Below are 113,505 nucleotides of genomic sequence, written 5' to 3' on the forward strand. Positions count from 1 at the left end.
GCTGGAAGCTGGGCGACAGCAACTTCCCCATCAACCCCGTGATGACGGTGAAGAACAACACGGCCACGACCTTGCCGGGCGGTACCGTGGTGGAGTTCGACTATCCCGTCTCGGCGCCATCGGACATGAGCGACCAGTCCGGCTTCGGCTTGACGGTCATCAATGCCGGCTACACGGGGCCGAACAATATCGGCGGCTTCACGAAGAACTACAACCGGGCCCGCTTTGCGATTCCCTCCTGGCAATCGCTGGCGCCGGGCGGCTCCGTCGCGCTGACCCTGAACTACCGCTTGCCGATCTCGGGACCGGCCAACTACACGGTCACCGTGGGCGGCACCAGATACGCGCTGACGCAGGAGTATCCGGAACTGCCGGTGGCATTGCCGTAAGTTGAATCCGGCAGTGTAAACAGAGAAGGGCGGAACCGAGGTTCCGCCCTTTTTTCGGGGTCAGACCCAACGAGTCTGACCCCAGCCTTTGCTTCCGGGTTGTTTCAGCTTAAAACCAGGTTTCCACCTGGAAACCATAGGAAGTACCGCTGGTATTGTTGTTGTAGATCGGGCCGCCGTTGTTCGACGCATTGACCGAGGCGGTCGCCGCATCGTTCCACTTGCCGTACGTCACGAAAGCGCGCAGTTCAGGACGCGACCACAGGCCAGGACCGGCCGAGATCGTCGGGGCGATGGTCAGCTTGGTCAGGCGCTTGGCCGGCAGGCCGCCCGCTTGCGTCACGCGGTCCGTGCCCAGTTCGCCCACCAGCTTGAAGTTGTTGGTGAACGCGTACACGGGACGCACGCCGACCGAGGTCCAGGTCGAGGAACCGGTGGCGTTCGACTCGTCTTTTTGCCACAGGGCGACGAATTCCATGCCGAAGTTGGCCATCGGCTGGATCGCCATGTCATTGAAGATGCGCGTGCGTTTCACGTCCGAACCGAAATTGGTGTCGCCCGAAGCGCCGAACTGCGCGCCCTTGCCCGTGCCGGGACCGACGCCATACTGCACGCCGAAGGTATTGCCGCCGCCGAAGACTTTCGCCTGGCGGTGGAATGCCGACAACTGCCAGCCGTTATGCTTTTGGCCGAAAGCGTCGTTGTCCTTGCCTTCGCCGATGATGTAGGTCGCGGCCAGGTCCAGGGTACCGTTTTCATTGACGGGAATCTCGCCGTAGATGAAGTTCTGGCGCACGGCGGACTTGGTGCTGACGACGCCGCTCTTCGACACGGTGTTGATGTCGTTGTCCTTGAAGAAGGCGTACGAGAATTTACCCGGGCCCGCAGGAATGCGGTCCAGACCGGCACCCGTGCCGTTCATGTTGATGTATTGCAAGTCCAGCATGTGGATGTCAGGACGGTAGTAGAAACGCTTGCCGATCCAGGCCGTGCCGCCGTTCAGGAAGTCGAGTCCCTGCGCTTCGACATAGGCTTTGACGATGCCCAGCTTGTTGTCGCCGAAATCGGAGTTGGGCGCGTAAGCGTTGACCCAGACCGTGGCCAGGTAGTTCACGCCGCCGGAATTGGCGATCGACTTGGTGTAGCCGAATTCCGTGTAGGCATCGCACTCATTGCCCAGACGATATTTCATGGTATTGCCGCCCAGGCCGAAGCAGCCTTGCGAACCGCCGTCGCCCGAGGTATTGCTGCCGGCGCCAGCGCGCAGGTAGCCGTGGAAGCCTTCGGAGTCGGATGGGTACATGGGGTCGGCCATGGCGGAAGCGCTGGCGATGGCCAGGAGCAGGGCAGGTAAAGTTTTCAATGCAGTGCGATTCATGCGGTCTCCAGAAGAATGTTGGTGGCAGCGGTGACGCCCCGGAAGGTGGCCACCGCACACGGTCTAATGCCGAAAACCAAGTCTAGCAGCGCTTTTTTAACCACCCTGATACAAAACGCGCAAGTACTGATACTTTCTTTCAGAGTGTTGTTTTTGCCACATATCGATACTCTTGCGCATGGTGGGCTTGCAAAAGAGTATCGAATTGCGGTTTTGGAGTATCAGAAAGTATCAAAGGCCGGTGCTACATTGTGGTCGCGGTGCCAAGTAATCGGGCATCGCCAACGACAAAAAACACTGGAGACACACAATGAAACGTTCCGCCATTGCCGCGCTGTGCGCCGGCGCTTTCTGCTTCGCTACGTCCGCTTTCGCCGCCACCGACCTGGTCATCGCCACCGTCAACAACGGCCACATGATCGAAATGCAAAAGCTCGGCAAGTTCTTCGAACAAGCCAATCCCGACATCAAGCTCAAGTGGGTGACCCTGGAAGAGGGCGTCTTGCGCCAGCGCATGACCACCGATATCGCCACCAAGGGCGGCCAGTTCGACGTGATGACCATCGGCCTGTATGAAACGCCCATCTGGGGCAAGAAAAACTGGCTGATCCCCATCAAGCCGGACGCCAAGTACGATATCGACGACTTGCTGCCCGCCATCCGCGAAGGCCTGTCCGGCGACGGCAAGCTGTACGCGTCGCCGTTCTATGGCGAAAGCTCGATGATCATGTACCGCAGCGACCTCGTCAAAAAAGCGGGCATGATGATCGACGACCGTCCAAGCTGGAACCAGCTGCGCGACGTGGCCGCCAAGATCCACGATCCGGCCAATGGCGTGTACGGCATCTGCCTGCGCGGCAAGCCGGGCTGGGGCGACAACATGGCCCTGATCACCACCATGGCCAATTCCTACGGCGGCCAGCTGTTCGACATGCAATGGAAGCCGCAATTTACCAGCAAGCCGTGGAAGGACGCGGTCAACATGTACGTCGACCTGATGAAGAAATACGGTCCGCCGGGCGCGGCCGCCAACAGCTTCAATGAAAACCTGGCGCTGTTCAACCAGGGCAAGTGCGGCATCTGGATCGACGCGACGATTGCCGCGTCCTTCATCACGGACCCCAAGCAAAGCAAGGTGGCCGACAAGGTGGCGTTTGCCCAGTCGCCCGTGGGCGTGACGGAGCGGGGCGCCAACTGGCTGTGGATCTGGTCGCTGGCGATACCATCGAGTTCCAGGCACCCGAACGAGGCGCAGCGCTTCATCAACTGGGCCACGTCGCCCGATTACGTGAAACTGGTAGCCAAGGAAACGAGCTGGGCCAACGTGCCGACGGGTACGCGCAAGTCGACGTATGCGAGCCCCGAGTTCCAGAAAGTGGCGAAATTTGCGGCCGCCGAAGGCAAGGCCCTGGCCACCACGCGCGCCGTGCAAAGCACCTTGCCGCCATCGCCGTACGTGGGCGTGCAGTTCGCATCGATTCCCGAATTCCAGGTGATCGGCGTGGCGGCCGGCCAGCAGATGGCGGCAGCATTGCTGGGCAAGGTGACGGTGGACCAGGCGCTGGAGTTGTCGCAGCAGACGGCGGAAAGAGAAATGCGCAAAGGTGGGTACTACAAGTAGGCCTGTTGCATTGTTTGCGTACCCCAACGGCGTAATCTGGGGTCGGACCATGAGGGTCCGACCCCGGCACTTTAGCTTTGCGGGTTATCGGTTCACCTGCCCCAAGAGAACACTATGAAACGCATTATCCCCCGGACTTTGCTGACGCCGGCCGTGGTCGCCGTCTCCGTCATTTCCGTGATCCCGCTGCTGATCACCCTGTATTACGCATTCGTGCGCTATTCCATGCTCGATCCGAGCGGCCATCCTTTCCATGGCCTGGCCAATTTCCACTTCTTCTTTACCGATGCCTCTTTCCTGCCGGCCCTGCAGAACACGTTTACCCTGCTGTTTTCCGTGATGCTGGTCACGGTGGTGCTGGGTACGGCGCTGGGCTTGCTGATCAATGAAGCGTTCCCGGGGCGCGCCGTCGTGCGCGTGCTCCTGATTTCGCCGTTTCTCGTCATGCCGGCCGTGAATGCCCTGATGTGGAAGAACATGCTGCTCAACCCGATCTACGGCCTGTTCGCGCAGATCAGCATCTTCTTTGGCGCCACGCCCGTCGACTGGCTGTCGGCCCACCCTTTGTTTTCCATCATCATGATGGTCTCGTGGCAATGGCTGCCGTTTGCCTGCCTGATCTTCATGACGGCCCTGCAATCGATGGACCGCGAGCAGCTGGAAGCGGCGCGCATGGATGGCGCGACCTATCTGCAGCAGTTGCGCTACCTCTATATTCCCCACCTGGGCCGTGCCGTCTCGGTGGTGCTGATGATCGAGATGATCTTTTTGCTGTCGATCTTCGCGGAAATCTTTACGACGACGGGCGGCGGTCCCGGCTTTGACACGACCACCATCACCTTCATGATCTACCAGCAGGCACTGCTGTCGTACGACGTGGGAGCGGCCTCGGCCGGCGCCCTGTTCGCCGTGCTCATCGCCAACATCGCCGCCTTCTTCCTGATGCGCGTCATCGGCAAGAATCTGTCGAAATAAGGAGACCATCATGCATGGCAAATTCAATCTGTATGGCCGCACGGCCGCCGCCTGGCTGTGCGCGCTGCTGCTGTTCTTCCCCATCTTCTGGCTGGGCCTGATGGCCTTCAAGACGGAAGGGCAAGCCATTTCCACGCCGCCGCTGCTGTTCTTCACGCCGACCCTGGACAGCTTCCGCGAAGTGCTGGCGCGCGACAATTACTTCGGCTACGCGTGGAACTCGCTGTTTACCAGCGTGCTGTCGACGGCCATTGGCCTCTTGATCGCCATTCCGGCCGCGTATTCGATGGCGTTTTTCCCGACGGGCGGCACCATCGGCCTGTTGAAGTTCATGCTCAGCTCGCGCTACATGCCCGGCGTGGGCGCCCTGATGCCGATCTATATCTGCTACCAGTACTTCGGCCTGCTCGACACCCGCATCGGCCTGACCATCATGTTCATGCTGATGAATCTGCCCATCATGATCTGGCTGCTGTACACGAGCATGAAGGAGCTGCCGCGCGAAATCCTCGAGGCCTCGCGCATGGATGGCGCCACCGTGTGGGACGAATTCCGCCACGTCGTGCTGCCCCTGTCCGTGGGCGGCATCGCCTCCACGGCGCTGGTCTGCATGGTGTGGTCGTGGAATGAATCGTTCTGGTCGCTGAACCTGGGCGCGTCCAACGCGGGCACCCTGGCCTGGCTCATCGCCTCGTATTCCAGTCCGGAAGGCTTGTTCTGGGCCAAATTATCGGCCGCGTCGCTGATGGCGATTGCGCCCATCATGGCGCTGGGCTGGTTCTGCCAGAAGCAACTCGTGCAGGGCATGACTTTCGGCGCAGTCAAATAAACTACAGAATAGAGACACACATCATGGCTTACCTTCAACTGAGCAATATCGAAAAATTCTTTGGCGAGCACCGCGCCATCAAGGGCATCGACCTGGAAATCCGGCAGGGCGAGTTCGTCGTCTTCGTCGGACCGTCCGGCTGCGGCAAGTCCACCTTGCTGCGCCTGATCGCGGGCCTCGAGCCGATCGACGGCGGCAAGCTGTCGCTCGACGGGCGCGACATCACGGCCCTGCCATCGTCCAAGCGCGACCTGGCGATGGTGTTCCAGTCGTATGCGCTGTACCCGCACATGACGGTGTTCCAGAACATGTCGTTCGCGCTGAAACTGGCCGGCGTCGATCCCGCCATCATCCGCGAGAAGGTCGACAAGGCGGCCGCCATCCTCGACCTGGGGAAATACCTGGAGCGCACGCCGAAGGAGCTGTCGGGCGGCCAGCGCCAGCGGGTGGCCATCGGCCGCGCCATCGTGCGCGACCCGAAGGTGTTCCTGTTCGACGAACCGCTGTCGAACCTGGACGCGGCACTGCGCGTGCAGACGCGCATCGAGATCGCCAAGCTGCACCGCGAACTGGGCGCCACCACGATCTACGTCACGCATGACCAGGTGGAAGCGATGACCCTGGCCGACAGGGTCGTCGTGCTGCGCGACGGGCAGATCGAGCAGCATGGCTCGCCCCTGGAACTGTATGACCGTCCCGCCAACCGCTTTGTCGCGCAATTCATCGGCACGCCCAGCATGAACGTGGTGCCGGCCGACGCGGCGCCGCAGCTGCTGGCGCAGGCGGGCAGCGCGGCGCAGGCGGACGGCTTTGTCGGCATCCGCCCCGAACATGTGCACCTGGGCGCGGCGCAGCCGGGCAGCGTGCCCGTCACCGTCGACCTGGTGGAATCCTTGGGCGTGGAAACCCTGACCTATGTGCGCTTGCCGAACAATGTGCAGGTGGTCTCGCGCGGCGCCGAGCGCAGCAGCCTGCAGCCGGGCCAGCAGACGCATTTGACGTTCGAGCCGGGCTTCGTCCATTATTTTGACCGCGCCGGCAAGACCTATGCCGCCGCCAAGGGAGTTTGAAATGAGCGCCATTGAACTGAAACAGGCCAACCTGGCCAAGCTGCCGGCCACCGTGACCGTGCCCGCGTACGTGCGCGAGACACTCGTGCCCAGCATCGTGCATATCGGCGTGGGCGGCTTTTTCCGCGCCCACCAGGCCGTCTACCTCGACGATTTGCTGGCCTTGCCCGGTAACGCGGAATGGGGATACTGCGGCGTGGGCTTGCTGGCGATTGATGCGGCCATGCGCGACGCCATGCGGGCGCAGGATGGCTTGTACACGGTGGTCGAGCGCAGCGCGGCGGGCGACTCTGCGCGCATCATCGGCTGCGTGGGCGACTACCTGTATGCGCCCGACGACCCGCAAGCCGTGCTGGAAAAGCTGGCCGATCCTGGCACGCGCATCGTCGCGCTGACCATCACCGAGGGCGGCTATTATGTGAACCAGGGCACGGGCGAATTTGACGCGCAACACCCCGACATCGTGCATGAACTGGCGCACCCGCAGGCGCCGCGCTGCTCGTTCGGCTACCTGGCCGCCGCGCTGGCCCTGCGCCGCGAGCGGGGCCTGGCGCCGTTTACCATCATGTCCTGCGATAACCTGCAAAACAATGGCGATGTGACGCGCAAGATGCTGCTGGCCTTTGTGGCCCTGCGCGACCTTGAGCTGGCGCGCTGGCTGGCCACCGATGGCAGCTTCCCCAACAGCATGGTCGACCGCATCACGCCGGCCACCACCGACGAACACCGGGCGCTCGTGCGCGACAGCTTCGGCATCATCGACGCCTGGCCCGTCGTGTGCGAGCCGTTCCGCCAATGGGTCATCGAAGACGCATTCCCGCAGGGCCGGCCGGCCTGGGAAAAGGTGGGCGCGCAGATGACGCACGACGTGCTGCCGTATGAAAAGATGAAGCTGCGCCTGCTGAACGCCAGCCACCAGGCCCTGTGCTACATCGGCATGCAGCTCGGTTACACGTTCGCGCACGAAGCGATGAACGATCCTGGCATCCGCGCGCTCGTGCGGCGCATGATGGATGACGAGGTGACGCCGCTGCTGGACGAAGTGGAAGGCATAGCCCTGGACAGCTATAAAGATACCCTGATCGAGCGCTTCTCCAATCCGGCCGTGCGCGACCAGCTGGCGCGCATCGGCACGGAGGGTTCCGCGCGCATTCCGAAATTCGTGCTGCCGTCCGTGCGCGAAGCGCTGGCCCAAGGTGGCGCCATCAAGCTGCTGGCCTTTACCGTGGCGTGCTGGTTCCGCTACCTGGAAGGCCACGACGAAGCTGGGCGCGAACTGCCTTTGAGCGACCCGTACGCGGCGCGCCTGCGCGCGCTGGCGCTGCAGGGCGGGGCGGATGCCACGACGCTGCTGTCCCTGCGCGAGCTGTTTGGCGACCTCTCCGACGCACCTGCATTCACGCAGGCGGTGGGCGAGGCGCTGGCCAGCCTGTATGGGCTGGGCGCGCGGGCGGCGCTGGAACAGATCGTCGCTTGAGGGGGAGGGCGGACCATGCCACGCAAAGCCGATGCTTGCCTGCCGCAGATGGAACTGGAACAGCAGCGCGACGCCATGCCCGGCTTCGAGCCGAAAGGCAGTTTCGGCTTCATCCGCTACCTCGAGCACGGCTTTCCGAATGCGCTGGTGCGCTGGCAGGCCGCTGCTGGCGCAGACCAGCGACTACCAGCTGCTGTCGACGGTGCCCATGCAGTCGAGCGACGACGACGCGGCGCTGGCGCGCATCAGTTCGGCCATCAACTTCATCGTGCATAATTACAGCAGCCAGTTCTCGCTGAAGCAGCTGGCCGAGCAGGTGGACATGCCCGAGCGGACGTTTTCGCGCTTCTTTCGCCAGGCCACGGACAACAGCTTCACGGACTTCGTCAACCGCCTGCGCATCAACAAGGCTTGCCAGCTGCTGATGGAGACGCAGCGTTACGTCAGCAACATCTGCTACGAGGCGGGATTCAATAACGTGGCCAATTTCAACCGGCGCTTCCTGGAATTGACGGGCATGACGCCGAAGGAATTTCGCCAGCAGGCGCTGGGCCGCTTTGGCGAGTGACGCTTTTTGAGGTACATTGGATGGCACAGGCGGGGACAGCCTGGGAGAGACGAGCATGGAATACCGATGGCAGAAGGACGGCGAGCGCAAGGCGCCCGAACTGGAACGCGAAAGCTACGACGGCATCATCAATTACCTGGAACATGGCTATCCCAGCTCGCGCGTGCGCTGGCACTGCCATGAAGAGTACGAGCTGCACCTGATCGTCGCCACCAGCGGGCGCTTGTTCGTGGGCGACTATATCGGCGAGTTCTCGCCGGGCCACCTGGTGCTGACGGGGCCGCGCCTGCCGCACAACTGGATATCCAACGTCATGCCGGAAGGGGGCGTGGCCCTGCGCGACATGATCGTGCAATTCGCCCACGCGCCGCTGGCCGGCGCCGCGCGCGTGATCCCCGAATTGCGCGAGCTGCTGCCGCTGCTCGAACGCTCCAGCTATGGCGTGGAGTTTTTCGACATGGGCTACGAGGCCGAGCAGCACCTGGCGCGCATCCGCGCCACGCACGGCGCCGAGCGCTTCGCCGAATTCGTGCAATTAATGAGCAAGCTGGCGCGCACGGCCAATTACCGGCTGCTGTCGAGCGCCTCACTGCGTTCCTACGACGATGACGCCACCCTGGCCAAGGTCAATGCCGTCCTCAACTACATCACGGATAATTACCGCGAGCCGATTTCGGCGGAAATGCTGGCCGAGCAGGTGGGCATGTCGCTGAGTAAATTCTCGCGCTTCTTCCGCAAGGCGACGGGCAACAGCTTCACGGATTTCATGAACCGCCTGCGCATCAACAAGGCTTGCCAGCTGCTGATGGATACGGATCAATATGTATCGAATGTCTGCTACGACGTGGGTTTCCAGAACGTGGCCAATTTCAACCGGCGCTTTTTGCAGGTGAAGGGCGTCACGCCGAAGGAATTCCGGCGCCAGGCCGATGGACGCTTTGGCGGCATCGGCGGGCCTGTTGCGGATACGCCACCGCCGTGATGCCTGTCATGGGCTTGTCACTTTGAACAGTTATCCTCCACGGCTTCAATCCCACCCTAGCCGAGGAATGCATGAAGACTGCCGTAACGTCCACCCCGAAACTGACCCTGCTGGCCATCGCCGCCGGCCTGGCCCTGGCCGCCTGTGGCGGCAGCGACAGCCACAATGAGCCGGCCAAGCCCGTGGCGCAGACGGGCGTGTTCCTCGACGGCGCGGTGGAAGGACTCGATTACGTGGCCGGCAGCGCGGCCAAGGCCAGCACCAATGCCAAGGGCGAATTCATTTGCAACCCGGGCGACACGGTCGCCTTCAGCGTGGGCGGCCTGGCCCTGGGCTCGGCCCCGTGCGGCCCCGTCGTCACGCCGCTGGCGCTGGCCGCCAGCACCAACGTGGCGGACGACAAGGTCGTCAACCGCCTGCTGGCGCTGCAATTGCTGGACGAGGACAGCGATCCGTCGAACGGCATCAAGCTGACGGCGGAAGTGAAGGCCGCGCTGGCCGGCAAGACGCTCGATTTCGCCACCGCACCGGCCGTCTTCAACGCGGCCCTGTCCGCGCATCTGGCGGCCGTGGGCGCGAAATTCGCCGGCCGCACGGTCGATGCGGAGCGCCGCGCCCTCGTGCGCGAGCATTTTGAAGACACCCTGGCCTCGAAAGCGGGCGCGCCCGTCAACGAGGCACTGACGCAAGCCAATCCGGTCGGCGAAGTGAAAGTGACCGTGACGCGCTACCAGATCCAGGCGGACAGCAAGTTCTACGTGCCGTACGAAGGCGCCAACGCCAAGATCAAGGGCGAATTCCCGAACGGCTTTTTGCCATCGTACGGTTCGGGCCTGGCCTACAAGGGCAAGAATGCCAACGGCGACCTGGAATTCTATGGCTTGACGGACCGCGGCCCGAACGGCGACGGCCCATTGCTCCCCGATCCATCGGGCAAGGGTACGATCGGCAGCAAGATCTTCCCGTCGCCGAGCTTCACGCCTTCGTTCGGCGTGCTCACGGTGGGCAAGAACGGCGCCGTGTTGACATCGAGCACGCCGATCAAGGTATCGGCTACCGTCAACAGTTCGGGCTTGCCCGTGCCCGTGGGCGCCGTCGGCAATTCGGCCGAGATTCCCGTCATGGATGCGATGAAGTTCGACGCAAGCGGCAAGGCCGTCTTCAACGCGGGCGGTCTCGATTCGGAAGCCATCGTCGTCGATGCCAAGCGCAATGCGCTGTGGGTGTCCGACGAATACGGTCCGTTCATCGTCAAGATCGATGCGGCCACGGGCATCATCCAGGCCAAGTACGAGCCGGGCAAGGGCTTGCCGGCGCTCTTCGCCAAGCGCCGCGCGAACCGCGGCATGGAAGGCATGACCCTGGACACGAGCAACGACAAGCTGTACGCTTTCCTGCAAAGCCCCCTGTCCGACGGCACGGCGCCGTATTCGGTGACGAAGAAGAATGAACAGGTCGAGCGCTTCGCCCGCTTCACGCGCTGGATCGAATTCGATCCGACGACGGGCACCAGCGGCAAGATGTTTGCGTACCCGCTCAATGCGGCCGACTACCAGGATGGCCGCACGGGCAACGCCAAGCTGGGCGACATGGTGGCGCTGGGCGGCGGCAAGTTCCTCGTCATCGAGCAGGGCGCCGCGCCGTCGGGCAAGGTGTTCAACAAACTGATGCTGGTCGAACTGAAGGGCGCCACCGATATTTCGGCCGCCGCCTTCAACGCGACGACGTCGGACCTGGAAAAAAGCAGCATGGGCGGCGCGGCCGTCAATGGCGCCGACTGGGCCGCCGTCACGCCGCTGAAGAAAACCCTGCTGCTGGACTTGAACGCCATCGGATGGGCGGCGGAAAAAGCGGAAGGCCTGACCCTGATCGACGACTCGACCATCGCGCTGGCCAACGACAATGACTTCGGCCTGAAAACCAAGGTCTTTGACGCGAATGGCGTGGAAGTCGATGGCGCCGACGTGACCAAGTGCACGGTCGACGCCAACGGCACCATCGTCACGAGCAGCACCGCCGGCTGCAACGCCGCCAACACCATCCGCGTGGCGCGCGGCGACGACCGCGAACGTCCAAGCCGCTTGTGGATCGTGAAGTTTGCCAAGGCGCTCAATACGTATTGATGTGCTGCTGTGTCGGATTACGCGGCGCTGCGCGCCGCTAATCCGACCTACATGAAAAAGCCGCGCGGTGCAGAAATGCGCCGCGCGGCTTTTTATCGTGAAAGTGGACGGTAGGTCGGATTAGGCCGAAGGCCGTAATCCGACATGTATCCGTTTACTTCTTCGTGTAGGTATTCAACCAACCCAAAACGGTGTGATGCCACAGCAGCGAATTGGCCGGCTTCAGCACCCAGTGGTTCTCGTCCGGGAAGACCAGCAGCTTGCTCGGGATGCCCTGGCGCTGCAGCGCCGTGAAGGTGCCCAGGCCTTGTGCTGTGGGGATGCGGAAATCGAGGTCGCCCTGGACCACCAGCATCGGCGTCTTCCAGTTTTTCACGTAGTTCACGGGGTTGAACTGCTCGTGCTTGGCCGGCGCGTCGTAGTAGGTGCCGCCATTTTCCCATTCCGTGAACCACAGTTCTTCCGTCGCGTAAGCCATGCCGCGGTTGTCGAACACGCCGTCGTGGTTGACCAGGCATTTGAAGCCGTCCGGCCAGTTACCGGCGATCCAGTTCATCATGTAGCCGCCGTACGACGCGCCCAGCGCGCAGCTGCGCTCGCGGTCCAGCCACGGGAATTTCTTGGTGGCCGCTTCCAGGCCCTTCTGCAAGTCGACCAGTGGCTTGCCGCCCCAGTCGCCGCTGATGGAGTCCGTGAACTTCTGGCCATAGCCGGTCGAGCCGTGGAAGTCGATGAAGACGGTGGCGTAGCCGGCGCCCGCATACACTTGCGGATTCCAGCGGTAGCTCCAGCTGTTGCCGAAGCTGCCTTGCGGGCCGCCGTGGACCAAAAAGGCGATTGGATATTTTTCGCCGGCCTTGGCATTCCACGGCTTCATGACGTGGCCGTAGACGGTTTCGCCATTCGCGCCGGCGAACGAGAACTGTTCATATTCGCCGAAGCGCACGTCGGCCAGGGCTGCCGCATTCTGTTTCGTCAGCTGCACCATCGGTGCATTTTCCGACTTCGCGTCGAGTTTGCGCGTGTACAGCTGCGCGCCCGAAGCCAGGTTGGCTTGCGCCAGCACGATGGTGTTGCCGCGCACGTCGAAGTCGCCCACGGCGCCCTTGCCCGTCAGCGCAGCGACCTTGCCGCTGGCCGCGTCGATGTGGAACAGACGATGCTGGCCCACGTCATCGGCGGTGACGAGGAAGGCCTTGCCATCCGGCGTCCAGCGGAAGTCGGCCACGGAACGGTCCCAGTCGTCGGCCACGGTGCGTTTCTTGCCCGTGGCGACATCCATCAGCACCAGGTGAAAACGGTCCGCTTCGAAGCCCGGCTTGGTCATGGCGACATAGGCCAGGGTACGGCCATCGGGCGAGTAGGTGGCTTTCGCGTCCCAGGCCGGATTGTCGGCCGTGAGGTTGCGCGGCGCCTGGCCGCCGGTGGCGGGAATCGTGTAGACGTCGAAGTTGGTTGACCACGATTCCGTGCGGCCGGCCACGCGCACGGAGAAGGCCACGGTCTTGCCGTCCGGGCTGAAGTGGTATTCGCCGTTGTCGCCGAACGGTTTCGATGGCGCGTCGCCGTCGAGGGTGCCGCTCAGGCTGACGGGCGCGGCGCTGACCTTGCCGGTGGCATCGATCGGCGCCGAGTACAGCGCGTTGCGGCGGCCGTCGGCCCAGGTATCCCAGTGGCGCACGAACATCTGGTCGTAGACCATGCCGCTCGCCTTGTTTTTCGTTTTTTCATCGAGGCGCTTTTTCGTGCAGGCGAGGTCCGCGCAATCGAGGAAGACGCCCATGCTGAAGGCCAGGCGGTCGCCCTGCGGCGACAGACGGTAGGTGTCGACGTCCAGCGCCAGGTCGGTGACCTTGGCCGCTTCGCCGCCGTTCAGGGGCAGCTGCCACACTTGCGAGGAACCGGAGCGGCCGGACAGGAAGTAGATGGCGTCGCCGTTCGGCGACCATTGCGGGTCGCTGGCGCTGGCGTCTCCGCGCGTGAGCTGGCGCGGTGCCGCGTTCGGCGCGCGCAGGTCGATCATCCACAGCTGCGTGTTGCCGCGGTTTTTGTCCAGGTTGGTGGTGCGCACCGTGTAGACGACGCGCGTGGCGTCCGGCGACAGCACGGGGCTGCCCACGCGTTCCATGGCCACCATGTCTTCCACGGTGAAACCGCGTGGCGCGGCCAAGGCCGGCACGGCGGCAGTGGTGGCCATGGCGGCACTGAATGCTCCCAAGAGCAGCAGACGTAAACTCATTCAAACTCCCGTTTTATATTGCGACGTTATCGATATGGTATTGACGTGGCCGGCTGTACCGCCGGCAGCCCGACATCATAGCAATAAAGACGCGCCTGCTGCGGGAGTTGACCGCCGGTTAGCCGGCGTTTTGCGCCAGTTGGTCGAGCGCCACGTGGCCGAGGAAACCGCCCCGGCTGGCGGCCGGCACGCCGTCTTCGATGGCGTGGGCAAAGCGGATGCCGGGGTCTAGTTCCAGCGCCGCCAGCACGCGCGCCGTGTTCGGATAATCGGCCAGGCTGGCCAGCTGCAGCGGTTCGGCCCAGCGCGCCGTGGCGGCCAGGTAGGCGTCGGCGATGGTCGGTGCCGTGTCCGATACGAGCCAGGCGCGGCCAGCAAGCAGGCGCTCCAAGTGGGCCAGGCTTTTGTTCACTTTCTCGACGGCCATCTCGCGCCAGACGCCCGCGCGCGCATCTTCCGGCACCGCGCGCGCGGCCTGGAAGGCGGGCATGAAGGCCGCGTGAAACGTCGTGTGCAAAAAGGACAGCACGCTGTTGAGGCGATCATATTCCGGCGTGCCTTGCGCAAAACCCAGGCTGCTGCCTGGTGCGCGGGCGGCCAGGTGCAGCAGGATCGCCATGCTTTCCAGCAGCGGCGCACCGGTGTGCGTGAGCAGGGCCGGCGTCTGGCTCAGGGGATTGATGGCGAGAAAGGCCGGATGCCGCTTGCTGGCCGGGTCGCGCGCTTCCACGCGGGCCAAACGATACGGCAAGCCGCTCCATTCGAGGGCGGCGATGGCGGCAAACGAGCAGCCGAACGGCACGCTGTAGATCAGGGTGGTTTCCAAGTCGAAACTCCATTGAGGTGAGGGAAGGGCAGTCTAATCGTGATGGTTACTATTTGGAAGAAGGCAGAATAATGTGGTATAGGTACATTTTTTATACCAGGTTGGAAGCGAACAATGAAAGACAATGTCTCCGGCTGCGCCGTGGAAGAGGCGATGCGCTTGCTGGGCGGGCGCTGGCGAGTGGTGTTGCTCAGCTATCTGATGGCGGGGCCGAAGCGCTTCAGTGAAATTCGCCGCGCCGTGCCGAATATCTCGCAGCGCATGCTGACCCTGGACTTGCGCGCGCTGGAAGAAGCGGGCTTGCTGACGCGTACGATCTACGCGGAAGTGCCCGTCAAGGTGGAATACCGGCTGACGGACGAAGGCCTGCGCTTGCGCGAACTGGTCAAGATGCTGCGCGCCATCGGCTTGCGCCTGCGCGGACAGGCGGACGCGGGCGGCGCCTTCCTCGCGCCCGATGCCGGCTAGATGTCTCTACAGAAACAACTGTTTTTATGCGAAGTGCTAGACTGCCCGCCTTTGATCACTACTCCCGATACCCATGCGCCTGACCTCTTTCGCCCTGACCGCCGCCGCCCTGTTCGCCGCCCTGCCGGCCCAGGCGGCCACCATGCCGACACTCGAACAAATCCAGGCCGCCGTGCAGGCGGGCGTGGCCAAGACACAAGCGAAGACGCAGTCGAGCATGCCGTTCGTCATCAAGGTCACCAGCCTGGCCGGTTGCCAGGAGTCGCAGGAAGTGCCGGGCGAAGTGGTGTGCCTGGTGGGCATGAGCGCCGGCATGCGCGATGCCTTTAATGTACTGCCCCTGCGTAACGAGGGCGATACCTGGGTCGGCGTCGAACGCAAGAACGCCAAGTTCGCTGGACCGTCGCCGGCCGAGGCGCAAGCGATGATACGCGCGTGGGCCAAGGAAGAAGTGGCGCGCAATCCGGAAGCGGCCAAGGACGTGCAGATGCAGGAAGCGCAGAGCACCATGCAGGTCAAGGCCGTCAACGAGTGCGACGTCAAGCGCAAGACGGGTTACCTCGTATGCGATACGGAATTGAGCGTGCCGAGCCGCCCGGAAGCCATCAAGACGGAACTGACCTTCATGCTCGAGAACGGCGGCTGGCGCTACGTGCCCCGCTAAGCCGGCGGCCGCCAGGCCGCTCGCGCATCCACCGATACTCCTTCACAGCACCCCTCCCGCGCATCAAGCCTGTGCGGCGGCCCACATGGCCGCCGGCAGGCAGGCACACCCTCATCCGCAGTAGGCAGACCAGCCAAGCCAGTCAATATGGTTGAATTGATATATTTGTCAATTCGCATTCAATTTTCGTTAAATTGATAGAATTGGTGAGTTTCTTTGCATTTGTTGCGATTTTGCCATATAAACTGATTTATTTATTTTAATCGTTATTTTTGAGCGTATTATATTGATAATGCGCAAGTAAATGCCGCGATCTGACTGTCTGGAGAACCGTCGTGCTGAAAAAAATAACGAGTAGCGAACTGGTACTGGGAATGTATGTCGAGCGTTTGGGCCGTTCCTGGCTCGATAACCCGTTCTGGACGCGCTCCTTCCTGCTCAAGTCGCCGGCCGACCTGGAACGTATCCGTACGGCACGTCTTTGCGAGGTGTGGATCGACACGTCGCGCGGGCTGGCGCAGGCGCAAGCGGCTCCGGCATGCGCATCATCCGCTGCCGTGGCGCCGCCAGCCGCCGATGTCACGCCCGCGCCCGTTGCCGTCGCTGAGGCTCGCCCGTCTCTCTCGCGCGACGAGGAAGTGGCGCACGCCCGGCGTGTGCTGGAACGTTCGCGCGAGGCCGTGCGGACCATGTTTGACGAGGTGCGCATGGGCAAGGCCTTGTCCGTGGGGCAGGCTTACGAACTGGTCGACGATATCGCGGCCACGGTGCTGCGCGGCGGCAGTGTGCTGCTGGGTCTGGCGCGCCTGAAAACCGCCGACAACTACACGTATATGCATTCGGTGGCCGTGTGTGCGCTGATGACGGCGCTGGCCGCGGAAGCGGGCCTGGCGCCCGGGCAGGTGCGCTCGGCCGGCCTGGCCGGCTTGCTGCACGATATAGGCAAGATGGCCGTGCCGTCCGCCATCCTCAACAAGCCGGGCAGCTTGAGCGAAGAGGAATTTTCCTCCGTGCGCGCCCATCCGGCGGCCGGCCACCGGATGTTACAAGAGGTGGGCGAGATCGATCCGGTGGTGCTCGACGTGTGCCGGCACCACCATGAAAAACTCGATGGCAGCGGCTATCCCGAGGGTTTGTGCGGCGCGGAAATCAGCGTGTATGCGCGCATGGGCGCGATTTGCGATGTGTACGACGCGATCACGTCGAACCGACCGTACAAGCAGGGCTGGTGCCCGGCCGAGTCGCTGCGCCGCATGGCCGCCTGGCGTGGCGGGCATCTGGACGCACAATTGTTCGCCGCCTTCGTCAAATGCCTGGGCATCTATCCGCAGGGCACCCTCGTGCGGCTGCGGTCGGAACGCCTGGCCGTGGTGGTGGGGCAGACGCCGGGCAAGCCGCTGACCTTGCCCACCGTGCGCGTCTTTTTTTCCATCCGCGCCGGAACCTGCATCGCCCCGACCGACATCGACCTGGCCGCCCCGGCTTGCCTGGAACGCATTATTTCCACGGAAAGCGCTGCCCAGTGGCGCCTGCAGGACGTCGACCGTTACTGGGCCGGTGAAGCCGCGATGGCTTGACGGTGTACAGGTCGTAATAAGTTGCAGTTTATTAATAATAAAATATTAAAATAATGGTGCCAGTGCCGTGCCCGCTTTTCTGACTGGCAGCCGTTCCTTGTCCGCATACCCGTCACCGTACGGGCTACTTCTGAGGATGTCACCATGCGACTCAATCTTCCCGTCAGCGATACCGAAATCAACCTGAGCGATACCGAGACGATCGTCTCGACTACCGACTTGCAAGGCAATATCACCTATGCCAACCCGTATTTCATCGCCGTCAGCGGTTACAGCGCGGAAGAATTGATCGGTGCGCCGCAAAACATCCTCCGTCATCCGGACATGCCGATCGAAGCGTTCGCCGATTTCTGGGCCACCATCCGCTCGGGGCGTTCGTGGAGCGGCATGGTGAAAAACCGCTGCAAGAATGGCGATTATTACTGGGTGCTGGCGAACGTCACGCCCGTGGTGGAAGACGGCGTGGCCGTCGGCTACATGTCCGTGCGCACCAAGCCCACGCGCCAGCAGGTGGCGCAGGCGTCCGCCCTGTACGCGCGCATCAAGGCGGGGCAGGCGGACGGCATCGTCATCAGCCAGGGCGCGGCCGTGCGCACGGGCTTGCTGGCCAGGCTGGCGAGCTTGCGCGACCTGCCGCTGGGCAAGCGCATCGGCTGGAACCTGGGCTTGTTGAGCCTGGTATTGCTGCTGCAACTGGCGTGGAATGCTGGCGTGCTGCCGGTTGCGGCCCAGGGCTGGCTGACGGGCTTGTCCGTGCTGGCCTTGTGCGCGACCCTGTATTTCTGGCACAGCTTGCACCGCGCCGTGCTGCAACCGTTGCAACGGGCGCGCCAGGCCTGCGACGTGATGGCGGGCGGCGACCTGACGGGCGAACTCGACACGACGCGGCGCGACGAGATGGGCCAGCTGCTGCGCTCCCTGCGCCAGTTGCGCGTGAACTTGCACTCCATCGTCGGCGATGTGCGCGGCAATTTCCTGCGTATCAGCATGGCCAGCCAGGAAATTGCCGCCGGCAATATGGACTTGTCGGGCCGCACGGAAGCGCAGGCGTCGGCCCTGCAGCAGACGGCGTCGAGCATGGAGCAACTGGCGGCCACGGTGCAGCAAAACAGCGGCAACGCCGTGCAGGCCAGCGACATGGCGGGCAAGGTCCACGGCCTGGCCGGGCGCGGCGGCGAACTCGTCGGCCAGATGGTGACGATGATGGCGGACATTAACGCCTCGTCGAAGAAGATCGGCGACATTACGGGCATTATCGAAGGCATCGCCTTCCAGACGAATATCCTCGCCCTGAACGCGGCCGTGGAAGCGGCGCGGGCGGGCGACCAGGGACGCGGTTTTGCCGTGGTGGCGGGAGAAGTGCGCAGCCTGGCGCACCGCAGCGCGGCGGCCGCCACGGAAATCAAGCAATTGATCACGGCGTCGTTGACGCAGGTGGAGGCGGGCGCGAAGCTGGCGCAGCAGGCGGGCGCCAGCAGCGCCGAGATGCTGGGCGCCGTGCAGGGCGTGCACGGCATCATGGAAGAGATCGCCTCGGCTTCGCGCGAGCAAAGCCACGGCATCGGCCAGGTGAACATGGCCGTCACGCAAATGGATGAAGTGACGCAGCAGAACGCGGCGCTCGTGGAGGAATCGGCGGCCGCGTCCGCTTCGCTGCAAGACCAGACTCTGCAGTTGGAGCAGGCGATGGCGCTGTTCAAGCTGGAACGGCGGCGCGGCGGCCCGGCCACGCCCCTGCGCGCGCCACCCGAGCGCCGCCGCGCTACAGCAGGCGCTCTGACAGCGCCTTGAAGGCAACCTCGGGCACGAGAAAGGCGAACGGCGTAGAGACGGGCGGCAGTTGCGCCAGCAAGCCGCAGTCGGCGCGCAAGGCCGTCAGCGCTTGCACTTGACCCACATCAACGGGCAAGTCGATTTCGCCAAAGACCAGCTTGCCGTTTCGCGGCACGTGGGCGATGGCCGCATCCTGGCAGGCGAGGAAGGCGACGGCGTCTTTCCAGTTGCCGAACAGTTGCTGCCAGTCGGCATCGAGGCCACGCTCCGCCGCGATGTCCGCCTGCACGTCCAGCGGCGGGGCGCTGCCGGCGCCGCTGGCAATGCTGCAACCGGCTTGCGTGGCCGTCACCTCATGCGTCATGCCGGCGGCCAGGTGGGTCGGCAGGATGTCGCTGAACAGCCGCGTGCCCAGCGCATGGGGCAGGCTGTCCATGATGTTTTTCAAGAAATACACGCAGGGTACGGCCGGTGCGCCCGGCGGCGCGTGGTCCAGGTACAAGCGCCAGTTGCTTTGCAGGGGCGACGGCAGCAGCTTGCGTAAGGGGCCGAGCAGGGCCGGGCCGAAATGCCCGTGGCGGTAGGTCAGCACGGTAAATGGCGTCTTGCCGCCGCGCTGCCACAGGGTCACGCCCGCAGGCAGCAGCCGCTGCGCGGCCTCGGCATCGACCAGCCAGCTCACGTAGACGACGTCGCGCACGTCGCTGTGCAGTGTCAGGAAGGGCAGGCGCGACATGACGGCCTGGCGCACCTTGGCAAAACGCGTGCAATTGGCGAACGCGGCAAACAATCGCCCCTGCCAGCCCGCGCGCGGGTGGCGGTAAGTGTTGTCTTGCAATTGGGAACTTTCAGATGCGGTGATGCAGGCGGACGGCGCCGCCTGCCGGATGCGTTACCTGTTTATTGCATGTGCCAGCCGTGGCTGACGACGATGGATTGGCCGCTCAGTGCCGTCGACGGGAATGCCGCCAGGAAGATGGCCGTTTGCGCCACGTCCTGCGTGGTGGTGAATTCGCCGTCAATCGTGTCTTTCAGCATCACTTTCTTGATCACGTCTTCTTCGCTGATCTTCAGTTGGGCCGCCTGTTCGGGAATTTGCTTGTCGACCAGCGGCGTGCGCACGAAGCCGGGGCAGATGACGTTGGCGCGGATGCCATCTTTCGCACCTTCCTTGGCCACGACCTTGGCCAGGCCCAGCAAACCGTGCTTGGCGGCCACGTAGGCGCTCTTGAACGGCGAGCCTTCGTGCGAGTGCACGGAACCCATGTAGATGATGGCACCGCCGCGGCCGGCCTTGATCATTTCGCGCATGCAGGCGCGCGTGGTGAGGAAAGCGCCGTCCATGTGAATGGCCAGCATCTTTTTCCATTGCTCGAACGGGTAGTCGACGACGGGGCTGATGATCTGGATGCCCGCGTTGCTGATCAGGACGTCGATGCCGCCGAAGTGGGCCACGGCATCGGCCACGCCTTTGTCGACTTGCTCTTCGCTCGAAACATCCATGGCGACGGCAAACGCCTGGCCGCCCGATTGCTTGATTTCCTCGGCCGTCTTGCTGGCCGCTTCCAGGGCCAGGTCGGCGATGACGACCTTGGCGCCCTGTTTCGCGTATTCAATAGCCATTTCCTTGCCGATACCACTGGCGGCGCCGGTAATCAGTGCGACTTTGTCTTTGAGTTGCATATTAATCCTTTGCATTGCGGGTTGGAGTGATCGTGGAAAACCTGACTATGCCAGTATAGCGAGAAAACGGCTCGCGCATGCCCCGCGCACCTCTATGTGGTTTGCTGCCGCTCAAGGATTTCCTGTAGCCGCCAGGCGCCGGGATTGGTGCCCGCCCAAGTGCGAAACGCGTGGTTGAACGCGCTTTGCTCCTGGTAGCCGAGCAGGAAGGCGATGTCGACCAGCGACAAATCCGGCTCGCGCAGATAATCGCGCGCCAGGCCGTACCGGGCCTGGTCCAGCAGGGCCTGGAAGCTCGTGCCCGCGTCGGCCAGCTTGCGCTGCAAGGTGCGCGGCGTCACGGCGAGGGTGGCGGCAACGGCGGCCAGCCGCGCCGAACCCTGGCGCAAGCCCGCCACGATGGCCGCGTGCACTTGCGCGTCGATGGCGTCGCCCGTCGGCATTGCCGCCTCGCGCTGCGCCAGCAATTGTTCCGCATGCTGGCACAGCACGGGGTACAGGCTGACGTCGGCGTTCGGCACGGGCCAGTCCAGCAATTGCGCGTCGAAGGTGGCCGTGTTGGCGGAGGCGTTGAAGGCGGGCAGGCTGCCCAGCACGCGCACGTATTCGTCGCGGTGGGCCGCGTGGCGCAGCAGCTCGCCGCCGCCATCGTGGGTAAATGCCAGCCGGGCCGGCGGCAGCGGCATGCCGGCCAGCCAGTCGCCGCTGACTTTGACGCCGGCAAAGACGCTGTCGACCAGGTGCCGGCTGGCGCCCGGGTAGTTGCTGGTCCAGCGGTAATGCGCGACGGCGCCATCGCGCTGCAGGGCCGACTGACCCAGGTCGTGCGCCAGCCGTTCATAGCGGGCCGTCTGTTCCAGCACCTGGCCCACGTTGCTGCAACTGAGCAGTATCAAGCCGTACGCGCTGTACGTGCCCATGCGCACCCGCTGGCCCACGTGCAGGCCGAAATGCGCGTCGCCCGCCAGCAGCGCGCCTGCATCGAGCAGGCGCACGTAGTCGCGCGCGGCCAGGCCGGGCGTGGACGCTTCCAGGCTGTGCGGCGCCACGCCGGCCGCTTGCGCCAGGGTGACGCCATCGATGCCGTGCGCGCCGGCCGCTTCCAGCAGCGGCAGCAGATAGGCGCCGGCGACCCGGCCTTCAGTGCTTGTCATGATGGAACAATGCGATTGTCATGAAAAACCAATACCCTTCGTCTGTGGCGGCATATGCTATTGATCTAGCAAGAAAATCAGGCAGGAACAGTATAGCAAGCCGCCGTGGCGCGCAACTGGCCGGACACAGGGGATATCGATGCAACGCTGGAATGGCTGGGGAGATGATGGCATCACGTATGCGCTGAGCGGGGATGCGCTGGCATTCCTGCGCGAGCGCCTGGGGCCGGGCAGCGGCATCGTCGATGCCACCTTCGACGACGCCTGCGCGCAGGTGCCCGCTTCGCGCCTGGCGCCGCATCCGCTGATCGATACCCAGCCCGCCACGCGCGTGCGCCATGCGCTCGGCCAAAGCCTGCCCGACTGGTTCAAATTGCGCCATGGCCGCATCGGCGCGGTGCCCGATGGCGTGGCCTTTCCCGACAGCGCGCTGCAGGTGCGCCAGCTGCTTGCATATGCGCGCCAGGCCTGCGTGGCCGTCATCCCGCACGGCGGCGGCACCAGCGTGGCCGGGCATTTGACGGTGGCGGCGGGGCCGCGTCCCGTGCTGTCGGTCAGCCTCGTACGCCTGTGCGCGCTGGGTCACCTGGACCGCGAAGCGCAACTGGCCACGTTCGGCGCGGGCGTGTATGGCCCCGACCTGGAAGCGCAGCTGCGCGCACACGGCTACACTCTGGGCCACTATCCCCAGTCGTTCGAGTATTCGACTCTGGGCGGCTGGATCGCCACGCGCTCGTCGGGCCAGCAATCGTTGCGCTATGGCCGCATCGAGCAGCTGTTCGCGGGCGGCGAAGTGGAAACGCCGGCCGGCACCTTGCGCATCCCCACGTTTCCCGCGTCGGCGGCCGGCATCGACCTGCGTGAAATGGTGCTCGGCTCCGAAGGGCGGCTGGGCATCCTGACGCAGGCGACGGTGCGCGTCTCGCCGCTGCCGCCCTATGAAGCATTCCACGCCGTGTTTTTCGCGGACTGGGGCAAGGCGCAATCGGCCGTGCGGGCGCTGGCCCAGTCGCGCCTGCCCCTGTGCATGCTGCGCCTGTCGAACGCGGTCGAAACGCAAACCATGCTGACCCTGGCAGGGCACAAAAAACTGGTGGGACTGCTGGAGCGCTATTTGTCGCTGCGTGGCTGCGGCGACGGCAAGTGCATGCTGATGCTGGGCGTCAGCGGAGAAGAAAAACCGGCCCGCGCGGCCCTGCGCGGCGCCCTGGCGCTGGCGCGGCGGCACGGCGGCGTGCACGTGGGACGTCACATGGGCGATAAATGGAAGCAGGGGCGCTTTCGCAACGTCTACCTGCGCAATGGCGCGTGGGAACACGGCTACGTGATCGACACGGTGGAAACGGCCGTCGACTGGCCCCGCGTGGCGCCCATGATGGCGGCGCTGGAACAGGCGGGGGCCGGCGCGCTGGCGCAGTACGGCGAGCAGGTGCACGCCTACACGCATCTGTCGCACGTGTATGCGCAGGGCGCCAGCGTCTACACCACCTATGTGTACCGGCTGGCGCCCACGTACGAGGACAACATGGCGCGCTGGCGTACCTTGAAACGCGCGGCCGGCGCCGCCATCGTCGCCAACGGCGGCACCATCAGCCACCAGCATGGCGTGGGCACGGACCACGCGCCGTGGCTGGTGGCCGAAAAGGGAGAACTGGGCATCGCCGCCATGCGCGCGCTGCTGCGCCAGTTCGACCCGCAGGGCATGATGAACCCGGGCAAACTGCTGCCTGACGCGGGAATCGGATTGTGAACAGGGCGGATTTGCCCGGCATCCTGGCGCGCGAGTGGGACGTGCTGGTCGTCGGCGGCGGCATCACGGGCGCCGGCATCCTGCTCGAAGCGGCGCGGCGCGGCTTGACGGCCCTGCTGGTGGAGCAGCGCGATTTCGCCTGGGGCACGTCGAGCCGCTCCTCGAAGCTCGTGCACGGCGGCTTGCGCTACCTGAAGCAGGGCCAGTTCGGCATGACGCGCGAATCGGTGCATGAGCGGGTAGCCTTGCTGACGGATGCAGCCGGGCTGGTCGAGCCGCAAGGCTTTGCCTTTGGCGATTACCTTGGCAGGAAGCCGGGGCGGCGCCAGTTCATGCTGGGCCTGGCCATCTACGACGTGATGGCGGGGCGGCGCGCGCGCCGCTATGTCGATGCGGCGGATTTTGCCATGCTGGCGCCGCACGTCCGGCGCGACGGCCTGCAGGGCGGCATGCTCTACCAGGACGCCAAGACGGACGATGCGCGCCTGGTGCTGCGCGTGCTGCAGGAAGCACGGCGTCATGGCGGCGTGGCCGTCAATTACCTGGGCGTGGCGTCCTTGCTGCGCGACGGTGGCAAGGTCGCCGGCGCCACCTTGACCGATGCGCTCGATGGCAGGGCATTGACCGTGCGCGCGCGCCTCGTGATCAGCGCCACGGGCGCCTGGGCCGACGGTTTGCGCGGTCAGGTGGGAGAAACGCCGAAACTGCGGCCCCTGCGCGGCAGCCATCTGCTGCTGCCCGCCTGGCGGCTGCCGCTGGCGCAAGCCGTCAGCCTGATGCACCCGCATGATGGCCGTCCCGTGTTTGCGTATCCGTGGGAGGGAGTGACCCTCGTGGGCACCACCGATGTCGACCACGGCGCCAGCCTGGACGTGGAGCCGGCCATCACGCGCGCCGAACTCGCGTATCTGCTGGCCGCCTTGCAGTGGCAGTTCCCGCAGCTGGCGCTGGGTGAAGGCGACGTGCTGGCCACGTTTGCCGGCGTGCGTCCCGTGATCGGCAGCGGCCAGCTTGACCCGTCGAAGGAAGCGCGCGAACATGCGCTATGGCTGGAAAACGGCTTGCTGACGGTGACGGGCGGCAAGCTGACGACGTTTCGCGTGATCGCCCTCGACGCATTGCGCCGCGCCGCGCCGCTGCTGCCGGGCTGGCAAGCGGATTTGCGCCCCTTGCCGATTTTCGACACGACGCCGCCCTTGTCGGGCAAGGCCCTGGTGCTCGATGCCGAACAGCGCGAAAGGCTGCTGGGCCGCCATGGCGCGGGGGCGCAAGCGCTGTGCGATGCGGCGCACGATGGCGAACTGGCGCCGATTCCCGGCACGCAGACCCTGTGGGCGCAGCTGCGCTGGGGCGCGCGCATGGAGGAAGTGCAGCACCTGGACGACTTGCTGCTGCGGCGCACGCGCCTCGGTTTGCAGCTGGCCGGCGGCGCGCTTGCTATCATGCCGCGCTTGCGCGCCATCTGCCAGCGTGAACTGGGCTGGGACGACGCGCGCTGGGAAGAAGAGCAGCAGCGCTACCTGGCCCTGTGGCGCCGCCATTACAGCGTGCCGCAAGGCGAATGAAGCACGATAAATATAAAAAGGAGAGCAACATCGAGACCATCCTGTTTGGCCAGCCCTTGGACCTGGGCGACGCGCGCATCACCTACGACAGCCTGTCGCCGCTGGACTTGCGCCAGAGCGTGGACGTCCTCGTCGATGACCTGGGCGAAGACCTGCTGCAAATCACGTGCGCGAATGGCGACATCGTCGACGTGGGCTGGTATCCGGCCTGGAACGAACAGGGACGCTTGCGCGTGGTGGCCGTGCGGGGGCAGGACTGGGAAGCGCCCGTCTTCAGCGCCCGGCCGGAAAAAGATCCGCAGGCGCTGCTAGCCGCGCTGCGCGCCGCGCTGGCCAGCCTGGCATAAGCCATGGCCTCCTTGGCGGGCGACGGCCCGTATATCCTTGCCATCGACAATGGCACGCAAAGCGTGCGCGCGCTGCTGTTCGACCGGGATGGCAATCTGGCGGCGAAGGCGCAAGTGTTCCTGGAAGCGTATTACTCCGACCACCCGGGCTGGGCCGAGCACGACGCCGACGGCTACTGGCAAGCCGTGTGCGCAGCGTGCCAGCAGCTGTGGCGCGGCACCGTCATTGAAAAATCGTCGGTCGCCGGCGTGGCCGTCACGACGCAGCGCGGCACGGTCGTCAACGTGGATGAAGAGGGACAAGCCCTGCGGCCCGCCATCACCTGGCTGGACCAGCGCAGCACGCGCGACATTCCCCAGTTGGCGCCATGGTGGCGCGCCGCCTTCCGCGCCACGCGCCTCGACGGCACGATTAGGTACTTCCGCCGCGAGGCCGAGATCAACTGGATCAGCGCGCACCAGCCCGACATCTGGCGCCGCACGCACAAATTCCTGCTGCTGTCGGGCTTTCTGAACCACCGCCTCTGCGGGCGCTACGTCGATTCGACGGGCTCGCAAGTGGCGTACATCCCGTTCGATTACAAGCGCCACGCGTGGGCCGGGCGCTTCGACTGGAAGTGGCAGGCGCTGGCGATCAAGCCGTCCATGCTGCCCGAGCTGGTAACGCCGGGCACGCGCATGGGCGCCATCACGGCGTCGGCCGCCGCGGCGACGGGCATCCCGGAGGGTACGCCCTTGCTGGCGGCGGCCGCCGACAAGGCCTGCGAAGTGCTGGGCGCCGGCTGCGTCGAACCGCACGTGGCGTGCCTGAGCTACGGCACCACGGCCACCATCAACACCACCAACCGCAAGTACGTGGAAGTGACGCGCTTCATTCCGCCGTATCCGGCCGCCATGCCGGGGGCCTACAGCACGGAAGTGCAGATCTTTCGCGGCTACTGGATGGTCAACTGGTTCAAGGAGCAGTTCGGCGACCGCGAACGGGCGGCGGCGGCCGAAGATGGCACGGGCCTGTCCGCCGAAGCGCTGTTCGACCGGCTGGTCGACGCCGTGCCGCCCGGTTCCATGGGCCTGATGCTGCAGCCGTACTGGAGCCCCGGCATCAAGGTGCCTGGCCCGGAAGCGAAGGGCGCCATGATCGGTTTTGGCGACGTGCATACGCGCGCCCACATCTACCGCGCCATCCTCGAAGGCCTCGCGTATGCGCTGCGCGAAGGCAAGGAGCGCATCGAACGGCGCAGCGGCATTGCCATCACGGAGCTGCGCATCGCGGGCGGCGGTTCGCAAAGCGACGCCGCCATGCAGCTGACGGCCGACATCTTCGGCTTGCCGGCCGCGCGCGCCCACGTGTATGAAAGTTCGGGCCTGGGCGCGGCCATCGCCGCCAGCGTGGGTCTGGGCTGGCATGCGGATTTCCCCGCCGCCGTGCAGGCGATGACGCGCAAGGGCAAGGTATTCCATCCGCATCCCGAGCACCGCAAGATCTACGAGCAGCTGTACCGGCGCGTGTACCAGAAGATGTATGCGCGGCTGCAGCCCCTGTACCGCGAGATCGCCGACATCACCGGCTATCCGGAATAACTGCTTATTAAATCGTATTGCGAATCATTCGCATCCGATATATGATGTGTTCCGCATTTCACTAAGGCAACTTATCCCGGTGACTGCAGTGCGCCGCCGGCCATGCGCCGGCGGCGTGTCCGCGCGGGCAGAGTTTCGCCGCAACGCTTCCTTCAACGCCGCCGCTTGATCGTGCACCGCTGTCCTCTGCCCCTGCATTTTTTCATTCCACAAGCATCGAGCAGCAAGCAAACCCAGGCAAGGATAGCGATGAAGAGCAGCAGCAAACATGGATTGACCCCGCTGGCCGCCGCGCTGGCGCTGGCATTGGGTGGCGCGCACGGCCACGCGTGGGCGGCGGCGATAGCCGACAAAACCGACAAGCCCGACGCCATGCAGATGCCAGCCATCAGCGTGTTTGGCGACGCCATCAGCGCCGGCACGGCCGGCCGTTCCTACATCAACAGCGCCGACATCGAACGCCAGCAGGCCGACAATGTCGCGTCCCTGCTCGACACCTTGCCCGGCGTGGACCTGGCCGGTACGGCCCGCCCCAGCGGACAAAGCTTGAATATCTGGGGCTTCAATAAAGTGCAGGACGTGAAAGTCATCCTCGACGGCGTGCCCAAGGGCTTCGAGAAATACCGCCAGGGTTCCATCTTCATCGAGCCGGAACTGATCAAGCAGATCGAAGTGAACAAGGGCGCGCATACGAGCTTGTATGGCAATGGCGGCTTCGGCGGCGTCATCACGGTCGAGACCAAGGATGCGCAGGACTTGCTGGAAGGGGGCGAGAAAGTGGGCGCCATGCTCAAGTATTCGCGCCACTCGAACAATGCAGAAAACGACGCCACCGTGGCCGTCTATGGCCGCACGGAAGATGGCCGCTTCGATGCGATGGCCTTTACCACGCAGCGCAAGTCCGACGATTTGCGCAAGCCCGATGGCAAGCCATTCCGCTTTTCCGCCATCGACGCGCCATCGAGCCTGGCCAAGCTGAATATCCGCTTGACGCCGGAGCAGCTCTTGACCCTGACGGCCATGAAGAGCGGCAGCTCGGGCTGGGGTCCGTTCGCCGCCATGGGCGAGGACGTGCCCACGCCGACCGAGGCGGAAATCAAAAAATACGGACTGGAAGAAGCGTGGCAGCGCAAGGCCGTCTACCGCGACCAGGACGACGACACGTATTCCGTGAAGTGGCAGTACGCGCCGCAGAACAATCCGTGGATCAAGCTGACGGCCAGCGCCGGCTATTCGCACACGGACCAGCATGACAAGCGCCTGCCATCGGCGTCGCTCGGTTCCTACCTGGGCTCCCTGGGCAACGAGAGCTGGGCCTCGTACGTGGACCGCATCGCCGAAGTGCGCAACGAAAGCGTGTTTGCGACGGGCGCCGTGTCGCACGTGCTGCTGACGGGCCTGCAATGGCACAAGAACGTGCGCGACACCTTGATGTACTACCCATCGTCGACGGCGCTGAAGGACCCCAGCTACAACTATGGCTACTTCCAGCCCTACTACATGCCGGCCGGGCGCCAGGAAACCACGGGCCTGTATCTGCAGGATGCGATGACGTATGGCGACGTGACGGTGACGGCGGCCCTGCGCCACGACAGAGTCGTTTCCGAGGGCGTGCCGAACAAGGCGCCACGCTACAACAGCCCGCTGGCGGCAGCCGGCCACGACTTCAGCGAAAAGGCGCACGAAGACTGGTCGCCGCGCCTGGGCCTGTTCTGGAAGGCGTCGAGCACACTGGCCTTGTTCGGCGACTTGAGCCGCAGCTGGCGCGCGCCCACGATCGACGAGATGTATTCGAACGAATACTATGTGTCGTCCAGGCTCGGTTCATCGACGCCGGCCACCAGCCGCGACCTGGCCGTCGAGCGCGTGACGGCCGTGCGCACGGGCGTCATGCTGCACCGGCAGAACGTGTTCATGGAGCGCGACGACGTGCAGCTGCGCCTGACGGCGTACCGGAACCGCGTCAGCGACAATATCGGCCCGCGCCTGGGCATCCTGATCGAAGGCTATGTGCCGGGATCGGGCAAGGTGCCGCCGGCCCTGTCGTCCTACCGCAACCTGGCCGGTTTTCGCACGCAGGGCGTGGAAGTCGAGTCCTATTACAACTCGCCGCGCCTGTTCGCCAGCGCCTCGCTGTCGAAGCAGCGCGGCACGCGCAGCGGTTCCCAGCGCGACCCGTGGGGCCAGGACGAAGCCGTGTCGACCATCGCGCCCGATAAACTGATGGCGGGCCTGGGCTGGCGCATGCCCGAGCTGGGCGCCAGCATCGGCTGGCAGGGCCGCTTCGTGGCGAAGCAGGAGCGCGTGCTGCCGGTGGGGAATGTCTACCGCCTGCCGCCATCGAAAGGCTATGCCTTGCATACTGTGTTCGCGTCGTGGAATGGCCGGCAAGGCATGTGGCGTGGCGTGGAAGTGCGGCTGACGGTCGACAACGTCTTCAACCGCAATTACATGCCCTACCTGAGCGAAGCCGTTACCGGCGTGGGGAGGAATGCGAAGTTGAGCGTGTCCAGAAAATTCTGATGACTTCTGAAAATGGCGGGCCGGAGACGCGGGCCTGAGAAAATGCCGATGGCGGCGTTGCAGCTTCCTTGCCGTACTGGCGTACTGTCTGCGTCGCTGCGCCTTGCCCTCGACATTTTTCAGGCCCGCTTGGCCCGGGGTGCCTTTTTTTGTGACTTGGGCCTACTCCGGGTCCGATGCATTTTCCGTTGAACTCCCAACTTCAAACGTCAACGTAACACCAACGCCTTGACCGTTTCCCAGGCCGTGCTGCCCGAGTGGGTGGCGCGGACCTGGTTGCGGCCCGCTTCCTTGGCCACGTACAGGGCGCGGTCGGCGGCGACGAAGAGGGCTTCGCGGTCGTCCAGCTGGTGCGGGCGGATGGTGGCCACGCCGATGCTGACGGTGATCCATGGCGAGGTGCTTGAGCGCGGGTGCGGCAGTTGCAGCGCTTCGATGCCGGCGCGGATGGCTTCGGCCAGGTGCAGGGCGCTGTCGGCATCCGTGTCGGCGAACAGCAGCACGAATTCCTCGCCGCCGTAGCGGGCCGCCAGGTCGCCGGAGCGGCTGGCGTGGGCGGCGATCGCTTGCGCCACCCGCTGCAGGCAGCTGTCGCCGGCCGGGTGGCCCAGGCTGTCGTTGTACAGCTTGAAGTGGTCGACGTCGAGCACCACCAGCGACAGGGCGCCGCCGCCGCGCACGGCGCGCTGCCACTCTTTTTCCAGGAAGCTGTCGAAATGCCGACGGTTGGCGATCTGCGTCAGCGGGTCGAGATAGGCGGCGCGCTGCAGCGCGTCTTCCGACTGCTTGTGGTGCGTGATGTCGTGCAGCAGACCGATATACAGGGGCTGGCGCAGATACATGGGCGTCAGGGTCAGGTCCATGCTCAGCGCCTTGCCGTTGCGGTGGCGGATCGCCACTTCGCGCGTGCCGTGGTTGTGCGCCTTTTCCGGATTGGCCGCATGCATGGCGAAATAATCGAGGTATTCCTGCGTCACGAGGGGGCTGAGCAGCTCGCCGATGAAGCGCCCGGCCAGTTCGTTTTCGCGGTAGCCCAGGTACTGGTCGCAGGCGGGGTTGGTGTACTGGATGCGGCCATCGGCCTCGATGATCAGCAAGCCCTCGGCCATGTTGTTGACGATGGTGCGCAGGCGCTCGGCCTGTTCCTGCTGGGTTTCATTGTTGCTGCGGATTTTCAGCTGGGCGCGCACGCGCGCGCACACTTCCGCCATGCGCAAGGGCTTGCTGATGTAATCGACGGCGCCGCAGTCGAAGCCGGCCACCACGTCTTCCGTTTCCGTCTTGGCGCTCATGAAGATGACGGGGATACGCTGCGTCAGCGGGTGCTGCTTGAGGCGGCGGCACGTTTCGATGCCGTCCATGTCCGGCATCAGCACGTCGAGCAGGATCAGGTCGGGCTGGGCGCGCTGGGCGATCGCCAGGGCCCGTTCGCCGGACGTGGCGACATAGGTTTGATAACCCTGTTCGCTCATCAGCTTGCGCAGCAGCTCAAGGTTGGCCGGCGCATCATCGACAATCAAAATGGCGGCTTCGTGCCGCTGGGAATACCCTACACTGCCTGAACTCATTGCTCCCGGCCTTCTCGATGTACTCTGCGCTGCCTGCGTTTGCTGCACTTTCGGTGATGCTGACCGGATTCAAATCTGATACAGCCGTCAAATCATACCGCCTCGCCATTTTTTTGGGTGAAAAATCGATGTTGCGCGAGCAATGAAAGTATTATTTTTGTGATATCTTTAAAAATAAATACACGCAATTGCTGTCATGAAAGCGGTTTTTGGGCGGAAAAGACGCGTGCCCTTCGCGCAGGGGCAGCAGAGACACGCCCCGCGGCAGGCGGGGCGTGGAGAGGCGAGTTACATTTTTGCGGCGATCAGTTTGCCGAGGATGGCGATACCCTCGCGGATGCGTTCCGGCGGCACCGTCACGAACGACAGGCGCAGGGTGTGCGTGTCCGGCGTGTTGGCGTAGAACGGCGCGCCCGGCACGAAGGCGACCTTGTTGGCGATGGCTTCATCGAGCAGTTTCATCGCGTCGATATGTTTCGGCAGGGTGACCCAGATGAACATGCCGCCTTCCGGCTTCGTCCACGTGACGCCGGCCGGGAAGTGCTCTTCCAGCGCCGACAGCATGGCCTGGCACTGGTTGCCGTACAGGCTGCGGATGCTGGGGATGTGCCGGTCCAGGAAGCCATCCTTGATCACATCATGCACGACCATCTGCGTCAGCTGCGACGTATGCAGGTCGGCCGCCTGCTTGGCCAGTTCCAGGCGGCGCACGAGCGGCATCGGCGCCACCACGTAGCCGAGACGGATGCCGGGCGTGAGCACTTTCGAGAACGAGCCCATGTAGATGACGCCGTCCGGATTCATGTTGATCATCTTCGGATACGGCTCGCCGCTGTAGCTGAGGGCGCCGTACGGATCATCCTCGATCAGCGGCAGGCCGTGGCGGGCGCAGGTTTCCACCAGTTCCACGCGGCGCGCCACGGACAGGCTGCGGCCCGTCGGGTTCTGGAAGTTCGGCAGGGCGTACAGCAGGCGGGCGCCATCGGCGACGGGGTTGATCGACGACGGCACCAGGCCTTCGTCATCGGTATCGACGGAAACGAATTCGGGACGGTAGACGGAAAACGCCTGCAGGGCGCCCAAGTAACTGGGGGTTTCCACCAGGACCTTGCTGCCTTCGTCGATCAGGACCTTGCCCAGCAAGTCCAGCGCCTGCTGCGAGCCGGACGTCATCAGCACCTGTTCCGGCACGATGGTGCTGCCATTGCCGGAGAGCGAGTCGGCGATCCACTGGCGCAGCGGCAGGTAGCCGTCGGTCGGACCGTATTGCAGGGCCACCTTGCCATTGTTCGACAGGACCTTGTCGAAGGCGGTCTTCATTTCTTCCACGGGGAAGGTGGCGGGCGAGGGCAGGCCGCCGGCAAACGAGATGATCTCGGGACGCTGCGTGATCTTCAGGATTTCGCGGATGAACGAGCTTTGCAGCTGTTCCGCGCGTTCGGCAAAGCGCCATTGGATCGGATTCGGATTTTCAATTTTCATACGAGTCTCACGGAAGATGCCGAGCTGCGCCGGCTGGATTTGTTGGCCCGCTTGTGGCGGTGCGTGTGCAAGCGGCGCCGGATAGGTGCCGCCATGATGCTGCCGTATTGTACGGCTTGCACGCCGCCGTGCCCATGCGCACGCGCAACGGCGTTGCAAATGGGCGTCAGGGAGCCTTATTTCAGCTTGCGTCCTATCCCCACCACGGCGATCACGGCGCCGGCAAACAGCAGACTTTCGCCCGTCAGGGGCTCGTGCAGCAGCGCGGCCGCGCCCACCAGGGTGAGGAAGGGCTGCAGCAGCTGCGTCTGTCCCACGCGCGCCACGCCGCCCAGCGCCATGCCCCGGTACCAGAAAAAGAAGGCGATAAACATGGAAAACACGGAGATATACGCAAAGCCCAGCCACGCCGCGCCGCTGGCCTGCGCCATCAGCGCGCGCTGCGGCCACGCGCTCCACAGCACCACGGGCAGCACGAATGGCACGGCCAGCAGCAGCGCCCAGGAAATCACGTGCTGGCCCGGCATGGCTTGCGCCAGGCGTCCGCCTTCCGCATAGCCGAGTGCGGCCAGCAGCACGGCGGCAAAGATCAGCCAGTCGGCCACGTGGAAGCTGCCGCCGCCCTGGCGCAGCGCGAACGCCACCACCAGGGCCGTGCCGAGCAGGGCCATCAGCCAGAAGCCAAGGGAGGGGCGTTCCTTGCCGCGCAGTACGGCAAACACGGCGGTGGCCAGCGGCAAAATGCCCACGAGCACGGCGCCATGCGAGGCGGGCAGGCTGCGCATGGCGATCGACGTCAGCCACGGGAAACCCACCACGCAGCCCAGCGACACCAGGGCCAGCGGCAGCCACTGTTCGCGGCGCGGCAGCGGCGCGCGCTGCCGCCACAGCCACAGGCTGGCCAGGCAGGCGGCCACCAAGGCGCGGCCCAGGGCGACAAAGGTGGGATCGAGTTCGGCCACGGCCAGCCGCGTGAAAGGCAGGGTCAGGCTGAAAAGGGCGACGGCGATCAAGCCCAGCAGCAGGCCTTTGCGGTCGGCGCCGAGGCGCGGGAGGGGGCTGGGGGAGGTGGCGGCGTGCGATGGCATGGCTGTCCTGGTGCGGGTGGTGTGGAATAAAGGCGGGCAGATGTGGATGAATGCGCCCGGTACTGCTATCCTAGAGCGCAATAGCAATACAGTACAAATACACTTCTCCGCATAATTTCACATACTGTAATGGTCATATGAGCAATACACCCGCATCACCGTCCCTGCCTTTGCTGTCGCGCGCCTCGGGCGAAACCCTGATCGACCAGATCGCGCGTTCGCTGGCGGCGCGCATCGACGACAAGTTGCTGCGTGGCGGCGCGCGCATGCCGTCGATCCGCCAGTGCGCGGCCGGCCTGGACGTGTCATGCGCCACGGTGGTGGCCAGCTACGACAAGCTGGTGGCGCGCGGCTACCTGGAATCGCGGCGCGGCGCCGGCTTTTTCGTGCGCGAGCGCTCGCCCCTGAACACGCCGGCGCCGCCCGCCGGCGCGCAGGAAGCAGCGGCGCAGCCGATGGACGTCGTGTGGCTGATCCGTAACATGTTCCGCCAGACGCCGGCCATTCCCGCGCCCGGCACCGGCATGCTGCCCGCCGAATGGCTCGATGGCGACCTCGTGGCGCGCGCCTTGCGCGACGTCAGCCGCCAGCCCGGCAGTTTGCTGCTCGGTTACGGCGCGCCGCAGGGTTTTCTGCCGCTGCGCCAGCAATTGCAGCTGAAGCTGGCGGGGTTGGAAATCGCCTGCCCGCCCGAGCAGATCGTCACCACGGTGGGCGTGATGCAGGCGCTGGACCTGGTGGCGCGCGAGTTTGCCCGTCCCGGCGACACCATTTTCGTCGACGACCCCGCGTACTGGCTGATGTTCGGCGCCTTTGCCGCCATGGGCGTGAACGTCATCGGTATCCCGCGCCTCGGTGACGGCCCCGATATCGCCGTGCTGGCCGAGCTGGCGGCCCTGCACCGACCCAAGCTGTACGTGATCAACTCGGTGCTGCATAATCCCAGTTCGACGTCGCTGTCGGCGGCCAAGGCGTTCCAGGTGCTGCGCCTGGCCGAGCAGCACGATTTCCTCGTCGTCGAAGACGATATCTATTGCGACATGCATCCCGGCGGCGAGGTGCAGCCGGCCACGCGCCTGGCCGCGCTGGACCAGCTGCGCCGCGTGATTTACCTGGGCGGCTTTTCCAAGAGCCTGGCGGCGAACCTGCGCGTGGGCTTCATCGCCACATCAAATGAGCGGGCGCAGCGCCTGGCCGACCGCAAGATGCTGGCCACCCTGACCACCAGCGACATCGGCGAGCGCGTCGTGTACAAAATCCTCTCGCAGGGGCTGTACCGCAAGCATGCGGAGCGCCTGCGCGCGCGGCTCGACAAGGTGCGCGAGGGCACGTACCGCAAGGTCGAACGGGCGGGCTTGCGCTTCGATCCCGCGCCGGCCGGCATGTTCGTGTGGGCCGATGCGGGCTGCGACACGAATGTCCTGGCCGAGAAGGCGCTGGCCGAGGGGCTGGTGCTGGCGCCGGGCAGCCTGTTTTCCCCGCGCCAGCTGCCGTCGACCCGCATGCGCCTGAACCTGGCCACGGTGCAGGACGAGCGGGTGTGGGCGTTTTTCGCCCGCGCCCTGGGCTAGGCGCGACTTTCGGCGGCCGCTCTTGAAATCGCTGGCACCATCCCCAACTCCGTAGAATCCGTCCCATCCACAAGACTATGAGGTAAAAATGGCTGTCTCCGAAAAGCAAACCCTGGGTTTTCAGACCGAAGTGAAGCAAATGCTGCACCTGATGATCCATTCCCTGTACTCGAACAAGGAAATCTTCCTGCGCGAATTGATCTCGAACGCGTCCGACGCGGCCGACAAATTGCGCTTTGAAGCGATCGATAACGACGCCCTGTACGGCAACGATCACGAATTGAAGATCAAGGTCAGCTTCGACAAGGATGCGCGCACCATCACCATTTCCGACAACGGCATCGGCATGACCCGTGACGAGGCGATCTCGCACCTGGGCACCATCGCCAAGTCGGGCACCAAGGAATTCTTCGGCAAGCTGTCGGGCGACCAGCAGCAGGACGCGGCCCTGATCGGCCAGTTCGGCGTGGGCTTCTATTCGGGCTTCATCGTCGCCGACAAGATCACCGTCGAAACGCGCCGCGCCGGCGCGGACGCCTCCGAAGGCGTGCGCTGGGAATCGGCCGGCGAAGGCGACTACAGCATCGAGACCATCGACAAACCGTCGCGCGGCACGGACATCATCCTGCACCTGCGCGAAGGCGAAGACGAATTGCTGTCGAGCTGGAAGATCAAGTCCATCATCCGCAAGTACTCGGACCATATCTCGCTGCCGATCGTGATGCAGAAGGAAGAGTGGGACGACGAGAAAAAAGAAACCGTCCTGAAAGACGAATTCGAAACCGTCAACCAGGCCAGCGCACTGTGGGCCCGCAACAAGGCCGACATCACGCCGGAACAGTACGACGAATTCTACAAGCACGTGTCGCACGACTTCCAGTCGCCGCTCACGCACACGCACAACCGCGTCGAAGGCCGCAGCGAATACACGCAGCTGCTGTACATCCCGGCCAAGGCGCCATTCGACATGTGGGACCGCAACAAGCGCGGCGGCATCAAGCTGTACGTCAAGCGCGTCTTCATCATGGACGACGCCGAGCAGCTGATGCCGACGTACCTGCGCTTCGTGCGCGGGGTGATCGACTCGGCCGACCTGCCGCTGAACGTGTCGCGTGAAATCCTGCAGGAATCGCGCGACGTCAAGGTGATCCGCGAAGGCTCGACCAAGCGCGTGCTGGGCATGCTGGAAGAACTGGCGAACGCGGACGAGCAGGACAAGAAGGACAAGTACGCCGTCTTCTGGAAGGAATTCGGCCAGGTGCTGAAAGAAGGCATCGGCGAAGATGCGGCCAACAAGGAACGCCTGGCCAAGCTGCTGCGCTTTGCCTCGACGGCCAACGACAGCGACGAACAAATCACCTCGTTCGCCGACTACGTGGCGCGCATGAAGGAAGGCCAGGACAAGATCTATTACGTCACGGCCGACAACTACGCCGCCGCCAAGAACAGCCCGCACCTGGAAATCTTCCGCAAGAAGGGCGTCGAAGTGCTGCTGCTGACGGACCGTGTCGACGAATGGATGCTGTCCTTCCTGCAGGACTTCGAAGGCAAGGAACTGGTCTCCGTCGCCAAGGGTGGCCTGGACCTGGGCGCGCTGGAAGACGAAGCGGAAAAGAAAGAACACGAAGAAACGGAAACCTCGTACGCCGACCTGGTGGGCAAGATGAAGACGGTGCTGTCCGACAAGGCCAAGGACGTGCGCGTCACGTTCCGTCTGACCGATTCGCCAGCCTGCCTGGTGGCCGACGAAAACGAATTGTCGGGCAACCTGCTGCGCATGTTGAAGGCTGCTGGCCAGAGCGCGCCGGAATCGAAGCCGATTTTGGAAATCAATCCGAACCACCCGCTGGTGACGCGCCTGAAATACGAAGACGCGGAAGGCGGCAAGTTCGGCGACTGGGCCAACATCCTGTTCGACCAGGCCATGCTGGCCGAAGGCGGCTCGCTGGCCGATCCTGCCAGTTTCGTGAAACGCCTCAACGAATTGCTGCTCAATTCGGCGAAGTAATTCCTTTGCCGTGGTACGTAGGTCGGATTAGCGTAAGCGTAATCCGACACGGCGGCTGATGCATCCAGGCCGGCCCTTTCCTCGTGAAAGGGCCGGCTTTTTTCATGGCAGATGTTCAGCCCCGCATGCGCGTGCCCCAAGCCCTGGCAGCGGCGACTTCAGGCATAATTGCCCCTTGTTGAATTTAATCCGTCAATGGCCGGCATGGCCGTTGGTGCAGGAGCCAGTCATGTCAGTGAGTACCCGCGACGCCCTATTGAAAAGCGCAGAGATCCACCTGCGTTCGAAAGGCTACGCCGCTTTCAGTTATGCCGATTTGTCGGAAGAAATTGGCATACGCAAGGCCAGCATCCACCATCATTTTCCCACCAAGGAAAACCTTGGCGTGGCCTTGATCACGCAATACATCGAGGTGTTTACGGAAAAGCTGCAAACGATCGATGCGGCGCATGCCGATCCGGTCGCACGCCTGCGCGAGTTCGGCGGGCTGTTCCAGGCCAGCGCCAACGATCATTTGCTGCCGCTGTGCGGCGCGCTCGCGGCCGAAATGGCGGCGCTGCCCGAATCGCTGCAGGCCCTGGGCCGGCAGTTGATGGCGCAGCAGCTGGACTGGATGGAAAACAATCTCGTGCAGGCGGCGCAGCTGCACGGCTGGACCTTGCGGAAAGCGCCGAAGGATTATGCCTTCATGCTGCTCAGCGCCTTGGAGGGCGCCAGCTTTATCGGCTGGGCCCTGGGGCCTTCGACCGATCCGCTGGCCGCGTTTCATTACCTGCTCGACAATCTGGCGTAGCGCTGGCCAGCCCGCTCAGGCCAACAGGGCTGGCTTGGCGATCATCAGCGCGCAGATGGTCAAAAACACGGCCAGCTTGATGCACAGCCAGATTCCCAGTCTGGCGCCCGCCTGCGCGTATCCCTGTTCCACCTTCTCTTCCACCTTGTCCGCCCAGAAATGGTCGATGGCTTGCGCGCCGATAAAAAGCGCGAGGGACAGCCGCATCCAGCCCATCTGCAGCCAGGCCCATTGTTGCTGGTACAGCAGGATCAGCCCGCCGAGAAGCAGCAGCCAGCCTGCGACGCCGATCTGCTGATGGAGTTTGTGTAATGTATCGCGGCCGGCGGGCTCGCGCATCAGGCCGAGCAGGCGCGGCGTCAGCATCATCGGGCCGATGAAGGCGATGGCTGCGACGATGTGCAATATCAGCAGGAATGTATAGGTGTTCATGGCGTTCTCGTATCGGCAAGGACAGTTGTTTGAGGAACGTTTAGAATAAGTTTTACTACCTACTTACGCTACTCGCATTCATGGCAAAAACTGCAGCGCATGCGGAGCCCCGCAAGCGGCCGTCCCAGGCCAGATCGGCCGCCACCGTCGCGGCGATGGTGGAGGCGGCTGCTCGCATTATTGAGGTGCGGGGCTGGGCCGCGTTGACGACGAATCATGTTGCCGAGCTCTCTGGCGTCAGCATCGGCTCCCTGTACCAGTACTTCCCGTCCAAAGAGGCGCTGCTGGCCGAACTGGTGCGCCGCGAACGCGCGATGCTGCTGCACGACGTGGGGCTAGCCATGGCGCTGGACGGAGAGCTGCCGTTCGCGATACAGCAAGGTGTGATGGCCGGCCTGGCGCACCAGTTCAGGCGCCCGGCGCTTGCGCTTGCGCTGGAATCGGCGCCGTCGTCGCCATCCTTGCAGCGTGAGGACGAGGCCTTGCGGCAGGCGCTTGCCGGCCAGCTCGCGGGGTTGCTGGCGCGTCATGGCGTCGCCGATCCTGATATGGCCGCCGCCGACGTGATTGCGCTGTGCCGCGGCATCATCGACGCCGCGGCGCTGCGGGGAGAAACGGATATGGCGTCGCTTGCCCGGCGCCTGGGACGCGCGGTCCACGGCTACCTGGACACGGCGGCACCTGCCAGGGAAGCCGCCGCCAGCGCTTAAGGGAGGATGCAGCCGTCCAGGCCACACATCTCCCCGTCCGATGCGGCCAGGTTCTCTTGGGATTGCGCATGGAGGTTCTCCAGCGCCTGCCTGAAAACTTCTGGCGGCTGCGCGCCGGAAATGTGCGCCCCATTTCCGAAAACGAACAGCGGCACGCCGGAAGCGATGCGCGAGGCGCTGCGCTCATCGTCCTGCACTTGCTGGCGCAATTGCGGTGTCGACCAGGCGCGCTGCACCGCCTCGGCAGGCACGCCCGCCTGTGCCGCGAGCAGGGCGAGAGAATCGCGGTCGAACAGCGACTGGCCGTGCGAAATGCTCTGTGCATACAGCACTTCGGCCAGGCGCTGCTGCAATGCCGCGTCGCCGGCGGCCTTGACCAGCATGTGCGCGTCCATGGTGTCGCCAAACAGCATGCTGTCGAAGCGGTAGTCCAGGCCTTCCGCGGCCCCATGCGACTGCACCGAGTACAGCATGCCCTCGGCGGCCAGCGGATCGCGAAACTTTTTCAGCAAGGCCGCCTTGATCGGTTCCGCCGGATGGCCTGGCGCGATGCGGTAGGCGCGCAGCCTGACCTGCACGGCGTCTTTGTGCGCGAAAGCGGCCAGGGCTTTGTCGAAGCGGCGTTTGGCGATCCAGCACCAGGGGCAGACGAAATCGGACCAGATGTCGACGACCAGCGTTGGTGTGTTGTTTTTCATGGTTGCTCCTTGAATGGCCGGCCCGGCGTGCACGCATGCCAGGCCGGCTGATGCGGCGGTATCAAGCCTTGTCGAACGCGTCCAGCACGTGGGTGCTGTACACAAGGGCGGCGCCCGCATTGAGGTTGATCGCCACGCCGAGCGCCTCGGCAATTTCCTCGGTGGTGACGCCAAGTTTCTTGGCGGCGGCAGCGTGGAAGGCGATGCAGCCGTCGCAGCGCGTCGTGACGGCCACTGCCAGCGCAATCAGTTCCCGCGTTTTCGCATCGAGATGGTTGGTCTTGTCGCCGGCGCCGCCCAGTGCGGCGATGCCTTTCATGGTGTCGGGCGTCAATGCGTTCAATTGCAACGCACGCGTGTTGATGTCTTGCCGAGCTTGTTTCCAGTCTTCCATGTTTTCCTCGCTATGTAGGCGCTTGCGCGCGGGTTGGGTTGATTCCAGGGAGGGGAATCAGGCCTCGATAATTTCCAGGGTGGGCAGCATGCGGATGGCCTTCGAGAAATTGGCCAGGTTGACCGACGTTTTGGTGACGGCCTGGTGCAGCGCCTCGACGCGCTCGCGCGAGGCATCCGTGCGCAGCCGCACCACGTAGCTGACTTCGTCGTAGCCGGGATTGACGTTCTCGTCCAGGCCAAGGAAGCCGCGCAGGTCCAGCTTGCCATCCGTTTCGATTTCCAGGCTGTGCACGGTGATGCCCATGGTCGCCGCATTGGCCGCGTAACCGACTGACAGGCAGGCGTTGAGGGCAGCCATCAGCAGCTCTTGCGGATTGGGCGCCGTGTTTTGGCCCAGCAATTCATGCGGTTCGTCCGAGGCGATCTCGAAATGGCGCGCATGCTTTTCACCACCGAGCACATAGTGGCTGACGGTGGCCACGCTACGCGTCTGGTGTTGCCACCGGGTCTTGACGTTGAAACGCGCCTCGCCCTTGCCGGGATGCTCTGCCACGCCTTGCGCGAATTGCTGCAATGCTTGCACGTTGATGCCATTGAGCATGTTGGCACCGGCCGCCGCGCCATACGCGGGATAGTCGGTATAGCCATGGGACGGAGCGCCGCTGGCGCCGTAATAGGTCGAGCGGTCGCTGTCGGCCAGCGGCCAGTTGTTTTGCATGCGCTCCACCAGATCCGGGTTGGAGATGAACGGCATGCCGAAGGCGATCAGATCGAGGTCGCCCTTTTCCAGCTCGCTGCGCGCCAGTTCCTGCGTGAAGCCGCCCGCGCCGATCAGGGTGCCGTGATAAGCCTGGCGGAATTGCGCGCCAAAGCCGGGCGGCACTTGCGCCGCCGTGATGGTGGGCTGGTAGTTCAGGTGCACATAGGCCAGTTGCCTCGTATCGAGCGCCTGCGCCACGCTGCTCCACACCTGCGCTTCGTCCGCATAGGCGCGCATGTCGTACAGGCGGCCGAACGGCGAGATGCGCACGCCGACCTTGCCGCCGCCGATGGCGGCCGACAGGGCGTCTATGGTCTCGAGCAAAAAGCGCTGGCGGTTGGCGATGCTGCCGCCGTACTGGTCCGTGCGAGTATTGACGGCGCTGCTGAGGAACTGGTCGAACAGGAAGCCGTTGGCGGCCATGATCTCGATCCCGTCAAAGCCGGCTTCGATAGCGACTTTTGCCGCATGCACGAAGTCGGCGGTGACGCGCGCGATCTCGTCGACGGTCAGCGCGCGCGGCACGCTGGGCAGCACCGGTCCCGCCTTGCCCGGTTCGATCCAGGCATAGACGGTGGTGTTTTCCGCCGCCACGTCGCTGGGACCGACGGGCGCCGCGTTGCCAGGCTGGATAGACACATGCGACATGCGGCCCACGTGCCACAGCTGGGCGAAGATCTTGCCGCCCTTGGCATGCACGGCATCGGTGACCTGGCGCCAGCCCTGGCCCTGGGTGCTGCTGTAGATGCCCGGCGTGTACAAATAGCCGCGGCCTTCATCGGAGACGGGCAAGCCTTCGGTGACGATCAGGCCGGCCGAGGCGCGCTGGGCGTAATACAGCGCGGTGAGCGCGTCGGGATTGTTTTCGAGCGTGCGCGTGCGCGTCATCGGCGCCATGACGACGCGGTTGGCCAAGGAAATGCCGGACAGGTCATAGGGAGTGAACAGTTGATGCATGTAATGCCTCGCAAAGGATCGGATGCGCCGTGGCGCGGAAGGATTGCCGGGTGAAATACCGGGTGCGAAATGAGTCTACCATCTAGTAGGTAGACAAGTCAACCGGCCGCAGCGCCGGCAAAATCGCTATGATGCGGCTTTGCACGGGACGATACGGAGGATGGCAATGAAGAAGCGCCTGATGGCTGGCCTGGGCGCGCATGCGCTGGGCTGCCTGCTGTTTATTGGGTTGAGCTGGCTGGGATTTTTCCTGTATACGCAGCTGTTCGGCAGCCTGGGCTCGCGCGGCGTGGCCGGCGGGCTGGCCCTGCTGCTCGTGTTTTACGTGTACGCGGGCACGAATCTGCTGCTGGCGCTGCTGCCGCCCGGCAGGTGGAAGCCCGTGCTGTGCGCCGTGCTGGGCGCGGCCGTGCTCGCGTATCTGCTGCCCCAGCATCCGCTGCGGGCGATCTACTTCTGCGTGCTGTCGGGCGGCTTGAGCTGGCTGGCCGTGCTGGCCAGCGCGCGTTTAAGCGGATACCTGCGCGGCTGACAGGCCCGAAATAAAAGCGGCGACGGCGACGGCGGCCGCTTCCGGCGCCGCCTGCAGCAGCATGTGCGGCGCGGCGATGTCGATCACTTGCGCGCCCGCTGCCCGCCGCCGTATCTGCACGGCGTTCGCTGGCGGCACCAGGCGGTCGTGAAGGGCGCGCAGATACAGCACGGGCAGGCTGCCGCGCGCGAAGCTGCGCGAGGCGTCCTTTTCGCGAATTTCCAGCACGGCGCGCAGGCGCTGGCGCAGCGTTGCCGGCGGCACTTGCGCCAGCGCAGCGGCCAGTTCCGCCTGCAGTTGCGGCGTGGCGTAGGGCGCCAGCAGCGCCTGGCGCAGCGCGAAGCCGGGCAGGGCGCCAAAGGGCACGAGGCCCAGCAGGTGGCGCAGCGGCGCCAGCATGGGGCGCGGATTGCGCACGAATGAACAGCACAGGACCAGGGCGCGCATGCCGGGCGGCGGATCGGCGCGCAAAGCGGCCCCCAGCGGTCCCGAAAACGATTCGGCCAGCACGACGAAAGGACGGTCCCGCGGCAAGCGCTCGCGCACGTATGCTTCCAGCGCCGCATAGTCGAGTGGCGCGGCCGGATAGGCGATGGCCAGGGTGTCGATGGCGCCGTGCGCGCGCAAGGCGGCGTCGAAACGGTGGAACAGGCTGGCCGTGCCATCCATGCCGGGCAGGAGGACAAGCAGGGGCGAGGCGTGGGTTGATGTCGTCATTGCGGCCATCATAACAGCCGCGCCGGCGCACCCGCCGTCCGCCAGCCGCGCCGCATGGGCGCTGGCGCCATGCTAGAATCGCCGGCGCGCCATGCGTGGCCGCAAGAGCGGCCAAATCCCCGACAGACAGAATCATGCATATCATTTTTTCGAATTACCGCACCCTGGGCGGCGCCTTGCTGGCGGCGGCCTGCATCCTTTCCCAGCCCGCCCGCGCCACGGCGGCGCCCTCGGCGCCAGCCGGGAAAAGCCTGTCCTCCCTGCTGGCAGGCGGTCCCTTGCCGCGCCTGAGCGACGATGCGCAAGTGCGCGCCGTCCTGTTCGATTTCTTCGGTTACGCGCGCGGCAGCTACACGGAAGACGATGAACTGCTGCTGGCACAGGCGCTCGAAGCGATCAGCGAAAAGCGCGACGCCACGCGTACCGTGCTGGCCGATGGCCGCCAGCTGCTGGCGTCGATGAACGACCGTAAGCAGGGCCGCGAACGCGGTGCCATGCTGCTCGACAAGCGCGGCACCATCATCGCCTTTGGCCTCGTCAATGGTCATTGCCGCCTGGAGGGCCAGCCGCTGGCGAAAGTCTGCAATCCCGATCCGAACGCCGTGCTGACGGTATTTCACCGCAAGGGCATGCTGGTCGGCGACGCGGCGCCCTTGCTGGCCTGGGCCCGGCAATTGCCGCCCATGCTGGCGCTGATCGCGGCCGACAAGGAAGCGGGCGCCGGCGGGCAGAAGATCGCCAGCGTCGAATATGTGCTGGCCCAGCCGGCCCTGCCGGGCTGGAACCGCGCCCAGCTGCCGCCCGCGTATCCGCCGGCGCTGCTGCCGCTGCTGCTCGATAAATCCACGGTGCTGACGTCGGCCGGCGCGGGCGTGTTTGCCTATCCTCTCACCTTGAAGGGCAAGAAACAGAACAATGTGCTCGACCATGCGGAAGGCCGCCCGCCGCGCGACCTGGAAGTGGCGCTGCGCAGCTATGCCAGCTTCGACACGGTAGTCGAGCGCTACCGCCAGCTGGCCAAGGGCGCCCGGCTGCAGCGCAACGAGCGCACGGCCTACCTTGATGGCGACATGGGTCAGGGCAGCTACCGCGTCTATATCCGCAACACGGGCGCCGATGGCGTCATGATCGACGTGGCGCTGTGGCAACGCAAGCTGGCCGCCAGCCGCTGAACTTAGTTAGGGCGCGCCTGCTCGTAGCCCAGTTGCGCCAGCTGCGCGGCGATGGCGTCGTCGCGGGTTTTGGTGCCCGTGCGCAGGCGCGCATGCGTGAGGGACGCGGGCAAGCCATGCGCCAGCAAGGCGTCGATGTCGAGCATCGTTTCGTATGCCGACAGCTGGCGCAGGGCGGGCAAGGCGGCGAGGCCGGGCAGGCTGTCGAGCGTCTTGCAGGTGTGCAGGCTAAGGCGTTCGAGCACGGGATTGGGCCCCAGCGCGATCTGCCGCAGCTTGATCTGGTCTTCCACCCATAGCGCCTGCAGCAGCGGGAAACGGCCGATGTCGCCCAGGGTTTCCAGGCCGCGCACGCGTATCACTTCCAGTTTCCGCAACAGCGGCGCCTCGATGCGCGCGAGCGATTCGCGCCCGCCCAGCTGCAACAGCAGCCGGTCCAGGCGGGCCATCGCCGAAATGAAATCGAGCGGCACCTTGTTCTTGATGCGGTACAGCGACAGCTCGTGCAGCGCAGGCAGGCCGGCCAGGGTGTCGATATGCTGGTCGTGGCCCTCGATGACCAGGCTGGCCAGCTGCGCGTAGTGGCGCAGCGGCGCCAGGTCGATATTGTTCTTCGCCGACTCGCCCAGGTACAGGTAGTCGAGGCCGCGCAAATTGTCGAGCTGCAGGATGTCGGCCTGCGCCAGTTGGTACACGCCCAGGCTCAGGCGCTTCAGGTGGCGCAGCTCGCCCAGGGTTTCCAGATGGATGGCTTGCCAGTGGCAGTCGATGGACAGGCTGGCCACATGCGGCAGCGCGCGCAGGATGCGGGCATCGAACACCCTCGGGTCGTAACCGTAGATGCGGATGGTCAGCGCCGTGCCGCAGGTGGCGGCCAGGGCGTCGAGGTCGGCCAGCAGCGGCTCCGGCTCGCCCAGGGTATCGAACTGCACCAGCACCTGCTGGCCGCCCGTGATGGCGGCGCGGATCGCCCGGGCGTCGATGCGCCCGGGGTTCTGGATGCATAGCGGCTGTGTTGCCTGCGTCATGGTCACAGTCCTATCGGGTAGTCCACCTTCCTGGGGGGAGGGCAGCCTTCCGGCCCCGGAAACGTCTGCTTGCCCGTGTCGTCGTAGCGCTTGCCGCACTCCACGAGCACGCGCTTGCGGAAGGTGTAGATGCTGGCCACCTTGCCATTCGGGTGGTAGCAGATATTGTCGCCATCGCGGTCGGTCGAAGCGTAGCTGATCATGGTCTCGCCGTTGACCGTGCGGGTGCTGTGGCCGCTGCGCGGCTCCGTGCATTTGAGCTGGCCGCTTTCGTAATAGACGTTGAGGACGGAGGTGTCGGCGGCGCGGTCGACCAGCAGTTCATCCTTGCGCTTGCCGTTCGGGTAGTTCGAATAGCCTTCCTGGCGCTGGCCGTACTGGAAGGCGTAGTAATACTGCGGCTTGCCGTCCGGGTAGTACATGTGGTGGTACTCGCATACGTCGTCGCGCGTGCTGCCGTATTCCTTGAAGGTGCAGCGGTGGATGTCGTTGAGCAGCTGGCCGTCTTCATAGTATTCGCGCAGGTGCGTGAGCAGGCGGCCCTGGTCGATGACGGCCAGGCGCTCCGGCTTGCCGTTCGGGTAGTAGCGCGCGTCCAGGCCCTGCTTCTTGCCCATCTCCCACAAGGTATCTAGGCGCAGGATCTTGCCGCTGTCGTCGAATGCCTGTTCACGCCCATCGAGCTGGCCGTTGCGGTAGGTGGCCGTGTAGACCACGTATTCCCTGCCGGCCGGGCCCAGATAGCGCGTGCGGCTGCCTTCGAGCACGCCGGCCTGGTAATGGTCGCGCTGGCGCAGCGCGCCCTGCGCATCCGTGTCGATCGCTTCGCCCTGTTTTTTGCCTTGCACGAAAGTGACGCTTTGCGTGGCCTTGTCCTTGAGCTTGAGCTTCCACGGCCCGTCGCGCAAGCCTTCGATGAAGCTGCCGTCGCCGTCTTCCGTGATCCACGCGCCATGGCGCGAGCCGTTCACGTAGTTGCCGCGCGTTTGCAGCTTGCCGCCCATGCTGCGTTCGTGCGGGCCGTTCAGCTGGCCGCCCGTGTAGGTGTCGAAGCCCGTCACTTCCTCTGCATCGGCATAGTTGACGACTGTCCAGCGGCCTTCGCGCTTGCCGGCCCGGTACATGCCGCTCTCGCTCTGTCGGGGGTAATTGAAGTACCACATGCCTTCCTGCAGGCCGTCGACGAAATGGCCCTTTTCGCTGCCTTCGTGCATGCCTTCGCGCACCCACAGGCCCTGGCGCTTGCCTTTCGCGTACTGGCCCCGCTCGACCACCGAGCCGTCGTCCCAGGCCAGGCTGTAGATGACGGAAGGGCCTTCCTGGCTGCCCGTGAACTGCTTCGGCGCCGTTTCCCACGTTAGCTGCCACAGGCGGTAATTGTGCAGGATGCCGGCGCCCGCATCGCTGTACAGGGTATAGCTGGCGGTGAGAAAACGGTCGCCTTTCTTCTCGAAGGTTTTCTTGTAGATGATGGCGTCCTTGTCGCCAGCCGCCACGGGCTTGCCCTCATCGCTGTAGTAGCCGACGATGGTGCCCTGCGTATGGTCGATGGCGTCGAAGTCCGCATTGCCGCTCTTGCCGCGCGCGACGCTGTAGTCCATCGGCGCCAGCTTGGCCAGCGCCGCCTTGACCTGGCCCGCGTTGGGCGCGGCGCTTTGCGCCACGATGCGGTTCAGGGCTGGCTGCAAGCCGTCGAGGCGCCGGTACTTGCCGGAACTGCGGTGGTAGCGGTAGGCGCGCAAGCCATTCCTGCCGTCCTGGCGGAACAGCACCAGCATGGTTTGCACGCTGTCGTCCGACTCCTTGTCCAGCGAGGCATAGAAGACGGAACGGATGACGGCGTTGCCGAACTGGTCGAGCAAAATGGGTTTCGAGGTGCCATCCTTGCACTCGCAGTAATAGCCGTTGACGCCCTCTTTTTCCTTGAGAAAGGCGATGTCGAAGCCGCTGTCCTGCGAGGCGCTGATGGCGGGATGGGCGAGGGTCTTGCCTTCATAGAAGGGCGCGCCGTGGGCGAAGGCGGAGCAGAGCAGCAAGGGCAGAAGCAGACGTTTCATCGTGTGGCTGGCGCCGGGGCGCCGCAATGGAAAGGCCACGATTCTGCCTGCGTTCTTACTTGTGGGCAAATGGGCGCGCGTCTATCGTGTGCGCGTGCGCGCCCCGGGTCAGGGCTGGTGCGCGGCGCAGAAGTCCAGCAGCAGCTGTTCGCCTTCCGGCCAGGGACCGTAGCCGGCGTCGCCGTTGATATGGCCGGCGTCGCCGATCATGGTGAAATCGCTGCCCCAGGCGGCGGCAAACGCGCGCGCCCGCGCGAAGCTGACGTAGGGATCGTCGCCGCTGGCTACCACCAGGCTGGGAAACGGCAAGGCTTGCAGCGGCACCGGCGCAAAGCCCGTCGTGCCTGCGGGATAGGAGGGCGCTTCCACATCGCTGGGGGCGACGAGGACGGCGCCGGCGATCCTGTGCGGCGAGCCGCTGGCCGCCCAATGGGCCACCAGCGTGCAGGCCAGGCTGTGCGCGGCCAGCACGGGCGGGCGCTCGCAGGCGGCGATGGCGCGATCGAGTTCCGCCACCCATTCATCCTTGTCCGGCGTCTGCCATTCCCGGTGCGGCACGCGCGACCATTGCGGGTGGCGCGCTTCCCAATGGGTTTGCCAATGCTGCGGCCCGGAATTCCACAGGCCGGCCAGGGTCAGGACGAGAGGCGACATCAAATCTCCTTTTGAAATTAGAGCTCCGTGCGTAAGGCAAAGAGCTCCGGGAACAATACCACGTCGAGCATCTTGCGCAAATAGCTGACGCCCGCCGTGCCGCCCGTGCCCGTCTTGAAGCCGATGATGCGCTCGACCGTCGTCACGTGGCGGAAGCGCCAGAAGCGGAAGGCCGTTTCCAGGTCGACCAGCTTTTCGGCCAGCTCATACAGGGCCCAGTGTTTCGACGGGTCGCGGTAGACTTCCAGCCATGCCGCTTTTACCGAAGCGTCGGCGGCGGTCGGCAGGGTCCAGTCGGCGTCCATGCGCTCGGGGGCGATAGGCAGGCCGCTGCGCGCCAGCAGCTTGATCGACTCGTCGTAGACGGACGGCGTGCGCAGGGCGGCGTCGAGCACCTTGTAGGTGTCGGGGGCCGTCGTGTGCACGTTGAGCAGGGCCGCGTTCTTGTTCCCCAGGATGAATTCGATCTCGCGGTACTGGAAGGACTGGAAACCGGACGAGGCGCCCAGGTAGGGACGGATGGCCGTGTATTCGGGCGGCGTCATGGTGGCCAGCACGTCCCAGGCATGGACCAGCTGGTCCATGATGCGCGCCACGCGAGCCAGCATCTTGAAAGCGGGCGCCAGGTCGCCGCTTTGCAGGTTGGCGCGCACGGCGTGCATTTCGTGCAGCATCAGCTTCATCCACAATTCGCTCGTCTGGTGCTGCACGATGAACAGCATCTCGTTGTGGTTCGGCGACAGCGGATGCTGGGCCGTGAGGATGCGGTCCAGCGCCAGGTAATTGCCGTAGCTCATCGATTCGCTGAAATCCATCTGCGCGCCATGCCACTGCGCATCCTGGCCGCCCGCATGCATGGGGCAGCCGCTCGTGTTTTCCTTGTTCATATTTTTTTCGTCGCTCATGGCATGGTTCAGGTGACGGCATCACGCTTGGCGGCGATGTCGTAGGCTAGTGTGTCGAGGGTGTCGCGCAGGATTTCCACGGCATCCCACACGTCGGCAAAGCTCGTGTACAGGGGCGTGAAGCCGAAGCGCATGATGGCCGGTTCGCGGTAGTCGCCGATCACGCCGCGCGCGATCAGCGCCTGCATCACGGCATAGCCGTGCGGGTGCGTGAAGCTGACCTGGCTGCCGCGGCGTGCATGCTCGCGCGGCGTGACAAGGCCCAGCGGATGGCTGGCGCAGCGCTGTTCCACCAGCGCGATGAACAAGTCCGTCAGGGCCAGCGACTTGCGGCGGATGGCTTCCATGCTCGTTTGCGCAAAGATATCGAGGCCGCATTCGACGAGGGCCAGCGAAAGTATCGGCTGCGTGCCGCACAGGGCGCGGGCGATGCCGTCGGCCGGCGTGTAGCCCGGGTCCATGGCGAACGGCGTGGCGTGGCCCCACCAGCCGGACAAGGGCTGGCGGAAGCGCGCCTGGTGTTTTTCCGGCACCCAGATGAAGGCGGGCGAACCGGGGCCGCCATTCAGGTACTTATAGGTGCAGCCGACGGCCAGGTCGGCGCCGGCGCCGTTCAGGTCCAGCGGCACGGCGCCGGCCGAATGGGCCAGGTCCCACAGGGCCAGGGCGCCCTGCGCATGGCAATGGCTGCTGATGGCGGCCATGTCGTGCTGGTAGCCGGTGCGGTAGTTGACGTGCGTGAGCATGGCGACGGCGCAATCGGCGGTGATGGCTTGATTCAGTTCTTCGGGACTGTCGACCAGGCGCAGCTGGTAGCCGCGGTCGAGCCAGGCGGCCAGGCCTTGCGCCATGTACAGGTCGGTGGGGAAATTGCTGCGTTCACTGACGATGATGCGCCGCGCGGCATGCGCGGCATGCGCGGGATCGCTGGCCTGCATCTGCAGGGCGGCGGCCAGGGCCTTGAACAGGTTGACCGAGGTGGTGTCGGTGATCACCACTTCGCCCGCGCCGGCCCCCAGCAGCGGGGCCAGGCGGTCGCCCAGGCGCTTGGGCAGGTCAAACCAGCCGGCCGTATTCCAGCTGCGGATCAGGTCCGTGCCCCATTCGGCCGTGATCACGTGCTGGGCGCGGGCCAGGGCCGCTGTCGGCCGCGCACCCAGGGAATTGCCGTCGAGGTAAATCACGCCTTGCGGCAGATCGAATTGCTGGCGCAGGGGCGCCAGGGGATCGTCGAGGTCGCGCGCGCTGCAGTCTTGTCGAGAAATCATGGTGGCTTTCATGTTGATACTTGGCTCAATGGCACGATATTACTTGAAGCTTAAAGTATTGTGCGGGAGCAGGCAGTGTAGCAAATTCACGCCGGAAAGAGGAATTTCCGCGCTGGATGCGTCCCGGAAAATGCGTACCTGTGGGGCGTCAACGAAAAAAATCACGATTTTTAAAAATATTTTCAAATAACCCTAAAGTTTCGCCAGATGCCGCCGTCAACGATTACATGAACGGTGTCAAACCGGCCGAAAAAGAATGCGGGTCTTTGAAATATTTTTCAAAAAAGCCCTAAAGTTCCTGCCAAGGCAGCCGTTATCTAGGTAGACAGGCTTGATTCCGATCAAGTTGTTGTAAAAAAGTGATATTTTTTACAGGCCAAAAGTCGGCTAAATCCGGCACAGAGCCAACCTCCCACATCCGCGCCGTTGCTGGCGCGCGACCATGATCGAGCAGTGTTTGTCAGACAAACACCTACGATCCCATCCGCCATTCCCCGACCAAAAATACAGCGCTACGCCTCTGTTGCATTTAATGTTGCTCCTGCAGAATGTATCTCACTGGCAACAAACAATGCCAGCAGAATTCAACGGATTGAGGAGATGGAAATGACTGCTAACGACATGATGGCTGAGATTCGCGACGCTAACCTGAGCTACCTGATGCTGGCCCAGCAAATGATTCGTGCAGACAAGGTAACGGCCATCTTCCGTTTGGGCATCGCCGCCGACATCGCCGAACTGATCGAAGGCATGAGCAATGCGCAGATCCTCAAGCTCGCTGGCGGCAACATGATGCTGGCCCGCTTCCGCTTCGACGACAGCGCCATCCTGGGTATGTTGACGAACTACAATAAGGACCGCTCGCTGGCCCAGTCGCACGCCGCCATCTTGATGGCAGGCCAGGGCGTCGAAGAAATCGCCTAAGCTTTTAAATTAGTACTCGTCAGTCGCGGAGCAAGCAGCATGGCCAAGAAAAGTGTCGTATCGGAAGCGCAGGAAATCCAGCTGGCCATCGAATTGATACAGCTGGGCGCGCGTTTGCAACTGCTGGAGACGGAAGTCTCGCTGTCGCGCGAACGCCTGCTGAATCTGTACAAGGAATTGAAGGGCGTCTCGCCGCCCAAGGGCATGCTGCCGTTTTCCACCGACTGGTTCCTCACCTGGCAACCGAATATCCATTCCTCGCTGTTCATCAACATCCACAAATTCCTCGTCGACCACGCCGGCGCCACGGGCATCGAAGCCGTGATGAAGGCGTACAAGCTGTACCTGGAGCAGATGCCGCCCGAAGCGGGCGAAGAGCCGCTGCTGTCGTTGACGCGGGCCTGGACCCTCGTGCGCTTTTTCAGCAGCAAGATGCTGGACATGGCGCCTTGCGGCAAGTGCGGCGGCAAGTTCGTCGTCAATTGCCTCGACCTGAACGCCGATTATGTGTGTGGCCTGTGCCACATGCCTTCGCGTGCCGGCAAGACCAAGAAGGCGCGCGATGAAGCGGCCGCCGTCGCGCCGGGCGTGGTTGCCTGAGCCGTAAATAGACAAGAGAGCAAGCCGGAGCCGGTCGCCTGACCGCACTCCGGCTTTTTCATGCCTGCATCGCTTACACTGGCGTTTTCCTCCTTTGATTACCCCATGCTGCAACAAATCCTGCGCGCGCCCGCGCTCAAGGCCATCCTGATCCAGGTGCTGGCCTTTCCCTTGATGTTGCTATTGGTATATGGCCTGGCGCGTGCCGGCGTGGCCATGTCGCTGCCGGTCGTGGCGCTGGCGCAGGGCGTGTTGGCGGCGCTCATTACCTGGCGGGCGGGCCTGGCGCGCTGGTGGTGCGCCATCGGCCTGCTGTTTGCGCCCGCCTTGCTGGCAGCCAGCCTGCTCGATTTGCCGCCGGCCATGTTCCTCGCGGCCTTTGTTTTCCTGCTGAGCCTGTATTGGTCCACCTTCCGCACGCAAGTGCCGTTTTATCCGTCGGGACCGAAGGTGTGGCAGGCGGTGGCCGAGCTGATCGCGGATCGTCCCGGCGTGCGCCTGATCGATATCGGCAGCGGCCTTGGCGGGCTGGTGCTGGACCTGGCGCGGCGCCGGCCCGACGGGCGGTTTTCCGGCATCGAACTGGCGCCGCTGCCGTGGCTGGCAAGCCGCCTGCGGGCGAAGCTGGCGGGCAGCCGCGCGCGCTTCCTGCGCGGCGACTACGACGCGCTCGACTTCGGCCGCTACGATGTGGTGTTTGCCTACCTGTCGCCGGCGGCGATGGCGGCCTTGTGGAGCAAGGCGGAAAACGAGATGTTGCCCGGGAGCATGCTTCTTAGTTACGAATTCCAGATTACGGCACGCAAGCCCGATAAGACCATTGCCGCCACAGAGGGTGGTCCTTTGCTTTACATATGGTGCTTTTAAGCAATTGTCTGCGTTATTTGCTTGCCCGGAGGGCAATCTCACGTTATTGTAGTTCCACAGGGCATTTTCCCGGAATTGCATTGAAAAGCAGCACATTTCAATTAACTTCCGGTTACTTTTTTTGCCGCTGTCCTTGCCGGCGGCGCAGCCGTCAAAAGACGGGAACAGGTTTGAACATGCCGGGCATACAGTCCCGGCCATTATTGGGAGTCAGGGCACTTGTTAGTCATAATCGGATACATCATCGTCTGCGCCTCGGTCTTTGGCGGCTTCGCGCTGGCCGGCGGCCATCTGGCGGCGCTGTTCCAGCCGCTGGAGTTGCTGATGATCGGCGGCGCCGCCCTGGGCGCCTTCCTTGTTGGTAACAATAACAAGGCCATCAAGGCAACGATCGCCGCCTTGCCCAGCCTGTTCAAGGGCTCGCGCTATACCAAAGAGCTGTACATGGAATTGATGTCCCTGCTGTTCGAAGTGCTCAGCAAGGTACGCAAGGAAGGCTTGATGTCGATCGAAGGCGATATCGACAAGCCGGAAGAAAGCCCGCTGTTTTCGAAATACCCGGCCGTGCTGGCCGACCATCACATCGTCGAATTCATGACCGATTACCTGCGCCTGATGGTGTCGGGCAATATGGATGCGTTCCAGATCGAAAACCTGATGGACAATGAAATCGAGACGCACCATCACGAAGGCGCCGTGCCGGCCCACGTGATCGCCAAGGTGGGCGATGGCTTGCCCGCGTTCGGTATCGTCGCCGCCGTGATGGGCGTGGTGCACACGATGGAGTCGGTGGGCATTCCGCCGGCCGAGCTGGGCATGCTGATCGCGCACGCGCTGGTCGGCACCTTCCTCGGCATCTTGCTGGCCTATGGTTTCGTCGGCCCGCTGGCCAGCCTGCTCGAGCAGAAGCTGGAAGAGTCGAGCAAGATGTTCCAGTGCGTGAAAGTGACCCTGCTGGCCAGCCTGAACGGCTACGCGCCGGCGCTGGCCGTGGAGTTCGGCCGCAAGGTGCTGTTCTCGACCGAGCGTCCGACGTTCAACGAGCTGGAAGACCACATCAAGAAATCGAAAACGAAGTAAGCAGTGAATATACGCCTGGACACCATGAGTCATTTGCAGCACACGGAAGGGGGACGCCATGGCCGATGAAGGCATGCGCCCGATTATCGTCAAGCGTATCAAGAAGACGGCTGGCGGGCACCATGGCGGGGCGTGGAAAATCGCCTACGCCGACTTTGTCACGGCCATGATGGCCTTCTTCCTGCTGATGTGGCTGCTGGGCTCCACCTCGAAGGGCGACTTGAACGGCATTTCCGAATTTTTCAAGACACCCTTGAAAGTGGCGATGGCGGGCGGCTCGGGCAGCGGCGAAAGCAATTCCGTGATCCAGGGCGGCGGCCAGGACCTGTCGCGCCAGGATGGGCAAGTGCGCAAGGCGCAGGAAGAGCAGCAGCGCAAATCGTTCGACCTCAATTCCGCCAAGGCCGCGCTCGAACGCGAGGAAGGCAAGCGCCTGCAGGCCCTCAAGGCCCGCATCGAAGCGACCATCGACGCCAATCCCCTGCTGAAAAAATACAAGAACCAGTTGCTGCTCGATATCACCAGTGAAGGCTTGCGCATCCAGATCGTCGACGAGCAGAACCGTCCGATGTTTGCGCTCGCCAATGCGAACCTGCAACCGTACACCAAGGAAATCCTGCACGCGATCGGCTCCGTGCTCAACGAAGTGCCGAACCGCATCGGCCTGTCCGGCCATACGGATTCGACGCCATACATGAGCGATGCCGGCTACAGCAACTGGGAATTGTCGGCCGACCGCGCGAATGCGTCGCGGCGCGAGCTGGTGATCGGCGGCATGAAGGAAGAAAAAGTCTTGCGCGTGGTGGGCCTGGGTTCGGCCGCCCACCTGGACAAGCTCGATCCTTTCAACCCGATCAACCGGCGCATCAGCATCATCGTCATGAACAAGCGCACGGAAGAAAACGTCCTGCGCGACGGCGCGGCGATCGAATTGCCCGTGACCGATGCCGCTTCCGCCGCTGTCGCTTCAGGGCTGGCGGCCGGTGCGCCGTCCGCGGCGGCGCCAGTTCCTGCTTCGGCCGCGGCGAAAAAATAACACGCAAGGCTGTCACGCGTGATGTATTGAAACAATGAGACCTTTATGACAAGAAAGAAAATACTTGGCTCGCATGTAAAGCGCCTGTTGTCTGGCGTGTCGGACCATGGCCGCAAGCACTTGACGGAGGTGGAAACCGACCTGGTGCAGACCGGCATCTTGCTGGAAGAGGCGATCGAGAAGCTGTCCTTCAATTTCATGGCGATACACGCAGCCGTCGCTGCGCAGCAGGACACCATCGCCCTGTTGCTCGACGGCGGCATTCCGGCCGAGGAGCAGCGGGAAAAACTGCTGGCGCTGCAGGATGAGGTGGGGGGCTACGTGAATGCCGCCATCACCAGCATGCAGTTCCAGGATATGACCAGCCAGCTGATCGAGCGTACCTTGAAGCGCGTGACGGGCTTGCGCGAGTTCCTCGGGACCCTGGGTTCGCATGGCGCGGAGATGTTGCCGGAGAGCGACAATGAAGAAATTGTCGCCTTGCTGGGGCGGGTCAGCATGGCGCTGGCGATTCAAAGCCTGGAGTTGCGCAGCGTGCTGCGCAAGGCTGTCAGTCAACAGCATTTGGAAAGTGGCGACATCGAGCTGTTCTAGCATGCCAGTGCGGAGCGCTTGTGGTTGCATGGATTGATTAATCAAATACTCGGGCAGGATGCCCGGAATAAGTGGGAGCAAAGATGGCCAAAACGATACTTGCAGTGGACGATTCCAGCTCATTGCGCCAGATGGTGGCGTTCAGCCTGAAAGCCGCCGGTTACCAGGTGGTGGAGGCCGTCGACGGCCAGGACGGACTGGAAAAAGCCAAGCTGCAAACCGTGGACCTGGTGTTGACGGACCAGAACATGCCGCGCATGGATGGCCTGGAGCTGATCAAGCTGCTGCGTGAACTGCCGACCTACCAGAAAGTGCCCATCCTGATGCTGACGACGGAGTCGTCGGACGAGATGAAGTCGAAGGGACGTGCCGCCGGCGCCAACGGCTGGCTGGTCAAGCCCTTCGATCCGCAACGCCTGATCGAAGTGGTCAAGAAGGTGATCGGCTGATGCCAGCCGCGCAGTGCAACGATGCAATTGACGGAGTCACCCTATGACCATCGATATTAGCCAGTTTTTTCAGGTCTTTTTCGATGAGGCCGAAGAACTGCTGGCTGAAAAGGAACGGCTGCTGCTGGCCGTCGATATTGCGGCGCCCGACGCCGAAGACCTGAATGCCATTTTCCGCACCGCCCACTCGATCAAGGGCGGCGCTTCGACGTTCGGTCTCTCCGACATGAGCGAGGTGACGCACATCCTCGAGTCGCTGCTCGACCGCATCCGCCAGGGCCAGATGGCCCTGACGGCGGAGCACGTCGACGCCTTCCTGGCGGCCAAGGATATCCTCAAGATGCAGCTCGATGGCCATCGCCTGGGCAGCGCCGTCGACCAGGATGCCGTGGCCAATGTGCGCATGATGCTGCAGTCGTTTTCGCAGGACGTGCCCGTGGCCGCGCTCACGCCCGTCGCGCCGGCCTTCCATACGGCGGAAAAAGCCGCCGTCAGCCATGCCGGCGGCCATCGCATCCGCCTGGAACTGCCAGCCATGGAGCAGCGCGAAGTCGATGCGCTGGCGGCCGAACTGGGCTTGATGGGCGACGTCGCCGTGTCCAGCTTGCCCGACGCGTGCAAGGTGCTGGAAGTGACGACGCATGAAAGCCTGGACGATATCCTGGCCATCTGCTCGTTCGTGCTCAATCCCGACGACATGGTGATCACGCAGGCGCCGCCTTTGGCGCCAGGCGAAGCCGAAGCGGCCCGCGCGGCGCAGGAAAAAGCCCAGGGCTACGGTTTCTTCGATCCGCTGCCGGGCGCGCCTGCCGCACAGGGCGCGGCCGATCCTGGCTATGGCTTCTTCCAGCCGCTCGAGGACATCCGCGCCGCCGCCGGCGTGCAGAGCGACGCCGAACAGGGCTACGGTTTCTTCCAGCCCCTCGAACAGATACGCGCCGACGCGGCCAGGGCGGGCAGCGCCAGCGCTGCCGCCGCGCCTGCCGTGGCCAGCGCCGCGGCCGAAGCGGAACAGGAAAAGAAACCGGCCAAGAAAGAGGGCGACAAGGCCGGCGCCGAATCGTCGTCGATCCGCGTCTCGATCGAAAAAGTCGACCAGCTGATCAACCTGGTGGGTGAACTGGTGATCACGCAGGCGATGATCGAGCAGCGCGCCAGCGCGCTCGACCCGATGCTGCATGAAAAACTGCTCGACAGCGTCAGCCACCTGACGCGCAATACGCGCGACTTGCAGGAAGCGGTGATGTCGATCCGCATGATGCCGATGGATTTCGTCTTCTCGCGCTTCCCGCGCATGGTGCGCGACCTGGCCACGAAACTGGGCAAGAAGGTAGATTTCATCACGAATGGCGCCGCCACGGAACTGGACAAGGGCCTTATCGAGCGCATCGTCGATCCGCTCACGCACCTGGTGCGCAACAGCATCGACCACGGCGTGGAAATGCCGGCCGCCCGCGTGGCCGCCGGCAAGACCGAGGCGGGCCGCCTGTTCCTTTCGGCCAGCCACCAGGGCGGCAACATCATCATCGAAGTATCCGACGATGGCGCGGGCCTGAACCGCGAGCGCATCCTGGCCAAGGCGGCGCAGCAGGGACTGGACGTATCCGAGACGATGAGCGACGCCGACGTGTGGCAGCTGATTTTCGCACCCGGTTTTTCCACCGCCGAAGCCGTCACCGACGTGTCGGGCCGCGGCGTGGGCATGGATGTCGTCAAGCGCAATATCAGCGCCATGGGCGGCGTCGTCGACATCCGCTCGGCCAAGGGTTTCGGCACGACGATTTCCATCTCGCTGCCGCTGACCCTGGCCATCCTCGACGGCATGTCGATCAGGGTCGGCGACGAAGTCTATATTTTGCCGCTGGGCTTTGTCATCGAATCCTTGCAGCCGGCCGTTGAGGATATCAAGGACATCAGTGGCAAGGGCCAGGTGGTGAAGGTGCGCGGCGAATACCTGCCATTGATCCCGCTGTACCAGATGTTCGACATCGCGCCGCGCTTTACCAGCCCGTCGGAAGGCATCTGCGTGATCCTCGAGACGGAAGGGCGCAAGGCGGCCCTGTTTGTCGACGACCTGGTGGGGCAGCAGCAAGTCGTGGTGAAGAACCTCGAATCGAATTACCGCAAGGTGGTGGGCATTTCCGGCGCCACCATCCTGGGCGATGGCGGCGTGTCGCTGATTCTCGATGTCGCCGCCCTGATCCGTTCCTCGCGCCAGCTGGCTGACGAGTCCATTTTTTCGTAGTACCGATAGATAAAGATAGGAAAACGCACCATGTCAGATACTCAACAAACATCCGGAAGCAATGCGGGCGACGGCAAGGACATCGCCGGTCGTGAATTCCTGGCCTTCACCCTGGGCTCCGAAGAGTACGGCATCGATATCCTGAAGGTCCAGGAAATCCGTGGTTACGAAGCGGTCACCCGCATCGCCAACGCGCCTGAATTCATCAAGGGCGTGATCAACCTGCGCGGCATCATCATTCCCGTGGTCGACATGCGCATCAAGTTCAAGCTGGGCACGCCCGTGTACGACCAGTTCACGGTGGTGATCATCCTGAACATCGGCGGCCGTATCGTCGGCATGGTGGTCGACAGCGTTTCCGACGTCACCACCCTGACGCCTGAACAGGTGAAACCGGCGCCGGAAATGGGCACCGCCTTCTCGACCGATTACATGATCGGCCTGGGCACCATCGACGAGCGCATGCTGATCCTGGTCGACATCGACAAGCTGATGTCGAGCAGCGAGATGGGCCTGATCGACAAGCTGGCGGCGTAAGCGGCGGCAAGGCGGCGCCCGGTGCGCCGCCGTTTTAGCACGCAAAGAATCACTACAGATATGCATGTACCGGCGCGGCCAGAGGCGCGCCGGCAGGCTGCAAGGTCCGACAGAGACCAGGCCACAACACGGCGCCGTCCGGTTGAACGGGCGCCGTTCACATAAATATTGGAGACTGTAATGAGTTTGCGCGATTTCAAGATAGGCACCCGGCTGGGGATAGGTTTTGGCAGCATCCTCGCCATCCTGGTGGTGGTGATCGTTTCGGCGAATGCACTGAATTACCGTAACAAGGCCCAGCTGCTCGCGGGCCTGGAGCTGGCAAGTGAAAAGAATACGCAGGCCTCGCTGATGAAAAGCGCGATGCTGGAAACCGGTATCGCCATGCGCAATATCGGCTTGCAGGGCGATGTGGCCCTGATGCAGGCGGAAGAAGGGAAGGTGCGCGAGCAGCGCAAGCTGTACGACGGCGCGCGCGGCAAGCTGTCCACCCTGGGCCTGTCCGATGGTGAAAAGGCGCTGCTGGCCAATATCGCCAAGGTCGACGGCGAAGTCGATGCCGCCTTCAAGGAAGCGATGGGGCAGGTGCTGGCGTTTAACAGCGAGGGCGCGGCCAAGGTGATCGCCACCCGCATCGATCCCTTGAACAAGACGACCCTGGCCGATATCAACAAGCTGCTCGACTTGCAGCACGTGGCGCAGCAAAGCTTCATGGACGACTCGCTGGCGGCCGATGCGCGGCTGATGACGGTACTGTTCATCCTGGGCGGTGCGGCGGTGGCGATCGGCGCCTGGTGCGCCATCTTCATCACGCGCTCGATCACGGTGCCGCTGTCCGGCGCACTGGCCGTGGCGCAGAAAGTGGCGGCGGGCGAACTGACGTCGCGCGTGGTGGTCGAAGGCAAGGATGAAACGAGCGCGCTGCAGCAGGCATTGAAGGACATGAACGAGAGCCTGGTGCAGACGGTCAGCGACGTGCGCAATGGAACGGACACCATCACCGTGGCCTCGCGCGAGATCGCCAGCGGCAATGCCGACCTGTCGGCGCGCACGGAGACGCAGGCCAGTTCGCTCGAAGAGACGGCGTCGTCGATGGAAGAGCTGACGTCGACCGTGAAGCAGAACGCGGACAACGCGCGCCAGGCCAACCAGCTGGCCGTGTCGGCGTCGTCGGTGGCGGAGCAGGGCGGCAACGTGGTGGCGCAAGTGGTCGATACGATGGGTTCCATCAAGGACAGTTCGCGCAAGATCGTCGACATCATCGGCGTCATCGACGGCATCGCGTTCCAGACGAATATCCTGGCGTTGAATGCGGCCGTCGAGGCGGCGCGCGCAGGCGAGCAGGGACGCGGTTTTGCGGTGGTGGCGTCGGAAGTGCGCAATCTGGCGCAACGCTCGGCCGGCGCGGCGAAAGAGATCAAGGGCCTGATCGGGGACTCGGTCGACAAGGTCGATGCGGGCAGCCGCCTGGTGGACGAGGCGGGGCAGACCATGGGCCTGATCGTCACGTCGATCCGGCAGGTGGCCGACATCATGGGCGAGATCACGGCGGCGACGCAGGAACAGAGCCATGGCATCGAGGAAGTGAACCAGGCCATCGCGCAGATGGACCAGATGACGCAGCAGAACGCGGCGCTGGTCGAGGAAGCGGCGGCGGCCGCCGAAAGCATGCAGGAACAGGCGCAGAAACTGGCCGACGCCGTCAGCATCTTCAAGCTCGATGGCGAGAGCGCGGCGCAGGCGGCCATGCCCGCGTCCGCGCCGGTAGTCAAGGCGGCGGCACGGCCGGCACCGAGTGTGGCGGCAAATACACGGCGGTTGGCAAAGACGGCGCAAGCCGGCTCGCCACCGCCCGCGAAAAAGCTGGCGGCAGCCGGCGGCGACGATTGGGAAGAGTTCTGACGCCAACCCGGTCCCGCTAGTTATACTTGCAAAGGCATTGGTCAGAGTAGTCATAGAGAGGTAAAAACAAATGCCGCAAACTAAAACGGATTCGGTCAAAGAATTTGATTTCACTGGCAAGGACTTCGAACGGGTCCGCGCCATGATTTACAAGCGGGCCGGCATCGCGCTGGCCGACAGCAAGCAGGAAATGGTCTACAGCCGCCTGGCCAGGCGATTGCGCGCGACCGGCATTTCCTCGTTCGTCCGTTACCTGGACGACCTGGAAGCGGGCCGCATGGGCGACGAGTGGGAGGCGTTCACGAATGCGCTGACGACCAACCTGACGTCGTTTTTCCGCGAGGCGCATCACTTCCCGCTGCTGGCCGAGCACGTGAAAAAACTGAGCGGGCCGATCACCATCTGGTGTTCGGCCAGTTCCACCGGCGAAGAGCCGTATTCGATCGCCATGACGGTGTGCGAGGCGTTCAATACGCTCACGCCGCCCGTCACCATCATCGCCACGGACATCGACACGAACGTGCTGGCCACGGCCGCCAATGGCGTCTACAACCTGGACCGCCTCGACAAGATGCCGGCCGACCGCGCGCGGCGCTTTTTCTTGCGCGGCAAGGGCGACCGCGAAGGGCAGGTGCGGGTACGCCCGGAACTGCGCCAGATGATCACCTTCAAGCCGCTCAACCTGCTGGCCGACAGCTGGCCGGTGACGGGGCAGTTCGACGTCATCTTTTGCCGTAACGTGATGATCTATTTTGACAAGGCGACGCAGCGCAAGATCCTGTCGCGCTTTGTACCCTTGATGAAGCCCGATGCGCTGCTGTTTGCAGGCCATTCGGAGAATTTTCTGTACGTGTCGGATTCATTGAAGCTGCGCGGTAAAACAGTCTATGAGCTCGACCAGCCCCGGGGCGCCGCGCCCAAGGCAACGTCGCATCGTACATGAGAGTGAAATATGAGCCTGGAATCCAAAGAGCAATTCGCCACTAACGTCTATTACGACAGGACGTTCAATTGTGACGCCGCCAAGATCTTGCCTGGTGAGTATTACTTTACCAACAAGGACATGCTGATCGTCACCGTGCTCGGCTCCTGCGTCTCGGCCTGCATCCGCGACCGCGTCACGGGCCTGGGCGGCATGAACCATTTCATGCTGCCCGATGGCGGCAGCGATCCGAACAGCCCGATTTCCGCATCGATGCGCTATGGCACCTACGCCATGGAAATCCTGATCAACGATCTGCTGAAGGCGGGCGCGCGGCGCGAGAACATGGAAGCGAAAGTGTTCGGCGGCGGCGCCGTGCTGCGCGGCTTCACGGCGATCAACGTGGGCGAACGCAATGCGGCCTTCGTCATCAATTACCTGAAGGCCGAAAAGATGCGCGTGGTGGCCGAAGACCTGAACGACATCCACCCGCGCAAGGTGTACTTTTTCCCCCGCAGCGGCAAGGTGCTGGTGAAAAAACTGATGCAGACGCATAACGACACCCTGGTGCGCCGCGAACTCGATTACGCCAGCCGCCTCAAGGTCGCGCCGGTGGGTGGCGAGGTCGAACTGTTCTAGTAGCACCAGGCCAAACCTGCCGCGCCGCGCCATGCGGCTTGCGGCGGTTTGTCCGGTGGACTAATTTAATAAGGAATAAGGGCCGCAAGGCCTGGAAGGATAACTATGAAGATCAAAGTATTGATCGTGGACGACTCGGCGCTGATCCGCAGCGTCATGACGGAAATCGTGAACAGCCAGCCCGACATGGAAGTGGTGGGCGCGGCGCCCGATCCGCTGGTGGCGCGCGAGATGATCAAGCAGACCAACCCCGACGTGCTGACCCTCGACGTCGAGATGCCGAAGATGGATGGTCTGGACTTCCTGGAAAAGCTGATGCGCTTGCGCCCCATGCCGGTATTGATGGTGTCGTCCCTGACCGAGCGCGGTTCGGAAATCACCATGCGCGCGCTGGAGCTGGGCGCCGTCGATTTCGTCACCAAGCCGAAGATCTCGATTCAGAGCGGCATGCGCGAGTACACGGACATGATCGCCGACAAGATCCGCGCCGCCTCGAAGGCGCGCATCCGTGCGCGCACCCTGCCGTCGGCAGGCGACAAGACGGCCGCGCCGCTGCCCGCCCTGCGCAGCCCGTTGACGTCGAGCGAAAAGCTGATCATCGTGGGCGCCTCGACGGGCGGCACGGAAGCGATCCGCGAATTTCTCATGCAGATGCCGTCCGATTGCCCCGGCATCCTGATCACGCAGCACATGCCGGAAGGCTTTACGCGCTCGTTTGCGCGCCGCCTCGATTCCCTGTGCAAGATATCGGTGCAGGAAGCGGCGGGCGGCGAACGCGTGCTGCCCGGCCACGCCTACATCGCGCCCGGCCATTCGCACCTGACCCTGACGCGCAGCGGCGCCAACTACATGACCAAGATCGACCAGGGCGAGCCGGTGAACCGCCACCGCCCGTCCGTCGACGTGCTGTTCCGTTCGGCCGCGCAATCGGCAGGTAAAAATGCCGTCGGCGTGATCCTCACCGGCATGGGCAAGGATGGCGCACAAGGCATGTTGGAAATGAAGGCCGCAGGGGCGTATAATTTTGCACAGGATGAGGCCAGTTGCGTGGTGTTCGGCATGCCGCGCGAGGCGATCGCCGTCGGTGCTACGCATGAGGTTGGCGCTCTGACGGCGCTGCCTGGCATGGTGCTGGGACACCTGGCGGCACATGGCATGCGTGCTTTGCGCGTGTAAGCCACGTTTTATATGATCTGAGGCAAGTTTGTTCGCCTAAAAGCAACGAAAATGCTATCCTACAACTTGCTGCCGTAGTGTCGACCATAATGTCGGCATTCATGTCGATATTATTAACAAACCGCTACAGAAACAACGGAGTTATTCATGGCTGATCCAAAGATGAAATTTTTAGTCGTTGACGATTTTTCGACGATGCGCCGCATTGTCCGGAATCTGTTGAAGGAACTGGGTTATGCCAACGTCGATGAGGCGGAAGACGGCGTGATGGGCCTGGCCAAGCTGCGCGCGGAATCGTTCGATTTCGTCGTCTCGGACTGGAACATGCCAAACATGGATGGCCTGACGATGCTGCAGCATATCCGCGCCGATCCCGCACTGGCCAAGCTGCCCGTGCTGATGGTCACGGCCGAAGCGAAAAAAGAAAACATCATCGCCGCCGCCCAGGCTGGCGCCAGCGGTTATGTCGTCAAGCCGTTCACGGCCGCGACCCTCGATGAAAAGCTGAACAAGATTTTCGAGAAGCTGGAAAAAGCGGGCGCCTGATTCAGGTTTGACCGTTATCAAGAAAAACGCTGCCCGTGCAAACCGGCAGCGTTTTTTTTGTCCGCAAGAATATCAGACCAGCCCGCCATTCGCGCGCAGGGTTTGTCCGTTGATCCAGCGGCCATCCGGCCCTGCCAGGAAGGCCACGGCGGCGGCGATATCGTCCGGCGTGCCCAGGCGCTCCAGGGGCACCATCTTGCCCATGCGCTCTATCGTTTCTTGCGTCTTGCCGTTCAAGAACAGGGCCGTGGCCGTAGGGCCGGGGGCGATGGCGTTGACGGTGATGTTCTTGCCACGCAGCTCCTTGGCGAAGATATTCGTCATCGTCTCGATGGCCGCCTTGGTGGCGCCGTAGACGCTGTAGCCGGGCAGGGCCAGACCAATCACGCTGGTCGAGAAATTGACGACGCTGCCACCGTGGCGCAAGCGCGCCGCCGCCTGGCGCATCGTGTTGAAGCTGCCCTTGACGTTGATGGCGAACAGGCTGTCGAAAGTGGTGTCGTCCGTGTCTGCCAGGGCGGGGAGCGCGGGCGGCATGATGCCGGCGTTGTTGACGAGTACGTCGATGCCGCCAAAGGCCGCCTCTGCCGCATCGAACAGCGCCTGCACGTCGCTTGCCTCTGCCACGTTGGCCTTGACCGCGATGGCGGCGCCGCCGTCGGCCACGATGGCCGCCACCAGCAGCTCCGCCTCCACCTTGCCGCTGGCGTAATTGACGACGACGTGCATGCCGTCGCGCGCCAGGCGGCGGGCGATGGCCGCGCCGATGCCGCGCGAAGCGCCCGTGATGATGGCGACCTTGGCCGGGGTGGATGGTGTGTCCATGGGTGTTCTCCTGTCGTGGTGGGAGGCGCGGAATGCCGGGCCAGTGCAGTCATTGTGATCTTTATCGATGCATGGATAAAGCTGGCTTTATTAGTTTCAACGTGCAAAAAATATCAATAATCCTTGTCCAGCCGTCTGATGCAAAAGAAGCAATCTCCGGCTGCCCGCAAGAAATTGCGCAAAGGAATTAAATATTTCCCAAAGTTAACTTTACACGTCAAATAATTTGGCCCATGATCGCTGCAGTATTTCCCTTTGTCCCCGACCCCGACAAGAAGGAGCGCATGATGCGCCGAGCACCCGTATTATTTTTCGCCCTGAGCACGGCCCTGTTGACGGCCTGTGGCGTGAGCCTGGAACAAACCGCCGTCGCGCCTCTTGCCTCTGTCGAAATGCAGGAGCCGGTCGTGCAAGCGCCTGCCGAAGCCGATGGCCGGCATGCCTATCTGCACCGCGTGGGCAGCCAGGATTATGTCAGCCTGAGCCAGACCGGCCCCGAGGGCGGCTTGCCGATATTGACGGGCACGCAGCGCCATGCGCGCGCCATCCGCCTGCTGGCTGCCGATCCGGCCCAGGCGCGGGCCATCTTGCGCAGCCTGAGGCTGCCTGCGAACCAGCGCAAGCTGTGGGCGGGAGAGGAAATCGTGCTCGATGCGGCCAGCTACGACATGCTGCAGGCGGCACGCGGCAGCGACAAGCCGCTGTTTGCCGAACTGAAATTGGTAGGGATGGAGAAGTAGAGAAAGAAACGGGGCCGAATGGCCCCGTTGTGATGATGCTTAAATTTCGAGGTTGTCGATCAACCTCGTTTGACCCAGCTTGGCGGCGGCCAGCACCACCAGCGGTTCGCCGGCGGCCAGTTCAGCGGCGCTCGGCGCTTGCAGGTTGGCGCGCTTGCGCACGGCGATGTAGTCCGATTTCCAGCCCCGGCTGTTCAACAGCTGCATGCTGGCCTGTTCCAGTTCGCCCACGGCCAGGTTGCCCTTGCGCACTTCTTCAGCCACAAAATTGAGACCCTTGTACAGCTCCGGCGCTTCCGCGCGCTCGCTTTCCGACAGATACATATTGCGCGACGACAAAGCCAGGCCATCGTCCGCGCGGTAGGTTTCGGCGGCGATGATTTCCGTCGGCAGCGCGAACTGGCGCGCCATGTTGCGGATGATCATCAGCTGCTGGTAATCCTTCTTGCCGAATACGGCGACTCGTGGGCCCACGCACGAGAACAGCTTGGTGACGACCGTGCACACGCCTTCGAAGAAGCCGGGGCGGAATTCGCCTTCCAGCGTATTGCCCAGGTCATCGGGCGGGCGCACGCGGTATTCCTGCGGTTCCGGGTACAGTTCCTTTTCCGTCGGGGCGAACAGCACGTACACGCCTTCCTTTTCCAGCTTGGCGATGTCGGCCGCCATGGTGCGCGGATATTTTTCGAAGTCTTCGTTCGGGCCGAATTGCAGGCGGTTCACGAAGATCGAGGCGACGACGGGGTCGCCATGCTTGCGCGCCAGGCGCATCAGCGACAGATGGCCTTCATGCAGGTTGCCCATGGTGGGGACGAACGCCGTGCGCAGCTGTCCGCTGAGCTGGTCGCGCAATTCTTCGATGTCGGAAATAATTTTCATGGATTGCTTTCGCTAAAACCCCGTTGTACGGTGGTCAGTGACAAAGGGTAGGGGTCAGGCGGGCGAATAGGCCAGCCGGACGTAGATGGGGGCAAACGGTTCTGCCTGGGTGATTTCGATCAGGGTTTCCTTGGCCAGTTCCAGCAGGGCCACGAAGTTGACCACCACCACGGGCACGCCGCCGGCAATGTCGAACAGCTCGCTGAACTCGACGAAGCGCGACGACTGCAGATGGCGCAGGATGCTCGACATGTGTTCGCGTACGGACAGTTCCTGGCGGCTGATGCGGTGATGCTGGGTCAGCTTGGCCCGCTTCAGCACGTCGAGCCACGCCTGCTGCAAGTCCACCGGTTCCACGTCGGGCCAGGTGGGCGTCAGGCTTTGCTCGATGAAAATCTGCGTGCGCACGAAATCGCGCTCGAACTGGGGGATGGCGTTCAGGTCGTAGGCTGCCAGCTTGATCTGCTCGTACTCGAGCAGGCGGCGCACCAGTTCGGCACGGGGGTCGCCGCCATCTTCCTCGACGTCGCTCTTGCGCGAAGGCAAGAGCATGCGCGACTTGATCTCGATCAGCATGGCCGCCATCAACAGATACTCGGCGGCCAGCTCCAGGTTGCGCACGCGGATCTGGTCGACATATTTCAGATATTGCAGGGTCACCTGCGCCATCGGAATATCGAGAATGTTGAAGTTTTGCTTGCGGATCAGGTAGAGCAGCAAGTCGAGCGGGCCTTCGAAGGCTTCGAGGAAGATTTCCAGCGCGTCCGGCGGAATGTACAAATCCGTCGGCATGCGCATCATCGGTTCGCCATACAGGCGGGCGATGCCCAGCGGGTCGGCGGCGGGTGCCGCGTCCGTGGTTGCAGATGCTGCAGGGGCGCCGCTGCCGTCGCCTTCGGCGACAGGTGGAGGCGACTCGATGACTGCGCCGGCACCGGAAGCGTCGGCTTCCGGCGTGACTGCAGACTCTTCAGGCAACATCGTGCCGGTTCCAGATCTTAGTTCTTGTTCTGGTAAACGTAAGCCTGTTGCTTGACGGCCGACGCCAGCTGGCGTTCCTGCTCATCGATGCTGACGGCCGGCTTGTCCCACAGCAGGGCGCGGCCCGCTTGCTGGCCCGCTTCCATGCCAGGATTCTTGGCCTTCAGTTCGGCGATGAACAAGGTGTGGTCGGATACGTAGTTGGTGTGTTTTGCAGGCAGTTTCATATTCTCTTCTGAGTGTCTTATGGGTAAGGTCAGCCGGCCGTATTTTACCGCGCCGTGCCGCTTGGCGGGTTGTTGTATCGGCAAGTCAGGGTGAAATTGCTAAAAATCAATAGCGCAGCAAACGCCGCATCACCATCGGTGCCGGTTCGGCGGGGTTGGCGTGCGAATATTCCAGTTCTTCGGCCAGCTCGAATTCGAAGGCCGCATAAAAATCGATCAGCTTGCGCTGGTCGCGCCGCACGGCCAGGCGCAGCTCTTCCGCCTGGCACGACAGGCCGTGATGAATGATGGCTTCCAGCAAGTGCTGCGAGACGTTGCTGCCCCGGTAGGCGGGCAGCACGCCCATGCGAGAAATCTTCCAGATGGCCGGATCGCTGTCGAGCGGCATCCAGCGCAGCGAACCGGCTGGAATGTCGTCGATCAGCAACAGAAAACCGCCGCCGTGGCGCAATTGCTCTTCCACCTGTTGCGCCGTCTCGTGGTGCCCACTGGACGAGGCTGCCACCTTGCCGGCCCACGCGGCGCGGGTCAGTTCGGCCATCAGCTGTGCATCGGCATTTGTTGCTTCGCGCACCACGATATTCATCATCGGTCCTTGTGGCGGCTTAGCGGATGCGCATGCCAGGTTCGGCGCCCGGCCACGGGTTCAGGATGTAGATGCCCGGATTCGCCTTCTCGTCGGCGGCGGACGCGGCCATGACCATGCCTTCGGAAATGCCGAACTTCATCTTGCGCGGCGCCAGGTTGGCCACCAGCACCGTCAGCTTGCCGACCAGCTCTTCCGGCTGGTAGGCCGAGCGGATGCCCGAGAACACGTTGCGCAGGCGGCCTTCGCCCGCATCCAGGGTCAGGCGCAGCAGCTTGTCGGAGCCGTCGACCAGTTCGCAGTTGACGATCTTGGCGATGCGCAGGTCGACCTTGAGGAAGTCGTCGATCTTGATCTCGGGCGCCAGTTCTTCGATGGCGCTGGCCGGGGTGGCGGCCACGTCGCTGGCGGCATCGGCGGCCGGTACGGCCGCTGCCGCCTGCGGCGCGTCGAACAGCGCTTCGATCATCTTGGCATCCATGCGCGTCATCAAATGGCTGTAGCTGCCGATGGTGCGGCCCAGCATGCTGCTCGAGACGACATCGACTTGCGTATCGGCCCAGCTGAACTCGGCATCGTTGAGGAAGCCGGCCACGTTCTTGGCCACGCCCGGCAACACCGGCGACAGCAGGATCGTCAACTGGCGGAACAGGATCAGGGCCGTGGTGCACACTTCGTGCAGTTCGGCCGTCTTTTCCGCATCCTTGGCGAGGATCCACGGCTTGTTTTCATCGACATACTGGTTGGTGATGTCGGCGATTTCCATGATCTCGCGCAAAGCCTTGCCGAATTCGCGGTTTTCGTAATGGGCCGCGATGCTGGCCTGGCGTTCCTTGCTCAGTACTTCGTCGCCGGACTGTACCTTGGTCGTGAGCGCGCGCCAGATGTAACCCTGAGCGTTCGGCGACAGGCTGGTGGCCAGCTTGCCGTCGAATTTCTTGGCGATGAAGCCGGCGCAGCGGCTGGCGATATTCACGTACTTGCCGATCAGGTCGCTGTTCACGCGGGCGACAAAATCTTCGCCGTTGAAGTCCAGGTCTTCCACTTTCGAGTTCAGCTTGAAGGCGATGTAGTAGCGCAGCCATTCCGGGTTCATGCCCAGGTCCAGGTAGCGCAGCGGGGAGATGCCCGTGCCGCGCGACTTCGACATTTTTTCGTTGTTGACCGTCAGGAAGCCGTGTACGTTGACTTTCAGTTTGTCGATCACAGGGTGATTGGCGAACTTCAGCATGGCGGGCCAGAACAGCAAATGGAAGGAAACGATGTCCTTGCCGATGAAGTGGATCTGTTCCGTCGACGGGTCATTCAGGAAGGCGTCGAAATCGATGCCTTTCTTGTCGCAATAGTTTTTCAGGCTGGCCAGGTAGCCGACGGGCGCATCCATCCACACATAGAAGAACTTGCCCGGCGCATCAGGAATCGGGATGCCGAAGTAGGGCGCATCGCGCGAGATATCCCAGTCGGCCAGCTTTTCACCCGCTTCACCCAGCCATTCGCTGACCTTGTTGACCATTTCAGGCTGCAAGCGGCCTGGCGTGTTGAGCCAATCCTTGAGGAATTCGAAGCAGCGCGGGTCGGACAGCTTGAAGAAATACTGTTCCGACGGCTTCATCACGGGCGTCGCGTTGGTAAACACCGAGAACGGGTTGACCAGGTCGGTCGGCTGGTAGGCCGCGCCGCACACTTCGCAATTGTCGCCGTACTGGTTCTTGGCGCCGCATTTCGGGCATTCGCCCTTGATGTTGCGGTCGGCCAGGAACATGCCTTTCACCGGGTCGAAGAAGCGGTCGACGGTTTTCGTGACGATCAGGCCCGTATCGCGCAGCTTGCGGTAGATCGATTGCGACAGGTCGACGTTTTCCGGCGAATCGGTCGAATACCAGTTGTCGAAGGCAATATGGAAGCCATCGAGGTACTGGGCGCGGCCGGCCGCGATGTTGGCGACGAATTGCTGCGGCGTGATGCCTTCCTTCTCGGCGGCGATCATGATGGGCGTGCCATGCGTATCGTCGGCGCCCACAAAGTGCACTTCACGGCCGGCTTCGCCATCGCGTTGCATTCGCTGGAACCGGACCCAGATATCGGCCTGGATGTATTCCATGATGTGGCCAATGTGAAAAGCGGCGTTTGCGTAAGGCAGGGCAGTGGTGACGAACAGCTTGCGAGTCATGATTGATGCACTTTTGGGATGGATAATAGGACATTTTAACAGCGGAAAGGCAATATGAGCAGATGCAGCGCCGGCAAGTGATGCTTTTGCCTCCATCGCGCATGGCGATTTTGCGCTAGACTGCGCGTATTGCATACGGAGATAGTCATGAGCATCACAGTAGAAGACGTCAAGGCCGCACTGGCCCAGGTTATTGATCCAAATACACATAAAGATTTCGTTTCCAGCAAAACCGTCAAGAATCTGAAGGTCGACGGCGATGATATTTCCCTCGACATCGAGCTCGGCTACCCCGCCAAAAGCCAGATCGACCTGATCCGCAAATCCGTGCTGGCCGCCTTGCGCGTGCTGCCGGGCGTGGGCAACGTCAGCGTGGGCGTGTCGTCGAAAATCATTTCGCACACGGTGCAGCGTGGTCTGAAGCCGATGAGCAACGTGAAAAACATCATTGCCGTCGCTTCCGGCAAGGGCGGTGTTGGCAAGTCGACCACGGCCGTCAACCTGGCCCTGGCCCTGGCGGCCGAAGGCGCCACCGTCGGCATGCTGGACGCCGATATCTATGGCCCGTCGCAGCCGATGATGCTGGGCATCAGCGGCCAGCCGAAGACGCTCGATGGCAAGAGCATGGAGCCGATGGAAAACCACGGCCTGCAAGTGTCCTCGATCGGCTTCATGATCGATCCGGACGAACCGATGGTGTGGCGCGGCCCCATGGTCACGCAAGCCTTGCAGCAATTGCTGGACCAGACGAACTGGCGCGACCTCGACTACCTGATCGTCGACATGCCGCCAGGCACGGGCGACATCCAGCTGACCCTGTCGCAGAAAGTGCCCGTCACGGGCGCCGTCATCGTCACGACGCCGCAGGACATCGCGCTGCTCGACGCGCGCAAGGGCTTGAAAATGTTCGAGAAAGTCGGCATTCCTATTCTGGGCGTGGTGGAAAACATGAGCACGCACATCTGCTCGAACTGCGGCCATGCGGAAGAAATCTTCGGCGCCGGCGGCGGCGCGAAAATGTGCGCGGACTTCGGCGTGGAATTCCTCGGCGCCTTGCCGCTGACCATGGCGATCCGCCAGCAGACGGATTCGGGCACGCCCACCGTCGTGGCCGAGCCGGAAGGCCCCGTCGCCGTGATCTACAAGCAGATCGCCCGCACCATCGCGATCAAGGTGGCGGAAAAGGCGAAGGATATGACGAGCAAGTTCCCAAGCATCGTCATCAAGAACGACTGATGTAACCCAAGGCAGAGACTGGGGTCGAACCCTCAGGGTTCGACCCCGGCCCTTCATGGGTTAACAATCCTGCGCCAAGGTCAGCAGGAATATGGTTTCATGCAGTCCGTGTTGTTATTTAACAAGAGGAGACATCATGCAATTGAGCACCGTATTCCTGCGCCAGGCCGCAGTCCTGGTTGCCGGCAGCCTGCTGGCCGCCAGCGCGTTCGCGCAATCCGTTTCGTTCGTCGAGCCAGCCGATGGCGCGACTGTGACGAGTCCGTTCAAGGTCAAGTTCGCCGTCAGTGGCATGGACGTCAAGCCGGCCGGCGACATGACGGCCAAGACGGGCCACCACCATCTGCTCATCAATACCGGGCCGATGAAGGCGGGCGAGATGATACCCATGGATGACAAGCATTTGCACTTCGGCAAAGGACAAACGGAAACGGACGTCACCTTGCCGCCGGGCCAGTACACCCTGACCATGCAGTTCGCGAATGGCGCCCACCAGTCGTATGGGCCGGAGTTGAGCAAAAGCATCAAGGTGACGGTCAAGTAAGTCAGGCAGATTGTCTGTTGCGGCAAAGGCCGGGTTCCAGCGATGGAGCCTGGCCTTTTTTATATTGTTGCCTCTTGTCATTATTGTGTCATATAGTCGGCGTATGCTGGCCGGTGGCCTAACTTTTGATGAGCGGATATGACGAAACATTTCTCCCTTTCCCGGCAGCTGGCGCAGGCGCTGCTGCTGGCCGCTGGCGTGGCGGCGTGCCAGGCGCATGCGGCCAAGGCGGTTCCTGCTGTTGCCTCTGCGGCGCAGCCCAAGCTGGTCGTCGTGCTGGTCGTGGACGGCTTGCCGCAAGAGCAGGTGACACGCTACCGCGACCAGTTCGGCCAGGGCGGCTTCCGCCGCCTGCTGGAGCAGGGCGCATGGTTCAGCGATGCGCACCAGGCGCACGGCATCACGGTCACCGCCATCGGCCACTCGGCCGTGCTGTCGGGCGCCTACCCGTACCAGCATGGCGTGATCGGCAATAACTGGATCGATCCCGTCACGAAAAAATCCGTGTACTGCACCGAGGATGGCAATTTCCATTACATCGGCGAAGACACGCAGCCCGACGACGGCACGGCGCCGACCAGGCTGCGCGTGAGCACCCTGGGCGACGAACTGCGTTACTCGACGGGCGACAAGGCCAAGGTCGTCACCGTGTCGGGCAAGGACCGCGGCGCCATCCTGCTGGCCGGGAAAACGGGCACGGCGTATATGTACATGGAAAAGACGGGCAATTTCGCCAGCAGCACCTACTATATGCAGCAGCACCCGCAATGGGTGCAGCGCTACCAGGCCGCGAAACCGCAGGACCGCTATTACGGCAAGAACTGGACGCCGCTGCTGGCCGACTCGGCCTACGTCAATGACGCCCGCGATGACCTCGTGCCTGCCAAGCCGGGCACGCGCAACACCTTCCCGTTCGCCTACTACAGCGACAGCGGCAAGCTCGATGGCGAGTATTACAGCCGCCTGAAGTCCGGCCCCTTCCTCGACGAGCTGACCCTGGAATTCGCCCGCGCCGCCATCGATGGCGAAAACCTGGGCCGCAACCCGGCCGGCGTGCCCGACATCCTCGGCGTGAGCCTGTCCGCGCACGATTACGTCAACCATGCCTACGGCCCGGAAAGCAAGATGTCGCACGACCACCTGCAGCGCCTGGACCGCATGCTGGCCGGCTTCTTTCTTGATCTCGATAAAAAAGTCGGCATGGACAACGTGCTCGTGGTGCTGACGGCCGACCATGGCTTTGCCAACGTGCCGGAATTTTCCGAAACGCGGGGCATCTCCGCCAAACGCATCGACGGCGCCAAACTGGTCGATGCCTTGAACCAGCACCTGGCCGCCACCCTGGGCATCGACAAGCTGGTGACGACATCGTCGCTGCCGAATATCTATCTCGATTACGCGCTGGCGGAAAAAAGCGGCATCCATCGCGCCGCCCTGGAAGACGCGGCGGCCCGCTTCCTGCTGCAGCAGGACGGGCTGGCGCAAGTCTACACGCGCACGCAGATGGAAACGGGAGCCGTCGCCACGCGCATGGACACCCTGATGCGCCGCGCCTGGAACCGCCAGCTGTCGGGCGACCTGATGGTCGTTACAAAACCGGCCTGGTACTTCGGCAAGGGCGTTGGCGGCACCTCGCACGGCACGCCGTACACGTATGACACGAACGTGCCGCTGATGGTCTTCGGTCCCCGCTGGATCAAGCCGGGCGCCTATGGCCAGTACGCGGAAGTGGTCGACATCGCGCCTACGCTCGCCCACCTGCTGCGCATACGCCAGCCGTCGGCGTCGGAAGGGCGGATTTTGACGGAAGCGGTGCGCTAAGGCGCTTGGACTGTGGTGTTGTCGGCTTACGCGCTGCGCGCTAAGCCGACCTACATTGGCCTTGTGGTGGGCATAGAGCGTAGGTCGGATTAGCGGGGCAAAGCCCCGCGTAATCCGACGACATCGTTGGCAAAGCCGCTTACAACAGCCAGTCGATCGGCAGCACCGACAGAATCGCCACCCCCATGCGCTTCCACACGCTGGTGCCCGGTTCCGTGTCGTAGCGTGTGGTGGCGCCGCTGGCGTCGCGCGCGATCCAGTACAGCGCGCCGTCGGCGCCCAGCATGACCTGGTAGGCGCGCTGCGGGATGGTGGTGCGCATGGCCAGACCCAGCTGGCTGGCCAGCGCGGGGCTGTCGATGACGAGGCCCATTTCCGTATTCAGCTCGATGGAGCGCGGGTCGAAATTGAACGAGCCGACGAAGACGCGCTGGTCGTCGACGGCAAAGGTCTTCGCATGCAGGCTCGATGCGGAGCTGCCGAAGCGGCCCGTCTGTTCGCGCGCATCGCCCTGTCCCCACGAGCGGCGCGATTCATACAGCAGCACGCCAGCTTCCAGCAGCGGCTTTCTCCACTTCGCATAGCCGGCATGCACAGCCGCCACGTCGGTCGCTTCCAGCGCATTCGTCAGGATGCGCACGCCCACGCCTTTTTTCGCCAGGTCGGCAAAAGCCTGTGTGCCGGCTTTGCCGGGCACGAAATACGGCGACACCAGGTCCACTTCCTTTTCCGGCACGCCGAGCAGGTTTCGCAGGTTTTCCGCCACGCCCGTGCCGGGCCTGGCCTTGTCCAGCACCTTGGCCGGGTCGTCGCTGACCATGCGCGTCCTGGCCCATTCGAAGGGCAGGGTGCGTTCCATCATCTGCTTGACGAAGGGCGAGGTGCGCAGCGCCTGCACGTATTCCTCTGCCGCCTTGGTGTCGTCGATGCGATCCGCTTCGGCGGCGATGGTGGCCGCGTCGCCTTCGACAGGGCTGGTCAGCAGCAGCCTGGCCGGGTAGGCCGAGGCGCTGTTCCAGTAGCGGTCGAAATCGTGCGAGACGTCGTCGACGACGGGGCCGATGGCCAGCACGTCCAGGTCGGCGAACAGCACGTCGCCGGCCGCGCCAAAATATTCATCGCCCACATTGCGCCCGCCGACGATGGTGGCCTGGTTATCGGCCGTGAACGACTTGTTGTGCATGCGCCGGTTGAGGCGGGAAAAATCCGTGGCAAAGGCCAGTGCGCGCGGGGAACGGGGCAGGAAGGGGTTGAACAGGCGGATTTCGATATTCGTTTGCTTGCCCAGCATCGTCAGGGTCTGGTCCAGGCCCGCCGTATTGTTATCGTCGAGCAGCAGGCGCACGCGCACGCCCCGTTCGGCCGCCTGGCGCAAGGCGTCGAACAGCAGGGTGCCCGTAATATCCTTGTGCCAGATGTAGTACTGCACGTCCAGGCTGCGCTGGGCCGCGGCGGCCAGCAGGGCGCGCGCGGCAAAGGCGTCGCGCCCGTCGGCCAGCGGGTAAATGCCGGACACGCCCGGATGCTGCGCCACCATGGGTGCAATGGCCGTGGCCAATTGGGTGTGCTTTGTGTCGGCGATGACGCTGGAGGGGATGCGGCTTTCCAGCGAAGGCAGCGAAGCGCAGCCGGCGAGGACGGCGGACAGCAGCAGGGGCAGCAGAGGCAGCAGCCGCGGGCTGGCGCTGCGTGAGGGTAGTGCGGGAGCGGGCATGGCAGGCTTTCATCGAGTTGCCCCGATGTTAGCAGATGCGCATGCCCGCACGCGGCGCGCCGTTGAAACCGCTTAGAGTTGTTCCAGCGCGATCAGTTCGGCCACCGTCTGGCGGCGGCGGATTAAGCGCGAAGCATCGGCGTCGACCAGGTATTCGGCCGCATGGGGGCGGCTGTTGTAGTTCGACGACATCGACGCGCCATATGCGCCCGCGCCTTCGAAGACCACGTAGTCGCCCACCTGCGCAGCCGGCAGCAAGCGGGTTTCCACGACGCCGCCATCGCGCTGGGTAAACACGTCGCCCGATTCGCACAGGGGGCCGCCGACGACGGTGGCGCATGCGGGGCTGGCGTCCAGTGCGCGGCCGTCATGCGCGATCACCGACATTTCATGGTAGCTGCCGTACATGGCAGGGCGCATCAGTTCATTGAAGCCCGTGTCGAGCAGGGTGAAATGGTTGCCGCCCATTTGCTTGGTGGCGCGCACTTCGGCCACCAGCAGGCCCGCATCGGCCACGAGGAAGCGGCCCGGTTCGATTTCCAGGTGCACGGGATGGCCCAGGTGCGCCTCGATCTGCTTGCGCGCCGCATCCCACAGCTGGAAGTAGTGGTTGGTGTCGACGGGCTGCTCGCCTTCGCGGTAAGGCACGGACAGGCCGCCGCCCGTGGAAATGGCTTCGATGTCGTGTCCCATGTTCTTGACCAGGTCGACCATGGTGCCGCAGACGGTTTCCAGGTGGCTGTAGTCGACGCCCGAGCCGATGTGCATGTGCAGGCCCACCAGGTGCAGGCCATGCGCGCGGATGACGGCCAGCGCCTCCGGCAGTTCTTCGTGCCAGATGCCGTGCTTGCTGTTTTCGCCGCCCGTATTGGTCTTGTTGCTGTGGCCATGGCCATAACCGGGATTGATGCGCAGCCAGACGCGGTGGCCGGGCGACACGGGGCCCAGCTGGCGCAGCATGTCGACGGAGCCGCAATTGACTTCGATTTTTGCCGCCGCCACGCGCGCCAGGGTGGCGCGGTCGAACAGGTCGCAGGTGAACACCACGCCGGCGGCGCCATTCCTTTGCGCCGGCGTGAAGCCCGCCTGCAGCGCGCGCTCGATCTCGCCCAGCGAGACGGCGTCCACGTGCACGCCCGCTTCGCGCATCAACGTCAGCAGGTGGATGTTCGAATTGGCCTTTTGCGCGAAACGCACGGTGTCGAACTGCGCCAGTTGGGCGATGCGCGCGCGGATGGTGGCCGCGTCGTACACCCACAAAGGCGTGCCGTGTTCCTGGGCGAGTTGGGCGAGGGTGGCGTCTGGCACTGGTTTCATGGTGGTTGTCTTTGTCATGTTTTAGGGTGGTGTCGGATTACGCGCCTTGCGCTAATCCGACCTACGATGTTGGCCATGATGCGGGTTTTTTTTGTAAACATAAAATATCTATTTGGGGCTACTTTATTCATTTATGATATGGGCATGACTATCTCTTTGCGCCATATCGAGGTCTTTCGCGCCGTCATGACGACGGGCAGCGTGACAGCCGCCGCCGCCATGCTGCACACGTCGCAGCCGACCGTCAGCCGCGAGCTGGCGCGTCTCGAGCATTTGACGGGTTTGACCCTGTTCGAGCGCGAGCGGGGGCGGCTGCGCCCGACGGCCCAGGCGCTGCAGCTGTTCGAGGAAGTGCAGCGCGCGTATTTCGGCCTGGAGCGCATCGTCAGCACGGCGGCGGCCTTGCGCCAGTTCGACCAGGGGCAGTTGTCGATCGCCTGCCTGCCCGTGTTTTCACAGTCCTTGCTGCCGCAGGCGTGCAAGCGCTTCGTCGCCGACTTTCCCAAGGTGAGCATCAGTATCACGCCGCAGGAGTCGCCGCTGCTGGAAGAGTGGCTGTCGGCGCAGCGCCACGATATCGGCTTGACGGAAGTGGGCAATGCGCCGCCGGGCACCACGCTCGCCACCCTGATGTCCGTCGATGAAGTGTGCGTGCTGCCCGATGGCCATCCATTGGCAGGCAAGATGACCTTGGCGCCGGCGGACTTCGCAGGCCAGCCTTTCATCAGTCTGGCCGCCGTCGACCCTTACCGCCAGCAGATCGATGCCATCTTCGCGCAGGCCGGCGTGGAGCGGCGCATGGCGCTCGACACGCACAGCGCCGCCTCCGTGTGCGCCATGGTGCGCGAAGGCGTGGGGCTGGCCATCGTCAATCCGCTCACGGCCCTCGATTATGCGGGGCAGGGCTTGCAGATTCGCCGCTTTGCCGTGTCCTTGCCGTTCACCGTGAATCTGGTCAAGCCTTTGCACCGGCCCTTGTCGCAACTGGTGGCCCTGTTCGAGCAGGCGCTGCATGCGCAGGCGGACGAGGTGAAAAGGCGGCTGCTGGCACTATAAGACAAGCCCCTTGAAGGACCGGGGTCAGACCCTCAGGGGAAATGGGACCCAGTGGGCCCCATTTCGATCACGAAGTGACTGACCCCGGGGTTTGCCTTAGGGCTTTGCTTAGGTAGTAAAATGGCGTTTTACTTATTCAAGCCTGATTACTTCGATGACCACAACCGCTACTCCCGTCCGTACCCGTTTCGCTCCCAGCCCGACCGGCTATCTGCACCTGGGCGGCGCCCGCACCGCCTTATACAGCTGGGCGTATGCCCGCCACTTCGGCGGCACCTTCGTACTGCGCATCGAAGACACGGACGTGGAGCGTTCCACGCCGGAAGCCGTGCAAGCCATCATCGAAGGCATGAAGTGGCTGGGCCTGGACCACGACGAAGGCCCGTTCTACCAGATGGCCCGCATGGACCGCTACCGCGAAGTCGTGGCGCAGATGCTGCTTGAGGGCACGGCATACCACTGCTACTCGTCGCCGGAAGAAGTCGAAGCGATGCGCGAGCGCATGCGCGCCGCTGGCGAAAAGCCGCGCTACGACGGCACCTGGCGCCCGGAGCCGGGCAAGACTCTGCCGGCCATTCCTGCCGACCGCAAGCCCGTCGTGCGTTTCAAGAATCCGCTCGATGGCGACGTGAGCTGGGATGACGTGGTCAAGGGCACGATCACGATTTCGAACCGCGAGCTGGACGACCTGGTGATCGCGCGTCCGGACGGCACGCCGACGTACAACTTCTGCGTGGCAGTCGATGACTGGGACATGCAGATCACCCACGTGATCCGCGGCGACGATCACGTCAACAATACCCCGCGCCAGATCAATATCCTGCGCGCCATCGGCGCACCGCTGCCGCTGTACGGCCACCTGCCGATGATCCTGGGTGCGGATGGCGAGAAGCTGTCGAAGCGCCACGGCGCCGTCAGCGTGATGGATTACCCGGCGCAGGGCTTCCTGCCGGAAGCGATGCTGAATTACCTGGCGCGCCTGGGCTGGAGCCATGGCGACGATGAAGTGTTCTCGACCGAGCAGTTCTGCGAGTGGTTCAACCTGAATCACCTGTCCAAGTCCGCCGCCCAGTTCAACAATGAAAAACTGGCCTGGCTGAACAACCACTATATCAAGCAGGCCGACAACACGCGCCTGGCCGACCTGGCCCGTCCGCAAATGGTCGCCGCCGGCGCCGTCTTCGAAGGCGCGCCGGACCTGGCGCAAGTGCTGGGCATGATGAAAGAGCGCGCCAACACAGTCAATGAACTGGCTGCCGCGTCGATGCTGTTCTTCCGCGAGCCGCAGCCGGAAGCGGCGTTGGCAGCGCAGCACATCACGGATGCCATCAAGCCCGTGCTGGCGCAGTTCGCCGAGCGCATCGCCACGGTGGAGTGGAGCAAGGAAGCCGTGGCTGCCATGATCAAGGAAGTGCTGGCCGCCAACACCATCAAGATGCCGCTGCTGGCCATGCCTTTGCGCCTGATTTTGACGGGCCAGTTGCAGACCCCTGCCATCGATCAGGTGGTGGTGATCTTCGGCCGCGACACCGTGCTGGCGCGCCTGGCAAAGTGGCTGTAATCGCCGCGCTTAAATACGCGTAAAAATACGGTGCGGAAACCGCCCCTATGAAAAGTTGCTCATAGACGAAAAAGGGTATTTGCAGAGTGAAACTTCTTTGCTATACTCTTGTTTCTGCACCAACGGGGGTATAGCTCAGCTGGGAGAGCGCTTGCATGGCATGCAAGAGGTCAGCGGTTCGATCCCGCTTACCTCCACCAGCAGCAAAATCGCAGTCAGGTTTTGTTAGTCGTTGAAGTGGTGCAGATGTTGTTTGGAAGTTCCGCGGTCCCCATCGTCTAGAGGCCTAGGACATCACCCTTTCACGGTGAGTACAGGGGTTCGAATCCCCTTGGGGACGCCAGTTAGTTGTGGTATAGTAGTGGCAGTTGTTTGTACTGATTGTTGTAAGTTCAGGCCCGTAAAAAACGGAATCTGGATGGAAAGCAAGTAGTGGAACAAAGTCGCCAAGTGCGGCTTTTATTATTTCTGCGCCCGGGGGGTATAGCTCAGCTGGGAGAGCGCTTGCATGGCATGCAAGAGGTCAGCGGTTCGATCCCGCTTACCTCCACCAACAGCGCAGAGGTAAAGAAGTAAATGTAGTGCCAAGGTCCCCATCGTCTAGAGGCCTAGGACATCACCCTTTCACGGTGAGTACAGGGGTTCGAATCCCCTTGGGGACGCCAGTTCAGTCTGGTGTTGTAGTAAAGAAGTAGCAGTGTTTCTGCGCCCGGGGGGGTATAGCTCAGCTGGGAGAGCGCTTGCATGGCATGCAAGAGGTCAGCGGTTCGATCCCGCTTACCTCCACCAACAGCGCAGAAGCAGGTAGTGAATAAATCAAAGTCGCCTCGAGCGGCTTTTTTATTTTTGGCGAAGTATTTCCGCCATACCCTCGGGGGAATATGGCTAAGCTGTTAATGCGCTTGCATGGCATGCAAGAGGTCAGGGTTAGCTCCCGCAAACCTTCGCCAACAGCGCGGAAATCACGCAGTAATCAAAGTCGCCTCGAGCGGCTTTTTTTATTTTGGCGAAGTATTTCCGCCATACCCTCGGGGGAATGTGGCGTAGGTCGGATTAGCGCAGCGTAATCCGACAATACCGTCGACTCAAATCAACATCCATATATATCGCACGAGCATCTTCTGCCCCATAGGGAGATCCCTGTAAATAAGATGGAAAATAAAATCCCCGGTAGTTGATTTCGTGAATCACCCCGTGCTATACTTCGCGCACGCTTTTTTGAGGGGCCAAGCAAAGCCTTCAACGAAGAGTCCGCTGAGAGTAAAGCCAGCACAGGTCCCCATCGTCTAGAGGCCTAGGACATCACCCTTTCACGGTGAGTACAGGGGTTCGAATCCCCTTGGGGACGCCAGGATTTAGTTGTAAAGTAAGAGTGCAGTGCTGAACGGGCCTGACAAGTCAGGCTTTTTTTGTTTCTGCCATATTGCTGCAGTACCGGGTCAGGATGCAAAGTAGTGCATTCAGGACAGATTTCTGTCCCCATCGTCTAGAGGCCTAGGACATCACCCTTTCACGGTGAGTACAGGGGTTCGAATCCCCTTGGGGACGCCAGATTCGCAAGTAGCAACAGGTCGGGATGCAAAGCAGCGCATCCAGGACAGATTTTCTGTCCCCATCGTCTAGAGGCCTAGGACATCACCCTTTCACGGTGAGTACAGGGGTTCGAATCCCCTTGGGGACGCCAGACCGGCTGAATCAGCCAACAAAAAAGCCGCCTGGTAACAGTGCGGCTTTTTTGTTATGGGCCGCCATGTCACGTTTTTCTCTTCTCCTTTGAATATGCCATTAGCTACCGATCGCGCGCCATCCCTGGCCATTTTCTGCAAAGTCGTCGACAACTACGGCGATATCGGCATTTGCTGGCGCCTCGCGCGGCAGTTGAGCGGCGAGCACGGCGTGGCCGTCGCCCTGTGGGTCGACGATCTTGTCAGCTTTCAGCGCATTTGCCCCGCGATCGACGTGGCAGCCGAAGCGCAGCAGGTGTCCGGCGTCACGATACGCCACTGGCGCGGCCAGGATGGCGTGTTTGCGCCTGCCGATATCGCCGATATCGTCATCGAGTTCTTTGCCTGCGACATTCCGCCCGGCTATATCGCCGCCATGGCGCAGTGTTCGCCGCAGCCCGTGTGGCTGAACCTGGAAGGCTTGACGGCGGAAGAGTGGGTCGAGGGTTGCCATGCGCTAACGTCGCCGCGCCACGGCATGATCAAGCATTTCTTCTTCCCCGGCTTCACGGATAAAACGGGTGGCTTGCTGCGCGAAGCGGCGCTCGACGAGCGGCGGCTGGCGTTCCAGTCCGATGCCGCCGCCATGGCGGCATTCCTCGGGCAATTCGGCGTGACGGCGGCGGACATGCGCGCCTTGAAAGTGTCGCTGTTCTGCTATCCATCGGCTCCCGTCGCCGAGCTGTTTGCTGCCTGGCAGGCGGGCAGCGAGCCCATCACGTGCCTGGTGCCGGAAGGCGTCGCGTTCGATGCCGTTCAGGCGTTTATCGGCGACGATGCGGCGGTGCCCGGTGCGACGCGCACGCGCGGCGCGCTTACCGTGCGCGTGCTGCCTTTCGTGCCGCAGGACGATTACGACCGCCTGTTGTGGGCTTGCGACGTGAACCTGGTGCGCGGCGAGGACTCGTTCGTGCGCGCGCAATGGGCGGGCCAGCCCTTTCTCTGGCATATCTATTTGCAGGATGAAAACTTGCATCACGTGAAATTGCGCGCCTTCCTGCAACGCTATGCGGCGGATGCGGACGGCCCCATCGACAGCCTGGTGCAGGCGGCGCTGGCCTGGAATGGCGCCAGCGCGGACGCCTTGCCGTGGGCGCAGCTGTGGCCCGCATTGCAGGCCGATCTGCCGCGCATCCGGGCGCGCGCGCACGACTGGCAGCGGCAGATGCAGGCTAATGGCGATCTGGCAAGTAACCTGCTGGCGTTCGCTGGCGCGACGAGATAGGCGCTTGCCCAAAATTAAGGTAAAATGCCCGGTTATTTCTAACGTATTTTTAACCGATCAAACGCAAGCTTGCGGCGCTGATGGCGCACAGGCGGCAGATGGTCTTCATGCAACCCACTTTTTACGTACATTCCTATGAAACCCGCAAAAGAAATTCGTGTTGGCAATATCATCATGGTCGACAGCAAGCCAATGATCGTGTTGCGTTCTGATGTCAACGGTTCGAGCCGCACGGGCTTCACCTACAAATGGAAGATGAAAAATCTTCTGACGAACACCCCGATGGAAAACGTGTTCCGCGGCGACGACAAGTTCGACGTTGTTGTTCTGGATAAAAAGCCAGTGACGTATTCGTACTTCGCCGACCCGCTGTTCGTGTTCATGGACACCGAGTACAACCAGTACGAAATCGAAGAAGAAAACCTGGGCGAAGCGCTGAACTACCTGAAAGATGGCATGGAATGCGAAGCCATTTTCTACGACGGCAAAGCGATCTCCGTTGAACTGCCGACGACCATCGCCCGTCAAGTGGTGTACTCGGAGCCAGCGGTCAAGGGCAACACCTCGGGCAACGTCCTGAAAGAAGCCAAGATCGAAAACGCCATCGACGCGCACCGCCACACCGTGCAAGTGCCGCTGTTCGTGGCACAGGACGACGTCATCGAAATCGACACCCGCACCAACGAATACAAGCGTGTCGTACGCAACTGATTTGCTTCAGTGCCGGACCGCCAAGAAACGCTGCCTTCGGGCAGCGTTTTTTTTTGCTTGGAAAATAATTCCTTATCACAACTATTAGCTTGCAAGGACTGCTATGCTACGGCTAGCACATTATTGCGTTAGAAACATTGAGGTTTCCTGGAGATACGATGCAGCGCAGTCAGATGTTACGCAGTGGCGCGTCCCGGAGCGTGTCGCGCCCCGTACTGGCCCGTGCCACGGCGCCGGCCAGCCCCATGGCCCATCTGCTCGACGCCGGCGTCTTGCCGCAACAGCAGATGATGCAGGCAGGCAAACTCAGTTCCCATGCGCTGACGTCGCAATACCTGGCCCGCATCCGCTCCCTGTGCAGCATTGGCGCGCGCGCCTATCCCGGTATTGAAATCAACCCCGACGCCTTGAAAATTGCCCTGGAAATGGACCGCGAGCGGCAAGTGCGCAAGGTGCGCGGCCCCTTGCACGGCATCCCCATCGTCTTGCGCGACAATATCGCCACGGGCGACCGCATGAAGACGCGCACGCAGGCACCCCTGGCCATGCATGCCAGCTGCGATTCCTTCGTGGCGGCCCGCTTGCGCGCGGCCGGCGCCGTCATCATCGGCAAAAGCAATCTGCGCCAGTGGGCCGCCGTCAGCGTGCCGCATGCCAGTGCCAGCTGGGCCGGACTCACCATCCTGGCCGTTGACAGCGCGGCGGACGGCGCCATCGTCGCGCCGGCTTCAAACTGCGGCCTGGTCGCCATCAAGCCCACGGGCAGGGCCGCTGGCGGGCAGGGCGGCGAACCAGCCATTGCCGGACCGATGGCGCCCAGCGTGCGCGAGGCGGCCTGGCTGTTCGCGGCCTTGAGCGGCGAGCGCCTGGCCGATGGCGTGGTGTTGGACGCCGCCGGCTTGCACGGGCGCCACATCGGCGTGGCGCGCAGCCTGTTCGGCCTGTGTGCCGGCACCGATGCCGTGATTGGGCAGGCGCTGCTGGTGTTGCGCGAACAGGGCGCCGAACTGGTCGAGCTGCCGTGCGCCACCGGGCCTGGCGGCATCGACGCGCTGCTGCGCCTGCATGGACTCGATGCGCTGGTGGGCCCGACCTGCCACGGCGTAGCACAGCCGCAGTCCGACTTGCCGCATATCACGGTACCTGCCGGCGTGGTCGGGGGCTTGCCGGTTGGCTTGTCCTTCATCGGCCCTGCCCACGGCGACATGCCGCTCATCGCGATGGCGTATGCCTACGAGCAGGCGACTTTGCACCGGCGCACGCCCGCACTGCCATCGAGCATCACCCTGGCGCTGGGCCGACCATGACGATTCCTTTGTTTTCTATCGATAAACTATGCTTGCAACCTTGCTGCTGAGTGCGGCCGTGGCCGCCACCCCGACTCCTTTCGATGCCGAACAGCTGTCCGGCAGCTGGTCCGACAGCGTCAATACGAATAGTGTGTGCGAAGAAGCGCGCCACTTCACGCGCATGCAGCTGTCCGACGATCACCAGCGGCTGGCGATCTTCAACGACCGTACGTGGAAAAGCAAGCTGGGCGAAACCAACCGCTTTGCCGCGACGGTCGTGGCGGAAACGGAGCGCAGCCTGACGTTACGCTATGACAATGAAACCCGCCTCAATGCCGCCGGCAAGCTGGTGGAATGGCAATTGATCATCGTCGCGCCCGGCGTGTACCGCTGGCGCGAGACGGGCTGGCCGGAAGGCAAGGTCAACGGCGTGGTCGGCATCCGCTGTTCTCCCTGAGGCGCGCGCACAAGCATGCCATTCTGCTATGCTGCCCGCATTACACGATGCTTTTAGGAGATTGCATGTCCGTACGTTTGCTCTTGCCCCTGTTCCTGGGCGCCGCCGTGGCGCTGGCCGCCACGCCGGCGCAAGCGCGTACGCCCAAACTGTCGCTGATCGAGCAGGCGCAAAGTTGCGACGGCGGCGCTACCTGTCCGTATTTTCCCGACGTCTACAAGGCGGACTACGCCTTTCGCAAGGCTTTTAATGTCGGCTTGAAAAAGGCGGGCCTGAAGCGGCAGCGCTGGGTGCCCGATGGCGTGGCCAGCCCGCTCAAGCCGGTCGAGATCGACGGCAAGGCGCGCCTGCTGAGCAGCGTCTGCGAACCGCACAATTGCGGCCACCGCTATTCGATTTTGTACGACCCGGCCGCGCGCAGCATGACGGGCGTGTACATGGGCAGCGATGGCAAGGGCGGCGTGCGCACCGTCTACTTCGGCGAGCCCAGCATCGCGGAAGCCGAACTGCTGTACAAGAACTGATGCACGCGCCACTGCACATTTCCAGCGAGCGCGACGCACTGGACGTGCCCATGATCCACCGCTACCTGAGCGAGCAGTCGTACTGGAAGCGTGGCGTGGCGCTGGAAACCGTGCGCAAGGGGATCGCCAACGCCCTGTGTTTCGGCGGCTATGTGGATGGACAGCAAGTGGCATTCGCCAGGGTCATTACCGACTACACGGATTTTGCCTACCTGCGCGACGTGTTCGTTCTGCCTGCCTTCCAGGGCAGGGGATATGGCAAGCAGATGGTGGCCGCCGTGCTCGATGATGCGCGCTTGCGCGATGTCGCCTGGATGCTGGGCACCGACGATGCGCACGGCTTATATGCAAGCTTTGGGTTTGCGCCGCTGGAGGCGCCGCAAAAGTACATGCGCCGCCCGCGTCAGGAGGATTATCAAAAAAATAGTTAATTCCGCGATAACCATTAATATTGTTGCATGAGATTAATATTGCCTTGATAATGACAATATGTCATTATGCGCGCTCTGCTGCAGTTGCGCAGCCGTACTTTGCTGGTGTTTTGCCTTGCCATCGCCATACGGCGAGGGCGAGCTCAATGAGCGGTCTGACTGGTCGTCCCCTGGGTACGTTTTTTTGACAATGTAAAGGAATACATCATGAAACAATATGGCGCCGAATTTCTCGGCACGTTCTGGCTGGTACTGGGCGGTTGCGGCAGCGCCGTGCTGGCCGCCGCTTTTCCCGGCCTTGGCATCGGCTTTGTCGGCGTGGCGCTGGCGTTTGGCCTGACGGTGCTGACCATGGCTTACGCCATCGGGCACATCTCGGGTTGCCACCTGAATCCCGCCGTCTCGATCGGCCTGTGGGCCGGCGGCCGTTTCCCTGCCAACCAGTTGCTGCCATATATCATCGCGCAAGTGCTGGGCGCCATCGTGGCCGGCGGCGTGCTGTACGTGATCGCCAGCGGCCAGGCCGGTTTCGATGTCAGCAAGGGCTTTGCCTCGAACGGCTTCGGCGCCCATTCGCCGGGCGGCTATTCGATGCTGTCGGCGCTGGTCATTGAAATCGTGCTGACGATGTTCTTCCTGATCGTCATCCTGGGCGCCACCGACAAGCGCGCCCCGGCCGGCTTCGCCCCGCTGCCGATCGGCCTCGCGCTGACCCTGATCCATTTGATCAGCATCCCCGTCACCAACACTTCCGTCAACCCGGCCCGCAGCACGGGCGTGGCCCTGTACGTGGGCGACTGGGCGACGAGCCAGCTGTGGCTGTTCTGGCTGGCACCGATCATCGGCGCCTTGCTGGGTGCGCTGGCCTACCGCCTGATCGCCGGCGAGAAGGAATAAGCGTAGGTCGGCTTGGCCCGCAGGGCGCAAGCCGACATTGCTGGCAGACGATTTGACGAAAGCAGCCTGCGGGCTGCTTTTTTCGTTTACTCCGCAGCGCGCCACTCGCTCAGGTAGTGCTGCGGTGTGCGGCCCAGGATGCGGCGGAACATGGCGCTGAAGGCGCTGGGGCTGGCGTAGCCCAGCGCATAGGCGATGGCCGCCACGCCTTCGCCCCGGTCCAGGCGGCAGAAGGCCTCGGCCAGGTGCACTTGCTGCAGCCATTGGCGGTAGTGCAGACCGGTTTCCTTGGGAAATAAACGGATCAGGGTACGCGCGCTGGCGCCCGCATCCTGCGCCCAGTCCTCGATGCTGCGCCTGCTGCCGGGCGCGTCCATGATGGCCGAGCACACGGCCACCAGGCGGCGGTCGCGGGGCCACGGTATGGCGAGGGGCACGGTATCGGCCGCCGCCAGTTCCGACAGGATCAGGTGCGCCAGCCAGTCGCCGCGCCCCGCCAGCGCATATTCGACCGGTTCGGCCAGCAAGGCCAGGATCAGCTCGCGCAGCAGCCGGCTCACTTCCAGCACCTTGCAATCGTCGCCATATTGGGCCGCCACTTGCGCATCGATGTACACGGTGCGCATGCTCAGTTCGCTCAAGATGTGGACTTCATGCACGATGCCCACGGGGATCAGCAGGGCGCGCCGTGGCGGCAACATCCACACGCCATGCTCGGTGGACACGCGCATCACGCCTTCCGTCGCATACAGCAGTTGCGCCCGCACATGGCTGTGCGGGGCCGTATATTCGCCCGCCGCATATTGCCGGGACATGGCCGTCACGGGGCGCGGCACATGCTGGTAGTCGTGCGAGCTGGTGCTGCGGCTGAACGGCACGCCATCGGGATGGGTCTGGACGAGTGCTTGGGTGTACATGCTGGGGTTCACTTGGTTGTCACTTGGGCGACGATTATTGGAAGTTATCAGTTCAGTGACCATACTATACTGGCTTCTTTGCCGGGCCGCCCGCCGTGCCCGATTATTGCGGATGACACATGCACACAACTACAACTGCTCCAGCATTGGCCAAGTCCGTGCCGGCGGCTCCCTCGCTTCATAGTTCCCAACAACAATCCGGTCTGGCCATGCACATCCTGGGCGCCGTCGCCTTCGTGCATTTGCTCAATGACTTGATCCAGGCATTATTGCCGTCGATTTATCCGATGCTGAAAGCCGAGTTTTCACTCAGTTTTACCCAGGTCGGCCTCATTACCCTGACGTTCCAGTGCACGGCCTCGTTGCTGCAGCCCTGGATCGGCTTGTACACGGACCGCCGTCCGCTGCCATTCCTGCTGCCCGTCGGCATGTGCTTTACCCTGGCCGGCGTGCTGATGCTGTCCGTCGTCTCGACCTTCCCGACCCTGCTGATCGCCGCTGGCCTGATCGGCGTCGGCTCGTCGACCTTCCACCCGGAAGCGTCGCGCGTGGCGCGCATGGCCTCGGGCGGGCGCTATGGCTTTGCCCAGTCGCTGTTCCAGGTGGGCGGCAACGTCGGTTCCGCCCTGGGTCCGTTGCTGGCGGCCGCCGTCATCGTGAACCGCGGCCACGGCAATGTCGCCTGGTTCGGCCTGCTGGCCGTGCTGGCCATCGGCGTGCTGTACAAGGTCAGTCACTGGTACAGCGGCCACCTGGCCAGCTTCAAGCCGAAGACGGGCGGTCATGGACCGAACCTGTCGCGCAACAAGGTGATGGGCGCGCTGGGCGTGCTGGCCCTGCTGGTGTTCTCGAAATACATCTACATGGCCAGCCTGTCGAGCTACTACACGTTCTACCTGATCGACAAGTTCCACCTGTCGCTCGGCGATGCCCAGTTGTATTTGTTCCTGTTCCTCGCCGCCGTGGCGGCCGGCACCTTCATGGGCGGCCCCATCGGCGACCGCATCGGCCGCAAGCGCGTGATCTGGATTTCCATCCTGGGCGCCGCGCCATTTACCCTGCTGCTGCCCTACGTCGACCTGTTCTGGACGGCCGTGCTGACGGTGATCATCGGCTTCGTGATTTCATCCGCGTTTTCCGCCATCGTCGTCTTCGCGCAGGAACTGGTGCCGGGCAAGGTGGGCATGATCGCGGGGATATTCTTTGGCCTGATGTTCGGCGTGTCCGGCATCGCGGCCGCCGCCATGGGCCATCTGGCCGACGTGGCGGGCATCGCCTATGTGTACAAAATCTGCTCCTACCTGCCGCTGCTGGGCATATTGACGGTGCTGCTGCCGCATATCGAGCAGGCGAAAAAGTAAGCTGGTGTCGCGGGTGGGCTTGACGGCCCGCCCGCGCGCATGCGATATTGTCTCCATGATCTCTTCCATACTCCATCCAGTCCCTGCACGCCGCGCCGCCGCTGCGCTGTGTCCGTGTATCTGGCTTCGCGAGGATGCGGCCCGGCGCCGTTAAACTTTTCATTCCTCATTCCGATGGCCACAGCGTTGAAAAACCTGTGGCCATTTTCTTTTTCCGCAACGCGCATGAAAGTCCCGCATGACACTACATTTGTACGACACGTATAGCCGCAGCCTGCGGCCCTTCGAAACCATCGCCCCGGGGCAGGCGGGCCTGTACGCCTGCGGTCCCACCGTCTACGATTACGCGCATATCGGCAACCTGCGCACCTATCTGTTCGTCGACGGCTTGCGCCGCGCGCTCGAATTCAACGGCTTGCAGGTGCGCCACGTGATGAACATCACGGACGTGGGCCATCTGACGTCGGATGCCGATAGCGGCGACGACAAGATCGCGGCGCGCAGCGCCCGCAGCGGCAAGTCGGCCTGGGATATCGCCGCTGAATTTACCCGCGCGTTCGAGGGCGATCTGCGCCAGCTCAATATCCTGCCGCCCACCGTCTGGTGCCGCGCCACGGACCACATCGCCGAGCAGATCGCCTTCATTCTCGACCTGGAAGCGAAGGGCTATACCTACCGCACGGATGACGGCATCTATTTCGACACGACGCGCCAGGACAGTTATGGCAAACTGGCGCGCCTGAACCGCGACGGCCTGCAGGCGGGCAAAAGGGTGGACTTGGGCGAGAAGCGCGACATCTGCGACTTCGCGCTGTGGAAGTTCAGCGGCGTGCCGGGACAGCGGCAAATGGAGTGGGACAGCCCGTGGGGCCTGGGTTTCCCCGGCTGGCACATCGAATGCTCGGCCATGGCGGAAAAGCACCTGGGGACATATTTCGACATCCATTGCGGCGGGGAAGACCACGTGGCCGTCCACCACAGCAACGAGATTGCGCAAACGGAAGCGCGCCATGGCACGCGCCTGGCCAACTTCTGGCTGCACGGCGCCTTCCTGAAAACACAGGATGCGAAGATGTCGAAATCGTCGGGCGATTTTTTACGCTTGCACAGCCTGGTGGAGCAGGGCGTCGATCCGCTGGCCTACCGCTACCTGTGCCTGGGCGCGCACTACCGCAGCAGCCTCAATTTCACGGACGCAGCGCTGCGCGCCGCCGCCAGCGGTTTGGCGCGCCTGCGCGTCGCCGTGCATGGCCTCGGCGACGCGCAGGGTGAGGCCGATTCCGTGTGGCTGGCGCGCTTTGCGGCGCAGGTCAACGATGACCTGAACTTTCCGCGCGCGCTGGCCGCGGCCTGGGAGCTGCTGAAAAGCGGGCTGCCGGACGCCGTCAAAAAGGCCACCATGGTCCGTTTCGATGCGGCCCTGGGGCTCGATCTGCTGGCCTGGCGGCCGGTGCAGGTGGAAGTGCCGCAGCCGGTGCAGGCGTGGATGGCGGAACGGGCCATCGCCCGCGCGCAGCGCCAGTGGGCCGAGGCGGACCGCCTGCGCGCACTGGCGCGCGCGGCCGGCTATGACATCGACGATACGCCGCAGGGGCAACAGGCGCGGCCTTTGTGAAGATGTCCGGCATAATGGCTGCTTGATGACACTGGAGATGCCGTGAAGCGCCGTTTGCTGCTATTGAGTTGTTGCCTTGCCTTTTCTGCCGCGCAGGCGGCCAGCGAATGTCCGGGCTTTCCCGCGCTGGCCACCTCCGGCGAGACGCTGCTGGCGCAAGTGCGCGCGCTGCCGCCCGTCGGCATCGACCGCGAACGGCAGGCGTGCGCGCCGGCGACCGTCATCGATTTCGCCTACAGCGGCGGGGTGCTGTGCAGTTTTGGCGCGGGCAAGGAAGCCGTGGAGGCGGCGACATCCGCCGTCACGCGCCTGGCAGATGGCGGTGAGCTGGTCGAATACCTGTATCTGTTCCCGTATGCGCCGGCCACGCATGCGCGTTTGCTGGCGCTGCTGGCCGCGCGTTTTACGCTGGTCGACAGGGCGGCCTGGCCCGCCTTCCTGCAGGGGGCCAGGCCGGGCAAGGAAACCACGGCCCTGTTCACGCATGGCGGCTTTTATATTTCGCTGGGCAAGCCCACCGAAGACGATCCTGCCGCATGGTATTCGAATGTGATCTTTGAAAAGGTCGACAAGCCTGCACTGGGCGTGCGCAAGGTGTGCAAGGAAGATCGCGATGGCTGAAGCGGATGCCTTTCCGGCGGCACTGGCCAGCACGGTGGCGCAGCTGTTGCCTGCGCTGGCAGATGGCCAGTTGCATGCGCCCGTTTGGCCATTTTCGGTATGCCAGGAAGGGGAAGCCTTGCGCATCCCCTCGCGCACATATTATGACAGCGAGCAGCTGCTGGCCTGTGCCCGGCTGCCCGGCGACGCAGGCGTGATCGCCCTGTGCCTGGGCGCGCGCCACCACGACGGCCATGTGCGCGAAGCGTGTGCAAGGCAGTTATTGTTGCAGGAGCGGGCGTGGACGGTGCCGTTTGTCGTGCACCTGTGCGGCGAATACGTGCTGGAGATTATCGAGGTAATTGGCGCGGCGCTGCCGGCCTGGAATGCGGCGACGCTGGCGCGCTATTTGGGGGAGAACCCCGCGTATGTGGACACGCTGGAGCGGCGCAGCATCAGCTACTGGAGCTGCTACTACCGCAGGCAATATCCCGTGTGGGACGATTACCCGGGACGCAGGACCATGGCGGCCCTGCGTGCCTTGCAGGCGCTTACGCCTCGATAAAGCGCATCTTGAAGCTGCGGCCCTTGATGTTGCCGAAGTCGCGGCCCAGGGTATTGCCCGCGTTGAGGCGCTTGAAGGCCGCTTCGGCCACCTTGCGGTCCAGCGCCACGTAGGTCATGAACTCGAACACGTTGATCTTGCCCACTTGCTCCTTGGTGAGGCCGGCGTCGCCCGTCAGCGCGCCCAGCAAGTCGCCCGGGCGCAGCTTGTCCTTCTTGCCGCCCATGATGCACAGGGTGACCATCGGCGCCGGCAGCGCCTCCATGCCGTCATCTTCCGCCAGTTCCTTCAGGTCGTGCCATTCGGCGGCGCTGTTCTGGTATTGCTCGATCAGCTTGACCCATTTTTTCTCGTTCGGCGCGCACAGCGACAGGGCCAGGCCCTTCTTGCTGCCGCGGCCCGTGCGGCCGATGCGGTGGATGTGCACTTCCGTGTCCTTCGATACATCGACGTTGATCACGGCGCCCAGGTCGGAAATATCGAGGCCGCGCGCGGCGACGTCGGTGGCCACCAGCACGGAGCAGCTGCGGTTGGCGAACAGCACGAGGATTTCATCGCGCTCGCGCTGTTCCAGCTCGCCGTACAGGGCCAGCGCGGAAAAGCCTTGCTGGCGCAGTTCGTCGGCCAGTTCGCGGCAATGCACCTTGGTGTTGCAGAAGGCCAGCGTGGATTCCGGCTTGAAGTGCTTGAGCAGCTTGCCGACGGCGCCATTGCGCTCGTCAAAGCCGATCTCATAGAAGCGCTGCTCGATCTTGTCGTTGTCGTGCTGCGCCTCGACCGTTACTTCCAGCGGATTGACGAGGAAGGACGCCGTGGCGCGGCGGATGTCTTCCGGATACGTGGCCGAGAACAGCAAGGTCTGGCGGCGCGCCGGGCAGGCGCTGACGATGCCGGCGATTTCCTCGTAAAAGCCCATGTCCGTCATGCGGTCCGCTTCATCGAGCACCAGGGTTTGCACGTGATTCAGGTTGATGGTGCCGCGGCCCAGGTGGTCGCGCAAACGGCCCGGCGTGCCGACGACGATGTGGGCACCGTGCTCCAGCGAGGCGATTTGCGGGCGCATCGGGGCGCCGCCCGTCAGGGTCAGGATCTTGATGTTGCCGGCCGCGCGGGCCAGGCGGCGCAGCTCATTGGCCACCTGGTCTGCCAGTTCGCGCGTGGGGCACAGCACCAGGCCCTGCACGGCAAACCAGGCCGGATTGAGCTTGTGCAGGATGCCGATGCCGAAGGCGGCCGTCTTGCCGCTGCCCGTTTTCGCCTGGGCGATCAGGTCGCGGCCATCGAGCACCGCCGGCAGGCTTTGCGCCTGGATGGTGGTCATCTCGTGGTAGCCGAGCGAGTCCAGGTTGGCCAAAAAGGCGGGCGTCAGCGGCAGGCTGGAAAAGGAAGTGGTAGTGGCATTCATGGGCGGGAACCGGTAAAAAGCGGGTGGATGGGCACAGTCTACAGGCTTACGCCCTTGTGCGGATGGTTGTGGAAGCCGGCGGCAAACGGCCGCCGGCACGGGGTTAATTATCGGGCGCCCAGATGGGCAAGCCGGTCAGATCGAGGCCGGCGTCGCGCGTCCAGACGGGCAGGCCCGTGGCGTCGGTCGGCTCCAGCAACTCAAGCTGCACCTGCTTCAGCGCCACCTTGCGCGCGCGCGTGCGGCGTTGCGGTTCCGGCGCCGGCTCTGGCGCCTCGTGCGCTGGCGGCGGGCCGAAACCGGGCAAGTCGATGGTGGCGTTGTCTTTTTTATCTCTCATTTCTGAACCTCTGGTCCCTGGCCGCGAAAACATGGCGCCGGGGAGCGGGCAAAAAGCTGTCCGCGATGTGAATACTCTGTACGCTTCGTCCACAAAACAAAAGCCCGGCTACTGGAGTCGGGCTCATTGTTGGAACAACCGTCAGGAATACCTGTCCTGCGGATTTAAGTGCGGCACGCAGTGTATCACAGGCGTGCCGCATTGTGGGTGGCTTAGCGGAAGCTCAGGGCGCCCGTCAGGTCGCCCGGCGGCAGCGCGCCGCGCGACGCAAAGGCGTCGTTGCGCACTTTCAGGCCTTCGAGCAGGGGCAGGTCGTGCAGGCGCGTGATCAGGCGCAGGATCGACGTCGTGTCATAAAAACTGTGGTCGACGGCGCCTTTCTTCGCGTACGGCGAGACGACGATGGCGGGAATGCGCGTGCCCGGGCCCCAGCGGTCGCCTTTCGGCGGCGCCACGTGGTCCCACCAGCCGCCGTTTTCGTCAAACGTGATCACGACGATCATGTCCTTCCACTGCGGCGATTCCTTCAAGTGCTGGATGACGTTGGCCACGTGCTGGTCGCCCGATTCGATGTCCGAATAGCCGGCGTGCAGGTTCAGATTGCCCTGCGGCTTGTAGAAGGTCACGGCCGGCAGCTTGCCCGCCACGGCGGCGGCGAGGAATTTGTTCGAGATCGGGCTGTCGCCCGTGCCGCCGTCGCGCAGGTGTTCGGCGCGCGCGGCCGTGCCAGGGGCGAACTGCTTGAAATAGTTCAGCGGCTGGTGGTGGAACTGGAAGTTCGGCTTGCTGCCGCCGCCCTTGTGGTCGAGCGCCGCTTGCCAGCCGCCGCCATACCACGCCCAGCTGACGCCCTTGCGCGACAGCAGGTCGCCGATGGTGTCATAGGTTTGCGGCGGCAGGGTGTTCGCGTCCGCCGGATCGGCATGCAGCGGGTCGCCGTCGAAGGCGGGGCGGATATAGCTCGGTTGATATGGCGGCGCCATGGTGTTGACGGCATAGCCGTCCGGCGTGATGGCGCCGTCGTTCACGTATTTGGGCTTGCCGTCGAGCGCCGAGGCGGGGCAGTCGGGCGAAATCGCCAGGCGCACGCCTTGCGGGCCGTCGGACAGCACGGCGATCTTTTTCTTTGCCGCCGTATCAGGCGCGTTGAAGTATTCGTTGGCGCGGCCCGTCACGAGGAACTGGTGGTTCATGTAGGAGCCGCCGAAGGCTGCCATGAAGAAGTTGTCGCACAGGGTGTACTGCTCGGCGATCTGCCACAGGTTCAGGTTTTTCGACGTTTCGCCGTAATGGCCCATCACCAGGCCGCCACTGTCGGCCCACGCGGCAAAGCCGTCGTTCTTGCCGCCGTTGATCTGCATCTGGTTGTTATAGAAGCGGTGCACGAGGTCGCGCGTGATGATGCTCTCGGGCAGGGGCTTGCCGGCCGCGTCGCTCAGTTTGTAGGGAGCGTTGGGCAGGCCGGAAATCTGGTCTTCCTTGATCAGGTAATCGGTGCCGCCGATATTTTGCTGGTTCGGCACGAGGCCGCCCCAGATCTTCGGCAGGGTGGCCAGCGGCTTGCCGTCGCGGTCCAGCTGCTGCGCCTGTTCCGCCGTGACGGCGGACAGGGGCGCGCTGGTGCCGGGGAAGTTGGCGAACAGGTTGTTGAAGCTGCGGTTTTCCAGGTAGATCACGACCACGTTCTTGACGTGCGCCTTGAGTTTCGCGTCGAGCGAACCCTTGGCGATGGTTTTTTTGGCGGGCGCGGCGTCGGCCAGCGCCGGCAGGCTGGCGGCCAGGCCGACTGCGGAAGCAGCCTGGAAAATGCGCCGGCGCGAGGGATTGGCGGGTTGGTCGGCCGGATCGGCTGGCAGGGCGGGGGCGAGGTCCTTCACACATTCTCCTTGGGTGTCTCTATGGGCACGGGCGTTGGCGGCAATGGCCGGCAACGCCCGTGAAGCGGGAAAATTGTATCACCGGCCCTGCGCCGGTGCGAAATACTAGAACTGGTAACGCACGCTCAGCGCCACCTTGCGCGCCGGACCATACATGCCCGAGTACCACCAGTCCGACACGGAAGCCGTGTACTGCTTGTCGAACAGGTTGGCCACGTTGACGGTGGCCGACAGCTTGTCGTTGACGTCGTAGCGCGCCATCAGGCTGGCCACCGAGTACGCCTTCTGTTCCCAGTGCAGGGTACTGTTGATCTGCCACGCCTCGATATCGGAATACACGCGGCTTTGCCAGTTCATGCCGCCGCCCACCGTCAGGCGATTGAGCTCGCCGGGCAGGCGGTAAGTGGTCCACAGCTTGACGAGATGGCGCGGGAAGGTGGTCTGGATCGCCTTGCCGGTATTGTTTTCCGTCTGGCTGTACGACCACGAGGCCGAGATGTTCCAGCTTGGCGTGATGGCGCCCGTCGCTTCCAGGTCGATGCCCTTGGTATCGGCGCCCTTGATGGTGCGGAACGCCGGATCGTTGGAGCCGGGCAGGGTATAGCCGGGATCCGATTCGGCCAGGTTTTTCTGGCGGATCAGATACAGCGCGGCGGACGTGTTCAGGCGGCCGTCGAACCAGCCGCTCTTGATGCCCGCTTCAAAGGTCTTGCCCTCGCGCGGCGCCAGCAGCTTGCCGTAGCGGTCTTGCGAGGCTTGCGGCTGGTAGATGGTGGAGTAGCTGGCGTAGGCGCTGTGCGTGCCATCGATGTCGAACACGAGGCCGCCGTACGGCGTGAAGACGTTGCTGTCCGATGCCGGGGACGCGCTATAAAATGGCACGGTGGGCGCGTCCGAGATGTAGTTTTCGCTGTAGCGCAGCACCTTTGCGCCGGCGATCAGTTTCAGGCGTTCGGACAGCGTAAAGCGGCTGGCCGCGTAGGCGCTGGCCTGGCGGCGCGTACTGTCGTAGGTGACGAAGGTGTCGCCAAACACGGGCGTTGCCGTGCGATTCCAGCGGTACAGGTTGACGGGCTGGCCCTGGATGTTCTTGTCGAAGCGGCCATCCGTCGTACTTTGAAATTCGTTGTAGTCCATGCCCAGCACCAGTTCGTGCTGGCGGCCGAATGCGCTGAACGGGCTGCGTACGTTGACGTCCACGCTGTTGACCTGCAACTGGTAATCGCGGTAGTCGGCGCTCATGCGCAGGCCATCTCCCGTGGCTTGGTCGGGAAAGGCGCTACTCACGTTCATGAACACGGAGCGCTCTTCCTGCGAGGACTGCACGCGGTTGGCCGAGATTTTCAGCTTCCAGTCGTTCGTCAGCGCGTGTTCCACGGTGACGAAGAGGTCGGTCGAATTGCTGCCGAAGCGGTTCGACTTGGCGGCCGGGCTGAAAGAGCGTGGCAGGTCCGTCATTGCGCCATTGCTGTAGAACAGGGGGAAGCCCAGGTAGGACAAGGATCCGTTCGAGCGCTTGCGCTGGTGCGTGACGCCGGCCGTCAGCTTCGTGTCGCGTGACAGGTCCGCCTCGACCACGCCATACACGACTTTTTTATCGTGGCTGTAGTTGTCGATGATGCTGTCGCCTTCCCCGTGCAGCGCGACGAGGCGGCCGCGCACGCTGCCTGCCTCGTTGAGCGGGCCGGCAATGTCGGCCATGCCGCGCCGTTCGTTACGGGAGGCCAGCTCGCCCTCGACGGACGCCTGAAACTGCGCCGTCGGTTTCTTGCGCACCATGTTGATGGCGCCCGAGGCGTCGCCCGCACCCGTCATCAGGCCCGAGGCGCCGCGTAGCACTTCGATGCGGTCGTACAGCGCCATGTCGGCCAGGCTTTGCGACGGTATCGCATTGAGGCCCAGGTTTTCCGAATGCGTGCTGACGCCATCGAGCTGGTAATTGGTGATCGCATAGCCGCGCGACGTAAAGCCGGAGCGCTCGCTGCCCAGCGAGAACAGGGTGATGCCCGGCGCTTGCGCCATCACTTGCGCGATGGTGTTCAAGCCCTGGTCCTGCATGCGCTGCTGCGTGATGACGCTGACCGACTGCGGCGTTTCCCTGACCGACAGGCCCAGCGGCGTTGCCGTGGCGATCGGCAGCGTGGAGACATACGCGCCCGAGCCTTCCGTCGCATCCTGCTGCGCCTTGACCGACACTTCCGGCATCATCGCCAGTGCTTCAGCAACCGCCGCCGCATCGGCCGGGCGCAGCACATAGCTGCCGTTGGCGCTGCGTTCGGCCTTCAGGCCCGTGCCGCGCAGTACGCCGTTCAGGGCGGCCAGCACCTCGTGGCGGCCGCTCAAGCCGGCCGACGTCTTGCCGCGCGTCTGTTCCGGCGTGAAGCTGAGGATGACGCGCGCCTGGCTGGCGACCTGGCGCAGCGCGGCCGACAGGTCGCCGGCCGGCACCTGGAAGTCGAGAGTGGCCGCGGCGGCGGCCGTGCTTTCCTGCGCCAGGGCTGGCGCCTGGACGTTCAGCAGCAGGGCCGAACCGAGGAAGACGAGCTGAATGGCATACGCCATGGGTTTGATGCGCGGCTTGGAATGAATGGCGGGAGACATGGTTACCTTGTGTTGTAGTCGTCAAAAGAACTTTCCGTACACAGGTCACGCGAGAATCGAAAGTGGGTACTTTTTTTTGCGCCGGCGTCAAAATATATTTTCAGCGCGGCTGGCGCGCCTCGACCTGTACCCAGTAGCGCGTGCGCAGGCGCACGTCCACGGGAAGGGAATCGGGCAGCGACAGCAGCACGGCGTCCAGGTCGGCCAGCGGGAAGACGCCGGAGATGCGCAGGCCGGCGACGGCATCGTCGCAGCCCAGCAAGCCGTGGCGGTAGCGGCTCAGCTCATGCAGGAAGTCGCGCAGCGGCATGGCGTCGGCCAGCAGCAAGCCCTGGCGCCAGGCCCAGACGTCGGGCGAGACGGCGTGCGCGGGCAGGGTGCCCTGTGCCGTCATGCCGCCGCCCTGGCCCGCGCGTATCACGGGGTTGGCGTCGCCATGGCGCGGCGTCAGCCGGACGGCGCCTTCCTCGACGGCGACCAGGGTGCTGCCATCGGCCTGGCGCACCGAGTAGCGCGTGCCCAGCGCCTGCGCCTGGCCTTGCGCCGTTTCGACGAGGAAAGGGCGGTAGGGCATGCCCGTTTCGCGGGCGGTGGCGATGAACACTTCGCCCCGCACCAGCTGCAACAGGCGCTGCGTGCCCGTGTAGCGGATGTTGACGGCGCTGCCGCTGTTCAGGTGCAGACGGCTGCCGTCGGGCAGGGTCAGCTCGCGGCGTTCGCCCACGCCGGTGGACAGGTCGGCCAGCGCGGCGCGGGCCATGTCGGGCGCGTATTCCGAGCGCGCGCCGAACCAGCCCGTGAGGCCGATGGCCGATACCCACGCCAGCAACTGCAGGCTGCGGCGGCGCGAGATGGTCGAGGCAGGGCGGGAGCGCTGTGTCAACGCCGTGCGGCTGGCCTGCGCATCGAGTTCGCGCAAGCCGCCGCTGGCGCTTTCGATGTGTTGCCATGCCCGCTCATGGTCGGGGTGCGCCTGGCGCCACTGCTGCCAGGCTGTTGTTTCCGCCGCCGTCGTTTCGCCGCTCATCAGGGTGGCCAGCCATTCGGCTGCCTGCATGGCGATGGCCAGGTCGATGGGCTGGCCCTGTGCGTAGACGGTGGTGCCGCGCATGTCAGGATGCGGCAAAATCGGGCACGGCAAAAAAACACAGCAGATTGGCCTTGCTCAGGTATTTTTTGACGGAATGCGTGGTGGTGCCCAGTTCGGCGGCGATCTCGGCGTAGGTCATGCCGTCCAGGTGGGCCAGCAGGAAGGCGGCCCTGGCCTTGGCGGACAGCTGGTCCAGCGCGCGGTCGACCAGCTGCAGCGATTCGAGCAGGATGGACATCGCTTCCGGCGACGGTGTGCTCGCCTGCGGCTGGTGCAGCAGGGCGTCGAGGTAGGCCCGTTCCAGCTCTTCGCGCCGGCAGTGGTTGGCCAGCAGGCGCTTGGCGATGGTGGCCAGGAAAGGGCGCGGCTGCGCGATCCCGGCACTGCTGCGCGCAACGAAGATCTTGATGAAGGTATCCTGCGCCAGGTCGCCGGCCAGCCCCGCATCGTGCAGGCGGCGCTTCAGCCAGTGCAGCAGCCACGAGTGGTGCTGGGCATACAGGGCCTGGAAATCGGATGGCGGGGAAGGGGCGGACAGCATGGCAGGTGGAATGCAGCTTAATCTAAATGAGAATTGTTCTCATGATAGCGCAGCGGCGCACGCCAGGCAATCAGGAAAACGTGGCGTTGCTGAAATGCGACTGCCCGCCCGGGCCGCGCGGCGCCGGATTTGCGCTGCCGCACGGCAGATGTAAAAGTTTCCTTGGCGCAAGCTTTCATGTGAGAAAATGCGGGCTGTCGATGTGGCGCGGAGCGGAGCGAAAAATGATGTGGATGGTTGGAGGTGCCCTGGTTCTCCTGGTCGCCCGATTTGTATGGCTGGCCTATTTTCACCGGGTCAACGCGATGTCGCGCCAGGCGGAATTGATGAACTGGCTCGACATCGGCCGGGTGTCGAACGCCGATGGCGGCAAGGATATTTTGCTGGCGAGAAACGAGCGCGGCGCCCGGATCGACTGGCGCACGGGCGAAGTCTGGCTGATGAACCCGAAGGTGGCCGAGCCGTTTGCCGATTTCCTCGCCGTCGAGCGCTGGCTGACCTTGCGCGACATGGCGCCTGTCGCCAAGCCGCCCGCAGCCGCGCCTGCGCCCGTGGAGCCGGAAGCGGAAGCGGCGCCTGAGCCCGGCCCCGTGCGCGATACCTTGCCGGCCTTCCAGCAAAAAGTCGATGCCTGCCTGGCCAAGGCCGAAGGCGGCCAGGAACTGCTGGAAACCAAACAGGCATTCGAGGCGGGCAGCGAGCCCTATCTCGAGGCGTCGACGGAACTGAGCAAGACGGCGCTGGAGCTTGAAGTGTCGCCGGCCATGGTGGCCACGTTTCATATCAGCGCCTTTGCCGCCCTGGCCGAAACGGCGGGCGCCGACAAGCTGGAAAGAGTAGCGGCCAGCCTGCACGCGGCGGCCAGGCAGATCAGGGCCAGCGTCGCCGTGTAAAAAGTGCCAGACCCGCAATGAAAAAACCGCTGATGCCCTTGCAGGTATCAGCGGTTTTTATGTATTGGTTGCGGGGACAGGATTTGAACCTGTGACCTTCGGGTTATGAGCCCGACGAGCTGCCAGACTGCTCCACCCCGCAGGCGAATTATAACCGAGTTTGTTGCATTGCGAAAGAGCGCATTGCAGGCGAGGGCAATGCGCTTGCACGAGGGGAGTGGACATACTGCGGCACAATGGAAAAAGCCGCCGATCCCTTTGCAGGAATCAGCGGCTTTTATAGATTGGTTGCGGGGACAGGATTTGAACCTGTGACCTTCGGGTTATGAGCCCGACGAGCTGCCAGACTGCTCCACCCCGCAGGCGAATTATAGCGGGGTTTGCTGCAATGCGCAATGGCCGGGTTTCAGACCCCCGATTACGCCGCCGCCAGGCGCCACAGCGAGGTGACTTCCTTCGAGCGGGCCGCATGCAGGCTGTCCGTGGCGTCCTGTGCGCGCGGGTGCGTCGGTTTCACGTCCAGGCGGTCGACGACCTTCAAGCCCGCTTGCGCTATCCACTCGAGCAATTGCGCGCGCGGGCGCAGGCCCAGGTGCTCGGCCAGGTCCGACAGAATCAGCCAGCCTTCGCCGGCTGGCTCCAGGTGGTCGGCCAGGCCGGCGAGGAAACCGCGCAGCATGCGGCTGTCCGGATCGTAGACGGCGTATTCGATCGGCGAGCTGGGGCGGGCCGGCAGCCAGGGCGGATTGCACACGACGAGCGGCGCGCGGCCGGTGGGGAACAGGTCGGCCTGCACCACCTCGACCTTGTCGATCACATCGAGGCGGGCCAGGTTTTCGCGCGCGCAGGACAGGGCACGCGGGTCCTGGTCGGTGGCGACGATGCGCTGCACGCCGCGTTGCGCCAGCACGGCGGCCAGCACGCCCGTGCCGGTGCCGATGTCGAAGGCCAGGCTGGCGCGCGCGGGCAGCGGCGCTTCCGCCACCAGGCCCACGTATTCGCCGCGGATCGGCGCGAACACGCCGTAATGCGGATGGATGCGCTGGCCCAGGGCCGGCAGTTCCACGCCCGTGCGGCGCCATTCGTGCGCGCCGATCAGGCCCAGCAGTTCGCGCAAGGAGGCGATAAACGGTTCTTCGCCGCGGCCATACGCTTCATTGCACGCCAGTTTCACGTCCGGCGCGCGGCGCAGCGGGATCGTGTAGTCGGCGTCGAAAGGCAGCAGCAGCATGGCCAGGGTGCGGGCGCGTTGCGACTGGGCCTGGCGGTGCAAATGGAAGGCTTCCGTGGCGGACGGTTCCGGCTTGGCCAGCTTGGCGGCCTTGGCCTTTTTGCTCGGTTTGTCGTTCTTGTGGTCGGCGCGCCGCGCCAGCGCCTGCAGCAGCTGGCGCGCGTTCTGGAAGTCGCCGCGCCACAGCATGGCCGTGCCTTCGCAGGCCAGGCGGTAAGCCTGGTCGGCCGTCGTGCGGTCATCGGCGATGACGACGCGCTTGGGCGGCGGCATGCCGCTTTCCGAGCGCCAGCGGGCCGCGTGTTCGGCGCCGTTTTCGCTCCAGTGGATCTGCGGATGAACGGTAGGTGAAGAGGTGTCGGACATGGGTTTCAATCGATAGAAGGGGGCGCGCGGCATGGTCGCCTGCGCAGGCCGTCTTCCATTATACGTTGCTGGCCGTGCCGTCTGTGCTGCCGGCGCTGTCCGTGCCATAGGCGAGCTCCAGCGCGCGGGCGCGCGCCTGCTCTTCCGGCGTGGCTGCCACGGTTTTCTTGCCGGTGTCGGCCACCGCGTCCGGCTGCACCAGCTTGAGCAAGCGCAGGCTCAGGCTGCCCGCCAGGTCGCCATCGTTGCCGCTGGCGCTGGTGCCGTCGGACAGGCCCTGATAGAGATTGCTTTGCAATTGCTGGCCCAGCAGCTTGAACAGATCGTGCAGATTGCCGCCGAAATGCGTGTCGGGCAACTGTTTGGAGGGCAGGGCGCCGTCATCGGATGCCGGGGCCTGCGGCGTTGCGCCCTGGGTTTGCTCGAGCATGCCCGCGCTGATGTTCGATTGATATTGCACTTCCACTTCGAAGTCGAAGGTCTGGCCGTCGGCCGTCGTGATCTTGCCCTTGCCGATGAAATGCGCGTTTTCATCGAGGCTGAAGGCGGCCGCGCGGCTGCTGCCATTGGCGCCCGCAACGCTGGTGCTGCCGCTGCTGAAGCTGGACCCGGCCTGCAGGTCGACGGAATCGAAGGAGATCTTGGCGCCATCGCCGAACATCTGGCGCGTCATGGTGGACAAAAAATCCTGCGCCACGTCGACGGTGGCGTTGCCCAGCGCATCGGTGCGTTGCGACAGTCCCTTTGCCGACAGGTCCAGGCCATTTTTCGACAGGGCCACCACGTCTTGCGCCGTGCGCTGCATCAGCGGCGAAGCCGCCAGCCCCGTGGCGCCGCTGCCCGTGCGGGACGGCTGCTGGCCAGCCAGCGTATTCGAGGCGGGTTGACGGCTGGCGAGGGCGGGAAGCTGGGACATGGTCGGTTCAAATGGGGAAGATATGCGAATTAACGGCAGTATCTCCCCATTCTTTAACCATCAGTGGTGGTGCGACCAGCTACCGTCCGCCGATTCCAGGTAGGACTTGACGGCATCGGCCTGGCCCGTGGCGTGACGCTTGAGTTCGCCGCATGCGCAAATGCCCTGATACGGCTGGATATGCGAGCAGGCGGAGACTTTTTGCAGGTAGACCTGCATGGATTTGTGACATTTGACGCACTTGAAGGTGAGGCTGCGGGCGGCTTTCATGGGGTTCCTTGAACTGTTGCGGGGCGCAGGCGGTCGCTGCGCGAAGGCGGCGATTTTAACGCACTCCGGCCATCGTTACACGTTGTTGCAACTGCGCCACGCTGAAGTCAACTGAATCCGGTCTATCACGTTGAGACACTACGGAGGCCATCTGGCATCCATTGAAGAGGTAGCACCATGGACAAGCAAGACAAGGAACAGCGCCAGCAACCTGGCAAGGAATTGGTCAGGAAGTGGCTGAAAGCGGAGCTGGAACAGCGCCGGCCCCCGCCCGACCCCGATCAGATCCGCCGCGAACTGGGCTGGGATATGCTCAGGCTGTGCCGGGAGCCGGCCAGCCGCTAGCGACCTAACGTACCGTCACCACGCTCTTGCCGCCGGAGCCGGGCTGCACGAGGATGCGGGTGGCGATGCGCTCCGTCATTTCCTGTACGTGCGAGATGACGCCCACCTTGCGGCCCATCGCTTGCAAGCCGTCGAGCGCATCCATGGCCACGCGCAGGGTTTCCGTGTCCAGGCTGCCGAAGCCTTCGTCGATGAACAGCGATTCCACGCGCACGCGGTTCGAGGACAGCGAGGCCAGGCCCAGCGCCAGCGCCAGCGAGACGAGGAACGATTCGCCGCCCGACAGCGAGTGCACGGAGCGCAGCTCGCCGCCCATGTCCTGGTCGCGCACCATCAGGCCCAGCGAGGGATTGTTCGGGTTGTCGATGCGTTCCAATTGGTAGCGGCGCGCCAGGTGCTGCAAATGCGCGTTGGCATAGCCGAGCAGCACTTCCAGGGTGAATTGCTGCGCGTAATTGCGGAATTTCTTGCCGTCGGCCGAGCCGATCAATTCATTCAGGCTGGCCCAGCGCCGCTCGATGACGGCTTGCGCCTCGATCTGCGCCAGCATCGCTTGCGCGCTGTGGCGCCTGGCGTCGTCCTGCGCGATGGCCAGGCGCAAGCGCGTCGCTTCCTCGTTGGCGGCCTGGCGTTCCAGCAGCAGGGCGTCCAGCGCCGCCTGCAGCGCGGCCACGTCCATTTCCAGCGCCTCGGGCGGCTGCTGTACGTGCGCGGCCAGCTGCCGCCTGCGTTCGGCCAGCACGGAAACGGCCGCCGTGTGGCGGTCGGCGATCACTTGCAGGGCGTCGCGTTCGGCGCGCATGGCGTCCGGCGCGATGGCCAGGCGCGCGCGCAGCTCGTCCGGCGTGGCGGGCGCGTGGGCGGGGTGTAGCTGCTGGAACTGGCGCAGCCAGTCGTGCAGGGCGGCCGTGGCGCCGTGTTCCTGTTCCCGCAAGGCGGCCAGGCGCTGCGCCAGCTGCGCGCACGCTTCGTCGACGCGCGCGCGCTCCTGGCTGGCCGACTGCGCCGCCGTCTGCTGCCGCGCCAGCAGCTCCCTCGTTGCCGTGATGGCGCCCGCCAGCGCGCGCTCGACTTCGGCCACGCCCTGGCCTTGCCATAGCGCGTTGCGCTGCGCCTGCAGTGCCGTCAACTGTTTGTCGGCGGCGGCAAAGGCGGCGTGGGCTTGCAGCGCCGCTTGCTGCGCCTTGCCGGCGGCCAGCAGCGCCGCTTCCAGTTGCGCGGCCAGGGTGGCCAGCGCGTGGCCGCGGTCGTCCTGGTCCGCCTGCTGTTTCAGCCATTGCCGGCTTTCCGATTCACGCGCGGCGCGGAAGTCGGCCGGGCCGGCGCGCCAGCTGTCTTTCCACCCTTCGGCGCCATCGGCGTCGGCAAATGCGCCATCGAGCTGCGCCAGCAGGGTATCGAGCGCGGCGCGCGCCAACTCGCCCTTGTCGGCATTGCCCGCTTGCTGCGCCTGCAGCTGGGCCAGCCGCGCTTGCGCATCGGCGACGGCGCCGGTGCAGCGCGCGTGGTCGCTGGACGCCAGTTCGTGCGCTGCCTGCGCCTGCTCGCGCCGCGCACCGGCCTGGCGCAGCGCCGTTTCCTGTTGCGCCAGCGCCTGCAAGCCGGCCGCATTGGCCGCCAGCTGCCGCGCGAACCAGTCCGCGCGCGCGTCTTCCGGTGGCAGCTGCAAGGTCTCCGCATGCGGCTGCCACTGTGCGTTCAAGCTGTCGATGACGGATGGCAGGGCCGCCAGTTCGGCATCCGTTTGCGCCTGTTCGCGCGCCGTCGCGGCCAGTGCCGCCTTGTGCGTGGCGAGCCGCTCCAGATTGCCGCGCGCTTGCGTGCGGCAAGCCAGCACGTCATCCTGCAAGCTGGCCAGCATCGCCTGCAAGGCGTGGTCGGCGTGGCTGTACGGGTGTTCCAGCGCGCCGCAGACGGGGCACGGGAGGTCGTCCTGCAAGTTGGCCCGCAGCTGCTCCACGCTGGCCGCGCATGCCGCTTCGGCACCTTTCAACGATTTTTCGGCCTGCGCCAGGCGCGCTTCCAGCAACGCTGTTTGCGCCGCTTCCGCCGCCAATGCCGTGCTTTCCGTTTGCGCGGCCTGCTCCAGCTGGGCCGCCTTCGCTTGCCAGTGCGCCAGCGCCTGCTGCTGGCGTGCCAGTTCGCTCCAGGTTTTTTCCGCGCTGCTCAAGATGCGCGCGTGCGCCTCCAGCTGGCCGCGCTGTTCCTGCAGCCCCTGGCCATCGATGGCTTGCATGGCCGCCAGCGCCTCGCGCCGTTCGGCATCGCGCAGCGCCAGCGCGGCAGCGGCCCCGGCCAGCGCCGCTTGCGCCGCCTGCGTTGTGTCAAGGGCCTGACTTACCTGCCGTGCCGATGCGGCGATGCTGGCGTCGGCCGCATCGGCTTGCGCGGCCGCTTGCCCGGCCTGGGCAAACAATTGATCCCACAATTGCCACGATTGCGCCAGCGCCTGCCACTGCTGGTGCGCTGCCAGCCACTGGCGGCCCGCTTCCTGTTCCGCCTGCGCGGCGTGTTGGCGCTGCTGCAGCGCCAGCAGCGCGGCGCGCGCCGCCTCGTTGGCCTGGTCGGCACCTTGCGCCGCTTGCCTTGCCTGCTCATGCGCGGGCAAGTGGGCTGCGATGCCGGCGTCGAGCGCCTTGGCCTGGTCGAGCAGGGGCGCCGCGTCGTGCTGCGCCGCTTCCTTCGCCAGCAAGTCCGCTGCGGCCAGCTGCGCGGCCTGCGCCAGTTGCGCTTCGCTGGCCACGGCCTGCGCCGCCTGCGCGCGCGATGCTTCCAAGGCCGCGCCCGTGCTGGCGATGTCGTTCGCCAGACGCGCCACGTCGTCGACGAGGGGCCGCGCCGGCTGCAGCAATTCCCACTGCGCCAGCGCCGCGCGGCGCTCTTCGGCGGCGGCCCGTTCGGCATCCGCGCTGTCCAAAGCTTGCTGCGCTGCCGTCACCTGGGTTTGCAGCTTGTGCGTCTCCTGATGCCAGCGCTGCTGCAGTTCCAGCACGGCCTTGCGCACGTCGATGTGTTGCAGGGCCGCTTCGGCCGCTACACCCAGCGCTGCCGTCTCGGCCCGTTCTTCCGGCGACAGGGGACGCTGGTCGGCCAGTTTTTCGCCCAGGCGTTCGAGGATTTGTTTTTCCTTTTTCGCCCGCTCGAAGGCGCGCATGGAAATGTCCGTATAGATGCTGCTGCCGGTCAGGGTTTCCAGCAATTCGCCCCGTTCATTGTCTTCCGTCTTGAGGAAGGTGGAAAACTCGTTTTGCGCCAGCAGTACGGCGCGCGTAAACTGGTCGAACGACAGGCCGATGCGCTTTTCGATCTCTTCCTTGACTTCCGTCTTGGTGCCGCCGATGGGCTGCAGCGCGGGCAGCTGGTGCAAGCTCATGGCGGTCGCCTGCAGCGCGCCTTCCGCCTTGGTGCGCGAGCGGCGCACGCTCCAGCGCGCGCGGTAGCTTGCGCCGTCGTTGCCGACAAAGTCCACTTGCGCGTAACCGTCCGGCGTGCCGCGGCGCAGCAGGGTGCGCGTATCCTGGGCGCTGACGGTTTCCTTGCCCACGTCGGGCAGCGCGCTACCCCGTCCCAGCACTTTCAGCAAACGGGGCGTGGCGTCGTACAGGGCCAGGCACAGGGCGTCGAGCAGGGTGCTCTTGCCCGCGCCCGTGGGGCCGCTGATGGCGAACAGGCCGGAAGACGCCAGCGGCTCCTGCTGGAAGTCGACTTCAAATTCGCCGGCCAGCGAAGCCAGGTTCTTGCCGCTGATGTTCAGTATTTTCATGGTTCTTCAGTTGCGTTCACGCGCCGGGCAGCAGCAGTTCGGCCAGGGCCGACAGTTGTTCGGGTGGTGCTTCCTTGCCGTATTTTTGCAGGTACAGGCGGCGGAAGATGTCATCGGGCTGCAGCTGGCCTAGCTGGTCGAGCGTCAGGTTCTCGGGCGCGCTGCCGCGCGCGGCGCTCGACGTTTCTATCTTCGCCAGACGCACGGGCTTGCCGTCGAGCGCCGCTTCGATGCGCGTGCGCAGGCCAGGTTCCGGCGCGTCGAGGCGCACGCGCACTTCCAGGAAGGGTTGCGCTTCCGCTGGCGCATCGGGCACGTCGAGAGCGGCCAGCTGCGCCAGCACTTCGTGGATGGGCGCCGGCGTGGCGGGCACGCGCAGCAGGGGCACGGCGCGCGGCACTTCGATGGCGCGCACGGACTGCAGCGCCTCGCCGTCGATGTCGAGGCACAGCACCTGGTGGCGGTAGTGTACTTCCGCGAACGACAGGGGAATCGGGCTGCCGCAGTAGCGGATGCGTTCCTGGCCACCCACGGCCTGCGCCTTGTGCAGATGGCCCAGTGCCGCATAGGCGATGGCGGCATCGAAAATCCCCGACGGCAGCATCTCCGTGCCGCCGATGACGATGCGGCGCTCGGAATCGTTCGACATTTCGCCGCCCACCATGTGGCAGTGGCCCATGGCAAGGATGGCTTGCCCGGGCTGGCGGCGCGCCAGCGCCAGGTCCGCCAGCTGGCGGTACAGCAGGGCGATGCCGCCCAGGTAGGCGTCCTGCGTGTCGCCGGCCGGCAGTTTCGGCACGTCGCCGGGACGCAGAAAGGGCACGGCCAGGCACCATGCCTGCACTTGCCCGTCGCTGCCGGCGAGCGGCAGCAGCAGGCGTTCCAGGTCGATATTGCCTGCCTCGTCGCGCAGCAGATGGCCGATCACGTGCGTGCCGTGCGCGGCCAGCAGGGGGCCGGGCGCTTCGAGGCGTCCGGCCGAATCGTGGTTGCCGGCGACGACGACCAGTTGCAGCGCAGGCAGGCGCGCGCGCGCCTGCTGCAGGAACACGTACAACTGCTTTTGCGAGGCGGCCGACGGGTTGGCGTTGTCGAACACGTCGCCGGCGACGAGCAGCACGTCGGCCTGTTCGGCCACGAGCGTGTCGAGCAGCCAGTCGAGGAAGCGCTGGTGCTCGTAGCCCCTTTCAAAATTGTGCAGGGTCTGGCCCAGATGCCAGTCGGAAGTGTGCAGCAGGCGCATGGTGTGGCAACGGTAGGGAGGACAGGCGCCAATATAGCAGGAATGACGGCATGCGCCAGGGGCTAAATCAAGCCGTCAATGCGCCAGCTCTGTATGTATTGCGCCCATCCTGCTTGGCCTTGTACAGCAGCACGTCGGCCCGCTGCAGCAGTGCGGCGGGCGAGATGTCTTCGTCGCGGTAGAAGGCCAGGCCGATGCTGGCGGAAATGCGCACGGTGATGCCGTCGAGTTCGAACGGCTGCCGCATGGCGGTGACGATTTTTTCCGCCAGCACGGCCGCGTCGTCTGGCCGGGTGATCTGTTCCATGATGATGGTGAATTCGTCGCCGCCCAGGCGGGCGATGATGTCGGTGGCGCGCATGGTGTGCGTCAGGCGCTGGGCGAAGGCGCGCAGCAGGGCGTCGCCCGTGCCGTGGCCGTGCGTGTCGTTGACGGGCTTGAAGCGGTCGATATCCATGTACATGACGGCCATCAGGTGCTGCTGCTGGCGGCTCGCGTGCATGGCGTCGCTGAGTTTTTGCTGGAAACCGGCGCGGTTCGACAGGCCCGTGAGCGCATCGACCTGGGCCAGCTTCAGCAGGCGCTGTTTCTCGCGCTTTTGCACGGTGATATCCTGGCGCATCACGTGAAAGCCCACCACCTGCAGCTTGTCTTCGCCGATCTGCGGGATGTAGATCACTTCCATGCAGCGCTCGATGCCTTCCTTGTCGTCCTCTTCCTCGAAGCTGAGGGTTTCGCCGGCCAGCACTCTTTCGATATACGGCGCCACCGTGCGGTAGCGCGCCTCGCCCACTGTCTCGCGCACGCGCTTGCCCAGTGCATGGCGGCCCGTCAGGCCGAATTCGCGTTCATAGGCGATGTTCAGGAAGCGGTAGACCTGGTCGGCGTCGATGTAGGCGATCATGGCCGGCAAGGTGTCGGCGATGGTGCGCAGGCGCGCTTCGCTTTCCAGCAGCGCCACTTCCGATTCGCGCAAGGTGGTGATGTCGTCCAGGGTCCCCACGTAGCCTTCGATCTTGCCGTCGATGAGGATGGGGGCAATTTTGACGGAGACCCATACCAGCCTGCCGTCGCGCTGCAGGTAGCGCAGGGTGGACTGGAACGGCGCATGGCTGCGCGTGAGCTGTTCCAGCGCCACGTGCATCAGCGGATAGTCGTCCGGGTGCAGGGCGCTGGTCCAGCCGGCGCCCAGGGCGGCCGCGCGCGGCAGGCCCGTGATCGATTCGAAGGTGCGGTTGACGTAGGTGCAGCGGCGCTGGCGGTCCAGGCGCACCAGTCCCAGTGGCGAGGCATCGTTGACGGCGGCCAGCTCGGCCTGTTTCTGGCGCAGTTCCAGCTCCTGCTGGCGGCGCTGCGAGATATCCTCGGCGATGCACAGGATATGTTCGATCTGCTGGCGTTCGTCGAACACGGGCACGGAGACGGCGCGCAGGTAGCGCAGGCTGCCGTCCGCCAGGCGCAGCGGCTTTTCCGTATGGTCGATGACGCCATGCTCGGCCAGGATGGCGCGGTCGTCCTCGGCGTCGTGCAGGCCGAAGTCGGGCGGGAAGGCCTGGCAATCGGTCTTGCCGATGACGTCGGCGGCCAGGTGGCCGGTGATGTCCTCGGCCGCCTTGTTCCACACTTCCATCTGGCCGAAGTTTTCCGGGCGCGCGCTTTTCACGTAGACGAGCACGGGCAGATGGTCGATCAGCGACTGCAGGAAGCTGCGGTTGTCCTGCAGCGCCAGTTCGTCGTGCTTGCGCGCGCTGATGTCGCGCGAGGTGACGGCCACGCCGTCGGTGATCGGCACCACCTGGTGGCGCAGCCAGCGCGTGGCGCCCGAGGCCAGGGTCAGCTCGAATTCATCTTCCAGCGGCTGGCGCGTTTCCATCACCAGCACGAAGCGCTGGAAGAAACGCTCGCCGCGCAGCAGCGGCATGTGCTGCAGCACGCGCTGGCCCAGCAGTTCGGAGCGCGGCTTGCCCAGCATGTCGGCGGCCCGCTCGTTGATGTCGGCGAAAATGAAGTCTTCCACCGGTTTGCCCGGGGCGGGGCGCCAGGCTTTCAGCAGCAGCACCGAGTCGAGGCTGCCGTGGTGCGCCGCGCGCAGCAGCGCCTGCGTTTCCGTCGCCTGGCGGATGCTGCGGCGCAGGCGCGCGCTCTGGCGCATCAGCAGGGTCGTAAAGCCGGCAATGAGCACGCTGGCGGCGAGCAGCGCGCCCACATACAACAGGCGGCGGTGTTCGAAGCGGGCCAGGGCGGCGGCGCGGCTCACGCCCACCACCGCCAGCAGCGGATAGCGCGGCAGCTCGCGGTAGCTGTAGATGCGCGGCGTCGCGTCGACGGGCGGCTCGATCAGCAGTTCCTCGGCGGCGTGCTGCGGCGGACCCGGCATGCGGAAGTCGATGCGGTCGCTGAGGATCAGTTGCTCGCCGATGCGCCCCGCCGTCAGGCCGCTGTCGCGCGCCACCAGCATCAGCGCGCCCTGTTCATCGAGGTTCAGGCGGTCGTAGTCGTCGACAAAATACGTGGGGTCGACGTGGATGACGATGGCGCCGGCGAAGCGGCCGCGCGCATCGTTCAGGCGGCGCGCCAGGCGGATGGTCCAGCGCTTGCCCTCCGCGTCGAGCATCGGCGTATCGACCAGGACCGTGTCGGACGCATTGGCGGCCAGCGACTTGAAAAATGCCTGCGTGGCCAGGTTTTCCGGCAGATAGGCATGGGCGCTGTCGATGACGTTGCCCTGCGCGTCGACGAGGGCGATCGGCAGCTCCAGCTTCGATGGCAGCACGCTGTCGAGCAAGCCCTGGCGGCGCGTGAATTCATTGAGGCGCAGGCTGCCGCCCGTTTCCTCGTATTTGAGCTTGAACAGCTGCGTGGCGTGGTCCGTCTGGCGCAGGGTGAAACCGGTATGGTCGGCCAGGGTGCGCGCCAGCGACTGGCTGACGGCGACGGCGTCGCGCACGGCATTGGCGCGCTCCTGGCCCACCTGATAGTAGACGGCTGCCCACAGCGCCAGCAGCAGGATGAGCGCGGACAGGGGCACCAGACTGATGCGGTACAGGCGGCGGGCAAGGCGTTGCAGGGGTCTCGTTATCGCTATCACGGGCGCTTGCAGGCTGGATTCATGGAAAAAGGGAGGGGCGGCGTGGCGCGCATGATAGCCGAAATCGGCTGCCTTGCGCATAAGCCCGTCGCCGCCACGCCCATCGTCTGTTCGCGGTCTGTCGCTGGGCTTATTTTGCGTTAAATCAAGTAATTGTGGTGCCGCGCACGCTAAAAAAAGCACGCCGGCGGCGACAGGGGCGGGCGGCGTGGCAGAAAAAGTACAATTGCGCCCCCATCCTCATTAAAATGGATGCTTCTACCTCCCATATCGAAAGTTGTCATGCAGAGTAAAAAGCCCGATGCGGCACGGTTGGACAAGATCGTGGCCGAAGCGCGCCGCGCCGCCGACCAGCGCGAGAGCGGCTACCGCGAGCGTTCGCTGAAGATGTATCCGTGGGTGTGCGGCCGCTGCATGCGCGAATTTACGCGCGCCAACGTGCAGCAGCTGACGGTGCATCACCGCGACCATAACCACGACAACAATCCGCCCGATGGCAGCAACTGGGAACTGCTGTGCCTGTATTGCCACGATAATGAGCACTCGCGCTACCTGGAAGCGGACCGTGGCGCCGGCCTGCTGTCGGCCGAGGTGGCGCCGGCCACGCACAATCCGTTTGCCGCGCTGGCGGGCCTGATCAAGAAAAAGGACTGAGCGGGCCGCGCCGCTTTCCCATGCGCATCTTGCTGACCGAAGACGACCCGCAGCTGGGCCGCGCCACGCAGATCGGCCTGGAGCAGGGCGGCTACGCCGTCGACTGGGTCACGAGCGCCGAACACGCGCACACGGCCGTGCGCCTGCACGACTATGGCTGCATCCTGCTCGACCTGGGCTTGCCCGGGCAGGACGGCATGCAGGCGTTGGGCGTGCTGCGCGATAACGGCTACAGCGGCGCCGTGCTGGTCGTAACGGCGCGCGACAAGGTAGGAGAACGCATCGCCGGCCTCGACGCGGGCGCCGACGACTTCATCGTGAAACCGTTCGACCTCGACGAGCTGGCCGCGCGCATCCGCAGCGCCTGCCGCCGCGCCGCCGGCCGCCTGCGCGAAAACCTCGTGCACGGCGACCTGGTGCTCGATATCGCGGACCGGCAGGTGACGCAAGGGGGCTTGCCCGTGATGCTGACGGTGAAGGAATTTCGCATCCTGCAACTGCTGCTGGAACACGGCGGCCGCGTGCTGAGCCGGGAACAGCTGGAGAAAAACCTGTACAGCTGGGGAGGCGAGGTGGAAAGCAATGCCGTGCAAGTGCATATCCATCACCTGCGCAAGAAGCTGGGGCGGGACTTGATACGTACCGTGCATGCGATCGGTTATTGCATCGACAAGCCGAAAGCGGCCTGACGAAAAAAAGGCGGCCCGCAGGCCGCCCCCTTGATCAGAAATCGACGGTGGCTGACAGCCACAGACGGCGTCCGTCCAGGCTGTTGACATAGCGGTTGGCGTAGGTCAATGCCGGCGCGCGGTACGGCTGGTAGTCGATGAAGTCCTTGTTGAGCAGGTTGTACACGGCCGCGTTCAGGGTGACGCGCTTGTTCAGCTGGTAGCTGCTGCCCAGGTGCAGCATGGTGTAGCCCTTGTAGTCGCCCAGCGCGGCCTTGGCGGCGCGCGTGGAAGCCGAGGTGCCCGGATCGCGGAAGCGCTCGCTGCGGTATTCGGCGCGCAGCCAGCCATTCCAGTCGCGCGAGA

Annotated in this window: 99 protein-coding genes, 10 tRNA genes and 2 pseudogenes (1 of these 111 only partly in view); 67 read left to right on the forward strand and 44 right to left on the reverse strand. The window is 63.9% G+C overall.

Going from position 1 to position 113,505, the window contains the following annotated elements:
• A partial coding sequence (locus tag CLU90_RS00005) for a chitinase C-terminal domain-containing protein (protein ID WP_198511114.1) occupies positions 1–389 on the forward strand: 389 nt, incomplete at its 5' end.
• 109 nt (positions 390–498) lie between these two features.
• Here CLU90_RS00005 and CLU90_RS00010 read toward each other — a convergent pair.
• Positions 499–1,767, reverse strand: a complete 1,269-nt coding sequence (locus CLU90_RS00010; RefSeq protein WP_100426875.1) for a maltoporin — start codon at positions 1,765–1,767, stop codon at positions 499–501.
• Between the two features lie 310 nt (positions 1,768–2,077).
• On the opposite strand from CLU90_RS00010, the gene CLU90_RS00015 reads away from it, so the two are divergent.
• From CLU90_RS00015 to CLU90_RS00050, 8 genes and pseudogenes are all read left to right on the forward strand, one after another.
• Positions 2,078–3,388 carry an ABC transporter substrate-binding protein gene (locus CLU90_RS00015; RefSeq protein WP_092712279.1) on the forward strand — a complete coding sequence of 437 codons (1,311 nt, stop codon included), beginning with the start codon at positions 2,078–2,080 and terminating at the stop codon, positions 3,386–3,388.
• A gap of 114 nt (positions 3,389–3,502) precedes the next feature.
• Positions 3,503–4,363, forward strand: a complete 861-nt coding sequence (locus CLU90_RS00020; protein WP_092712282.1) for a carbohydrate ABC transporter permease — start codon at positions 3,503–3,505, stop codon at positions 4,361–4,363.
• Between the two features lie 10 nt (positions 4,364–4,373).
• Positions 4,374–5,192 carry a carbohydrate ABC transporter permease gene (locus CLU90_RS00025; protein WP_100426876.1) on the forward strand — a complete coding sequence of 273 codons (819 nt, stop codon included), beginning with the start codon at positions 4,374–4,376 and terminating at the stop codon, positions 5,190–5,192.
• Between the two features lie 23 nt (positions 5,193–5,215).
• On the forward strand, positions 5,216–6,262 hold the full coding sequence (locus CLU90_RS00030) for an ABC transporter ATP-binding protein (RefSeq protein WP_092712286.1): 1,047 nt from the start codon (positions 5,216–5,218) through the stop codon (positions 6,260–6,262).
• A 1-nt stretch (position 6,263) separates the two neighbouring features.
• A complete protein-coding gene (locus CLU90_RS00035; protein WP_100426877.1) occupies positions 6,264–7,739 on the forward strand; it encodes a mannitol dehydrogenase family protein in 1,476 nt (491 codons plus the stop codon).
• Between the two features lie 328 nt (positions 7,740–8,067).
• Positions 8,068–8,307: pseudogene (locus CLU90_RS30195) on the forward strand (helix-turn-helix domain-containing protein); the annotation flags it as partial.
• Between the two features lie 55 nt (positions 8,308–8,362).
• A complete protein-coding gene (locus CLU90_RS00045) occupies positions 8,363–9,289 on the forward strand; it encodes a helix-turn-helix domain-containing protein (RefSeq protein WP_092712291.1) in 927 nt (308 codons plus the stop codon).
• 71 nt (positions 9,290–9,360) lie between these two features.
• Positions 9,361–11,412: an esterase-like activity of phytase family protein gene (locus CLU90_RS00050; RefSeq protein ID WP_100426878.1), complete on the forward strand. Its 2,052-nt coding sequence runs from the start codon at positions 9,361–9,363 to the stop codon at positions 11,410–11,412.
• A 154-nt stretch (positions 11,413–11,566) separates the two neighbouring features.
• Here the strand turns inward: CLU90_RS00050 and CLU90_RS00055 are convergent, their stop codons facing one another.
• Entirely contained in the window at positions 11,567–13,651 is a 2,085-nt protein-coding gene (locus CLU90_RS00055) for a S9 family peptidase (RefSeq protein ID WP_100426879.1), read from the reverse strand.
• A 118-nt stretch (positions 13,652–13,769) separates the two neighbouring features.
• Complete coding sequence (locus CLU90_RS00060) at positions 13,770–14,477, reverse strand: glutathione S-transferase family protein (protein WP_100426880.1); 708 nt, start codon at positions 14,475–14,477, stop codon at positions 13,770–13,772.
• A 114-nt stretch (positions 14,478–14,591) separates the two neighbouring features.
• Between CLU90_RS00060 and CLU90_RS00065 the strand changes: the two genes are divergently transcribed.
• The 4 genes from CLU90_RS00065 (at position 14,592) to CLU90_RS00080 (ending at position 18,977) form a co-directional block, all read left to right on the forward strand.
• Positions 14,592–14,945 carry a winged helix-turn-helix transcriptional regulator gene (locus tag CLU90_RS00065; RefSeq protein ID WP_100426881.1) on the forward strand — a complete coding sequence of 118 codons (354 nt, stop codon included), beginning with the start codon at positions 14,592–14,594 and terminating at the stop codon, positions 14,943–14,945.
• Between the two features lie 73 nt (positions 14,946–15,018).
• Positions 15,019–15,609: a hypothetical protein gene (locus CLU90_RS00070; RefSeq protein ID WP_092712301.1), complete on the forward strand. Its 591-nt coding sequence runs from the start codon at positions 15,019–15,021 to the stop codon at positions 15,607–15,609.
• Between the two features lie 335 nt (positions 15,610–15,944).
• Positions 15,945–17,186 (forward strand): HD-GYP domain-containing protein, encoded by a 1,242-nt coding sequence (locus tag CLU90_RS00075; protein WP_100426882.1) that lies wholly within the window; start codon positions 15,945–15,947, stop codon positions 17,184–17,186.
• A gap of 144 nt (positions 17,187–17,330) precedes the next feature.
• The gene (locus CLU90_RS00080; protein WP_100426883.1) at positions 17,331–18,977 is read left to right on the forward strand and encodes a methyl-accepting chemotaxis protein; all 1,647 of its coding nucleotides are present in this window, start codon (positions 17,331–17,333) and stop codon (positions 18,975–18,977) included.
• On the opposite strand, the gene CLU90_RS00085 is transcribed toward CLU90_RS00080, so the two are convergent.
• From CLU90_RS00085 to CLU90_RS00095, 3 genes are all read right to left on the reverse strand, one after another.
• The gene (locus tag CLU90_RS00085; protein ID WP_100426884.1) at positions 18,949–19,797 is read right to left on the reverse strand and encodes a DUF2071 domain-containing protein; all 849 of its coding nucleotides are present in this window, start codon (positions 19,795–19,797) and stop codon (positions 18,949–18,951) included. The two genes, CLU90_RS00080 and CLU90_RS00085, sit on opposite strands and share 29 nt — an antisense overlap.
• 62 nt (positions 19,798–19,859) lie before the next feature.
• Positions 19,860–20,642, reverse strand: a complete 783-nt coding sequence (locus tag CLU90_RS00090; RefSeq protein WP_100426885.1) for a 3-hydroxybutyrate dehydrogenase — start codon at positions 20,640–20,642, stop codon at positions 19,860–19,862.
• A gap of 92 nt (positions 20,643–20,734) precedes the next feature.
• Positions 20,735–21,796, reverse strand: coding sequence for an AraC family transcriptional regulator (locus tag CLU90_RS00095; RefSeq protein WP_100426886.1), 1,062 nt, complete (start codon positions 21,794–21,796; stop codon positions 20,735–20,737).
• A 139-nt stretch (positions 21,797–21,935) separates the two neighbouring features.
• Between CLU90_RS00095 and CLU90_RS00100 the strand changes: the two genes are divergently transcribed.
• The 5 genes from CLU90_RS00100 (at position 21,936) to CLU90_RS00120 (ending at position 29,562) form a co-directional block, all read left to right on the forward strand.
• Positions 21,936–23,546 carry an FAD-binding oxidoreductase gene (locus CLU90_RS00100; RefSeq protein WP_100426887.1) on the forward strand — a complete coding sequence of 537 codons (1,611 nt, stop codon included), beginning with the start codon at positions 21,936–21,938 and terminating at the stop codon, positions 23,544–23,546.
• Positions 23,543–25,111 carry a glycerol-3-phosphate dehydrogenase/oxidase gene (locus CLU90_RS00105; RefSeq protein WP_100426888.1) on the forward strand — a complete coding sequence of 523 codons (1,569 nt, stop codon included), beginning with the start codon at positions 23,543–23,545 and terminating at the stop codon, positions 25,109–25,111. Before CLU90_RS00100 ends, CLU90_RS00105 begins: the two co-directional genes overlap by 4 nt.
• Complete coding sequence (locus CLU90_RS00110; RefSeq protein WP_100426889.1) at positions 25,108–25,458, forward strand: hypothetical protein; 351 nt, start codon at positions 25,108–25,110, stop codon at positions 25,456–25,458. Before CLU90_RS00105 ends, CLU90_RS00110 begins: the two co-directional genes overlap by 4 nt.
• Positions 25,459–25,461: 3 nt before the next feature.
• Positions 25,462–27,039: an FGGY-family carbohydrate kinase gene (locus CLU90_RS00115; protein ID WP_100426890.1), complete on the forward strand. Its 1,578-nt coding sequence runs from the start codon at positions 25,462–25,464 to the stop codon at positions 27,037–27,039.
• Between the two features lie 249 nt (positions 27,040–27,288).
• Positions 27,289–29,562, forward strand: a complete 2,274-nt coding sequence (locus CLU90_RS00120; RefSeq protein WP_157808693.1) for a TonB-dependent hemoglobin/transferrin/lactoferrin family receptor — start codon at positions 27,289–27,291, stop codon at positions 29,560–29,562.
• 209 nt (positions 29,563–29,771) lie between these two features.
• Here the strand turns inward: CLU90_RS00120 and CLU90_RS00125 are convergent, their stop codons facing one another.
• The 3 genes from CLU90_RS00125 to CLU90_RS00135 form a co-directional block, all read right to left on the reverse strand.
• Positions 29,772–31,130 (reverse strand): diguanylate cyclase, encoded by a 1,359-nt coding sequence (locus CLU90_RS00125; protein WP_092712323.1) that lies wholly within the window; start codon positions 31,128–31,130, stop codon positions 29,772–29,774.
• A gap of 288 nt (positions 31,131–31,418) precedes the next feature.
• A complete protein-coding gene (locus CLU90_RS00130) occupies positions 31,419–32,612 on the reverse strand; it encodes an aminotransferase-like domain-containing protein (RefSeq protein ID WP_100426892.1) in 1,194 nt (397 codons plus the stop codon).
• A 176-nt stretch (positions 32,613–32,788) separates the two neighbouring features.
• Positions 32,789–33,700: a DMT family transporter gene (locus CLU90_RS00135; protein ID WP_100426893.1), complete on the reverse strand. Its 912-nt coding sequence runs from the start codon at positions 33,698–33,700 to the stop codon at positions 32,789–32,791.
• A gap of 137 nt (positions 33,701–33,837) precedes the next feature.
• On the opposite strand from CLU90_RS00135, the gene CLU90_RS00140 reads away from it, so the two are divergent.
• The 3 genes from CLU90_RS00140 (at position 33,838) to CLU90_RS00150 (ending at position 38,072) form a co-directional block, all read left to right on the forward strand.
• Complete coding sequence (locus tag CLU90_RS00140; RefSeq protein WP_100426894.1) at positions 33,838–35,271, forward strand: aminotransferase-like domain-containing protein; 1,434 nt, start codon at positions 33,838–33,840, stop codon at positions 35,269–35,271.
• An 88-nt stretch (positions 35,272–35,359) separates the two neighbouring features.
• On the forward strand, positions 35,360–37,279 hold the full coding sequence (gene htpG, locus CLU90_RS00145) for a molecular chaperone HtpG (protein ID WP_100426895.1): 1,920 nt from the start codon (positions 35,360–35,362) through the stop codon (positions 37,277–37,279).
• Positions 37,280–37,508: 229 nt separating this feature from the next.
• Positions 37,509–38,072 carry a TetR/AcrR family transcriptional regulator gene (locus CLU90_RS00150; RefSeq protein ID WP_092712989.1) on the forward strand — a complete coding sequence of 188 codons (564 nt, stop codon included), beginning with the start codon at positions 37,509–37,511 and terminating at the stop codon, positions 38,070–38,072.
• A gap of 15 nt (positions 38,073–38,087) precedes the next feature.
• Here CLU90_RS00150 and CLU90_RS00155 read toward each other — a convergent pair whose 3' ends face one another.
• Entirely contained in the window at positions 38,088–38,504 is a 417-nt protein-coding gene (locus CLU90_RS00155) for a hypothetical protein (protein ID WP_100426896.1), read from the reverse strand.
• 80 nt (positions 38,505–38,584) lie between these two features.
• Between CLU90_RS00155 and CLU90_RS00160 the strand changes: the two genes are divergently transcribed.
• Positions 38,585–39,214 carry a TetR/AcrR family transcriptional regulator gene (locus tag CLU90_RS00160; protein ID WP_100426897.1) on the forward strand — a complete coding sequence of 210 codons (630 nt, stop codon included), beginning with the start codon at positions 38,585–38,587 and terminating at the stop codon, positions 39,212–39,214.
• Here CLU90_RS00160 and CLU90_RS00165 read toward each other — a convergent pair.
• The 4 genes and pseudogenes from CLU90_RS00165 to CLU90_RS00175 form a co-directional block, all read right to left on the reverse strand.
• Positions 39,211–39,912: a DsbA family oxidoreductase gene (locus CLU90_RS00165; RefSeq protein ID WP_092712337.1), complete on the reverse strand. Its 702-nt coding sequence runs from the start codon at positions 39,910–39,912 to the stop codon at positions 39,211–39,213. The genes CLU90_RS00160 and CLU90_RS00165 overlap by 4 nt on opposite strands.
• 61 nt (positions 39,913–39,973) lie before the next feature.
• Positions 39,974–40,306, reverse strand: a complete 333-nt coding sequence (locus CLU90_RS00170; protein ID WP_092712339.1) for a carboxymuconolactone decarboxylase family protein — start codon at positions 40,304–40,306, stop codon at positions 39,974–39,976.
• A gap of 57 nt (positions 40,307–40,363) precedes the next feature.
• A complete protein-coding gene (locus CLU90_RS30050; RefSeq protein WP_175539270.1) occupies positions 40,364–40,909 on the reverse strand; it encodes an OsmC family protein in 546 nt (181 codons plus the stop codon).
• A gap of 21 nt (positions 40,910–40,930) precedes the next feature.
• Positions 40,931–42,025: pseudogene (locus tag CLU90_RS00175) on the reverse strand (alkene reductase); the annotation flags it as partial.
• 166 nt (positions 42,026–42,191) lie between these two features.
• Here CLU90_RS00175 and CLU90_RS00180 point away from each other — a divergent pair.
• Entirely contained in the window at positions 42,192–42,557 is a 366-nt protein-coding gene (locus CLU90_RS00180) for a hypothetical protein (RefSeq protein WP_100426898.1), read from the forward strand.
• On the opposite strand, the gene CLU90_RS00185 is transcribed toward CLU90_RS00180, so the two are convergent.
• Positions 42,534–43,274 carry an alpha/beta hydrolase gene (locus CLU90_RS00185; RefSeq protein ID WP_100426899.1) on the reverse strand — a complete coding sequence of 247 codons (741 nt, stop codon included), beginning with the start codon at positions 43,272–43,274 and terminating at the stop codon, positions 42,534–42,536. The genes CLU90_RS00180 and CLU90_RS00185 overlap by 24 nt on opposite strands.
• Before the next feature lie 134 nt (positions 43,275–43,408).
• Here CLU90_RS00185 and CLU90_RS00190 point away from each other — a divergent pair, with 134 nt between their 5' ends.
• The gene (locus tag CLU90_RS00190) at positions 43,409–44,446 is read left to right on the forward strand and encodes a hypothetical protein (protein WP_100426900.1); all 1,038 of its coding nucleotides are present in this window, start codon (positions 43,409–43,411) and stop codon (positions 44,444–44,446) included.
• Between the two features lie 2 nt (positions 44,447–44,448).
• Here the strand turns inward: CLU90_RS00190 and CLU90_RS00195 are convergent, their stop codons facing one another.
• From CLU90_RS00195 to kynU, 5 genes are all read right to left on the reverse strand, one after another.
• Entirely contained in the window at positions 44,449–45,474 is a 1,026-nt protein-coding gene (locus CLU90_RS00195; protein ID WP_100426901.1) for a hypothetical protein, read from the reverse strand.
• Between the two features lie 2 nt (positions 45,475–45,476).
• Positions 45,477–47,531: a toxin-antitoxin system YwqK family antitoxin gene (locus CLU90_RS00200; protein WP_157808694.1), complete on the reverse strand. Its 2,055-nt coding sequence runs from the start codon at positions 47,529–47,531 to the stop codon at positions 45,477–45,479.
• Positions 47,532–47,639: 108 nt separating this feature from the next.
• On the reverse strand, positions 47,640–48,185 hold the full coding sequence (locus tag CLU90_RS00205) for an RBBP9/YdeN family alpha/beta hydrolase (protein ID WP_092712354.1): 546 nt from the start codon (positions 48,183–48,185) through the stop codon (positions 47,640–47,642).
• A 17-nt stretch (positions 48,186–48,202) separates the two neighbouring features.
• Positions 48,203–49,090: a tryptophan 2,3-dioxygenase gene (gene kynA, locus CLU90_RS00210; RefSeq protein ID WP_092712356.1), complete on the reverse strand. Its 888-nt coding sequence runs from the start codon at positions 49,088–49,090 to the stop codon at positions 48,203–48,205.
• A gap of 8 nt (positions 49,091–49,098) precedes the next feature.
• On the reverse strand, positions 49,099–50,358 hold the full coding sequence (gene kynU, locus CLU90_RS00215; protein ID WP_100426903.1) for a kynureninase: 1,260 nt from the start codon (positions 50,356–50,358) through the stop codon (positions 49,099–49,101).
• Positions 50,359–50,964: 606 nt separating this feature from the next.
• On the opposite strand from kynU, the gene flhD reads away from it, so the two are divergent.
• From flhD to cheY, 14 genes are all read left to right on the forward strand, one after another.
• Positions 50,965–51,282 (forward strand): flagellar transcriptional regulator FlhD, encoded by a 318-nt coding sequence (gene flhD / locus CLU90_RS00220; protein ID WP_010396649.1) that lies wholly within the window; start codon positions 50,965–50,967, stop codon positions 51,280–51,282.
• Between the two features lie 39 nt (positions 51,283–51,321).
• Positions 51,322–51,882, forward strand: coding sequence for a flagellar transcriptional regulator FlhC (gene flhC, locus CLU90_RS00225; RefSeq protein WP_092712360.1), 561 nt, complete (start codon positions 51,322–51,324; stop codon positions 51,880–51,882).
• A 105-nt stretch (positions 51,883–51,987) separates the two neighbouring features.
• The gene (locus CLU90_RS00230) at positions 51,988–52,749 is read left to right on the forward strand and encodes a class I SAM-dependent methyltransferase (protein WP_100426904.1); all 762 of its coding nucleotides are present in this window, start codon (positions 51,988–51,990) and stop codon (positions 52,747–52,749) included.
• A gap of 219 nt (positions 52,750–52,968) precedes the next feature.
• Positions 52,969–53,829, forward strand: a complete 861-nt coding sequence (gene motA / locus CLU90_RS00235; RefSeq protein ID WP_077401985.1) for a flagellar motor stator protein MotA — start codon at positions 52,969–52,971, stop codon at positions 53,827–53,829.
• Between the two features lie 58 nt (positions 53,830–53,887).
• Positions 53,888–54,865 carry a flagellar motor protein MotB gene (motB, locus tag CLU90_RS00240; protein WP_092712366.1) on the forward strand — a complete coding sequence of 326 codons (978 nt, stop codon included), beginning with the start codon at positions 53,888–53,890 and terminating at the stop codon, positions 54,863–54,865.
• A gap of 45 nt (positions 54,866–54,910) precedes the next feature.
• The gene (locus tag CLU90_RS00245; RefSeq protein WP_092712368.1) at positions 54,911–55,459 is read left to right on the forward strand and encodes a chemotaxis protein; all 549 of its coding nucleotides are present in this window, start codon (positions 54,911–54,913) and stop codon (positions 55,457–55,459) included.
• An 83-nt stretch (positions 55,460–55,542) separates the two neighbouring features.
• Positions 55,543–55,908, forward strand: coding sequence for a response regulator (locus CLU90_RS00250; RefSeq protein WP_034758362.1), 366 nt, complete (start codon positions 55,543–55,545; stop codon positions 55,906–55,908).
• A gap of 43 nt (positions 55,909–55,951) precedes the next feature.
• On the forward strand, positions 55,952–58,153 hold the full coding sequence (cheA, locus tag CLU90_RS00255) for a chemotaxis protein CheA (RefSeq protein ID WP_100426905.1): 2,202 nt from the start codon (positions 55,952–55,954) through the stop codon (positions 58,151–58,153).
• Positions 58,154–58,183: 30 nt separating this feature from the next.
• Complete coding sequence (locus CLU90_RS00260; protein ID WP_100426906.1) at positions 58,184–58,690, forward strand: chemotaxis protein CheW; 507 nt, start codon at positions 58,184–58,186, stop codon at positions 58,688–58,690.
• 180 nt (positions 58,691–58,870) lie between these two features.
• The gene (locus CLU90_RS00265; protein ID WP_092712373.1) at positions 58,871–60,592 is read left to right on the forward strand and encodes a methyl-accepting chemotaxis protein; all 1,722 of its coding nucleotides are present in this window, start codon (positions 58,871–58,873) and stop codon (positions 60,590–60,592) included.
• 70 nt (positions 60,593–60,662) lie between these two features.
• Positions 60,663–61,535 carry a CheR family methyltransferase gene (locus tag CLU90_RS00270; RefSeq protein WP_092712375.1) on the forward strand — a complete coding sequence of 291 codons (873 nt, stop codon included), beginning with the start codon at positions 60,663–60,665 and terminating at the stop codon, positions 61,533–61,535.
• 9 nt (positions 61,536–61,544) lie between these two features.
• Positions 61,545–62,153 carry a chemoreceptor glutamine deamidase CheD gene (cheD, locus tag CLU90_RS00275; protein WP_034758343.1) on the forward strand — a complete coding sequence of 203 codons (609 nt, stop codon included), beginning with the start codon at positions 61,545–61,547 and terminating at the stop codon, positions 62,151–62,153.
• 105 nt (positions 62,154–62,258) lie between these two features.
• Positions 62,259–63,329, forward strand: a complete 1,071-nt coding sequence (locus tag CLU90_RS00280) for a protein-glutamate methylesterase/protein-glutamine glutaminase (RefSeq protein ID WP_034758339.1) — start codon at positions 62,259–62,261, stop codon at positions 63,327–63,329.
• 147 nt (positions 63,330–63,476) lie between these two features.
• Positions 63,477–63,875 carry a chemotaxis response regulator CheY gene (gene cheY / locus CLU90_RS00285; protein WP_026132837.1) on the forward strand — a complete coding sequence of 133 codons (399 nt, stop codon included), beginning with the start codon at positions 63,477–63,479 and terminating at the stop codon, positions 63,873–63,875.
• Positions 63,876–63,947: 72 nt separating this feature from the next.
• Here the strand turns inward: cheY and CLU90_RS00290 are convergent, their stop codons facing one another.
• On the reverse strand, positions 63,948–64,700 hold the full coding sequence (locus CLU90_RS00290; protein WP_100426907.1) for an SDR family oxidoreductase: 753 nt from the start codon (positions 64,698–64,700) through the stop codon (positions 63,948–63,950).
• Between the two features lie 233 nt (positions 64,701–64,933).
• Between CLU90_RS00290 and CLU90_RS00295 the strand changes: the two genes are divergently transcribed.
• The gene (locus CLU90_RS00295; protein WP_139178217.1) at positions 64,934–65,440 is read left to right on the forward strand and encodes a hypothetical protein; all 507 of its coding nucleotides are present in this window, start codon (positions 64,934–64,936) and stop codon (positions 65,438–65,440) included.
• 39 nt (positions 65,441–65,479) lie between these two features.
• Here the strand turns inward: CLU90_RS00295 and panC are convergent, their stop codons facing one another.
• From panC to metG, 5 genes are all read right to left on the reverse strand, one after another.
• Positions 65,480–66,319, reverse strand: a complete 840-nt coding sequence (gene panC, locus CLU90_RS00300; RefSeq protein ID WP_058048494.1) for a pantoate--beta-alanine ligase — start codon at positions 66,317–66,319, stop codon at positions 65,480–65,482.
• A 54-nt stretch (positions 66,320–66,373) separates the two neighbouring features.
• A complete protein-coding gene (locus CLU90_RS00305; protein WP_092712382.1) occupies positions 66,374–67,300 on the reverse strand; it encodes a segregation and condensation protein A in 927 nt (308 codons plus the stop codon).
• Positions 67,301–67,317: 17 nt separating this feature from the next.
• Positions 67,318–67,527, reverse strand: coding sequence for a DUF3460 family protein (locus CLU90_RS00310; RefSeq protein WP_035826611.1), 210 nt, complete (start codon positions 67,525–67,527; stop codon positions 67,318–67,320).
• Between the two features lie 106 nt (positions 67,528–67,633).
• Positions 67,634–68,113 (reverse strand): GNAT family N-acetyltransferase, encoded by a 480-nt coding sequence (locus tag CLU90_RS00315; RefSeq protein ID WP_100429336.1) that lies wholly within the window; start codon positions 68,111–68,113, stop codon positions 67,634–67,636.
• Positions 68,114–68,132: 19 nt separating this feature from the next.
• The gene (gene metG, locus CLU90_RS00320) at positions 68,133–70,283 is read right to left on the reverse strand and encodes a methionine--tRNA ligase (protein ID WP_100426908.1); all 2,151 of its coding nucleotides are present in this window, start codon (positions 70,281–70,283) and stop codon (positions 68,133–68,135) included.
• Between the two features lie 147 nt (positions 70,284–70,430).
• On the opposite strand from metG, the gene apbC reads away from it, so the two are divergent.
• From apbC to CLU90_RS00335, 3 genes are all read left to right on the forward strand, one after another.
• Complete coding sequence (gene apbC, locus CLU90_RS00325; RefSeq protein ID WP_034758315.1) at positions 70,431–71,519, forward strand: iron-sulfur cluster carrier protein ApbC; 1,089 nt, start codon at positions 70,431–70,433, stop codon at positions 71,517–71,519.
• A gap of 136 nt (positions 71,520–71,655) precedes the next feature.
• The gene (locus CLU90_RS00330) at positions 71,656–72,063 is read left to right on the forward strand and encodes a DUF4399 domain-containing protein (protein ID WP_092712387.1); all 408 of its coding nucleotides are present in this window, start codon (positions 71,656–71,658) and stop codon (positions 72,061–72,063) included.
• Between the two features lie 138 nt (positions 72,064–72,201).
• Positions 72,202–73,884, forward strand: a complete 1,683-nt coding sequence (locus CLU90_RS00335; RefSeq protein ID WP_100426909.1) for an alkaline phosphatase family protein — start codon at positions 72,202–72,204, stop codon at positions 73,882–73,884.
• Between the two features lie 139 nt (positions 73,885–74,023).
• On the opposite strand, the gene CLU90_RS00340 is transcribed toward CLU90_RS00335, so the two are convergent.
• The gene (locus CLU90_RS00340; RefSeq protein ID WP_100426910.1) at positions 74,024–75,598 is read right to left on the reverse strand and encodes a phospholipase D family protein; all 1,575 of its coding nucleotides are present in this window, start codon (positions 75,596–75,598) and stop codon (positions 74,024–74,026) included.
• Between the two features lie 72 nt (positions 75,599–75,670).
• Positions 75,671–76,915: a diaminopimelate decarboxylase gene (gene lysA, locus CLU90_RS00345; protein ID WP_100426911.1), complete on the reverse strand. Its 1,245-nt coding sequence runs from the start codon at positions 76,913–76,915 to the stop codon at positions 75,671–75,673.
• A gap of 144 nt (positions 76,916–77,059) precedes the next feature.
• Here lysA and CLU90_RS00350 point away from each other — a divergent pair, with 144 nt between their 5' ends.
• The 17 genes from CLU90_RS00350 to aqpZ all read left to right on the forward strand — a co-directional run bounded on the left by CLU90_RS00350 (position 77,060) and on the right by aqpZ (position 86,790).
• Positions 77,060–77,971, forward strand: coding sequence for a LysR family transcriptional regulator (locus tag CLU90_RS00350; RefSeq protein WP_100426912.1), 912 nt, complete (start codon positions 77,060–77,062; stop codon positions 77,969–77,971).
• 154 nt (positions 77,972–78,125) lie between these two features.
• Entirely contained in the window at positions 78,126–79,532 is a 1,407-nt protein-coding gene (gene gltX / locus CLU90_RS00355; RefSeq protein WP_100426913.1) for a glutamate--tRNA ligase, read from the forward strand.
• 124 nt (positions 79,533–79,656) lie between these two features.
• A tRNA-Ala gene (locus CLU90_RS00360) sits at positions 79,657–79,732 on the forward strand.
• Positions 79,733–79,799: 67 nt separating this feature from the next.
• A tRNA-Glu gene (locus CLU90_RS00365) sits at positions 79,800–79,875 on the forward strand.
• Between the two features lie 134 nt (positions 79,876–80,009).
• Positions 80,010–80,085, forward strand: a tRNA-Ala gene (locus CLU90_RS00370).
• Between the two features lie 36 nt (positions 80,086–80,121).
• Positions 80,122–80,197 (forward strand) — tRNA-Glu (locus CLU90_RS00375).
• Positions 80,198–80,245: 48 nt separating this feature from the next.
• Positions 80,246–80,321, forward strand: a tRNA-Ala gene (locus CLU90_RS00380).
• A 486-nt stretch (positions 80,322–80,807) separates the two neighbouring features.
• Positions 80,808–80,883, forward strand: a tRNA-Glu gene (locus CLU90_RS00385).
• Between the two features lie 124 nt (positions 80,884–81,007).
• Positions 81,008–81,083 (forward strand) — tRNA-Glu (locus CLU90_RS00390).
• A gap of 57 nt (positions 81,084–81,140) precedes the next feature.
• Positions 81,141–81,216 (forward strand) — tRNA-Glu (locus CLU90_RS00395).
• Positions 81,217–81,311: 95 nt separating this feature from the next.
• Positions 81,312–82,481, forward strand: coding sequence for an elongation factor P maturation arginine rhamnosyltransferase EarP (gene earP / locus CLU90_RS00400; RefSeq protein ID WP_092712400.1), 1,170 nt, complete (start codon positions 81,312–81,314; stop codon positions 82,479–82,481).
• Positions 82,482–82,616: 135 nt separating this feature from the next.
• Positions 82,617–83,192 (forward strand): elongation factor P, encoded by a 576-nt coding sequence (locus CLU90_RS00405; RefSeq protein WP_034758247.1) that lies wholly within the window; start codon positions 82,617–82,619, stop codon positions 83,190–83,192.
• A 200-nt stretch (positions 83,193–83,392) separates the two neighbouring features.
• Positions 83,393–84,499 (forward strand): amidase family protein, encoded by a 1,107-nt coding sequence (locus CLU90_RS00410; protein WP_232731031.1) that lies wholly within the window; start codon positions 83,393–83,395, stop codon positions 84,497–84,499.
• A gap of 28 nt (positions 84,500–84,527) precedes the next feature.
• Complete coding sequence (locus CLU90_RS00415; RefSeq protein WP_139143284.1) at positions 84,528–84,938, forward strand: hypothetical protein; 411 nt, start codon at positions 84,528–84,530, stop codon at positions 84,936–84,938.
• A gap of 65 nt (positions 84,939–85,003) precedes the next feature.
• Positions 85,004–85,462: an Ivy family c-type lysozyme inhibitor gene (locus CLU90_RS00420; RefSeq protein WP_157808695.1), complete on the forward strand. Its 459-nt coding sequence runs from the start codon at positions 85,004–85,006 to the stop codon at positions 85,460–85,462.
• Positions 85,462–85,893 (forward strand): GNAT family N-acetyltransferase, encoded by a 432-nt coding sequence (locus CLU90_RS00425; RefSeq protein WP_092712405.1) that lies wholly within the window; start codon positions 85,462–85,464, stop codon positions 85,891–85,893. The genes CLU90_RS00420 and CLU90_RS00425 overlap by 1 nt, the downstream gene beginning before the upstream one ends.
• A 207-nt stretch (positions 85,894–86,100) precedes the next feature.
• A complete protein-coding gene (gene aqpZ, locus CLU90_RS00430; protein WP_058048505.1) occupies positions 86,101–86,790 on the forward strand; it encodes an aquaporin Z in 690 nt (229 codons plus the stop codon).
• Positions 86,791–86,876: 86 nt separating this feature from the next.
• On the opposite strand, the gene CLU90_RS00435 is transcribed toward aqpZ, so the two are convergent.
• Positions 86,877–87,707, reverse strand: a complete 831-nt coding sequence (locus CLU90_RS00435) for an AraC family transcriptional regulator (RefSeq protein ID WP_092712407.1) — start codon at positions 87,705–87,707, stop codon at positions 86,877–86,879.
• A gap of 209 nt (positions 87,708–87,916) precedes the next feature.
• Between CLU90_RS00435 and CLU90_RS00440 the strand changes: the two genes are divergently transcribed.
• The 4 genes from CLU90_RS00440 (at position 87,917) to CLU90_RS00455 (ending at position 91,848) form a co-directional block, all read left to right on the forward strand.
• Positions 87,917–89,068: an MFS transporter gene (locus tag CLU90_RS00440; RefSeq protein ID WP_198511115.1), complete on the forward strand. Its 1,152-nt coding sequence runs from the start codon at positions 87,917–87,919 to the stop codon at positions 89,066–89,068.
• Between the two features lie 238 nt (positions 89,069–89,306).
• Positions 89,307–90,683 carry a cysteine--tRNA ligase gene (cysS, locus tag CLU90_RS00445; RefSeq protein WP_100426916.1) on the forward strand — a complete coding sequence of 459 codons (1,377 nt, stop codon included), beginning with the start codon at positions 89,307–89,309 and terminating at the stop codon, positions 90,681–90,683.
• Between the two features lie 42 nt (positions 90,684–90,725).
• Positions 90,726–91,304, forward strand: a complete 579-nt coding sequence (locus tag CLU90_RS00450) for a hypothetical protein (protein ID WP_100426917.1) — start codon at positions 90,726–90,728, stop codon at positions 91,302–91,304.
• Positions 91,297–91,848 carry a hypothetical protein gene (locus CLU90_RS00455; protein ID WP_100426918.1) on the forward strand — a complete coding sequence of 184 codons (552 nt, stop codon included), beginning with the start codon at positions 91,297–91,299 and terminating at the stop codon, positions 91,846–91,848. Before CLU90_RS00450 ends, CLU90_RS00455 begins: the two co-directional genes overlap by 8 nt.
• Here CLU90_RS00455 and dbpA read toward each other — a convergent pair.
• The 6 genes from dbpA to CLU90_RS00485 all read right to left on the reverse strand — a co-directional run bounded on the left by dbpA (position 91,835) and on the right by CLU90_RS00485 (position 99,702).
• Positions 91,835–93,253: an ATP-dependent RNA helicase DbpA gene (gene dbpA, locus CLU90_RS00460; protein WP_100426919.1), complete on the reverse strand. Its 1,419-nt coding sequence runs from the start codon at positions 93,251–93,253 to the stop codon at positions 91,835–91,837. The genes CLU90_RS00455 and dbpA overlap by 14 nt on opposite strands.
• Before the next feature lie 103 nt (positions 93,254–93,356).
• Complete coding sequence (locus CLU90_RS00465) at positions 93,357–93,593, reverse strand: hypothetical protein (RefSeq protein WP_034758223.1); 237 nt, start codon at positions 93,591–93,593, stop codon at positions 93,357–93,359.
• Positions 93,594–93,805: 212 nt separating this feature from the next.
• The gene (locus CLU90_RS00470; protein WP_092712420.1) at positions 93,806–95,470 is read right to left on the reverse strand and encodes an acid phosphatase; all 1,665 of its coding nucleotides are present in this window, start codon (positions 95,468–95,470) and stop codon (positions 93,806–93,808) included.
• A 105-nt stretch (positions 95,471–95,575) separates the two neighbouring features.
• The gene (locus tag CLU90_RS00475) at positions 95,576–98,071 is read right to left on the reverse strand and encodes a TonB-dependent siderophore receptor (protein WP_100426920.1); all 2,496 of its coding nucleotides are present in this window, start codon (positions 98,069–98,071) and stop codon (positions 95,576–95,578) included.
• A 100-nt stretch (positions 98,072–98,171) separates the two neighbouring features.
• Positions 98,172–99,182, reverse strand: coding sequence for a FecR domain-containing protein (locus CLU90_RS00480; protein ID WP_092712424.1), 1,011 nt, complete (start codon positions 99,180–99,182; stop codon positions 98,172–98,174).
• A 1-nt stretch (position 99,183) separates the two neighbouring features.
• Positions 99,184–99,702, reverse strand: coding sequence for a sigma-70 family RNA polymerase sigma factor (locus CLU90_RS00485; RefSeq protein ID WP_092712426.1), 519 nt, complete (start codon positions 99,700–99,702; stop codon positions 99,184–99,186).
• A 224-nt stretch (positions 99,703–99,926) separates the two neighbouring features.
• Here CLU90_RS00485 and CLU90_RS00490 point away from each other — a divergent pair, with 224 nt between their 5' ends.
• Positions 99,927–100,595: a hypothetical protein gene (locus CLU90_RS00490; RefSeq protein ID WP_139178219.1), complete on the forward strand. Its 669-nt coding sequence runs from the start codon at positions 99,927–99,929 to the stop codon at positions 100,593–100,595.
• A gap of 65 nt (positions 100,596–100,660) precedes the next feature.
• Here CLU90_RS00490 and CLU90_RS00495 read toward each other — a convergent pair.
• From CLU90_RS00495 to CLU90_RS00515, 5 genes are all read right to left on the reverse strand, one after another.
• Positions 100,661–100,737: transfer RNA gene (locus tag CLU90_RS00495), tRNA-Met, on the reverse strand.
• 143 nt (positions 100,738–100,880) lie between these two features.
• Positions 100,881–100,957, reverse strand: a tRNA-Met gene (locus tag CLU90_RS00500).
• A gap of 56 nt (positions 100,958–101,013) precedes the next feature.
• Positions 101,014–102,192: a methyltransferase gene (locus tag CLU90_RS00505; protein WP_139178221.1), complete on the reverse strand. Its 1,179-nt coding sequence runs from the start codon at positions 102,190–102,192 to the stop codon at positions 101,014–101,016.
• Positions 102,193–102,250: 58 nt separating this feature from the next.
• Positions 102,251–103,108 (reverse strand): hypothetical protein, encoded by an 858-nt coding sequence (locus CLU90_RS00510; RefSeq protein ID WP_092712432.1) that lies wholly within the window; start codon positions 103,106–103,108, stop codon positions 102,251–102,253.
• Between the two features lie 60 nt (positions 103,109–103,168).
• Positions 103,169–103,378: a hypothetical protein gene (locus tag CLU90_RS00515; RefSeq protein ID WP_034755039.1), complete on the reverse strand. Its 210-nt coding sequence runs from the start codon at positions 103,376–103,378 to the stop codon at positions 103,169–103,171.
• Positions 103,379–103,555: 177 nt separating this feature from the next.
• Between CLU90_RS00515 and CLU90_RS29620 the strand changes: the two genes are divergently transcribed.
• The gene (locus CLU90_RS29620) at positions 103,556–103,723 is read left to right on the forward strand and encodes a hypothetical protein (RefSeq protein WP_175539255.1); all 168 of its coding nucleotides are present in this window, start codon (positions 103,556–103,558) and stop codon (positions 103,721–103,723) included.
• Between the two features lie 4 nt (positions 103,724–103,727).
• Here CLU90_RS29620 and CLU90_RS00520 read toward each other — a convergent pair whose 3' ends face one another.
• The 3 genes from CLU90_RS00520 to CLU90_RS00530 all read right to left on the reverse strand — a co-directional run bounded on the left by CLU90_RS00520 (position 103,728) and on the right by CLU90_RS00530 (position 111,898).
• The gene (locus tag CLU90_RS00520; RefSeq protein ID WP_092712434.1) at positions 103,728–107,486 is read right to left on the reverse strand and encodes an AAA family ATPase; all 3,759 of its coding nucleotides are present in this window, start codon (positions 107,484–107,486) and stop codon (positions 103,728–103,730) included.
• Between the two features lie 16 nt (positions 107,487–107,502).
• Positions 107,503–108,729, reverse strand: coding sequence for an exonuclease SbcCD subunit D C-terminal domain-containing protein (locus tag CLU90_RS00525; RefSeq protein ID WP_092712436.1), 1,227 nt, complete (start codon positions 108,727–108,729; stop codon positions 107,503–107,505).
• Between the two features lie 67 nt (positions 108,730–108,796).
• Positions 108,797–111,898 carry a PAS domain-containing protein gene (locus CLU90_RS00530; protein WP_232731032.1) on the reverse strand — a complete coding sequence of 1,034 codons (3,102 nt, stop codon included), beginning with the start codon at positions 111,896–111,898 and terminating at the stop codon, positions 108,797–108,799.
• A gap of 201 nt (positions 111,899–112,099) precedes the next feature.
• Between CLU90_RS00530 and CLU90_RS00535 the strand changes: the two genes are divergently transcribed.
• Complete coding sequence (locus CLU90_RS00535) at positions 112,100–112,471, forward strand: YajD family HNH nuclease (protein ID WP_034755042.1); 372 nt, start codon at positions 112,100–112,102, stop codon at positions 112,469–112,471.
• Positions 112,472–112,491: 20 nt separating this feature from the next.
• A complete protein-coding gene (locus tag CLU90_RS00540; RefSeq protein WP_100426921.1) occupies positions 112,492–113,160 on the forward strand; it encodes a response regulator in 669 nt (222 codons plus the stop codon).
• Between the two features lie 34 nt (positions 113,161–113,194).
• Here the strand turns inward: CLU90_RS00540 and CLU90_RS00545 are convergent, their stop codons facing one another.
• A protein-coding gene (locus CLU90_RS00545; RefSeq protein ID WP_092712440.1) for a TonB-dependent receptor domain-containing protein crosses the window boundary here: on the reverse strand, positions 113,195–113,505 show its final stretch. It continues 1,834 nt past the right edge of the window; 311 of the gene's 2,145 nt are visible here — the last part of the coding sequence; the start codon falls outside the window, past its right edge; the stop codon is at positions 113,195–113,197.

Origin of the sequence: Janthinobacterium sp. 67 (assembly GCF_002797895.1) — a bacterium.
Taxonomy (GTDB): domain Bacteria; phylum Pseudomonadota; class Gammaproteobacteria; order Burkholderiales; family Burkholderiaceae_D; genus Janthinobacterium.

Excerpts from the sequence above, each read along its gene's own strand:
- CLU90_RS00310 (WP_035826611.1), bottom strand. The coding sequence starts at position 67,527 with ATGAAACTGCCTGCAAAACACACCAACTACGTATCCGACCACACCTTG.
- kynU (WP_100426903.1), bottom strand. The coding sequence starts at position 50,358 with ATGATTTCTCGACAAGACTGCAGCGCGCGCGACCTCGACGATCCCCTG.
- earP (WP_092712400.1), top strand. The coding sequence starts at position 81,312 with ATGCCATTAGCTACCGATCGCGCGCCATCCCTGGCCATTTTCTGCAAA.
- CLU90_RS00530 (WP_232731032.1), bottom strand. The coding sequence starts at position 111,898 with ATGCGCAAGGCAGCCGATTTCGGCTATCATGCGCGCCACGCCGCCCCT.
- CLU90_RS00425 (WP_092712405.1), top strand. The coding sequence starts at position 85,462 with ATGCACGCGCCACTGCACATTTCCAGCGAGCGCGACGCACTGGACGTG.
- CLU90_RS00420 (WP_157808695.1), top strand. The coding sequence starts at position 85,004 with ATGTCCGTACGTTTGCTCTTGCCCCTGTTCCTGGGCGCCGCCGTGGCG.
- CLU90_RS00505 (WP_139178221.1), bottom strand. The coding sequence starts at position 102,192 with ATGTCCGACACCTCTTCACCTACCGTTCATCCGCAGATCCACTGGAGC.
- CLU90_RS00095 (WP_100426886.1), bottom strand. The coding sequence starts at position 21,796 with ATGACAAGCACTGAAGGCCGGGTCGCCGGCGCCTATCTGCTGCCGCTG.
- CLU90_RS00335 (WP_100426909.1), top strand. The coding sequence starts at position 72,202 with ATGACGAAACATTTCTCCCTTTCCCGGCAGCTGGCGCAGGCGCTGCTG.
- CLU90_RS00150 (WP_092712989.1), top strand. The coding sequence starts at position 37,509 with ATGTCAGTGAGTACCCGCGACGCCCTATTGAAAAGCGCAGAGATCCAC.
- cheA (WP_100426905.1), top strand. The coding sequence starts at position 55,952 with ATGACCATCGATATTAGCCAGTTTTTTCAGGTCTTTTTCGATGAGGCC.
- CLU90_RS00265 (WP_092712373.1), top strand. The coding sequence starts at position 58,871 with ATGAGTTTGCGCGATTTCAAGATAGGCACCCGGCTGGGGATAGGTTTT.
- CLU90_RS00015 (WP_092712279.1), top strand. The coding sequence starts at position 2,078 with ATGAAACGTTCCGCCATTGCCGCGCTGTGCGCCGGCGCTTTCTGCTTC.
- CLU90_RS00520 (WP_092712434.1), bottom strand. The coding sequence starts at position 107,486 with ATGAAAATACTGAACATCAGCGGCAAGAACCTGGCTTCGCTGGCCGGC.
- CLU90_RS00280 (WP_034758339.1), top strand. The coding sequence starts at position 62,259 with ATGAAGATCAAAGTATTGATCGTGGACGACTCGGCGCTGATCCGCAGC.
- panC (WP_058048494.1), bottom strand. The coding sequence starts at position 66,319 with ATGAAAATTATTTCCGACATCGAAGAATTGCGCGACCAGCTCAGCGGA.
- CLU90_RS00305 (WP_092712382.1), bottom strand. The coding sequence starts at position 67,300 with ATGTTGCCTGAAGAGTCTGCAGTCACGCCGGAAGCCGACGCTTCCGGT.
- lysA (WP_100426911.1), bottom strand. The coding sequence starts at position 76,915 with ATGAAACCAGTGCCAGACGCCACCCTCGCCCAACTCGCCCAGGAACAC.
- CLU90_RS00125 (WP_092712323.1), bottom strand. The coding sequence starts at position 31,130 with ATGAGTTCAGGCAGTGTAGGGTATTCCCAGCGGCACGAAGCCGCCATT.
- gltX (WP_100426913.1), top strand. The coding sequence starts at position 78,126 with ATGACCACAACCGCTACTCCCGTCCGTACCCGTTTCGCTCCCAGCCCG.
- CLU90_RS00165 (WP_092712337.1), bottom strand. The coding sequence starts at position 39,912 with ATGAAAAACAACACACCAACGCTGGTCGTCGACATCTGGTCCGATTTC.
- CLU90_RS00270 (WP_092712375.1), top strand. The coding sequence starts at position 60,663 with ATGCCGCAAACTAAAACGGATTCGGTCAAAGAATTTGATTTCACTGGC.
- CLU90_RS00190 (WP_100426900.1), top strand. The coding sequence starts at position 43,409 with ATGCATATCATTTTTTCGAATTACCGCACCCTGGGCGGCGCCTTGCTG.
- CLU90_RS00090 (WP_100426885.1), bottom strand. The coding sequence starts at position 20,642 with ATGCAACTCAAAGACAAAGTCGCACTGATTACCGGCGCCGCCAGTGGT.
- CLU90_RS00115 (WP_100426890.1), top strand. The coding sequence starts at position 25,462 with ATGGCCTCCTTGGCGGGCGACGGCCCGTATATCCTTGCCATCGACAAT.
- CLU90_RS00435 (WP_092712407.1), bottom strand. The coding sequence starts at position 87,707 with ATGTACACCCAAGCACTCGTCCAGACCCATCCCGATGGCGTGCCGTTC.
- CLU90_RS00290 (WP_100426907.1), bottom strand. The coding sequence starts at position 64,700 with ATGGACACACCATCCACCCCGGCCAAGGTCGCCATCATCACGGGCGCT.
- CLU90_RS00130 (WP_100426892.1), bottom strand. The coding sequence starts at position 32,612 with ATGAAAATTGAAAATCCGAATCCGATCCAATGGCGCTTTGCCGAACGC.
- CLU90_RS00455 (WP_100426918.1), top strand. The coding sequence starts at position 91,297 with ATGGCTGAAGCGGATGCCTTTCCGGCGGCACTGGCCAGCACGGTGGCG.
- metG (WP_100426908.1), bottom strand. The coding sequence starts at position 70,283 with ATGACTCGCAAGCTGTTCGTCACCACTGCCCTGCCTTACGCAAACGCC.
- CLU90_RS00030 (WP_092712286.1), top strand. The coding sequence starts at position 5,216 with ATGGCTTACCTTCAACTGAGCAATATCGAAAAATTCTTTGGCGAGCAC.
- CLU90_RS00100 (WP_100426887.1), top strand. The coding sequence starts at position 21,936 with ATGCAACGCTGGAATGGCTGGGGAGATGATGGCATCACGTATGCGCTG.
- CLU90_RS00050 (WP_100426878.1), top strand. The coding sequence starts at position 9,361 with ATGAAGACTGCCGTAACGTCCACCCCGAAACTGACCCTGCTGGCCATC.
- flhC (WP_092712360.1), top strand. The coding sequence starts at position 51,322 with ATGGCCAAGAAAAGTGTCGTATCGGAAGCGCAGGAAATCCAGCTGGCC.
- CLU90_RS00025 (WP_100426876.1), top strand. The coding sequence starts at position 4,374 with ATGCATGGCAAATTCAATCTGTATGGCCGCACGGCCGCCGCCTGGCTG.
- CLU90_RS00475 (WP_100426920.1), bottom strand. The coding sequence starts at position 98,071 with ATGTCTCCCGCCATTCATTCCAAGCCGCGCATCAAACCCATGGCGTAT.
- cheY (WP_026132837.1), top strand. The coding sequence starts at position 63,477 with ATGGCTGATCCAAAGATGAAATTTTTAGTCGTTGACGATTTTTCGACG.
- CLU90_RS00010 (WP_100426875.1), bottom strand. The coding sequence starts at position 1,767 with ATGAATCGCACTGCATTGAAAACTTTACCTGCCCTGCTCCTGGCCATC.
- CLU90_RS00480 (WP_092712424.1), bottom strand. The coding sequence starts at position 99,182 with ATGCGCGGCACCACCGTCTACGCACAGGGCCAGCCCATCGACCTGGCC.
- CLU90_RS00200 (WP_157808694.1), bottom strand. The coding sequence starts at position 47,531 with ATGAAACGTCTGCTTCTGCCCTTGCTGCTCTGCTCCGCCTTCGCCCAC.
- cysS (WP_100426916.1), top strand. The coding sequence starts at position 89,307 with ATGACACTACATTTGTACGACACGTATAGCCGCAGCCTGCGGCCCTTC.
- kynA (WP_092712356.1), bottom strand. The coding sequence starts at position 49,090 with ATGAGCGACGAAAAAAATATGAACAAGGAAAACACGAGCGGCTGCCCC.
- htpG (WP_100426895.1), top strand. The coding sequence starts at position 35,360 with ATGGCTGTCTCCGAAAAGCAAACCCTGGGTTTTCAGACCGAAGTGAAG.
- CLU90_RS00340 (WP_100426910.1), bottom strand. The coding sequence starts at position 75,598 with ATGCCCGCTCCCGCACTACCCTCACGCAGCGCCAGCCCGCGGCTGCTG.
- CLU90_RS00330 (WP_092712387.1), top strand. The coding sequence starts at position 71,656 with ATGCAATTGAGCACCGTATTCCTGCGCCAGGCCGCAGTCCTGGTTGCC.
- CLU90_RS00490 (WP_139178219.1), top strand. The coding sequence starts at position 99,927 with ATGATGTGGATGGTTGGAGGTGCCCTGGTTCTCCTGGTCGCCCGATTT.
- CLU90_RS29620 (WP_175539255.1), top strand. The coding sequence starts at position 103,556 with ATGGACAAGCAAGACAAGGAACAGCGCCAGCAACCTGGCAAGGAATTG.
- CLU90_RS00260 (WP_100426906.1), top strand. The coding sequence starts at position 58,184 with ATGTCAGATACTCAACAAACATCCGGAAGCAATGCGGGCGACGGCAAG.
- CLU90_RS00045 (WP_092712291.1), top strand. The coding sequence starts at position 8,363 with ATGGAATACCGATGGCAGAAGGACGGCGAGCGCAAGGCGCCCGAACTG.
- CLU90_RS00070 (WP_092712301.1), top strand. The coding sequence starts at position 15,019 with ATGCGCCTGACCTCTTTCGCCCTGACCGCCGCCGCCCTGTTCGCCGCC.
- CLU90_RS00160 (WP_100426897.1), top strand. The coding sequence starts at position 38,585 with ATGGCAAAAACTGCAGCGCATGCGGAGCCCCGCAAGCGGCCGTCCCAG.
- CLU90_RS30050 (WP_175539270.1), bottom strand. The coding sequence starts at position 40,909 with ATGCTCAATGGCATCAACGTGCAAGCATTGCAGCAATTCGCGCAAGGC.
- CLU90_RS00465 (WP_034758223.1), bottom strand. The coding sequence starts at position 93,593 with ATGAGAGATAAAAAAGACAACGCCACCATCGACTTGCCCGGTTTCGGC.
- CLU90_RS00230 (WP_100426904.1), top strand. The coding sequence starts at position 51,988 with ATGCTGCAACAAATCCTGCGCGCGCCCGCGCTCAAGGCCATCCTGATC.
- apbC (WP_034758315.1), top strand. The coding sequence starts at position 70,431 with ATGAGCATCACAGTAGAAGACGTCAAGGCCGCACTGGCCCAGGTTATT.
- CLU90_RS00540 (WP_100426921.1), top strand. The coding sequence starts at position 112,492 with ATGCGCATCTTGCTGACCGAAGACGACCCGCAGCTGGGCCGCGCCACG.
- CLU90_RS00205 (WP_092712354.1), bottom strand. The coding sequence starts at position 48,185 with ATGTCGCCTCTCGTCCTGACCCTGGCCGGCCTGTGGAATTCCGGGCCG.
- motB (WP_092712366.1), top strand. The coding sequence starts at position 53,888 with ATGGCCGATGAAGGCATGCGCCCGATTATCGTCAAGCGTATCAAGAAG.
- CLU90_RS00250 (WP_034758362.1), top strand. The coding sequence starts at position 55,543 with ATGGCCAAAACGATACTTGCAGTGGACGATTCCAGCTCATTGCGCCAG.
- CLU90_RS00405 (WP_034758247.1), top strand. The coding sequence starts at position 82,617 with ATGAAACCCGCAAAAGAAATTCGTGTTGGCAATATCATCATGGTCGAC.
- CLU90_RS00140 (WP_100426894.1), top strand. The coding sequence starts at position 33,838 with ATGAGCAATACACCCGCATCACCGTCCCTGCCTTTGCTGTCGCGCGCC.
- CLU90_RS00065 (WP_100426881.1), top strand. The coding sequence starts at position 14,592 with ATGAAAGACAATGTCTCCGGCTGCGCCGTGGAAGAGGCGATGCGCTTG.
- CLU90_RS00120 (WP_157808693.1), top strand. The coding sequence starts at position 27,289 with ATGAAGAGCAGCAGCAAACATGGATTGACCCCGCTGGCCGCCGCGCTG.
- CLU90_RS00315 (WP_100429336.1), bottom strand. The coding sequence starts at position 68,113 with ATGAATATCGTGGTGCGCGAAGCAACAAATGCCGATGCACAGCTGATG.
- CLU90_RS00055 (WP_100426879.1), bottom strand. The coding sequence starts at position 13,651 with ATGAGTTTACGTCTGCTGCTCTTGGGAGCATTCAGTGCCGCCATGGCC.
- CLU90_RS00535 (WP_034755042.1), top strand. The coding sequence starts at position 112,100 with ATGCAGAGTAAAAAGCCCGATGCGGCACGGTTGGACAAGATCGTGGCC.
- CLU90_RS00440 (WP_198511115.1), top strand. The coding sequence starts at position 87,917 with ATGCACATCCTGGGCGCCGTCGCCTTCGTGCATTTGCTCAATGACTTG.
- CLU90_RS00510 (WP_092712432.1), bottom strand. The coding sequence starts at position 103,108 with ATGTCCCAGCTTCCCGCCCTCGCCAGCCGTCAACCCGCCTCGAATACG.
- CLU90_RS00155 (WP_100426896.1), bottom strand. The coding sequence starts at position 38,504 with ATGAACACCTATACATTCCTGCTGATATTGCACATCGTCGCAGCCATC.
- CLU90_RS00035 (WP_100426877.1), top strand. The coding sequence starts at position 6,264 with ATGAGCGCCATTGAACTGAAACAGGCCAACCTGGCCAAGCTGCCGGCC.
- CLU90_RS00415 (WP_139143284.1), top strand. The coding sequence starts at position 84,528 with ATGCTTGCAACCTTGCTGCTGAGTGCGGCCGTGGCCGCCACCCCGACT.
- aqpZ (WP_058048505.1), top strand. The coding sequence starts at position 86,101 with ATGAAACAATATGGCGCCGAATTTCTCGGCACGTTCTGGCTGGTACTG.
- CLU90_RS00525 (WP_092712436.1), bottom strand. The coding sequence starts at position 108,729 with ATGCGCCTGCTGCACACTTCCGACTGGCATCTGGGCCAGACCCTGCAC.
- CLU90_RS00170 (WP_092712339.1), bottom strand. The coding sequence starts at position 40,306 with ATGGAAGACTGGAAACAAGCTCGGCAAGACATCAACACGCGTGCGTTG.
- CLU90_RS00485 (WP_092712426.1), bottom strand. The coding sequence starts at position 99,702 with ATGCTGTCCGCCCCTTCCCCGCCATCCGATTTCCAGGCCCTGTATGCC.
- flhD (WP_010396649.1), top strand. The coding sequence starts at position 50,965 with ATGACTGCTAACGACATGATGGCTGAGATTCGCGACGCTAACCTGAGC.
- CLU90_RS00295 (WP_139178217.1), top strand. The coding sequence starts at position 64,934 with ATGATCGCTGCAGTATTTCCCTTTGTCCCCGACCCCGACAAGAAGGAG.
- CLU90_RS00110 (WP_100426889.1), top strand. The coding sequence starts at position 25,108 with ATGAAGCACGATAAATATAAAAAGGAGAGCAACATCGAGACCATCCTG.
- dbpA (WP_100426919.1), bottom strand. The coding sequence starts at position 93,253 with ATGAATGCCACTACCACTTCCTTTTCCAGCCTGCCGCTGACGCCCGCC.
- CLU90_RS00185 (WP_100426899.1), bottom strand. The coding sequence starts at position 43,274 with ATGACGACATCAACCCACGCCTCGCCCCTGCTTGTCCTCCTGCCCGGC.
- cheD (WP_034758343.1), top strand. The coding sequence starts at position 61,545 with ATGAGCCTGGAATCCAAAGAGCAATTCGCCACTAACGTCTATTACGAC.
- CLU90_RS00245 (WP_092712368.1), top strand. The coding sequence starts at position 54,911 with ATGACAAGAAAGAAAATACTTGGCTCGCATGTAAAGCGCCTGTTGTCT.
- CLU90_RS00080 (WP_100426883.1), top strand. The coding sequence starts at position 17,331 with ATGCGACTCAATCTTCCCGTCAGCGATACCGAAATCAACCTGAGCGAT.
- CLU90_RS00180 (WP_100426898.1), top strand. The coding sequence starts at position 42,192 with ATGAAGAAGCGCCTGATGGCTGGCCTGGGCGCGCATGCGCTGGGCTGC.
- CLU90_RS00515 (WP_034755039.1), bottom strand. The coding sequence starts at position 103,378 with ATGAAAGCCGCCCGCAGCCTCACCTTCAAGTGCGTCAAATGTCACAAA.
- CLU90_RS00020 (WP_092712282.1), top strand. The coding sequence starts at position 3,503 with ATGAAACGCATTATCCCCCGGACTTTGCTGACGCCGGCCGTGGTCGCC.
- CLU90_RS00350 (WP_100426912.1), top strand. The coding sequence starts at position 77,060 with ATGACTATCTCTTTGCGCCATATCGAGGTCTTTCGCGCCGTCATGACG.
- CLU90_RS00195 (WP_100426901.1), bottom strand. The coding sequence starts at position 45,474 with ATGACGCAGGCAACACAGCCGCTATGCATCCAGAACCCCGGGCGCATC.
- CLU90_RS00135 (WP_100426893.1), bottom strand. The coding sequence starts at position 33,700 with ATGCCATCGCACGCCGCCACCTCCCCCAGCCCCCTCCCGCGCCTCGGC.